The sequence below is a fragment of the Sphingomonadaceae bacterium OTU29LAMAA1 genome, assembly GCA_024072375.1.
In the GTDB taxonomy this organism is placed as follows: Bacteria; Pseudomonadota; Alphaproteobacteria; order Sphingomonadales; family Sphingomonadaceae; genus Sphingomonas.
Map to the genome: position 1 here is coordinate 3,927,866 of CP099617.1, position 112,127 is coordinate 4,039,992.

At 66.2% G+C, this 112,127-nt stretch carries 119 protein-coding genes and 3 tRNA genes (2 of these 122 running past the window's edge); 54 read left to right on the forward strand and 68 right to left on the reverse strand.

Going from position 1 to position 112,127, the window contains the following annotated elements; translation table 11 throughout:
* Positions 1-69, reverse strand: the beginning of a protein-coding gene (locus NF699_18920) for a YciI family protein (GenBank protein ID USU05073.1). It extends 252 nt beyond the left edge of the window; 69 of the gene's 321 nt are visible here — the first part of the coding sequence; its start codon is at positions 67-69; its stop codon lies off the left edge, out of view.
* A complete protein-coding gene (gene hisB / locus NF699_18925; protein USU05074.1) occupies positions 66-653 on the reverse strand; it encodes an imidazoleglycerol-phosphate dehydratase HisB in 588 nt (195 codons plus the stop codon). The genes NF699_18920 and hisB overlap by 4 nt, the downstream gene beginning before the upstream one ends.
* Before the next feature lie 75 nt (positions 654-728).
* Here hisB and NF699_18930 point away from each other — a divergent pair, with 75 nt between their 5' ends.
* The 5 genes from NF699_18930 (at position 729) to NF699_18950 (ending at position 3,534) form a co-directional block, all read left to right on the forward strand.
* Complete coding sequence (locus NF699_18930; protein ID USU05075.1) at positions 729-1,214, forward strand: ClpXP protease specificity-enhancing factor SspB; 486 nt, start codon at positions 729-731, stop codon at positions 1,212-1,214.
* On the forward strand, positions 1,211-1,639 hold the full coding sequence (locus NF699_18935) for a GNAT family N-acetyltransferase (protein USU05076.1): 429 nt from the start codon (positions 1,211-1,213) through the stop codon (positions 1,637-1,639). Before NF699_18930 ends, NF699_18935 begins: the two co-directional genes overlap by 4 nt.
* A gap of 23 nt (positions 1,640-1,662) precedes the next feature.
* A complete protein-coding gene (gene fumC, locus NF699_18940; GenBank protein ID USU05077.1) occupies positions 1,663-3,051 on the forward strand; it encodes a class II fumarate hydratase in 1,389 nt (462 codons plus the stop codon).
* 76 nt (positions 3,052-3,127) lie between these two features.
* Positions 3,128-3,340: a hypothetical protein gene (locus tag NF699_18945; GenBank protein ID USU05078.1), complete on the forward strand. Its 213-nt coding sequence runs from the start codon at positions 3,128-3,130 to the stop codon at positions 3,338-3,340.
* On the forward strand, positions 3,337-3,534 hold the full coding sequence (locus NF699_18950) for a hypothetical protein (GenBank protein USU05079.1): 198 nt from the start codon (positions 3,337-3,339) through the stop codon (positions 3,532-3,534). Before NF699_18945 ends, NF699_18950 begins: the two co-directional genes overlap by 4 nt.
* Here the strand turns inward: NF699_18950 and NF699_18955 are convergent.
* The gene (locus tag NF699_18955; protein USU05080.1) at positions 3,531-4,133 is read right to left on the reverse strand and encodes a DUF2585 family protein; all 603 of its coding nucleotides are present in this window, start codon (positions 4,131-4,133) and stop codon (positions 3,531-3,533) included. The two genes, NF699_18950 and NF699_18955, sit on opposite strands and share 4 nt — an antisense overlap.
* Between NF699_18955 and gmk the strand changes: the two genes are divergently transcribed.
* Positions 4,132-4,797: a guanylate kinase gene (gmk, locus tag NF699_18960; protein USU05081.1), complete on the forward strand. Its 666-nt coding sequence runs from the start codon at positions 4,132-4,134 to the stop codon at positions 4,795-4,797. The two genes, NF699_18955 and gmk, sit on opposite strands and share 2 nt — an antisense overlap.
* On the opposite strand, the gene NF699_18965 is transcribed toward gmk, so the two are convergent.
* The 7 genes from NF699_18965 to NF699_18995 form a co-directional block, all read right to left on the reverse strand.
* Complete coding sequence (locus NF699_18965; GenBank protein USU05082.1) at positions 4,794-5,483, reverse strand: ATPase; 690 nt, start codon at positions 5,481-5,483, stop codon at positions 4,794-4,796. The two genes, gmk and NF699_18965, sit on opposite strands and share 4 nt — an antisense overlap.
* Complete coding sequence (locus tag NF699_18970; GenBank protein ID USU05083.1) at positions 5,480-5,701, reverse strand: hypothetical protein; 222 nt, start codon at positions 5,699-5,701, stop codon at positions 5,480-5,482. Before NF699_18970 ends, NF699_18965 begins: the two co-directional genes overlap by 4 nt.
* Complete coding sequence (locus tag NF699_18975) at positions 5,698-6,351, reverse strand: HAD-IA family hydrolase (protein ID USU05084.1); 654 nt, start codon at positions 6,349-6,351, stop codon at positions 5,698-5,700. Before NF699_18975 ends, NF699_18970 begins: the two co-directional genes overlap by 4 nt.
* Before the next feature lie 210 nt (positions 6,352-6,561).
* Entirely contained in the window at positions 6,562-7,686 is a 1,125-nt protein-coding gene (locus tag NF699_18980; GenBank protein USU05085.1) for an RluA family pseudouridine synthase, read from the reverse strand.
* Positions 7,683-8,066 (reverse strand): fluoride efflux transporter CrcB, encoded by a 384-nt coding sequence (crcB, locus tag NF699_18985; protein USU05086.1) that lies wholly within the window; start codon positions 8,064-8,066, stop codon positions 7,683-7,685. Before crcB ends, NF699_18980 begins: the two co-directional genes overlap by 4 nt.
* Positions 8,067-8,144: 78 nt before the next feature.
* Positions 8,145-9,254, reverse strand: coding sequence for a PHB depolymerase family esterase (locus NF699_18990; GenBank protein ID USU05087.1), 1,110 nt, complete (start codon positions 9,252-9,254; stop codon positions 8,145-8,147).
* A 153-nt stretch (positions 9,255-9,407) separates the two neighbouring features.
* Positions 9,408-10,127 carry a hypothetical protein gene (locus NF699_18995; GenBank protein USU05088.1) on the reverse strand — a complete coding sequence of 240 codons (720 nt, stop codon included), beginning with the start codon at positions 10,125-10,127 and terminating at the stop codon, positions 9,408-9,410.
* Between the two features lie 109 nt (positions 10,128-10,236).
* Here NF699_18995 and NF699_19000 point away from each other — a divergent pair, with 109 nt between their 5' ends.
* Positions 10,237-10,458, forward strand: coding sequence for a hypothetical protein (locus NF699_19000; GenBank protein USU05089.1), 222 nt, complete (start codon positions 10,237-10,239; stop codon positions 10,456-10,458).
* Positions 10,459-10,515: 57 nt separating this feature from the next.
* Here the strand turns inward: NF699_19000 and NF699_19005 are convergent, their stop codons facing one another.
* The 9 genes from NF699_19005 to NF699_19045 all read right to left on the reverse strand — a co-directional run bounded on the left by NF699_19005 (position 10,516) and on the right by NF699_19045 (position 15,934).
* The gene (locus NF699_19005; GenBank protein USU05090.1) at positions 10,516-11,118 is read right to left on the reverse strand and encodes a glycine zipper 2TM domain-containing protein; all 603 of its coding nucleotides are present in this window, start codon (positions 11,116-11,118) and stop codon (positions 10,516-10,518) included.
* Between the two features lie 98 nt (positions 11,119-11,216).
* Positions 11,217-11,642, reverse strand: coding sequence for an OsmC family protein (locus NF699_19010; GenBank protein USU05091.1), 426 nt, complete (start codon positions 11,640-11,642; stop codon positions 11,217-11,219).
* Positions 11,643-11,737: 95 nt separating this feature from the next.
* On the reverse strand, positions 11,738-12,043 hold the full coding sequence (locus NF699_19015; GenBank protein USU05092.1) for a glycine zipper 2TM domain-containing protein: 306 nt from the start codon (positions 12,041-12,043) through the stop codon (positions 11,738-11,740).
* A gap of 84 nt (positions 12,044-12,127) precedes the next feature.
* Complete coding sequence (locus NF699_19020; protein ID USU05093.1) at positions 12,128-12,292, reverse strand: hypothetical protein; 165 nt, start codon at positions 12,290-12,292, stop codon at positions 12,128-12,130.
* Positions 12,293-12,330: 38 nt separating this feature from the next.
* Positions 12,331-12,648, reverse strand: coding sequence for a 5'-nucleotidase (locus NF699_19025; GenBank protein ID USU05094.1), 318 nt, complete (start codon positions 12,646-12,648; stop codon positions 12,331-12,333).
* Between the two features lie 57 nt (positions 12,649-12,705).
* Positions 12,706-13,308, reverse strand: coding sequence for a TIGR02466 family protein (locus tag NF699_19030; protein ID USU05095.1), 603 nt, complete (start codon positions 13,306-13,308; stop codon positions 12,706-12,708).
* Entirely contained in the window at positions 13,305-13,874 is a 570-nt protein-coding gene (gene pth / locus NF699_19035; protein USU05096.1) for an aminoacyl-tRNA hydrolase, read from the reverse strand. The genes NF699_19030 and pth overlap by 4 nt, the downstream gene beginning before the upstream one ends.
* 231 nt (positions 13,875-14,105) lie before the next feature.
* Entirely contained in the window at positions 14,106-14,801 is a 696-nt protein-coding gene (locus tag NF699_19040; GenBank protein USU05097.1) for a 50S ribosomal protein L25/general stress protein Ctc, read from the reverse strand.
* Between the two features lie 224 nt (positions 14,802-15,025).
* A complete protein-coding gene (locus NF699_19045) occupies positions 15,026-15,934 on the reverse strand; it encodes a TraB/GumN family protein (protein USU05098.1) in 909 nt (302 codons plus the stop codon).
* Positions 15,935-16,028: 94 nt separating this feature from the next.
* Between NF699_19045 and NF699_19050 the strand changes: the two genes are divergently transcribed.
* The 10 genes from NF699_19050 (at position 16,029) to NF699_19095 (ending at position 28,533) form a co-directional block, all read left to right on the forward strand.
* Positions 16,029-16,898 carry a glycine--tRNA ligase subunit alpha gene (locus tag NF699_19050; GenBank protein ID USU05099.1) on the forward strand — a complete coding sequence of 290 codons (870 nt, stop codon included), beginning with the start codon at positions 16,029-16,031 and terminating at the stop codon, positions 16,896-16,898.
* A gap of 229 nt (positions 16,899-17,127) precedes the next feature.
* Positions 17,128-19,611: a glycine--tRNA ligase subunit beta gene (gene glyS, locus NF699_19055; protein USU05100.1), complete on the forward strand. Its 2,484-nt coding sequence runs from the start codon at positions 17,128-17,130 to the stop codon at positions 19,609-19,611.
* A 101-nt stretch (positions 19,612-19,712) separates the two neighbouring features.
* The gene (ppdK, locus tag NF699_19060; GenBank protein USU05101.1) at positions 19,713-22,370 is read left to right on the forward strand and encodes a pyruvate, phosphate dikinase; all 2,658 of its coding nucleotides are present in this window, start codon (positions 19,713-19,715) and stop codon (positions 22,368-22,370) included.
* Positions 22,371-22,574: 204 nt separating this feature from the next.
* Positions 22,575-23,282, forward strand: a complete 708-nt coding sequence (locus NF699_19065) for a CoA transferase subunit A (GenBank protein ID USU05102.1) — start codon at positions 22,575-22,577, stop codon at positions 23,280-23,282.
* Complete coding sequence (locus tag NF699_19070; protein USU05103.1) at positions 23,282-24,217, forward strand: acid phosphatase; 936 nt, start codon at positions 23,282-23,284, stop codon at positions 24,215-24,217. The genes NF699_19065 and NF699_19070 overlap by 1 nt, the downstream gene beginning before the upstream one ends.
* Entirely contained in the window at positions 24,214-24,537 is a 324-nt protein-coding gene (locus tag NF699_19075; protein ID USU05104.1) for a DUF5076 domain-containing protein, read from the forward strand. The genes NF699_19070 and NF699_19075 overlap by 4 nt, the downstream gene beginning before the upstream one ends.
* Positions 24,537-25,187, forward strand: coding sequence for a CoA transferase subunit B (locus tag NF699_19080; GenBank protein ID USU05105.1), 651 nt, complete (start codon positions 24,537-24,539; stop codon positions 25,185-25,187). Before NF699_19075 ends, NF699_19080 begins: the two co-directional genes overlap by 1 nt.
* A 212-nt stretch (positions 25,188-25,399) precedes the next feature.
* Positions 25,400-26,839 carry a 3-isopropylmalate dehydratase large subunit gene (leuC, locus tag NF699_19085; GenBank protein ID USU05106.1) on the forward strand — a complete coding sequence of 480 codons (1,440 nt, stop codon included), beginning with the start codon at positions 25,400-25,402 and terminating at the stop codon, positions 26,837-26,839.
* A 103-nt stretch (positions 26,840-26,942) separates the two neighbouring features.
* The gene (leuD, locus tag NF699_19090; protein ID USU05107.1) at positions 26,943-27,572 is read left to right on the forward strand and encodes a 3-isopropylmalate dehydratase small subunit; all 630 of its coding nucleotides are present in this window, start codon (positions 26,943-26,945) and stop codon (positions 27,570-27,572) included.
* Complete coding sequence (locus NF699_19095; GenBank protein ID USU05108.1) at positions 27,535-28,533, forward strand: NADPH:quinone oxidoreductase family protein; 999 nt, start codon at positions 27,535-27,537, stop codon at positions 28,531-28,533. Before leuD ends, NF699_19095 begins: the two co-directional genes overlap by 38 nt.
* Before the next feature lie 38 nt (positions 28,534-28,571).
* Here NF699_19095 and NF699_19100 read toward each other — a convergent pair whose 3' ends face one another.
* A complete protein-coding gene (locus tag NF699_19100) occupies positions 28,572-28,724 on the reverse strand; it encodes a hypothetical protein (GenBank protein USU05109.1) in 153 nt (50 codons plus the stop codon).
* A 185-nt stretch (positions 28,725-28,909) separates the two neighbouring features.
* Here NF699_19100 and NF699_19105 point away from each other — a divergent pair, with 185 nt between their 5' ends.
* From NF699_19105 to nadA, 9 genes are all read left to right on the forward strand, one after another.
* Positions 28,910-29,233, forward strand: a complete 324-nt coding sequence (locus NF699_19105; protein USU05110.1) for a DUF1476 domain-containing protein — start codon at positions 28,910-28,912, stop codon at positions 29,231-29,233.
* A gap of 4 nt (positions 29,234-29,237) precedes the next feature.
* Positions 29,238-29,468 carry a BolA/IbaG family iron-sulfur metabolism protein gene (locus NF699_19110; GenBank protein ID USU05111.1) on the forward strand — a complete coding sequence of 77 codons (231 nt, stop codon included), beginning with the start codon at positions 29,238-29,240 and terminating at the stop codon, positions 29,466-29,468.
* 11 nt (positions 29,469-29,479) lie between these two features.
* The gene (gene grxD, locus NF699_19115) at positions 29,480-29,806 is read left to right on the forward strand and encodes a Grx4 family monothiol glutaredoxin (protein ID USU05112.1); all 327 of its coding nucleotides are present in this window, start codon (positions 29,480-29,482) and stop codon (positions 29,804-29,806) included.
* A 13-nt stretch (positions 29,807-29,819) separates the two neighbouring features.
* Positions 29,820-31,070, forward strand: a complete 1,251-nt coding sequence (locus NF699_19120; protein ID USU05113.1) for a glycosyltransferase — start codon at positions 29,820-29,822, stop codon at positions 31,068-31,070.
* Positions 31,071-31,361: 291 nt separating this feature from the next.
* The gene (locus tag NF699_19125; GenBank protein ID USU05114.1) at positions 31,362-31,730 is read left to right on the forward strand and encodes a BlaI/MecI/CopY family transcriptional regulator; all 369 of its coding nucleotides are present in this window, start codon (positions 31,362-31,364) and stop codon (positions 31,728-31,730) included.
* On the forward strand, positions 31,727-33,262 hold the full coding sequence (locus tag NF699_19130) for a M56 family metallopeptidase (protein USU05115.1): 1,536 nt from the start codon (positions 31,727-31,729) through the stop codon (positions 33,260-33,262). The genes NF699_19125 and NF699_19130 overlap by 4 nt, the downstream gene beginning before the upstream one ends.
* Positions 33,263-33,357: 95 nt before the next feature.
* On the forward strand, positions 33,358-34,215 hold the full coding sequence (locus tag NF699_19135) for an MBL fold metallo-hydrolase (protein ID USU05116.1): 858 nt from the start codon (positions 33,358-33,360) through the stop codon (positions 34,213-34,215).
* Complete coding sequence (locus tag NF699_19140; protein ID USU05117.1) at positions 34,197-34,940, forward strand: DUF4230 domain-containing protein; 744 nt, start codon at positions 34,197-34,199, stop codon at positions 34,938-34,940. Before NF699_19135 ends, NF699_19140 begins: the two co-directional genes overlap by 19 nt.
* 32 nt (positions 34,941-34,972) lie before the next feature.
* Positions 34,973-35,980 (forward strand): quinolinate synthase NadA, encoded by a 1,008-nt coding sequence (nadA, locus tag NF699_19145; GenBank protein ID USU05118.1) that lies wholly within the window; start codon positions 34,973-34,975, stop codon positions 35,978-35,980.
* A gap of 3 nt (positions 35,981-35,983) precedes the next feature.
* On the opposite strand, the gene NF699_19150 is transcribed toward nadA, so the two are convergent.
* A complete protein-coding gene (locus NF699_19150) occupies positions 35,984-36,133 on the reverse strand; it encodes a hypothetical protein (protein USU05119.1) in 150 nt (49 codons plus the stop codon).
* Positions 36,134-36,216: 83 nt separating this feature from the next.
* Between NF699_19150 and nadC the strand changes: the two genes are divergently transcribed.
* The 3 genes from nadC to NF699_19165 all read left to right on the forward strand — a co-directional run bounded on the left by nadC (position 36,217) and on the right by NF699_19165 (position 38,286).
* Entirely contained in the window at positions 36,217-37,062 is an 846-nt protein-coding gene (gene nadC / locus NF699_19155; protein ID USU05120.1) for a carboxylating nicotinate-nucleotide diphosphorylase, read from the forward strand.
* Between the two features lie 64 nt (positions 37,063-37,126).
* Entirely contained in the window at positions 37,127-37,576 is a 450-nt protein-coding gene (locus NF699_19160) for a hypothetical protein (protein ID USU05121.1), read from the forward strand.
* A complete protein-coding gene (locus tag NF699_19165; GenBank protein USU05122.1) occupies positions 37,573-38,286 on the forward strand; it encodes a ribonuclease T in 714 nt (237 codons plus the stop codon). Before NF699_19160 ends, NF699_19165 begins: the two co-directional genes overlap by 4 nt.
* Positions 38,287-38,309: 23 nt before the next feature.
* Here the strand turns inward: NF699_19165 and NF699_19170 are convergent, their stop codons facing one another.
* From NF699_19170 to aroA, 7 genes are all read right to left on the reverse strand, one after another.
* Positions 38,310-38,714: a DUF4112 domain-containing protein gene (locus tag NF699_19170; protein USU07154.1), complete on the reverse strand. Its 405-nt coding sequence runs from the start codon at positions 38,712-38,714 to the stop codon at positions 38,310-38,312.
* Positions 38,715-38,741: 27 nt separating this feature from the next.
* Positions 38,742-39,953 carry an ABC transporter substrate-binding protein gene (locus tag NF699_19175; protein USU05123.1) on the reverse strand — a complete coding sequence of 404 codons (1,212 nt, stop codon included), beginning with the start codon at positions 39,951-39,953 and terminating at the stop codon, positions 38,742-38,744.
* A gap of 227 nt (positions 39,954-40,180) precedes the next feature.
* Positions 40,181-40,264, reverse strand: a tRNA-Leu gene (locus tag NF699_19180).
* Between the two features lie 87 nt (positions 40,265-40,351).
* Positions 40,352-40,630, reverse strand: a complete 279-nt coding sequence (locus tag NF699_19185) for an integration host factor subunit beta (protein USU05124.1) — start codon at positions 40,628-40,630, stop codon at positions 40,352-40,354.
* Between the two features lie 128 nt (positions 40,631-40,758).
* Complete coding sequence (rpsA, locus tag NF699_19190) at positions 40,759-42,477, reverse strand: 30S ribosomal protein S1 (protein USU05125.1); 1,719 nt, start codon at positions 42,475-42,477, stop codon at positions 40,759-40,761.
* Positions 42,478-43,129: 652 nt separating this feature from the next.
* Complete coding sequence (cmk, locus tag NF699_19195; protein ID USU05126.1) at positions 43,130-43,777, reverse strand: (d)CMP kinase; 648 nt, start codon at positions 43,775-43,777, stop codon at positions 43,130-43,132.
* Positions 43,774-45,111, reverse strand: a complete 1,338-nt coding sequence (gene aroA, locus NF699_19200) for a 3-phosphoshikimate 1-carboxyvinyltransferase (protein USU05127.1) — start codon at positions 45,109-45,111, stop codon at positions 43,774-43,776. Before aroA ends, cmk begins: the two co-directional genes overlap by 4 nt.
* A gap of 109 nt (positions 45,112-45,220) precedes the next feature.
* On the opposite strand from aroA, the gene NF699_19205 reads away from it, so the two are divergent.
* From NF699_19205 to NF699_19215, 3 genes are all read left to right on the forward strand, one after another.
* Positions 45,221-45,541: a TIGR02300 family protein gene (locus tag NF699_19205; GenBank protein USU05128.1), complete on the forward strand. Its 321-nt coding sequence runs from the start codon at positions 45,221-45,223 to the stop codon at positions 45,539-45,541.
* A gap of 84 nt (positions 45,542-45,625) precedes the next feature.
* Positions 45,626-45,701: transfer RNA gene (locus NF699_19210), tRNA-Ala, on the forward strand.
* Positions 45,702-45,903: 202 nt separating this feature from the next.
* Positions 45,904-46,239 carry a heavy metal-binding domain-containing protein gene (locus NF699_19215; GenBank protein ID USU05129.1) on the forward strand — a complete coding sequence of 112 codons (336 nt, stop codon included), beginning with the start codon at positions 45,904-45,906 and terminating at the stop codon, positions 46,237-46,239.
* 41 nt (positions 46,240-46,280) lie between these two features.
* On the opposite strand, the gene NF699_19220 is transcribed toward NF699_19215, so the two are convergent.
* The gene (locus NF699_19220; protein ID USU05130.1) at positions 46,281-46,496 is read right to left on the reverse strand and encodes a cold shock domain-containing protein; all 216 of its coding nucleotides are present in this window, start codon (positions 46,494-46,496) and stop codon (positions 46,281-46,283) included.
* Between the two features lie 301 nt (positions 46,497-46,797).
* On the opposite strand from NF699_19220, the gene NF699_19225 reads away from it, so the two are divergent.
* The gene (locus tag NF699_19225; GenBank protein USU05131.1) at positions 46,798-47,016 is read left to right on the forward strand and encodes a hypothetical protein; all 219 of its coding nucleotides are present in this window, start codon (positions 46,798-46,800) and stop codon (positions 47,014-47,016) included.
* A 109-nt stretch (positions 47,017-47,125) separates the two neighbouring features.
* On the opposite strand, the gene NF699_19230 is transcribed toward NF699_19225, so the two are convergent.
* The 9 genes from NF699_19230 to miaB form a co-directional block, all read right to left on the reverse strand.
* On the reverse strand, positions 47,126-48,454 hold the full coding sequence (locus NF699_19230; protein ID USU05132.1) for a sorbosone dehydrogenase family protein: 1,329 nt from the start codon (positions 48,452-48,454) through the stop codon (positions 47,126-47,128).
* A gap of 446 nt (positions 48,455-48,900) precedes the next feature.
* Entirely contained in the window at positions 48,901-51,129 is a 2,229-nt protein-coding gene (gene katG / locus NF699_19235) for a catalase/peroxidase HPI (GenBank protein ID USU05133.1), read from the reverse strand.
* A 122-nt stretch (positions 51,130-51,251) separates the two neighbouring features.
* Positions 51,252-51,575, reverse strand: a complete 324-nt coding sequence (locus NF699_19240) for a hypothetical protein (GenBank protein ID USU05134.1) — start codon at positions 51,573-51,575, stop codon at positions 51,252-51,254.
* Between the two features lie 159 nt (positions 51,576-51,734).
* A complete protein-coding gene (locus tag NF699_19245; protein USU05135.1) occupies positions 51,735-52,643 on the reverse strand; it encodes a hemolysin family protein in 909 nt (302 codons plus the stop codon).
* A gap of 10 nt (positions 52,644-52,653) precedes the next feature.
* A complete protein-coding gene (gene ybeY / locus NF699_19250) occupies positions 52,654-53,166 on the reverse strand; it encodes an rRNA maturation RNase YbeY (GenBank protein USU05136.1) in 513 nt (170 codons plus the stop codon).
* Positions 53,163-53,558, reverse strand: a complete 396-nt coding sequence (locus tag NF699_19255; GenBank protein ID USU05137.1) for a type II toxin-antitoxin system VapC family toxin — start codon at positions 53,556-53,558, stop codon at positions 53,163-53,165. The genes ybeY and NF699_19255 overlap by 4 nt, the downstream gene beginning before the upstream one ends.
* Entirely contained in the window at positions 53,555-53,803 is a 249-nt protein-coding gene (locus tag NF699_19260; protein USU05138.1) for a type II toxin-antitoxin system VapB family antitoxin, read from the reverse strand. Before NF699_19260 ends, NF699_19255 begins: the two co-directional genes overlap by 4 nt.
* A 49-nt stretch (positions 53,804-53,852) precedes the next feature.
* Positions 53,853-54,851: a PhoH family protein gene (locus tag NF699_19265; protein USU05139.1), complete on the reverse strand. Its 999-nt coding sequence runs from the start codon at positions 54,849-54,851 to the stop codon at positions 53,853-53,855.
* Positions 54,852-54,934: 83 nt separating this feature from the next.
* A complete protein-coding gene (gene miaB / locus NF699_19270; protein ID USU05140.1) occupies positions 54,935-56,275 on the reverse strand; it encodes a tRNA (N6-isopentenyl adenosine(37)-C2)-methylthiotransferase MiaB in 1,341 nt (446 codons plus the stop codon).
* Between the two features lie 83 nt (positions 56,276-56,358).
* Between miaB and NF699_19275 the strand changes: the two genes are divergently transcribed.
* Together NF699_19275 and NF699_19280 are read left to right on the forward strand one after the other, a co-directional pair.
* Positions 56,359-57,348: a hypothetical protein gene (locus tag NF699_19275; GenBank protein USU05141.1), complete on the forward strand. Its 990-nt coding sequence runs from the start codon at positions 56,359-56,361 to the stop codon at positions 57,346-57,348.
* A 54-nt stretch (positions 57,349-57,402) separates the two neighbouring features.
* Positions 57,403-58,200, forward strand: coding sequence for a MipA/OmpV family protein (locus tag NF699_19280; GenBank protein USU05142.1), 798 nt, complete (start codon positions 57,403-57,405; stop codon positions 58,198-58,200).
* On the opposite strand, the gene NF699_19285 is transcribed toward NF699_19280, so the two are convergent.
* From NF699_19285 to NF699_19315, 7 genes are all read right to left on the reverse strand, one after another.
* Positions 58,173-58,910: a 1-acyl-sn-glycerol-3-phosphate acyltransferase gene (locus NF699_19285; GenBank protein USU05143.1), complete on the reverse strand. Its 738-nt coding sequence runs from the start codon at positions 58,908-58,910 to the stop codon at positions 58,173-58,175. The genes NF699_19280 and NF699_19285 overlap by 28 nt on opposite strands.
* Positions 58,911-58,935: 25 nt before the next feature.
* Positions 58,936-59,358, reverse strand: coding sequence for a transcriptional repressor (locus NF699_19290; GenBank protein ID USU05144.1), 423 nt, complete (start codon positions 59,356-59,358; stop codon positions 58,936-58,938).
* Between the two features lie 58 nt (positions 59,359-59,416).
* The gene (locus tag NF699_19295) at positions 59,417-59,884 is read right to left on the reverse strand and encodes a GNAT family N-acetyltransferase (GenBank protein USU05145.1); all 468 of its coding nucleotides are present in this window, start codon (positions 59,882-59,884) and stop codon (positions 59,417-59,419) included.
* Entirely contained in the window at positions 59,884-60,543 is a 660-nt protein-coding gene (gene tsaB, locus NF699_19300; GenBank protein ID USU05146.1) for a tRNA (adenosine(37)-N6)-threonylcarbamoyltransferase complex dimerization subunit type 1 TsaB, read from the reverse strand. The genes NF699_19295 and tsaB overlap by 1 nt, the downstream gene beginning before the upstream one ends.
* Before the next feature lie 120 nt (positions 60,544-60,663).
* Positions 60,664-61,257 (reverse strand): malonic semialdehyde reductase, encoded by a 594-nt coding sequence (locus NF699_19305; GenBank protein ID USU05147.1) that lies wholly within the window; start codon positions 61,255-61,257, stop codon positions 60,664-60,666.
* Positions 61,257-61,832, reverse strand: a complete 576-nt coding sequence (locus NF699_19310) for a NifU family protein (protein USU05148.1) — start codon at positions 61,830-61,832, stop codon at positions 61,257-61,259. Before NF699_19310 ends, NF699_19305 begins: the two co-directional genes overlap by 1 nt.
* 107 nt (positions 61,833-61,939) lie before the next feature.
* A complete protein-coding gene (locus NF699_19315; GenBank protein ID USU05149.1) occupies positions 61,940-62,791 on the reverse strand; it encodes an aspartyl/asparaginyl beta-hydroxylase domain-containing protein in 852 nt (283 codons plus the stop codon).
* A gap of 189 nt (positions 62,792-62,980) precedes the next feature.
* Between NF699_19315 and NF699_19320 the strand changes: the two genes are divergently transcribed.
* Positions 62,981-65,842, forward strand: coding sequence for an insulinase family protein (locus tag NF699_19320; GenBank protein USU05150.1), 2,862 nt, complete (start codon positions 62,981-62,983; stop codon positions 65,840-65,842).
* Positions 65,843-65,975: 133 nt separating this feature from the next.
* On the opposite strand, the gene NF699_19325 is transcribed toward NF699_19320, so the two are convergent.
* The 4 genes from NF699_19325 to NF699_19340 all read right to left on the reverse strand — a co-directional run bounded on the left by NF699_19325 (position 65,976) and on the right by NF699_19340 (position 71,199).
* Complete coding sequence (locus NF699_19325) at positions 65,976-66,350, reverse strand: DUF559 domain-containing protein (GenBank protein ID USU05151.1); 375 nt, start codon at positions 66,348-66,350, stop codon at positions 65,976-65,978.
* Positions 66,351-66,533: 183 nt separating this feature from the next.
* On the reverse strand, positions 66,534-68,336 hold the full coding sequence (locus NF699_19330; GenBank protein USU05152.1) for an AMP-dependent synthetase/ligase: 1,803 nt from the start codon (positions 68,334-68,336) through the stop codon (positions 66,534-66,536).
* 42 nt (positions 68,337-68,378) lie between these two features.
* Positions 68,379-70,031 carry a gamma-glutamyltransferase gene (gene ggt / locus NF699_19335; GenBank protein ID USU07155.1) on the reverse strand — a complete coding sequence of 551 codons (1,653 nt, stop codon included), beginning with the start codon at positions 70,029-70,031 and terminating at the stop codon, positions 68,379-68,381.
* A gap of 142 nt (positions 70,032-70,173) precedes the next feature.
* Positions 70,174-71,199, reverse strand: a complete 1,026-nt coding sequence (locus NF699_19340) for a quinone-dependent dihydroorotate dehydrogenase (GenBank protein USU05153.1) — start codon at positions 71,197-71,199, stop codon at positions 70,174-70,176.
* Positions 71,200-71,483: 284 nt separating this feature from the next.
* Here NF699_19340 and NF699_19345 point away from each other — a divergent pair, with 284 nt between their 5' ends.
* The 7 genes from NF699_19345 to NF699_19375 all read left to right on the forward strand — a co-directional run bounded on the left by NF699_19345 (position 71,484) and on the right by NF699_19375 (position 77,970).
* Positions 71,484-71,933, forward strand: a complete 450-nt coding sequence (locus NF699_19345; protein USU05154.1) for an SUF system Fe-S cluster assembly regulator — start codon at positions 71,484-71,486, stop codon at positions 71,931-71,933.
* A 2-nt stretch (positions 71,934-71,935) separates the two neighbouring features.
* Positions 71,936-73,420 (forward strand): Fe-S cluster assembly protein SufB, encoded by a 1,485-nt coding sequence (gene sufB, locus NF699_19350; protein USU05155.1) that lies wholly within the window; start codon positions 71,936-71,938, stop codon positions 73,418-73,420.
* Between the two features lie 131 nt (positions 73,421-73,551).
* The gene (gene sufC, locus NF699_19355; protein ID USU05156.1) at positions 73,552-74,295 is read left to right on the forward strand and encodes a Fe-S cluster assembly ATPase SufC; all 744 of its coding nucleotides are present in this window, start codon (positions 73,552-73,554) and stop codon (positions 74,293-74,295) included.
* Between the two features lie 277 nt (positions 74,296-74,572).
* Positions 74,573-75,631 carry a SufD family Fe-S cluster assembly protein gene (locus tag NF699_19360; protein USU05157.1) on the forward strand — a complete coding sequence of 353 codons (1,059 nt, stop codon included), beginning with the start codon at positions 74,573-74,575 and terminating at the stop codon, positions 75,629-75,631.
* A gap of 205 nt (positions 75,632-75,836) precedes the next feature.
* Positions 75,837-77,054, forward strand: a complete 1,218-nt coding sequence (locus NF699_19365) for a cysteine desulfurase (protein USU05158.1) — start codon at positions 75,837-75,839, stop codon at positions 77,052-77,054.
* Positions 77,051-77,506 carry an SUF system Fe-S cluster assembly protein gene (locus tag NF699_19370; protein USU05159.1) on the forward strand — a complete coding sequence of 152 codons (456 nt, stop codon included), beginning with the start codon at positions 77,051-77,053 and terminating at the stop codon, positions 77,504-77,506. The genes NF699_19365 and NF699_19370 overlap by 4 nt, the downstream gene beginning before the upstream one ends.
* 110 nt (positions 77,507-77,616) lie before the next feature.
* Complete coding sequence (locus NF699_19375; protein USU05160.1) at positions 77,617-77,970, forward strand: iron-sulfur cluster assembly accessory protein; 354 nt, start codon at positions 77,617-77,619, stop codon at positions 77,968-77,970.
* Between the two features lie 72 nt (positions 77,971-78,042).
* Here the strand turns inward: NF699_19375 and NF699_19380 are convergent, their stop codons facing one another.
* The gene (locus tag NF699_19380; protein USU05161.1) at positions 78,043-79,194 is read right to left on the reverse strand and encodes an N-acetyltransferase; all 1,152 of its coding nucleotides are present in this window, start codon (positions 79,192-79,194) and stop codon (positions 78,043-78,045) included.
* 143 nt (positions 79,195-79,337) lie between these two features.
* On the opposite strand from NF699_19380, the gene NF699_19385 reads away from it, so the two are divergent.
* A complete protein-coding gene (locus tag NF699_19385; GenBank protein ID USU05162.1) occupies positions 79,338-80,444 on the forward strand; it encodes a fatty acid desaturase in 1,107 nt (368 codons plus the stop codon).
* A gap of 139 nt (positions 80,445-80,583) precedes the next feature.
* Here the strand turns inward: NF699_19385 and lptG are convergent, their stop codons facing one another.
* The 9 genes from lptG to obgE form a co-directional block, all read right to left on the reverse strand.
* A complete protein-coding gene (lptG, locus tag NF699_19390; protein USU05163.1) occupies positions 80,584-81,675 on the reverse strand; it encodes an LPS export ABC transporter permease LptG in 1,092 nt (363 codons plus the stop codon).
* The gene (gene lptF / locus NF699_19395) at positions 81,672-82,868 is read right to left on the reverse strand and encodes an LPS export ABC transporter permease LptF (GenBank protein USU05164.1); all 1,197 of its coding nucleotides are present in this window, start codon (positions 82,866-82,868) and stop codon (positions 81,672-81,674) included. The genes lptG and lptF overlap by 4 nt, the downstream gene beginning before the upstream one ends.
* 91 nt (positions 82,869-82,959) lie before the next feature.
* Complete coding sequence (locus tag NF699_19400; protein ID USU05165.1) at positions 82,960-84,858, reverse strand: ATP-binding protein; 1,899 nt, start codon at positions 84,856-84,858, stop codon at positions 82,960-82,962.
* Between the two features lie 114 nt (positions 84,859-84,972).
* Positions 84,973-86,235, reverse strand: coding sequence for an aminotransferase class I/II-fold pyridoxal phosphate-dependent enzyme (locus NF699_19405; GenBank protein USU05166.1), 1,263 nt, complete (start codon positions 86,233-86,235; stop codon positions 84,973-84,975).
* Position 86,236: 1 nt separating this feature from the next.
* The gene (locus tag NF699_19410; protein ID USU05167.1) at positions 86,237-86,479 is read right to left on the reverse strand and encodes an acyl carrier protein; all 243 of its coding nucleotides are present in this window, start codon (positions 86,477-86,479) and stop codon (positions 86,237-86,239) included.
* 43 nt (positions 86,480-86,522) lie between these two features.
* Positions 86,523-87,425: an NAD(P)H-binding protein gene (locus NF699_19415; GenBank protein USU05168.1), complete on the reverse strand. Its 903-nt coding sequence runs from the start codon at positions 87,423-87,425 to the stop codon at positions 86,523-86,525.
* Positions 87,426-87,570: 145 nt separating this feature from the next.
* Positions 87,571-88,671, reverse strand: a complete 1,101-nt coding sequence (gene proB / locus NF699_19420; GenBank protein USU05169.1) for a glutamate 5-kinase — start codon at positions 88,669-88,671, stop codon at positions 87,571-87,573.
* 33 nt (positions 88,672-88,704) lie between these two features.
* Positions 88,705-89,262 (reverse strand): Uma2 family endonuclease, encoded by a 558-nt coding sequence (locus tag NF699_19425; protein ID USU05170.1) that lies wholly within the window; start codon positions 89,260-89,262, stop codon positions 88,705-88,707.
* A 30-nt stretch (positions 89,263-89,292) separates the two neighbouring features.
* Positions 89,293-90,339 carry a GTPase ObgE gene (obgE, locus tag NF699_19430; GenBank protein USU05171.1) on the reverse strand — a complete coding sequence of 349 codons (1,047 nt, stop codon included), beginning with the start codon at positions 90,337-90,339 and terminating at the stop codon, positions 89,293-89,295.
* A 129-nt stretch (positions 90,340-90,468) separates the two neighbouring features.
* Between obgE and NF699_19435 the strand changes: the two genes are divergently transcribed.
* Positions 90,469-91,506, forward strand: a complete 1,038-nt coding sequence (locus tag NF699_19435) for a helix-turn-helix domain-containing protein (protein ID USU05172.1) — start codon at positions 90,469-90,471, stop codon at positions 91,504-91,506.
* Between the two features lie 426 nt (positions 91,507-91,932).
* Here the strand turns inward: NF699_19435 and NF699_19440 are convergent, their stop codons facing one another.
* On the reverse strand, positions 91,933-92,526 hold the full coding sequence (locus NF699_19440) for a TetR/AcrR family transcriptional regulator (GenBank protein ID USU07156.1): 594 nt from the start codon (positions 92,524-92,526) through the stop codon (positions 91,933-91,935).
* A gap of 60 nt (positions 92,527-92,586) precedes the next feature.
* On the opposite strand from NF699_19440, the gene NF699_19445 reads away from it, so the two are divergent.
* Entirely contained in the window at positions 92,587-93,444 is an 858-nt protein-coding gene (locus NF699_19445) for a metal-dependent hydrolase (protein USU05173.1), read from the forward strand.
* A 204-nt stretch (positions 93,445-93,648) separates the two neighbouring features.
* On the opposite strand, the gene NF699_19450 is transcribed toward NF699_19445, so the two are convergent.
* The 3 genes from NF699_19450 to rplU all read right to left on the reverse strand — a co-directional run bounded on the left by NF699_19450 (position 93,649) and on the right by rplU (position 94,967).
* A complete protein-coding gene (locus tag NF699_19450; protein USU05174.1) occupies positions 93,649-94,197 on the reverse strand; it encodes a GNAT family N-acetyltransferase in 549 nt (182 codons plus the stop codon).
* Positions 94,198-94,370: 173 nt separating this feature from the next.
* Positions 94,371-94,640, reverse strand: coding sequence for a 50S ribosomal protein L27 (rpmA, locus tag NF699_19455; GenBank protein USU05175.1), 270 nt, complete (start codon positions 94,638-94,640; stop codon positions 94,371-94,373).
* Positions 94,641-94,670: 30 nt separating this feature from the next.
* Entirely contained in the window at positions 94,671-94,967 is a 297-nt protein-coding gene (gene rplU, locus NF699_19460; protein ID USU05176.1) for a 50S ribosomal protein L21, read from the reverse strand.
* A gap of 258 nt (positions 94,968-95,225) precedes the next feature.
* Here rplU and NF699_19465 point away from each other — a divergent pair, with 258 nt between their 5' ends.
* The gene (locus NF699_19465; protein USU05177.1) at positions 95,226-98,018 is read left to right on the forward strand and encodes a TonB-dependent receptor; all 2,793 of its coding nucleotides are present in this window, start codon (positions 95,226-95,228) and stop codon (positions 98,016-98,018) included.
* 95 nt (positions 98,019-98,113) lie between these two features.
* On the opposite strand, the gene hspQ is transcribed toward NF699_19465, so the two are convergent.
* Entirely contained in the window at positions 98,114-98,488 is a 375-nt protein-coding gene (gene hspQ / locus NF699_19470) for a heat shock protein HspQ (GenBank protein USU07157.1), read from the reverse strand.
* A gap of 152 nt (positions 98,489-98,640) precedes the next feature.
* Between hspQ and NF699_19475 the strand changes: the two genes are divergently transcribed.
* A tRNA-Ser gene (locus tag NF699_19475) sits at positions 98,641-98,730 on the forward strand.
* Between the two features lie 117 nt (positions 98,731-98,847).
* Here the strand turns inward: NF699_19475 and NF699_19480 are convergent.
* A complete protein-coding gene (locus tag NF699_19480; protein USU05178.1) occupies positions 98,848-101,652 on the reverse strand; it encodes a TonB-dependent receptor in 2,805 nt (934 codons plus the stop codon).
* 235 nt (positions 101,653-101,887) lie between these two features.
* On the opposite strand from NF699_19480, the gene NF699_19485 reads away from it, so the two are divergent.
* The 5 genes from NF699_19485 (at position 101,888) to NF699_19505 (ending at position 108,796) form a co-directional block, all read left to right on the forward strand.
* Positions 101,888-102,307, forward strand: coding sequence for a hypothetical protein (locus NF699_19485; GenBank protein USU05179.1), 420 nt, complete (start codon positions 101,888-101,890; stop codon positions 102,305-102,307).
* A 92-nt stretch (positions 102,308-102,399) separates the two neighbouring features.
* The gene (locus tag NF699_19490; GenBank protein ID USU05180.1) at positions 102,400-104,769 is read left to right on the forward strand and encodes a TonB-dependent receptor; all 2,370 of its coding nucleotides are present in this window, start codon (positions 102,400-102,402) and stop codon (positions 104,767-104,769) included.
* A gap of 3 nt (positions 104,770-104,772) precedes the next feature.
* A complete protein-coding gene (locus NF699_19495; protein ID USU05181.1) occupies positions 104,773-106,143 on the forward strand; it encodes a PepSY domain-containing protein in 1,371 nt (456 codons plus the stop codon).
* Between the two features lie 81 nt (positions 106,144-106,224).
* The gene (locus NF699_19500) at positions 106,225-107,301 is read left to right on the forward strand and encodes a LacI family DNA-binding transcriptional regulator (protein USU05182.1); all 1,077 of its coding nucleotides are present in this window, start codon (positions 106,225-106,227) and stop codon (positions 107,299-107,301) included.
* A 58-nt stretch (positions 107,302-107,359) separates the two neighbouring features.
* Positions 107,360-108,796: a sugar porter family MFS transporter gene (locus NF699_19505; GenBank protein USU05183.1), complete on the forward strand. Its 1,437-nt coding sequence runs from the start codon at positions 107,360-107,362 to the stop codon at positions 108,794-108,796.
* A 49-nt stretch (positions 108,797-108,845) separates the two neighbouring features.
* Here the strand turns inward: NF699_19505 and NF699_19510 are convergent, their stop codons facing one another.
* From NF699_19510 to NF699_19520, 3 genes are read right to left on the reverse strand one after another with little or no spacing between them, the layout of a single operon-like run.
* Complete coding sequence (locus NF699_19510; protein USU07158.1) at positions 108,846-109,643, reverse strand: SDR family oxidoreductase; 798 nt, start codon at positions 109,641-109,643, stop codon at positions 108,846-108,848.
* Positions 109,643-110,785 (reverse strand): fumarylacetoacetate hydrolase family protein, encoded by a 1,143-nt coding sequence (locus tag NF699_19515; protein USU05184.1) that lies wholly within the window; start codon positions 110,783-110,785, stop codon positions 109,643-109,645. Before NF699_19515 ends, NF699_19510 begins: the two co-directional genes overlap by 1 nt.
* A 16-nt stretch (positions 110,786-110,801) precedes the next feature.
* Positions 110,802-111,725 carry a polysaccharide deacetylase family protein gene (locus tag NF699_19520; protein USU05185.1) on the reverse strand — a complete coding sequence of 308 codons (924 nt, stop codon included), beginning with the start codon at positions 111,723-111,725 and terminating at the stop codon, positions 110,802-110,804.
* 225 nt (positions 111,726-111,950) lie between these two features.
* Between NF699_19520 and rpsU the strand changes: the two genes are divergently transcribed.
* Positions 111,951-112,127, forward strand: the 5' portion of a protein-coding gene (gene rpsU, locus NF699_19525) for a 30S ribosomal protein S21 (protein USU05186.1). It continues 30 nt past the right edge of the window; only the first 177 of its 207 coding nucleotides appear in the window; the start codon lies at positions 111,951-111,953; its stop codon lies off the right edge, out of view.

Sequence of the window (112,127 nt, forward strand, 5' to 3'; positions counted from 1 at the left end):
GAGATCAGCGCCATAGGTCAGCGACACGACGCACAGGCTGGTGCCGGGGCGGACGAACGGCTCGCTCACAGCACACCCTTGGTCGAGGGGATCGCGTCGGCCTTGCGCGGATCGATCTCGACCGCGGTGCGCAGCGCGCGGGCGAGGCCCTTGTACGCCGCCTCGACGATGTGGTGATTGTTGGTGCCGTACAACGTCTCGACGTGCAGCGTAATGCCGGCGGTCTGCGCGAAGCTGTGGAACCAGTGTTCGATCAGCTCGGTATCGAGTTCGCCCAATCGCGAGACGGTGAACGCGGTCTTCCACACCAGCCACGGCCGGCCCGAGATATCGAGCGCCACCCGGGTCAGCGTCTCGTCCATCGGGCTGAGCGCGTCGCCGTAACGGCGGATGCCACGCTTCGCGCCGAGCGCCTGCGCCACCGCCTGGCCGAGCGCCAGCGCCGAATCCTCGACAGTGTGATGCCCGTCGATGTGGAGGTCGCCGTCCACCTTAAGGTCGATGTCGATCAAGCCGTGGCGGCTGAGCTGTTCGACCATGTGATCGAGGAAGCCGATGCCGGTATTGATCGAATAGACGCCGGTGCCGTCGAGATTGACGGTGACGTCGATCCGCGTTTCGGCGGTTGAGCGGTTGATCGTGGCGATGCGCATGTCGACACGCCCCATACGTGGGTGTTCTGCCACACACAATCTTGACCGGTCCCGCCGATACGCTACCCAAGGGGGATGACCGACGGACTTCCCGATAGCCTGATCCCGTATGACGAGATCGTCCAGGAAGCGCTGCGCGCCGTTGTCGGCCGCGTGCTCGGTTCCGTCGCCGAATCGGGCGGGTTGCCGGGCGAGCATCATTTCTACATCACCTTCAAGACGCAGGCGCCGGGCGTCGACATTCCACAGCGGCTCATCGAGCGCTTCCCGGACGAAATGACGATCGTCATCCAGAATCGCTACTGGGATCTGCTGGTCGACGAGCGGAAGTTTTCGGTGGGGCTGAGCTTCAATCAGGTGCCATCGAAGCTCGTCATCCCCTATTCAGCGATCACCGGCTTCCACGATCCGGCGGTGAATTTCGAACTGCGTTTTCAGGCGACCGAGGACCCCAGCGACGGTCCAGAGCCGCATGACGAGGCTGAGAACGACGGCCCGGCCGTGACGCCGGCAGCGGACGGGTCGAACGTCGTCAGCGTGGACTTCAAACGCAAGAAATGAGTGCGCCCGGCGATCCTGAGGTGGTCGCCGCTCCCACCGAAGCGGATCGCGATGCCATCCTCGCGCCCTTGGTCGCTCACAATGAGACGATGGTCGGTCCTACCGAGCGCCATACCGTCGCCATCGTGTTGCGCGATACGGACGGGACGATCATCGGCGGGCTGTGGGGTACGACCGGGTTTCGCTGGCTTTTCGTCCAGTACCTTGCCGTACCGCCCGCGCTGAAGGGGCAGGGGCGGGGCCGCGCCTTGATGCTTGCGGCCGAAGAGCAGGCACGGCGCTTCGGGTGTATCGGTGTGTGGCTTGATACGTTCAGTTTCCAGGCACGGGGTTTTTACGAGAAGCTGGGCTATCATGTGGTCGGCCGCATCAATGATTTTCCGCCCGGTGAAACAAGGTTCTTCCTCAACAAGCGGATCGACTGACCGGGTTTCGGGTTGATCGCGTCATGACCACTCGCACCGAAACCGATTCGATCGGCCCGATCGAAGTTTCCGCCGACGCGTATTGGGGCGCGCAGACCGAGCGTAGCATCGAAAACTTCCCTTTCGGTCCACGCGAGCGAATGCCGATCGAGATCGTCCATGCACTCGCCATCGTGAAGCACGCGGCTGCGAGGGTGAACCGCCGTCACGGTCTTTCGTCCGAAAAGGCGGACGCGATCGAAGCCGCCGCCTCCGAGATTTCAGCCGGCAAGCTCGACGACCAGTTCCCGCTCGTCATCTGGCAGACCGGCAGCGGCACGCAGTCGAACATGAACGTCAACGAGGTGATCGCCGGCCGCGCCAACGAGATGCTGGGCGGCATCCGGGGCGGCAAGGTGCCGGTCCATCCTAACGACGACGTCAACCGCGGCCAGTCGTCGAACGACAGCTTCCCGAGCGCGCTCCATGTCGCGGCGGCGCTGGCAGTAACGCATCAGCTTTATCCGGCGCTCGATCGCCTGCACGACGCGCTCGCCGCAAAGGCAGAGGAGTGGGACGACCTGGTCAAGATCGGCCGCACACACTTGCAGGATGCGACGCCGCTGACGCTTGGCCAGGAATTCTCCGGGTATGTTCAGCAACTCGCCAATGCGCATGACCGCATAGAGGGTACGCTGACGCGCAACATCATGCCGCTCGCGCAGGGCGGGACTGCGGTCGGCACCGGCCTCAATGCGCCGGTGGGCTTCGCCGAAGAGGTAGCCGCAGAGATCACCACGTTGACAGGCCTGCCGTTCGTCACCGCACCGAACAAGTTCGAAGCGCTGGCGTCGAACGACGGCCTTGTCGACCTCCACGGCACGCTCAACGTACTGGCGGTCGCGCTGACCAAGATCGCCAACGATATTCGACTACTCGGTTCGGGGCCGCGCTCCGGCCTGGGTGAACTGGAGTTGCCCGCCAACGAACCGGGCAGTTCGATCATGCCAGGCAAGGTCAATCCAACGCAGGCGGAGATGCTGACGATGGTCGCCGCTCAGGTGATCGGCAACAACGTAGCGGTCACCGTTGGCGGCCTGCAGGGGCATATGGAACTGAACGTGTTCAAACCGTTGATCGGTGCGAACGTGCTCCGTTCGATCGCGCTGCTGTCCGTCGGCATGCAGAGCTTCGCCGAGCGCACCGTGGAGGGGCTGAAGGCAAACCGCGACCGGATCGGCGAACTGGTCGAGAAGTCGTTGATGCTTGTCACCGCGCTCGCGCCGGAGGTCGGCTATGACAATGCCGCGAAGATCGCAAAGCATGCACACCAACACGGCCAGACGCTCAAGCAGGCTGGGCTGGCACTGGGACTGATCGACGAGGCAACGTTCGATCGTCTTGTCCGACCGGAGACGATGATCGGGCGTTAAGCCCGAAACGGTCGCGTAACGAGGAACTTCCCTGCAGTTCGAGCGCTTCGATGGGCGAGACGGCAAGGGGCATGATGTGAGCACAACCGCTACTGGCGCGCTGATCGGCGCGGCGATCGACTCGATTTCCGGTGACGATGGAGTCGCGGATGGCGCGATCATCGGGGCAGTCACGGCCAATGTGCTCAAGATCGTGTTGCCGCTCGCGGTGACCTATGCGGTCGGCTGGGCCGTGCTGCGCGGGGCGACGGAACTCAAGAACCAGGTTTTCGGAAAGGTGGAAGCATGATCGGCAGGATTATCGGAGCGCTCGTCGGACGGGAAATCGATCGGCGCGATGGACGTGGGGGCCTCAAGGGTGCTGCCATCGGGGCACTGTCGATGGGCGCGATGCGGCGGATGGGTCCGCTCGGCATGCTGATCGGCGGCGGCTATGTCGCTAAAAAGGCTTATGATCGCCGAAAGCAATCGCGCGGACTCTAACCAGACTGCCACATTCTGATCGCGTCGACCGGTGCGACCAGCATGACGAGGTTGAGCGTCAGATTGTCGCGGATGACGGCGAGCGCGACGACCTCCAGAAGAACGACTAGCCCGGCGCTCGCCCACCACGGCAGGCGCCGGGCGATGGTGAAGCCCAGCATCATGCACGAAATGTCGCTCACCGAATTCAGCACGCTGTCGCCGCTATAGCCCCATGCCATCGTCACGCTGCGATAACGATCGATGATGAGGGGCGAATTTTCCAGTAATTCCCAAGCCGACTCGGTGGTGACCGCAACGACCACCCGGGCTGTCCATGGCCAGCGGCGCAGTGCCAGCCATGTCGCGCCATAGAACAACACGCCGTGGACTACGTGGCTCAGGCTGTACCAGTCGGCGATCTGCTGGCTATTCTGATCGGATTGCACCGAACCGTGCCACAGCGCGACATGACCGCACGGGCAGATCGCCGACCGGCCGGCAGCGATCAATATCAGGGTGGTCCCGAGCACGATCGCGGCCACCAGCCAGCCACTTTTCGCGCCGATCCATCCACCGATGCTTGACGCCCGCCCGTCCCGGACGCCACTAGCGCGCATGCCGTCTTCGCTCCCCACCGATCCGCATCACTTCAAACGCCGTGGCGCCCTGTTCGTGCTGTCGTCGCCTTCCGGGGCGGGAAAGTCCACCATCGCGCGCAAATTGCTCGCCGACGAACCGGAACTCGCGATGTCCGTGTCGGCGACGACGCGGCCGATGCGACCCGGCGAAGTCGACGGGAAGGACTATCATTTCGTCGATTTGGAGGAATTCCGCCGCATGGTGGCGAATGACGAATTCCTAGAATGGGCGCATGTCTTCAGTCATCGCTACGGCACGCCGCGCGCGCAGGTCGAATCGATGCTGGCGGCAGGCAAGGACGTGCTGTTCGATATCGACTGGCAGGGCGCGCAGCAGTTGTTCCAGATCGCCGGCGGCGACGTGGTGCGGGTGTTCATTTTCCCGCCGTCGATGGAGGAACTGCGGGCGCGGCTGACCAATCGCAATACCGATTCGGCGGAGGTGATCGAGGCGCGGATGGCGCGCGCAGCCAACGAAGTCAGCCACTGGGACGGTTATGACTATGTGCTGGTCAACGACGACGTCGAGCAATGCTTCCAGGGCGTCAAGACGATCCTGGCCGCCGAGCGGCTGAAGCGGTCGCGGCAGACCGGGCTGATCGGCTTCATCCGCCGGCTGACGCGCGTGGTCGAGGTCGCCTAACGCGGGTCGAGCGCCGTCAGGAACGTGACGGCTGCGTCAAATTCGCGACGCTTGTTCGCCAGCGCCTGTGCGGCGAGCATATCCTGACCCCAGAGCTCGGCCTGCCAATCCTCGTCGATGTTTGCGGCCGCCCATAATGTGTCGGGTTCGCCGGCACGCTCGACCAGCGCCAGCGCCAGCACCAGCGATCCGGTGATAGTCACCACCGGCGACAGGCCGGCGAGGCGGAAGGAATCGAACGCGCTCACCGCATCGGCCAGTCGCGCCAGCGTCGCCGCTGGCTGCATGCAGTGGATGATGCCGGCCGTCGTCTCGAAATGCACGTCGTAGCGGGTGCGTGCCCAGCCGAGCCATGGATCCCACGCTGCGATCTGACGATCGATCAGCGGTTTGGGCGATTCGGCGCGATAATAAAGCAGGTCGCTCTCGCCATAGGCCGACAGCCCCGCGGCGAAGGACGCCGGATCGAGCGCGATCCGGTCGATCGCGGCATTAGCCAGCCCGGTGAGCGGCATCGCGCGCGGATCGATCGTGTCCGGCACTGCCTCCCATTCTGCCGCGACCTTTGCCGCAAGCCCATCGGTGGGCAACGCCAGCGGCACACGGCCGGGCGTGCGCACGGGGCGGCCATCAAGCGTTACCACACGATCGGCGTCGACCGCGACATCTGTCCAGAAGCGCTTCATGGGCGTGGCGGTGTCCGCCAACGATGGGCAAGACTGGCCGGAACGATTGCGATCACCGCGAGCGCCGACAGCGCGATTGCAACGCCGAGAACCTTGACCGGCCAGTCGGGTGCGCGGACGGCCAGGACGAGGCCGAAGACCGCGCCCAGGCTGCCGGCGATGCGGCTGCCGACGATCGCCAGCCAGCGGCTGCGGGCCTTGTTGTCGGACGGCGTCATGCGAGCAGGCCCGGTAGTGCCGAGACACGCTCCGCGACTACGTCCGCGCCGGCATCGGCGAGGTCGCGAATGCCGTGATAGCCCCAGGCGACGCCGATCGCCCGTGCGCCCGCCGCCTTGCCCATCGCCATATCGAAACTGGTGTCACCGATCATTGCGGTATTCTGCGGCGTCGCGCCGGCTTCGTCCATCGCCGCGAGCAACATTGCGGGGTCGGGCTTGGACGGATGACGGTCCGCGGTCTGGAGCGTGACGAAATGATGGGCGAGGCCGTGATGGTCGAGGATGTGGGCGAGGCCACGGTCGGACTTGCCGGTGGCGACGCCCAGCCGCCAGCCGTCGTCGACGAGCGCTTGCAGGACACCGGCGATCCCGTCGAAGAGGGGTTCCTCCGCCAGTTCGCCGCTGGTGCGTAGACGGAAGAACGCATCCTTATAATCGGCGGCCATGCGACGGTGCTGCGCGTCGTCGGCATGTGGCAGCAGCGCGCGGATCGCCTCGACCAGACTGAGGCCTACGATACGCCGGATCGCGGCGCGGGGCGGCGCGGGAATATCGGCGAGCAGGAACGCATCCTCCATCGCCCGGCAGATATTGGCTTGACTGTCGACGAGCGTGCCGTCGCAGTCGAACACGGCGAGTTTGATCATGACGCCGCCGTAGCGGGGCGGAGCGGTTCGATCCAGTACGCGCCGGTCCGGGGAAGCGCTGCAGCATCACCGGTCACCACTGCCAGACGAGGTTCGTGGCGCTCGACCTCACCTCCCACGCTGCGATGCCCGTTGCTCCCCTCCCCGGGGCGCGGAGGGGGGCAGACGACGCGTTCGCCGCCGGGTGAGGATCAGTGCGGCTTGTTGACGCTATTCCTTGCTGCCGCGACGCCGACGTTCGCCGCGATGTTCCTTGCGCATCGACTTGGCGTGCGCCTTGGCGCGCTGTTTGAGAACGGCCTTCGGGGGTGGGCCCTTCTTCGCCTCCTCGAACGGCATCGCATCACCCTTCGCCTCGTCGAACCCCAGCGTGGCGAGACTCTCGGCGAAGTGCGTCGGCAGGCTGGCGGTTTCGTCGATGCTGCCGCCATCGGGGTGATCGACGCGCAGGCGGCGGCTGTGCAGGTGCATCTTGCGGCTGATCCCGCCGGTCAGGAACGCCGCCGCACCGCCGTACTTGCCGTCGCCGACGATCGGATGGCCGATCGCCGCCATGTGGACGCGCAACTGATGCGTGCGCCCGGTGAAGGGTTGCAGTTCGACCCACGCGCAGCGATTGCCGGCGCGTTCGATGACGCGATAGCGGGTACGCGCCGACTGGCCGTTCTCTTCGTCGACGTGCATCTTTTCGCCGCCGGTGCCAGGCTGTTTCGCGATCGGCAGGTCGATGACGCCGTCTTCGATCGAGGGGACATCGACGATCAGCGCCCAATAGACTTTCCGCGCGGTACGACCCGAAAACGCCTTGGCGAAGAACCCGGCGGCGCGCGACGTGCGGGCGACCAGCAGCGCGCCCGACGTATCTTTGTCGAGGCGGTGGACGAGCTTCGGCCGACCTTCGGCGTCATATTGCAGGCCGTCGAGCAGGCCATCGACATGCTCGGTAGTCTTGGTGCCGCCCTGCGTCGCCAGACCGGGCGGCTTGTTGATCACCAGTGCCTGGAGATCCTTGTGGATCACCATCTCGCGGACATAGGCGATCTGGTCTTCGCTCAGCGGCGTGCGTTCGCGTTTCGGACGCGCGACGACCTCGCCCGCCTCGTCCTTGATCTCGGGCTCCGGCGGGGGCACGCGGAGCGTCTGGCCGGCCTTGATCCGGTCGCCCGGGGTCGCACGCGATCCATCGACGCGCAACTGGCCGGTCCGCGCCCATTTCGCGACCGTCGTAAAGCTGGTGTCCGGCAGATGCCGCTTGAACCAGCGATCCAGCCGGATGCCGTCGTCGTCGTACCCGACGTTGAACTGCCGAATGCCCTGATCTTTCGGGTCGGTCATGCCAGCGTTCCTCCGCTGCGGGTCATCATCAGGCCGGCGAACAGCGCCAGTACCGAGCCGATCACCGACAGCAATATGTAGAATAATGCAGCGCCCGGCGCGCCGCGTTCGATCATCCCGACGACATCGAGGCTGAACGAGGAAAAGGTCGTGAAGCCGCCGAGTACGCCGACGCCGAGGAACAGCCGCCACGGTTCGCCGTCGCTGCCGTTGCGCGCCAGCACCCCCACGAGGACGCCCATGAACAGCCCGCCGATCACATTAATGGCGAGTGTGCCGACTGGGAAACCGGGGCCGAACAGGGCGAGCATGGCGCGGCCGGTCAGGTACCGGGCGCCGGCACCCAGTGCACCGCCGAACATGACGAAAACGAGAGGCATATGGCTCGCCCTAGAGGAAGATGGGGCGCAGGGGAATGCGGCGCTTGTTCCTGGGCCGCGTACACGATGCAAGCTCGACTATCGAAGCAGGCCCGCGGCACGCAGCGCGTCGTTGATGACGGTCGTGACGGCCGCAGTCGTGTTAGCGAGCGCTGAGCCGGCTGGCGCCGGGCCGGATGCGGCGTGGGTGCGGATCGGTTCGGCGTCGGTGCGGGCCTGTCGCTCGACGGCAGGCGCGATACCCCAGAAGGCGGCGATGCGGCGCGTCGAGGACAGGCCGACATCGAGCATGAACGGCCCCGGCGATCCACACGCCTCCGGTCCGGACGCGGCGATCGGCGTCCCGTGGCCCATGCCGGCGATCCGATAATCCTCGATCACCGCCCGGCCGGTGCCATCTCGCCACATCCGGTGCGTCACGCCGCCGGTACTGTCCCTGACGTCGGGATCGGGATCGACGCCGTGCAGCGCGCGCCATTGCGCCAGAATGGCGTCGGCGTTGTCGGAGTGGACGGTGGCATCCGTCGTGCCATGCCAGACCGACAGGCGCGGCACCGGCCCACGATCGGGCGAGGCGGCGCGGACCAGCGACGCGAGTGCGGCAGTGCCCGGCATGGCATGGCCGCGCATCCGGTCAAGCGCATCGACGACTCCGGTCGCGGTGCCATAGGGCAGGCCGCCGATGATAGCGCCGCCCGCGAAGACCTCGGGGTAGGTCGCCAGCATCACCGCTGTCATCGCACCCCCGGCCGAAAGACCGTTGACGAAGATCCGGGCGGGATCGACCTCATGGGCCGCCACCATGGCTGCGATCATCTCGCGGATCGAGGCCGCCTCGCCATGGTCGCGCCCGATGTCCTCGGGGGCGAACCAGTTGAAGCACAGATTCGAATTGTTCGCGCGCTGCTGCTCGGGGAACAGGAGGACGAAGCCGTGCTCGTCCGCGAGGCGCGACCAGCCGGAGCCCAGATCATAGCCCGCGGCGGTCTGGGTGCAGCCATGCAGCACGACAACGAGCGCAGGGTGTTCCGCCACGCTGGCCGGGACATAGGTGCGCGCTCGCAGGTTGCCCGGGTTGCGGCCGAAGCCGGTCAGGTCGTGGAGCTTGCCCGCATCCGGTTGTAAACCATCCGCGATCACCCCGCGTGCGGCGGCGATCCGGCCAATCGTGTCTGACAAACGTCGCATGTGCGTACTCCGATACGGCCGGACGATTGATATCCCGGCGACAGACGGTCGACCCATGCTGCGCTGCACAATATGGGGCGTACGCCAGAGGAGGCAAGTCGCGTCGGTGACGATCCGTGCACTCGTCGCTCGGGGAGACTGTGTCGATCGACGCTAGCGGACGAGCAGGTCCACCTCGCTGCCGCCTGCGGGGTTCGGCGTGACGTAGACGACATAAGCGTTACTGCGGCGAGTGCCGCCGAGGACATGCTGTGCGCCCGATGCCTGATGTTCCGCGGAATAGCCGGCGCGAGTGGCGCGGGCGTTGTACCAGTCGAGGATGCGGCCGACCGGAGCACCGCTGGCGAAGCTGACGACGCGCAGTCCGCAGGCGTCGTTGCCGGCGGCTTCCCGGACGCGAGCGTCTGGGTAGAGTGGCAGGTCGTCAGGCAGGCGGTTGGCCCAGCCGGCGGAATAGGAGACTCCGCGCGCGCAACCGGCGTCGTCTCCGCCCTGCCGCACGGCGAGTTCGCCGAGCGTCAGCGCGCCGGCTGCCTTGCGGCATTCCGGGCAGTCCGCCTTCGCTGCCGGGGCCGGTTTCAGGTCGGCGGCGGTGACGCCATCGGGCCGGGGCGTAGCATCGTCGACCGGAACAGAGAGAGGATCGGGCCGGCTCGGGGGACGGACGACATTGGTGTTGGCGGTCTGCGTCAGCGCCGGATCGACCATGATCTGGTCGCGCAGTGCTGCGCCCAACGCCGGATCGCGCTGCGCGACGGCGGCGTCGCCGGTCAACTCCTTGTCGAGGCTGTCGAGATCTTGCTGCGCCGCCGGCTGCTTGCTGCAGGCGGCGAGGAGGAGCAGCGAGGCGAGAAGGGGACGATTTGCGGACACGCGCCAGACATGGCGCAGGGCACGTTAAGGTGCCATCGGTGATCGTGGTTAACCGAACGTCACACACGCCGTTCTTGTCCCCCGGTGAGACAGGGGCCATGTTCTGGTCATGCTGAACATCTTCTCCATCGCGATCGGTCTCGTCACTCTGGTGATGGGCCTTGTCGCCTTCGTTCCGTTTCTCGGCTGGATGAACTGGCTGGTCATCCCGATCGGCATCGTCGGCGCCGCGGTCGGTGCGATGTCGTCATCCAATAGCGGTCGCAATCTCAATCTGGTGCTGATCGTGATCTTCGCGATCCGGCTCAGCTTGGGCGGTGGCATTATCTGATTGTGAAAAAAGGCCCGGCGGTGAGGCCGGGCCTTTTTCGTCATCGCCCTCGGTCGATCAGCGGCAGGTGACCTGACCACGATCGACTGAACGTCCCAGCAGCGCACCGCCGCCGGCGCCGATCAACGTGCCGAGCAGCTGCGACCCGCCGCCCGAGATGATGTTGCCCAGAGCACCTCCGGCAAGGCCGCCGACGATCAAGCCGGTCGTGCCGTCGTTGCGGCGGCAATAATAGCGACCGTTGTTCCCACGATAGATCCGGTCGTTACGGCCCAGGCGGCGCGTCTGGTAATAGCGGCCGTCGCGGTAGTAATTGTCCGCGAAATACGTGCGTTGGCCGCGGGGTAAGCGGTTGTAGTCATAGTTTCGGTACTGCCGCCAGTCATCACGCCGATCGGCACGACGATCCTGCCGGATATCACGAATGTCGCCGCGACGGTCCTGCCGCGCGTCGCGAACCTCATTGCGATATTCACGGCGTGCATCCCGCACGTCGCGGCGGGAATCGGCATTGCGCACGTCGCGACGATAGTCCTGACGGGCATCGCGGACTTCGTCGCGATATTCGCGGTTGGCCTCGCGACGCGTGTCCTGCGCGGCCGCGGGAACCGCCGCGAAAGTCGTTGCCGCCAACATGGCGGATAGGATGGCGATACGCATGATCTGCTCCTTGATCCAAGTGAAGACAGAACCAGCGGATCGGCCATAGGGTTGCGTGAACGACAAACTACCTGTCGTTCACGCAACCGACAGTCGGATCAGTCGAACGTCGTATCCAGCGTGATGTCGCAGGTAAGCACCTTCGACACTGGACAGCCTGCCTTCGCCTCGTTGGCGATGCGTTCGAATTCGGGGGCGTCGATCCCGTCGACATGGCCGGTCAGCGTCAGTGCCGATCGGGTGATCGTGAAGCCGTCGCCGTCCTTGTCGAGCGTTACCTTTGCACTGGTCTGTAGATTGCCTTGCTGATGGCCCGCTCCTGCAAGCGCGAAGCTGAGCGCCATCGTGAAGCAGCCTGCATGGGCTGCAGCGATCAGCTCCTCGGGATTGGTGCCGGGGCCATCCTCGAATCGCGTGCCGAATCCATAGTTGCTGCCGCTCAACACACCCGACTGGGTCGTGATCTTGCCCTTGCCGTCTTTACCTAGGCCGTCGTAGCTCGCCGAAGCGCTGCGGGTCACCATGTCTGTCGTCTCCGTGTAATGTTGATCATGCATACGCAGAAAGGGCGCCGCGAGTTGCCTCGCGACGCCCGTCCTGACGAAACTTGTACTTGCGATCAGCGGCAGCGGCGCTTGCCGCCCCGGTCGATCTCACGGCCGAGCAGGCCACCAGCAACGGCGCCGCCGAGGGTACCTAACGTACGGTCGCCCCGCGTGTCGACGGTACGGCCGAGTAGCGCGCCACCGACTGCGCCGACGACGGCACCGGTCGTGCCGTCAGGCTTGCGGCAGCGGACGCGGCCGCGATTGTCACGCCATTCGCGATACTTGTACTTCTGCGCGCCGGCCTGCGACACCGGAACGACCATCGTCGCCGGCAGGACCATCGCCGCGCAACCCATTGCGAGCATCAATTTACGCATCGTTTCACTCCCGTCTGGAAAATCTGTGCTGTGCTAACGTCGTTCAACATAGCGTGGTTGCATGAACGTCAAACAACGTTCCGTTCAGGAAACGATTTCGCTTGAAACGGCTGGTTCGGGCGGTGTTTCGGCAGCGGTGGTGCGACGTTTACGATAATGGTTGGCGACGAGTGTCGCGCCCAGGATGAACCCTCCGGGCGCGAGCAGGACGACGGCGGCGAGGCCGACCTGAGCTTTGGTGATACGCATGGTGACAGCTGTAGCGCGATCGGGTGAACGAAGGCTGTTCAGAACGGCAGTCTGAACTTGAGCATCGCGCGTGGGCTGCTTTGACCGTTCGGCAGTACGCCCTGTTCCGCTTCCACGCCTACGCCTATCTTGCCGATCGCCGTGCGTGCGCGGATCGGTCGCTGGGCATAGGACGCGTCATCGAGCGGGCGCAGGCGATCCGCCTCCTTGTCGCGGGCGCAGACGACGATGTCGCCGCTGTCGTCGGGAATGCCGCAGGGCGTCTCGACAATGGGCCTCGGCTTCACCGGGCGCAAATCGTTCGGAATCGGTGGGCCTGCCACCGCCTGCACCGCCATCATCATCGCCAGCCGCATACGCGTCCTCCGCTCCGTAGCGAAGGTGACGCGCGATTGCGGCGCGAACGCGGCGGGTCAGCGATAGTTGAAGCTGATGCTGATCCGTTCGCCCTTGGCGGCGTTGGGGACGACCTCGTGCCGCAGCCAGCTTTCCCACAGGAAGACGCTGCCGGGCTTCGGTTCTGCGTAGACGAAGGTCGCGTGGCTCTCGTCCGCATCCGCGCGGCGGGTGGGTGCGGCCATCATCATCGGCAGCCGCGGGTCCTCCAGCTTCAGCGCACCGGCACCGGGCGGGGTGGCGACGTAGATCGTGCCACTGACCGCGCTATGCGGATGGATGTGCCCCGAATGCGTGCCGCCGGGCTTGAGGACGTTGACCCACAGGCTGTCGAGCTTGAGCTTGCGGCCGTTCAGGTCGAACGCACACGCCTCGGCGAAGCGCGCGACATGCTTGTTGAGCAGCTTGACCAGGTCACCGAAGCGCGGGTCGCGCGACGGCAGGTCGTTGAGCGAGGCGTAGGACGTATAGCCGCGATAGCCATGCGCCTTCGACCATGCGACGCCGGCGCGATCCTGGCGCGCGAGGTCGAGGCAGGCGTCCTCCAGCTCTTCCAGCAGGGCGGCGTCGCCGAGGTCGTCCTCGTAGAAGCGGGTGGCGAACAGCGTGCGGATCGTCATGCGGCCAACCTCATAGCGACATCGTTCATGAATCGCACGTCGTCGCCCGCCGCAAGCCACGGCGCCTCCGCCCCGATCGCGCCGAGCATGTCGGCGAGCGGATCGAGTTCTGCCTTGGCGTAATTACCCAGCACGTAGCCGGTGACGCGGTCCTTGTGTCCGGGATGGCCGATGCCCAGTCGCACCCGGCGGAACTCCGGCCCCAGATGCTGGTCGGTCGAGCGCAGGCCATTGTGCCCAGCCGTCCCGCCGCCGCGTTTCACCTTCACCTTGAACGGCGCGAGATCGAGTTCGTCGTGGAACACCGTCAACGCGTCCGGCCCCAGCTTGTAAAAGCGCAGCGCCTCACCGATCGCGCGGCCGCTTTCGTTCATGAACGTCGCGGGCTTGAGCAGCAGCACCTTCTCGGTGCCGATCCGCCCCTCCTGCGTCCAGCCCTGGAACTGCTTCTTCACCGGACCGAAGCCGTGCATGTCGGCGATCAGGTCGATCGCCATGAACCCGACGTTATGCCGGTGCAGCGCATATTGCGCCCCCGGATTGCCGAGCCCGGCCCAGATCTGCATGGCGTTGGTCCTTCTACGGCGCGTAAGCCAACCATAACACACGTTTGTCATCCCCGCGGAGGCGGGGATCCATAGTCACTGCGACCGCTGAGTCTCATTAAGATCAGCCGGTATGGATCCCCGCCTGCGCGGGGATGACGAACCTTGGGGCACTCTGAAAACGAAAAAGGGCAGGAGAGCGTCGCCGCTGCCCTGCCCCCTTGTCCGACGCCGCCGTAGCGGCACCACCCATCAGTTCTTCTGGGTGGTGATCTTGTCGTCGTCGTTGTCGTCGTCGTTCGGCTCGACGACCGGCTCATCCTCGGCGGCGGCTTCAGCTGCCTGCGCCTCGGCGACTTCCGCCTCGAGAGCCTCGTCCTCGACGGTCGGGACGGTCGGCGGCACGATCGTGGCGATCGCGAAGTCGCGGTCGTCGATCGCGGGCTTCGCGCCCTTCGGCAGCTCGACGTCGCTGATGTGGATCGAGTCGCCGATTTCCTTGCCCTTCAGCGAGATCGTGATCTCGGAGGGGATGTCGGCGGCGTCGACGACCAGCTCGATCTCGTGGCGCGTGATGTTCAGCACGCCGTTGCCGCGCTTGATGCCGGGGGCGTCGTCTTCGTCGGTGAACACGACGGGGACGGCCACGGTCACTTCGGTGTGCTCACCGATGCGCAGGAAATCGACGTGGATCGGGCGATCGGTGACGGGGTGGAACGTCACGTCCTTCGGCAGCGTGCGCTGGCCGGAGACCATGATGACGGAATTCATGAAGTGACCGGTCATCAGCGCCTTCATCAGCGCCTTTTCCTCGAGATGGATCGAGGTCGGTTCCTTGTTCTGGCCGTAGATCACGGCGGGGACGCGGCCGTCACGACGCAGCGCCCGGGAGGCTCCCTTGCCAACCCGGTCGCGCGTCTCGGCTGCGAGCGTAATGGTGTCGCTCATGCAGATAACCTTCCGAAACGTGCTTGTATGTGCTTCCGCGCCACGCCTCCAGGGATGACCATGACCGGAAGCGGCGGCGCTTAGCGGAGGGGCGGGGAAAAAGCAACTCGCCGTCTCGCTCCGGCCCTCACCCCATCGGTGCTGCGCACCTCTCCCCTCTCCCGGCGGGAGAGGGGATAAGACGGCGAAGCCGTCGAAGGGTGAGGACAGGGGCGATTACAGCGTTAGTATTTCACCCGCTCCGCCTTCACCCCCAGCTTCGCCAGCTGTGCCTGCACCGAATCCGGCCCGGCCAGATGCCCCGCGCCCACCGCGATGAATACCGTCCCCGGCGTCGCCATCCGCCCCTTGATCCACGACGCCCAGCGCACGTTGCGGTCGGTCAGCAGCACCTTCGCCACCTCGGGCGAGCTCTTCAGCTCCTCGTTCATCTCACGCGCCAGCGCATCCGGATCGCCCCGCGCCCAATCGTCGACCATGCTCGCCATCGTGCTGTCGAGCTTCGGCAATTCCTCGACCGTGTTTTCCAGGAATTGCAACTGCGCCTGATCCGACAGGCTGCCGAAGAAGCCCAGTTGCTGCTCCGGCGTCTCCAGCCCGGTCACCGGCTTGCGCGCCTGCTTGGCGGCGGCGGCGATCACCTCTTCCGGCCCGTTGCTGTTCGAATAGCCGAGCTTCGACAAGGGCGCGACCGACAGCTGCGTCGCCGCCAGCCACGGCTTGTAGCGATCGAGCGCATCCGCCGGCAGGCCGAGGTCGGTCACCGCCTTGGTGAACGCCGCGCGCTTCGCTTCGGGCAGGCGCCGGGTCAGCGGCGGGGTGCCGGGCGCGGCGACGCCGGTCGCCTGCACCAGCCCCTGCATCGTCGCCTGATCGGGCATCACGATCTCCAGCTTGACCTCGTCCGACCGGTCGAACGCGGTCTTCACCGCCTCGTCGAACCAGGTCAGCCCGGGCTTCAGGACGTGGATCGTGCCGAACAGGTACACCGTTGTGTCCTTGTCCCTCACTACCCAAAGCGCCGGATCGGCATCGTTGGCCGCCGCGGCGGCCTTGGCAGGCTGCTTAGCGCAGGCGGGCAGGGCAAGGGTGAGCGCGATCGCCGACAATGCGGCGCCAAGGGTTCGGATCATGCGGGAACGTCGTCCTGAAGTGAAGCTGCGCCCAAGCTAATGCCGCGCCGCACCACTTGCTAGACGCCGCCTCATCCGCCAAAGCCACCGGGCCATGGCCGCAACACCGCTTTCCTTCCAGAAGATGATCCTGACGCTCCACGACTATTGGAGCGATCGGGGCTGCGTGATTCTCCAGCCGTACGACATGGAGATGGGGGCAGGGACCTTCCATCCCGCCACGACGCTGCGCGCGCTCGGCCCCGACACGTGGAACGCCGCCTTCGTCCAGCCCTGCCGCCGCCCGACCGACGGCCGCTACGGCGAGAACCCCAACCGGCTCCAGCATTATTACCAGTATCAGGTGATCCTGAAGCCTTCGCCGGCCGATTTGCAGGAGCTCTATCTGGGGTCGCTGGCGGCGATCGGTGTCGACATGACCCGCCACGATATCCGCTTCGTCGAGGACGATTGGGAATCGCCGACGCTGGGCGCCTGGGGCCTCGGCTGGGAGGTCTGGTGCGACGGCATGGAGGTGACGCAATTCACCTACTTCCAGCAGATGGGCGGTTTCGACATGAAGCCGGTCGCGGGCGAACTCACCTACGGGTTGGAGCGGCTGGCGATGTACATTCAGGACGTCGACAACGTCTACGATCTGGCCTTCAACGACAGCGGCGTCAGCTACGGCGACGTGTTCCTCGAGAACGAACGCCAGATGTCGAAGTGGAATTTCGAGGTCGCCGACACCGCAACGCTGTTCGACGCCTTCAAGAAGGCCGCGGCGGAATGCGAGAACAGCCTCGCCGCCGGCCTCCCGATCCCCGCCTACGAACAGGCGATCAAGGCCAGCCACACCTTCAACCTGCTGCAAGCCCGCGGCGTCATCTCCGTCGCCGAGCGGCAAGCCTACATCGGCCGCGTCCGCGATCTCGCCAAGGGTGCCTGCGGCGCGTGGATGGAGAAGAACGGGTGGACGGCGTGATGCTTCTGTGCCGGACGCAAGAAGGTGTTTTCACGCGGAGACGCGGAGACGCGGAGAAGAAGAGGGAGGTGGATCACCTGTATCCCATTCTTTCTTCCAATCGTCTGAAGCGCCTGCGGCGCAAAGCCTGTGGCCAGCCACACGCTCGCTCCAATATCTCTCCTCTTCTTCTCCGCGTCTCCGCGTCTCCGCGTGAACACAATTCTTCCTTCTTCGCCGGCGCAACACGATGACCGACTTCCTCCTCGAACTCCGCTCCGAAGAAATCCCCGCGCGCATGCAGGACAAGGCGCGTGACGATCTCGCCCGCCTGTTCGCCGCCGAGCTCGCCAAGGCCGGGCTGAAGGCCGCCGCACTCGTCACCTATGCCACCCCGCGCCGGCTGGTGCTGATCGCCCGCGAGCTGCCGGTCGAAACCCAGGCCGTGTCGGAAGAGACCAAAGGCCCCAAGGCCAGCGCTCCCCCGCAAGCGTTAGAAGGCTTCCTCCGCAAGACCGGCCTCACCCGCGAACAGCTGACCGAGCGCGACGGCGTCCTCTACGCGGTCACCGAAAAGCCTGGCCGCGCCACCACGCAGGTGCTGGCCGAGGCGATCCCGGCGATCATCCGCGCCTTTCCCTGGCCGAAATCGATGCGCTGGGGGGCGGCCTCCACCTCGACCGAAAGCCTGCGCTGGGTCCGCCCGCTGCACGGCATCGTCACGCTGTTCGGCGACGACCTCGTCGACATCGAGATCGCCGGCATCCGCTCCGGCGTCGCGACCTTCGGCCATCGCTTCCACCACCCCGGCCAGATCACGATCGGCTCGGCGGCGGATTACATCGAAAAGCTGCGCGCCTGTCACGTCATCGTCGACCAGGACGAACGCCGCACCCTGATCCGCGAGCGCGCCAGCGCGCTTGCCGCCGAAGCCGGTCTGGTGCTGGTCGAGGACGAGGGTCTCGTCGCCGAAAACGCCGGCCTGACCGAATGGCCGGTGCCGCTGCTCGGCGGCTTCGACGCGGAGTATCTCACCGTCCCGCCAGAGGTGATCCAGCTCACCGCCCGCGTGAACCAGAAGTATTTCGTCTGCCGCGATGCAAGTGGCGCGCTCGCCAACGCCTTCGTCTGCACCGCGAATGTCGAGGCGACCGACGGCGGCGCGAAGATCGTCGACGGCAACCGCAAGGTCCTCGCCGCGCGGTTGAGCGACGCCCGCTTCTTCTACGAAACCGACCTCAAGACCCGCCTCGAAGACCTGCGCCCCAAGCTGGAACAGATCGTCTTCCACGAGAAACTCGGCACCGTCGCCGACAAGGTCGACCGCGTCGCCAAACTCGCTCGCTGGCTGGTCGAAGAAGGCATCGTCGGGGCAAAGCCCCTCCCCTTCAGGGGAGGGGTCGGGGGTGGGGGACGTCTCACCGAGACCGACTTCCGCGTCCTCCACCCCAACCCCTCCTCTGAAGAGGAGGGGCTTGCCACGCTCGCCGACATGGCCGAACGCGCCGCGCGCCTCGCCAAGGCGGACCTCGTCACCGGCATGGTCGGCGAATTCCCCGAGCTACAGGGCCTGATGGGCGGCTATTACGCCGCCGCCCAGGGCGAGCCGCAAGAAGTCGCCGAAGCGATCCGCGACCACTACAAGCCGGTCGGGCAGGGCGACGAAGTCCCCACTGCGCCGGTGACGGTGGCGGTATCGCTGGCGGATAAGCTGGATACGATCTCTGCGTTTTTCAGCATCGGCGACCGACCAACCGGGTCTAAGGACCCGTTTGCGCTACGTCGTGCTGCGTTAGGTGTTATTCGGTTGGTTGTCGAAAATGAGCTGCGTGTGCCGATGATGCCGGTGGTCGAGCTTGCTGCGGCAACCGTATCATTCAGCCGCCAAGTCGCCCCGATCGTTCGGGTCTTGCCGGTACTTGATGCAATAGGCGCGTTGAAGACGGCACTGAAATGGAACGACGTTCTTGATCCGCTGGTCGCTGGAGCGACTAGGATCGCCAATGATGACGCCTCGCGGTTTATTTTAAAGGCGAAGCTAACAGCGACTGAGGTGCTCGACTTCTTCGCCGACCGCCTCAAGGTCCAGCAACGCGAAGCCGGCGTCCGTCACGACCTGATCGACGCGGTGTTCGCGATTGGCGGCGAGGACGATCTCGTCCGCCTGCTCGCCCGCGTCCGCGCGCTGCAAGCGTTCGTCACCACCGAAGACGGCACCAACCTCCTCGCCGGCTACAAGCGCGCCGCCAACATCCTGAAAAAGGAAGGCTATTCCACCCCTCTCCCATCGGGCGCATCGGGCCGGTCAGGCTCCCAGCCTGACCTAAACCGTCCGGGGGACGGTTTACCCGATGCGGGGCAAGGCGCGCCAGCGCCGCGGGGTGAGGGCAGGGGCGAGACGACCGACGAACCTCACCCTTCCGCGCCTACGGCGCTCCCTCCCTCTCCCGCCGGGAGAGGGAATTTGCTGTCCTACATGCCCGAAACCGCCGAAGCTGCGCTCATCGCCGCCCTCGATTCGGCCGAACCCGCCGCCGCATCCGCAGTGGCGCGGGAAGATTTCGAAGGCGCGATGGCGGCGCTCGCCTCGCTGCGCGCGCCGATCGATGCGTTCTTTGACAGCGTGACCGTCAACGATACCGACCCGGCGAAGCGTGCCGCGCGGCTGGCGCTGCTCGCCCGCGTCCGCACCGCGGTGCATGCCGTCGCCGACTTTTCGAAAATCGAGGGGTAGGTAACGAACCCCCACGTACCGTAAACTTCGGCAACTTCCGAACGTCGGGTTTGCTTCCTTCCTCCCCGGGACAGGCATCCAACGTAGCTCAAGGACCAGCGATGACCCAATACGTGTACCGTTTCGGTGGCGGCGTTTCGGACGGCGGGAAGGGCGACAAGAATCTGCTCGGCGGCAAGGGATCGAACCTTGCCGAAATGGCCTCGATCGGCCTGCCGGTCCCCCCCGGCTTCACGATCAGCACCGCGATGTGCACGCGCTATTACGAGGAAGGCGAGCAATTCCCGCAGTCGCTGCGTGACGAGGTGGCGGCGGGAATCGAGCATATCGAAGGGATTACGGGCAAAACCTTCGGCGATCCCGCAAACCCGTTGCTGGTGTCGGTCCGCTCCGGCGCGCGCGTGTCGATGCCCGGGATGATGGACACCGTCCTCAACCTCGGCCTCAACGACGCGACGGTCGAGGGACTGGCCACCAAGTCGGGCGACGAACGTTTCGCCTGGGACAGCTATCGCCGCTTCATCCAGATGTACGCCGACGTGGTGCTCGAACTCGACCACGGCGCGTTCGAGGAAGCGCTGGAGATCGCAAAGGAGGACAATGGCTTCACCCTCGACACCGAGCTGACCGCCAAGGATCTGAAGACCTTGGTCGCCGAATATAAGGGATTGGTCGAAGCGGAATGGGGCAAGCCCTTCCCGCAGGATGTCCACGATCAGCTCTGGGGTGCGGTCGGCGCAGTGTTCGGCTCGTGGCAGTCGGAGCGGGCCAAGGTCTATCGCCGCCTCAACGACATCCCCGCCGACTGGGGCACCGCGGTCAACGTCCAGGCGATGGTCTTCGGCAACATGGGCGAAACCTCGGCCACCGGCGTCGCCTTCACCCGCGACCCCGCCAAGGGCGACCGCGCCTATTACGGCGAATTCCTGATTAACGCACAGGGCGAAGACGTCGTCGCCGGTATCCGCACCCCGCAATATCTGACCAAGGTCGCCCGCGAGGAGGCCGGCGCCAAGCCCGCGTCGATGGAAGAGGCGATGCCGGAGGTCTACGCCGAGCTTGCCGCCGTCTTCGACCAGCTCGAAACGCATTACCGCGACATGCAGGACATCGAGTTCACGGTCGAACAGACCAAGCTCTGGATGCTCCAGACCCGCTCGGGCAAGCGCACCGCCAAGGCCGCGCTCAAGATCGCGGTCGACATGGCGAGCGAAGGCCTGATCACCCGCGAAGAGGCGATCCTGCGCGTCGACCCGATGGCCCTCGACCAACTGCTCCACCCGACGCTCGACCCCAACGCACCGCGCGACGTGATCGCTAAGGGCTTGCCAGCCTCGCCGGGTGCGGCATCCGGCACCGTCGTGTTTGACGCCGATACCGCAGAAAAGCGCAAGGCTGCGGGCGACAAGGTCATCCTCGTCCGCACCGAAACCTCGCCTGAGGACATCCACGGCATGCACGCGGCGCAGGGCATCCTGACCGCGCGCGGCGGCATGACCAGCCACGCCGCCGTCGTCGCGCGCGGCATGGGCCGCCCCTGCGTCTCGGGTGCCGGATCGCTGTCGATCTCCGCCAAGGACAAGGTGATGAAGGTCGGCGGACGTGAAATCCGCGAAGGCGACACGATCACCATCGACGGCGCGAGCGGCGAGGTGATGTTCGGCGAGGTCGCGACCGTCCAGCCCGAACTGGCGGGCGATTTCGGCACGCTGATGGAATGGGCCGATGGCGTCCGCCGCCTGAAGGTGCGCGCCAACGCCGAAACCCCGCTTGATTGCCAGACCGCGCGCGATTTCGGTGCGGAGGGCGTCGGCCTGTGCCGGACCGAGCATATGTTCTTCGACGCCGACCGCATCACCGCGGTCCGCCAGATGATCCTCGCCACCGACGAAGCCGGTCGCCGCACCGCGCTGGAACGGCTGCTGCCGGCGCAGCGCAGCGACTTCACCGCGATCTTCGAGGTGATGGCCGGCCTGCCGGTGACGGTGCGGCTGCTCGACCCGCCGCTGCATGAATTCCTGCCACACGAAGAGAATGAGTTCGCCGAAGTGGCTGCGGCGGCGGGGATCGACATCGACGTGCTCAAGCGCCGCGCCGCCGAACTGCACGAATTCAACCCCATGCTCGGCCACCGCGGTTGCCGCCTCGGCGTGACATATCCCGAAATCTACGAGACGCAGGCGCGTGCGATCTTCGAAGCGGCGATCGACGTGGCGGAGAAGTCCGGCGCTGCCCCGATTCCGGAGGTGATGATCCCGCTGGTCGCGACCAAGCGCGAGCTCGACCTGATGAAGGTCGTCGTCGACAAGGCGGCGCAGGCGGTGTTCGCGGAGCGTGGCAAGACGATCGAATATCTCGTTGGAACGATGATCGAATTGCCCCGCGCCGCGCTGAAGGCAGGCGAGATCGCGGAAACCGGCGAGTTCTTCTCGTTCGGCACCAACGACCTGACGCAGACGACGCTGGGCGTCAGCCGCGACGACGCTGCGCGCTTCCTGGGGGCCTATGTCGAACAGGGCATCTACGCCAAGGACCCGTTCGTCAGCCTGGATATCGAGGGCGTCGGCGAACTCGTGCAGATGGCCGCGGACCGCGGGCGCGCGACCCGGCCGGACATCAAGCTCGGCATCTGCGGCGAACACGGCGGCGATCCCGCCAGCATCGCCTTCTGCGAAAAGGTCGGCCTCGATTACGTCTCGGCTAGCCCCTACCGCGTACCGATCGCACGACTGGCGGCGGCACAGGCGGCGCTGAAGTAAGCGCGCTTCTCCCCTCCCCGCAGGGAGGGGCCGGGGGTGGGTAGAGGCCTGACGATACGGCCTCCGCGCGCCTCGTGGTGACCGTATTGCGAGCACGCCACCCACCCCCAACCCCTCCCTCGCAGGGAGGGGAGCAAGGGTGCGATTGACCACCCGCCGACAGCCCCGCTATCGCCACCCGCAACGACAGGAGAGTGATCGCCGATGAAGAAGCTCTACCCCGACGCAGCCGCCGCCCTCGACGGCCTGCTGCACGACGGCATGACGATCTGCGCCGGCGGGTTCGGCCTGTGCGGCATCCCCGAACGGCTGATCGACGCGATCCAGGCCTCTGGCGTCAAAGACCTGACCATCGCCAGCAACAATGCCGGCATCGACGGCGAGGGGCTCGGCAAGCTCCTGCGCACGCGGCAGGTCAGGAAGATGATCTCCAGCTACGTCGGCGAGAACAAGGAGTTCGAGCGCCAGTATCTGAGCGGCGAACTGGAAGTGGAGTTCTGCCCGCAAGGCACGCTTGCCGAACGCTGCCGCGCTGGCGGCGCAGGCATCCCCGGCTTCTACACCAAGACCGGCGTCGGCACTTTGGTGGCCGAGGGTAAGGAGGTGAAGACCTTCGATGGCGAGGACTATATCCTCGAACGCGGCATCCGCTCGGACATCAGCATCATCAAGGGGTGGAAGGCGGACGAGAGCGGCAACCTCATCTTCCGCAAGACCGCGCGCAACTTCAACCAGCCGATGGCGACCGCCGGCCGCATCTGCATCGCCGAGGTCGAAGAGGTCGTACCGGTCGGCAGCCTTGATCCCGACGCGATCCACCTGCCCGGCATCTATGTGAAGCGGATGATCGTCGGCGTGCCGTACGACAAGAAGATCGAGTTCCGCACCGTGCGGGAGCGGCAGGCGGCGTGATGCGGCGTGCGGTCCTGTTGCTGGCCGGCGTCGCGTTGCTCGCCGGCTGTGGCCCTAAGGCGCGCGACCGCGTCGCGACGCTGCCTGCGCCGGGGCAGACCTATACCGCCGACGGCAAGGTGGTGCGGATCACCGGATTGAAGGCACTGCCCGCACCGGGCGGCAGCGCGGCCGACGCAACGCCGGTGCCGCCGCAGTTCCAGTATCTCTATGGCTCGGCAGAGGCGGCTGCGCTCAGCCGGCAGGCGTTCCGCGCCTTGGTGAATTACGCCAGCTACCGCCGCGCGACCGGCGACAGCGTCGTCTTGAAGGCGGGCGCGACGCTCGCCGCCCCGCAATGGGAAGCGTGCGCCGGCAAGCCCCGCGCCGCCGTGTTCGACGCGGACGAGACGGTCGTGCTCAACCTCGGCGTCGAGGCGCTGGCAGCGCGCAGTCCGTCGGCCCCGTTCGACCCGGCGCAATGGGAACGCTGGGAGCGGACCGGGGCGAAGGCGGTCGCGCCGGTGCCGGGTGCGGTCGAGGCGTTCGGCGCATTGCGGGCGGCCGGCATCACGGTCATCGTCAACAGCAATCGCGCCAGCGCCACCGCCGCCGGTACGGTCGCCGGGTTGAAGGCGGCGGGGCTGGGCGATTTCACCCCCGGCACCGACCTGTTCCTGCGCGACGGGCCGAGCGGCAAGGACGCGCGCCGCACCACCATCGCCGCCCGATATTGCGTCGTCGCGATGGGCGGCGACCAGCTCGGCGACTTCAGCGACCTGTTCAACACGATCCCGTCCCCGGCCGAACGCCGCCGTGTCGCCGACAGCGGCACGGTCGCGGCGATGTGGGGTAACGGCTGGTTCGTGCTGCCGAACCCGGTCTACGGATCGGCGCTGAAGGGCAGCTTCGACGACGTCTTCCCCGTCGACAAACGCTGGAGCGACGCACGATGAAGCTCCCGAAGCTGCGTGCCATCCCGCTGTCAGCGATGCCCAACCTGACCGATCGGTCGGCGGAGGTCGCACGCATCTGGATCACCGATCGCGCCGGATCGACCGTCGTCATCGACGCCGGCGTGCTGTCCGATGCAGAGACCTTCGGCGTGCTGATGGCCGACGTCATCGGCCACGCCGCCAAGGCGCATGCACAACTGCTCGGCCTGTCGGAGTACGAGGCGGCGGCGCTGATCTGGCGCGGCCTCGACGGCGCGCGTCCCGAACTCGATCCCGACGCCGTGGCGCGGATCGCCAACCATCCCGGAGGATTGAACTGATGGCTACTCAGGCAAAGGGCTGGGATCGCAACCAGATGGCGGCGCGCGCCGCGCAGGAGTTGCGCGACGGTTATTACGTCAACCTTGGGATCGGCATCCCGACGCTGGTGGCGAACAACATCCCGGCGGGTATGACGGTGACGCTCCAGTCTGAAAACGGCATGCTCGGCATCGGCCCATTCCCGTATGAGGATGAGGTCGACCCCGACCTGATCAACGCTGGCAAGCAGACAATCAGCCAACTGCCGCAGAGCGCCTATTTCGGCAGTGAGCAGAGTTTCGCGATGATCCGCGGCGGCCACATCGATCTCACGGTGCTGGGCGCGATGGAGGTCAGCGAGGGCGGCGACATCGCGAACTGGATGATCCCCGGCAAGATGATCAAGGGCATGGGTGGCGCAATGGACCTCGTCGCCGGGGTCAAGCAGATCATCGTCGTCATGGATCACAATGCCAAGGACGGTAGCCCAAAGTTCATCCCGTCCTGCACCCTGCCGCTGACCGGCAAGAACGTCGTCGACATGATCGTCACCGATCTCGCGGTCTTCCGCCGGCCGGATCATGCCTCCGCGTTCAAGCTGGTCGAACTCGCCCCCGGCGTGACCGCGGACGAAGTCGCGGCGAAGACCACGGCGGCTTACGAGGTTTAGAACCAAGCTCCCGATACCCCTGCGTCACCCGGGACTTGTTCCGGGGTCCACCGGGCCGGAAACGAAAAGCTGGAGCCTCTAGCGCTACCTCCAGCCGCAAAGTGGACCCCGGAACAAGTCCGGGGTGACGCAGGGATGGTCGCATGCCCCCAAGCAATTATCCGCCACTCCGCCTCGACCTTCGCGCAGCTTTCGGTTAACGCGCCGCCATCATGGCTACCCGACCGCAAACGCTGTACGAAAAAATCTGGGCCGCACACGTCGTCGAACGGCGCGACGACGGCACCTGCCTCATCTACATCGATCGCCACCTCGTCCATGAGGTGACCAGTCCGCAGGCATTCGAAGGGCTCCGGGTCGCGGGCCGCCGCGTGCGCCGTCCCGAACTGACGCTCGCCGTGCCCGACCACAACCTGCCGACCACCCCGCGCGTCGACGCCGCGGGACGCCTGCTGCCGATCGCCGATCCGGAAAGCGCGCAGCAGCTCGACGCGCTCCGCCGCAACACCAGCGAATTCGGCATCGACTATATCGACGCGACGGCAGCCGAGCAGGGCATCGTCCACGTCGTCGGCCCGGAACTGGGCTTCACCCTGCCGGGCACGACATTGGTCTGCGGCGACAGCCACACCTCGACGCACGGCGCACTCGGCGCGCTGGCGTTCGGCATCGGCACCAGCGAGGTCGAGCACGTGCTCGCGACGCAGACGCTGTTGCTCAGCCAGTCGAAGACGATGGAGGTCCGCGTCGACGGAACTTTGGGCTTCGGCGTCAGCCCCAAGGACGTGATCCTCGCGATCATGGGCCGCATCGGCGCGGCGGGCGGCACCGGTCACGTCATCGAATATACCGGCGACGTGATCCGAAATATGTCGATCGAGGGACGGATGACCGTCGCCAACATGTCGATCGAGGGCGGCGCGCGGGCCGGTCTGGTCGCGCCCGACGACCTGACCTTCGCCTATCTCAAGGGGCGGCCGATGGTGCCGCAGGGCGAGGCGTGGGACAAGGCGGTGGCCTGGTGGCGCAGCCTCGCCACCGATCCGGCCGCGACCTACGACAAGGTCGTCCGCCTCGACGCCACCGATATCGCGCCGGCGCTGACCTGGGGCACCAGCCCTGAGGACGTGGTGCCGATCACCGGGTTCGTGCCGGAGCCGGACAGCTTCGCCGATCCGTCGAAGCGCGCGGCGGCACAGCGCAGCCTCGAATATATGGGCCTGACGCCCGGTACCGCGATGCAGGACGTCGCGGTGCAGCACGTCTTCATCGGCAGTTGCACCAACAGCCGGATCGAAGATCTGCGGGCCGCCGCTGCGGTCGCCGACGGTCGCCATGTCGCCGACGGCGTGCGCGCGATGGTGGTGCCGGGATCGGGGCTGGTCAAGCGGCAGGCGGAAGCGGAAGGGCTCGACCGTGTATTCCTGTCCGCCGGCTTCGAATGGCGCGAACCGGGCTGTTCGATGTGTCTGGCGATGAACCCCGACAAGGTGCCTGCGGGGGAACGGTGTGCCTCCACGTCGAACCGGAATTTCGTGGGTCGACAAGGGCCTGGCGCACGCACACACCTGTTGTCGCCGGCGATGGCGGCGGCTGCGGCGGTGACCGGGCGCCTCGCCGACGTTCGCGATCTGATGGGAGCAAAGCTGTGAAGAAGGTCCTTGTGCTGCTGGTCGCGGGTGCGATGATGAGCGGCGTCGCCGCATATGTCGCGGGCGCGCGGGCGCTCGCCCATCCGGCGAAGACGCAGCGCTGATGCAGCCGGTCACGACCGTCACGGGCACCGCCTACCCCTGGGGTGCCAAGAATATCGACACCGACATCATCATCCCGGCGCATTGGCTGAAGACGATCACGCGCACCGGCCTGTCCCGCGGCGCGTTCGAAACGGTGCGGGCGCAACCGGGTAACGTGTTCGACGATCCGCGCTATTCCGGCGCACCGATCCTGATCGCCGGCGACAACTTCGGCTGCGGGTCGAGCCGTGAGCATGCCGCATGGGCGCTTGCCGACATGGGCGTGCAGGCGGTGATCGCGCCGAGTTTTTCCGACATATTTTCGGGCAACGCCTTCAAGAACGGTATCGTGCCGGTGGTATTGCCGCAGGAGGCGGTCGATCGGCTGGTCGAGGTTGCGAAGGATCAGCCGATCACCGTCGATCTGGAAACGATGACGGTAACGACTCCATATCAGGATCGCTTCGTCTTCGAACTTGATGCTTTCCGCCGCCAATGCCTGATGCAGGGGCTGGACGAGATCGGCCTGACGATGGCAAAGGATACCGCGATTTCGAAATTCGAAGGCGCGGTGGATCAACACCGCCCCTGGGTCGCGAGCAGGAGCGGATATGCGGGCATTGCTGTCAACGGCATCGGGCGGACCTGAAACTCTACAGCTGACGGAACTGCCCGATCCGACCCCGGCTGCGGGTCAGGTCCTTGTCGCGGTAAAGGCATGCGCGATCAACTATCCCGATGTCCTGATCATCGAGGACAAATACCAGTTCAAGCCGCAGCGTCCTTTCGCGCCCGGCGGCGAGATCGCCGGCGTCATCGAAGCACTGGGCGAGGGTGTCACCAACTGGCAGGTCGGCGACCGCGTCATGGGCGTCATCGGCCATGGCGGTCTCGCCAGCAAGATCGTCGTCGACCCGCAGCGATTGTTTCATCTGCCCGATGAGCGCAGCTTTGCCGAGGGCGCTGCCTTGATTCTGACCTATGGCACGACCATTCACGCGTTGCTCGATCGCGGTCATCTGCAAACGGGACAGTCGTTGCTCGTGTTAGGCGCGGCAGGCGGAGTCGGGCTTGCTGCGATCGAACTTGGCAAAGCCTATGGCGCGCGTGTCGTCGCGGCGGTGTCTTCGGAGGAGAAGGCTGCAGCCGCGCGGGCGGCAGGAGCCGACGGGACGCTCATCTATGGGCGTGCCCCGTTCGACAAGGAGCAATCAAAGGCTCTGGCCGAGCAATTCAAGGCCCTGGGTGGGCGTGGCGGGTTCGACGTCATCTACGATCCGGTCGGGGGCGATTATGCGGAACCCGCACTGCGAGCGATCGGCTGGGAGGGACGTTATCTGGTCGTCGGCTTCCCCGCCGGCATCCCGAAGTTGCCGCTTAACCTGACGCTGCTGAAAAGCTGCGATGTGTGCGGGGTGTTCTGGGGAGCCTTTGCCGCCCGTGATCCGAATGCGAACACCGCTCACGTCGAGCAGCTGTTCCGTCTATGGCGCGAAGGCAAAATCGCCCCGCGGGTCACCGACACCTTTCCGTTCGAAAGGGGCGGGGATGCCATCGCCAAGATGGCGGCCCGGCAGGCGATAGGAAAGCTGGTGGTGTTCGTCGACTGACGTTCACCACCCCGTATCTCGGTACTCTTGCCCGTCCGTCAGCGGATCGCGAAGAATGTCCCCAATAGCAGCGCCCAGAGCATCAACGAGATGGCCAGTCCCAGGGCGACGCCGGTAAGCGGCGTCGCGCGCGACGGTCCGATATTCGATCCATTCGACCGGAGAGCAACGGTACCAGACGAGTTCGACATCATCCTACTCCTTCGGCGGTTCGTTCGTCATACCGACAATTCAATATCGCATCTATGCCTTAAAAGTTCCATAATGTCGGTATCGGACATGAATGGGTTGGGGAGTCCTTTTCCGACGCTCCGTTGCGTCCGTAGCGACCCGCACCTATGTGGTGGGCAACGCCAACCAAGGGGGTGAGCCGGTCATGACGGTGTTCGACGACCATAGACGCGCTGACGAAGCGCAGTTCGCCCGGGCGGAGGAAATGACGTTTCGCATCACCGCGCGGCGTAACCGTTTGTTGGGTCATTGGGCTGCCGAACAGATGGCACTGACGCCGGAAGAGGCTGATGCCTATGCCAAGGCGGTGGTCCAGGCGGACTTCGAAGAGGCCGGTGATGAGGATGTCGTGCGCAAGTTGCTCGGTGATTTGACCGCTGCAGGGGTTGATACCAACGATGTCACCGTGCGCCGTGCGCTGGCCGAACGGGCGATCGAAGCGCGTCGCCAACTAATGCAGGCGGAATAACGCGATGCCGATGGCTGCCGACGACATCGCTGCCCTGATCCGCGCTGCGATTCCCGATGCGGACGTGGAGATCACCGATCTCGCCGGCGACGGCGATCATTATGCGGCGCGCGTGGTGTCGCCGAGTTTCGCGGGGCTGCCGCTCCGCAAGCAACATCAGGCGGTCTATGCGGCGCTGGGGCATCGCATGGGCGGCGAACTGCACGCGCTGCAATTGAAAACCGCAGCGGCTTGAGGACCAGGACTATGACCGACGATACAAACGCCCGCATTGATGCAGTCGTGAAGAACAACGCCGTGGTGTTGTTCATGAAGGGCAGCCCCCTGTTTCCGCAATGCGGCTTCTCCAGCCGGGCGGTGGCGATCCTCGATCATCTGAACGTCGAATATGAAAGCGTTGACGTGTTGCAGGATCAAGGCATCCGTCAGGGCATCAAGGCCTATTCGGATTGGCCGACCATCCCGCAGTTGTATGCCAATGGCGAATTCGTCGGAGGCTCGGATATCATGATGGAGATGTACGAGAGCGGCGAACTGGCGACCGTCCTGAAGGGCGATGCCGCCGCGGCCTGATCGGTCGCCGATCATGCCGCCGGATCGTGGTGGCGGGCGTGACGATCGCCCGCTGCTTATCTGCGATCTGACGCAAAGCTACTCGCCGAGTGGCGGGGGCGGTATCAGCACCTATCTGCGCGAAAAGCGCGATTATGTGCTGGCGGAGACGCCGCATCACCTGTTGCAGATCGTGCCGGGGCCTGCCGATCGCGTCACCGTCGAAGGCCGCCACATCTTCGCCGAGGTCGCGGCCGATCCGGTGCGTGGCAGTCCGAACTACCGGTTCATCCTGCGCGTGCAGGCCGTCCGATCGCTGCTGGCTCGTTATCGTCCCGACCTGATCGAATCACTGTGCCCGTGGGTGCTGCCCTGGACAGCGATCCAGCATCGGCGTGCCTATCCCGGGACAGCGCTGATCGCGGGTTATAGAACCGACTTCCCCCATGCGCATGTCGCCCGCGTCGCGCAGTCGCTGTTCGGGCCGGCAGGCAAGTTCTTCTACTGGCTCAGCCTCGGCTATACCGAAATCACCTATCGTGAGTTCGACTACGTCTACACGCTGGGCGAGGATGCGCGCGATACGCTGCGCCGACGCAGGATCACGCGCACGGAGGTATTGTCGCTGGGCGTCGATACGGCGATGTTCCACCCGTCGCGGCGGGATGCGACCTATCGCGCGGAGCTTGGCCTGCCGGGCACGGGGCCGTTGCTGGCCTATGCCGGGCGCATCGACAACGAGAAGCGGGCGGACCGGCTGATCGCGATGATGCGCCTGCTGCCGCCCGCGTTCGGTGCTGCGCTGGTGATGATCGGCGACGGCAAGCTGCGAGGTCAACTGGAACGGGAGGCAGCGGATGTGCCGGTCGCCTTCGTCGGATTCGAAACCGATCGCGCGCGTCTGGCACGGGCGCTTGCGTCGTCGGATCTCTACGTATCGGCAATGGCGGACGAGACGTTCGGTGTTTCGATCATCGAAGCGCAGGCGGCGGGACTGCCGGTGGTCGGCGTCGCGAGCGGAGCGATGCCGGCGCGGATACCAGCAGGGTTGGGATTGCTCGGGCCAGTGGATGATATCGAGGCGATGGCCGCCAACGTAATACGTCTTTGGCAGGACGATCGCCGTGCGATGCGCGCGTCCGCACGGGCGCATGTCGAGGCGCACTTCAGTTGGTCGCGGACGTTCGCGCATCTGTTCGGCACGATCTATCCCAAAGCGCTAGAGCGTGCCCGCATGCGGGCCGGGTCGCAGCGTCCGATGCTATGGCCGGCGCGGACGGGCTGAAGCCGGGTGCGGGTGGATCCGCGCGAGATCGGGATAGCGACGGACCCACCCTGCTGAAGCGTCGAAGCGCTCGGCTACCCGAAGAGTTAGCAGGGAACGTGCCAAATCAATAACTTCGCGGAACGTCGAATTCTCGATGGTTAACGGCATCGGGTGTGAGCGTAGGAGTGTAAAGCTTCTCGACACTCGATCGGTATTGCGAGCACACCGCAACGGTTGTCGTTCCATCGTCCCTCTTGACTACGGCCGTAATCAATACGATTACAGCTGTAATTGACGAGGGAGCGACACGTGGCCGAACGAATCAGCGATGCCGAGCATGCGGTCATGGAGGTGCTCTGGGATGAGGCGCCGCTCACGGCGCAGGATGTCGCCGAGCGGGTTGATCCGGGCCGCGGGTGGAGCGCTAACACGGTCAAAACGTTGCTCGGCCGATTGCTCGCCAAATCGGCGATCGCGCATCAGGAGGATGGGCGCCGTTACCTCTACCGGCCACTCGTCGCCCGCGGCGATTACGTTTCGGGCGAATCGAAGCGCCTGATTGACCGGCTGTTCGGCGGCAAGCTGACCCCACTGGTCGCGCATCTGGCCGAACGCGACGAACTCACCGCGCAGGATATCGCCGAGATCGAGGCGCTGCTGAAGGATCTGAAACAATGAGCGGCTGGCTGGCCGGTACCAATGCGGCCGGGTGGCTGGTCGAGGCGCTGATCGCCTCGACCGTCCTGATGGTGCTGGTGATGCTGATGCGCGGTCCGGTACGCAACACTTTCGGCCCGCAGGTCGGTTATGCGCTTTGGGCGCTGCCGGTGCTGCGGCTGCTGCTGCCGCCCTTGCCCGATGCTTGGCGGCAAGCCGCCGTCACCCCGGTCTCGCAGGCGAGCGAGACACTGACGATCTTCGTCGTCGAGGGCAGCGCGACCGGGACGGCGACCGCTGCGTCCGGGCTGTCGATCGGCCTCATCGTCGGCGGATTATGGGCGCTGGGAGCGCTGGGCTTCCTACTCTGGCATCTCACCAGCCATACCCGTTTCTGCCGGCGCCTGCTCGGCTCCGCCGCGGCGGTCGAGGAAGTGCGGGGCGTGCACGTCATCGCCAGCGATGTCGCGACCGGGCCGCTCGCGTTCGGCGTGCTGCGCCGGTATGTCGCCTTTCCGCTCGATTTCGCCGATCGCTACGACGCCGATGAGCGTGAGCTGGCCCTGGAGCATGAGATCGGCCACCATCAGCGCGGCGACCTGATCGCGAACTGGGTCGCGCTCGCCGTGCTGGCGATCCATTGGTTCAATCCGATTGCCTGGCGCGCCTTCCGCGCTTTCCGTGCCGATCAGGAACTCGCCAATGACGCCCGTGTGCTGGCCGGCCGATCGACGATCGATCGTCACGCCTACGCCTGTGCAATCGTCAAGGCGGCGCACGGCGGCGCGGTGTCCGCGGCTTGCCACCTTCATACCATCGATGATCTGAAAGGGAGAATACGGATGCTATCCACCTCGCCACGCTCGCGTCGTCGCCTCGCCGCTGGAGGCGCGCTCGTCTCCGCTCTCGTCCTCGCCGGTCTTGGGCTGACTGCCTCCGGCACCAGCGCGGCCGCCGCGCTAGGCGGCCGGGTCGGTGAGACGCTGGGCGTAGACATGCAGGCCGTACCGCCCGCACCGCCGGCGCCGCCGCTGCCGAACGGCGTCGCCGCACCGCAACCGCTCGAAGCACCGCAGCCGCCCGTCGCCGCCAAATCGCCAAAGCGCATCGTCGTCAATCGCGTCGGCAAGGATGGCAAGGTCAACACCTATACATCCGCGCCCGACGGGACGTTCGACGACGAGGCAATCCAGCAAATGGTCGATCGCTCGCTGAAGATGGCGCCCGAAGTCACCGAACGCAGCTGCACCAACGGCAGAGATGGCGGCCCCAAGGAGATCGTTGTTCACGCGACAAAGGGCGAGAAGCGCACGATGGTGATCTGCACCAATCGGATCGAGAGTATGGTGTCCGCCGGGGGCGCCGCCGCGGTGAACGTCGAACAGATCCGACGCAATGCGATGGAGACCGCCCTCGCTAGCGTGCAGGCATCGCGTGCCAGCATTGCCGGCAACCGCGACATGAACGATGCGGACCGCAAGGAGGCACTCGCCGAGATGGACGCGGCCGTCGCCGAGCTGCGCACCGAAATGGCGTCGCCCGACAAGGATTGATCCCGATCCGTTCGGTCCCGCGCGCGACCTCTCCTGCCATGCGCGGGGGAGGTCGCCCCTTGCGTTGCAGCACGCATCGCGCCACATCGGTGACGATGGCTGAGCATCCGACCGGTATCCCGATCCAGCTCGAGCCGCTCGTCTCACGGGTGCTCGCGACCAATCCCTCGCCGTACACCAACGGTGGTACGCAGACCCACGTCGTCGGCACGTGCGATCTGGCCGTAATCGATCCCGGCCCCGCAGACGATGTACATATCGAGGCGCTGATGCGGGTCATCAACGGCCGCCCGGTACGCGCGATCGTGGTCACCCATCATCACCGCGATCACAGTCCCGGCAGCCGGTTGCTCGCCGCAGCCACCGGCGCGCCGATCGTCGGCGCCGCGCCCGGCCACATCGTCAGCGACAGCCCGCGTCTGGATGCGGCATTTGACATGGACTATACGCCCGACCGTATCCTGACGGAAGGCGACAGCGTCGCGGGTGACGGCTGGACGTTGGAAGCGGTCGCCACGCCCGGTCACACCTCCAATCATCTCGCCTTCGCGCTGCCGGAAACAAAGGCGCTGTTTTCGGGCGATCATGTGATGGGATGGGCGACGAGCGTGATCTCACCGCCTGACGGCGACATGGGGCAGTATATGGCGAGCCTCGACAAGCTATTGGGGCGCGATGACCGGATCTATTATCCCGGACACGGCGAGGCGGTGGAGAACCCGCAGCGACTGGTCCGCGGCATGCTCGGGCATCGCAGGCAGCGCGAGGGGCAGATCCTTCGCCTGCTGCGCCAGGCCCCGTTGCACCTCGGCCCGATTACTGCGCGCATGTACGTCGGGCTCGACCCGCGGTTGATCCCGGCGGCGGAGCGATCGGTACTGGCGCATCTGTACGACCTGCGCGGGCGCGGCATGGTCGATGAGGAGGACGACACATGGCGGACGGCGGCGTGAACGACCCTGCTCCCGCATCGGTCCCGTCTGCGCGCGGTGCGACCGGATCGTTTCTCGGCAAGGCGGTCGGCGTCATCATCCTGCTGGGCCTTGCGTTCCTGATCGGATTGTGGGGCGTGCAGCGGTATGTCGAGCGCCGCCTGTCGCCCGATCCGACCACCGTCGCCAGCGCGAGTCTTGAGGGACTGCGCGAACAGAACCGTCTTTCGGCTTTCGCCGCCCGTTTCGTGGCGGTGACGACATCGCGGCAGTCGCAACTCGGGCTGTCGACGGAAAAGACGCTGATCATGCCCGGTATGGTCCGCTACGAAGTCGATCTCGGCAAATTGACGCAACGCGACGTCGCGTGGAATGCCGAAACGCGGACACTGTCGGTCAGGCTGCCGCCGATCGAGCTGGACGGACCACAGGTCGATATGACGGCGATACGCGAATATGGCACCGGCGGCATCCTTTCGCGGCTGACCGATGCGGACAGCCGGCTTGATGCCGCCAACCGGCGCGCGGGGCAGGCGGAGCTGGTCCGTCAGGCCCGCGACGCGACGCCGATGAAGCTTGCCCGGGACGCGACGCGTCGTGCCGTGGAAAGCAGTTTCGCGATGCCCCTGCGCGCGGCCGGGATCGATGCGAACGTCAAGGTGAGCTTCGCCGGAGACCCGGTTTCATCGACCGAACGCTGGGACACCAGCCGCTCGCTGGAAGAGGTGCTCGGCAACACGCGTTGAGGGCGACGCGAAGTTCGCCTAACAGGGGTATCATGGAACTGACCAAAAGCTTCGCGGGGCTCGACCTTCGCGCCGAGATCGAGCGCCTTCGCAAGGATCGCAACGCCGTCATTCTTGCGCATTATTACCAGAAGCCGGAATTGCAGGACCTGGCGGACTATGTCGGCGACAGTCTCGACCTCAGCCGCAAGGCGCAGGCGACCGACGCGGACGTCATCGCATTTTGTGGTGTGCGCTTCATGGCGGAGACGGCGAAGATCCTCAGCCCTGACAAGATCGTCGTCCTGCCCGATATGGATGCCGGCTGTTCGCTGGAAGACAGTTGTCCGCCCGATCAGTTCGCCGCGTTCCGTGCCGCGCATCCTGACCATATCGCGCTGACGTACATCAACTGCTCGACCGAGGTGAAGGCGCTCAGCGACATCATCGTCACCTCGTCGTCGGCGGAGACGATCCTGGCGCAGTTGCCGCGCGATCAGAAGATCATCTTCGGGCCCGACCGCAACCTCGGGGGGTATCTTCAGCGCAAGACCGGGCGCGAGATGTTGCTCTGGCCGGGCGTGTGCATCGTGCACGAGGCGTTCAGCGAGACGGAGTTGCTGAAGCTGAAGGCGCAGCACCCGGGCGCGCCGGTCGCCGCGCATCCCGAATGTCCGGCGGTGATCCTCGATCACGCCGATTACGTCGGATCGACACGTGGTATCCTTGAATTCGCCAATGCCATGCCGGGCGATACCCTGATCGTCGCGACCGAACCGCACATCATCCACCAGATGGAAAAGGCGATGCCGACCAAGCGCTTCATCGGCGCTCCGGGAGCGGACGGCAATTGCAACTGCAACATCTGCCCATACATGGCGCTTAATACATTGGAAAAGCTGTATGTCGCGTTGCGGGATCTGCAGCCGCGGATCGAGATCGAGGAATCGTTGCGGCTGAAGGCAAAAACGAGCCTGGATGCGATGCTCGCCATGGCATCAACGACGGTAGGGCAGGGCGATCTCGGACCCCGGACCGCGGTGCCGGTTACCGGCGACTGATCGTCAATGCGCGGGCGTTATATCCGACGTGGCAAGCAGGTTGCGCGCTTCGTCGATATGGATCGCGACCATCGTCATGTCGAGGTCGTCCGCCAGCCGCAACGCAGTGGTCAACAGGCGATCCAGCTCCGTCATCGCCGCACGCTTATCCATATTCGTATGTCCCACCCCGATTTGGACGCCAAACCGATGATCACACCATTCGTTCCGTCGATTCGCGACATGGTATACGAATAATGACCTTTCGTCTGGATGGTTTCGACTGCGACGCGTTCGTCGCAGCTACGCTGGCCGAGGATTTGGGGGCGGGGGGCGACATAACCTCGGCCGCGGTAATCGATGCGGACGCGCGGTTCATCGGGGTGATGGGCACGCGTGAAACGATCGTCGCGGCCGGCCTTGGAATCGCCGAGGCGTTCTTCCGGGCGCTCGATCCGACGATCGTCATCGAAAGTCTGGTGATGGACGGTGATCGCGTTCCGGCGGGCACCGACCTGTTGCGGCTGTCGGGATCGGCGCGGGCGATGCTGACGGCGGAACGGTCCGCGCTCAACACCGTGCAGCATCTGTCCGGAATCGCCACGCTGACGCGCACCTATGTCGACGCGATCGCCGGCACGGGTGCGGTGCTGCTCGACACACGCAAGACCATTCCTGGCCTTCGTCGTCTGGAGAAATACGCCACCCGCACCGGCGGCGCCCGGAACCACCGCATGGGGCTATGGGATGCGGCGATGATCAAGGACAATCACGTGGCCGTCGCGGGCGGCGTCGATGTGGCGGTACGGCGCGCTGTCGCGGCGGGGATCGCCCGGATCATCGTGGAGGTCGACCGGATCGACCAGATTGCGCCCGCGCTCGCCGCCGGGGCAACGCATCTTCTGCTCGACAACATGGAACCGGCTACGCTGCGCGAGGCGGTCGGGATCGTTGCGGGGCGTGTCCCTACCGAGGCATCCGGGGGCGTCCAGCTCGATACGATCCGTGCCATCGCCGACACCGGCGTCACCTATGTCTCGGTCGGGCGTCTCACCCAGTCCGCGCCCGCAGCGGACATCGGCCTCGATTTCGTGCTGGCATGATCGATCGGCTTGCACGGTGTCGATCGTCGGCTAGGCTGCGACGTATCACATGCAGGGGAACGTCATGAGCAAGCCGCCGTCCATCGCACGTTTTGAGCAATTCTATTGGGCGTCGATCATCCTGGGGCTGATCAACACCGCGCTTAACTGGCAGACGTCACAGGCGGTGCTTGCTGCCAGTCCCATGCTGGCGAATGCGGGCTGGCTGCTGCCGACGATGCAGGTCATCGGTCTGGCGATCGGTATCCTGCTGTGGTTCTTCATCGTTCGCCGTCCCAGCGTCGTCGCAAAGTGGGTGCAGGTGGTGTTCGCGGCATTCGGGGTATTCGGTGTGCTGTCGGCGCTGTTCCTCGTCGGCACGGGACGCTCGCCTGCCAGCGTCCAGGTGATCCTCGGCCTGCTCGCGAACATCCTCTACATCGCTGCCGCGGTGATGCTGTTCAGGCCGGATGCCAAAGTCTGGCTGGGCGAAGGGCTGGACGACGATGACTATGTGGATGCACCGCGCGTATGATCGGCCGTACATTGGCGGCGTTGATCGCGTTAATGTCGCCTGTCGTCGCACACGGGCAGGCCTACCGCTGTGCCGCACCGGGAACGATCCCGCGGCCCCGTCCCGATCTCCCCGATAGCCGGCAGCCGGTCCGGCAGCGCCCGATCGGCAGCTATACGCTCGCGGTGACCTGGGCGCCGCAATATTGCAGAGACCACGCGCGCGACGCCTCCGCGCGGTTTCAGTGCGGCGCGGGTAATCGCTTCGGATTCACGCTGCACGGGCTGTGGCCGGACGGCATCGGCAAGGAATGGCCGCAATATTGTCGTACGACACCGGTCCTGTCGCGCAACGTGATCCGCGCCAACATCTGCACAACGCCGTCGGCGCAATTGCTCCAGCACGAATGGGCGAAGCACGGCACTTGTATGCCGGGATATCGTCCAGAGAGCTATTTTAAGCGCTCGACAGGGCTGTATGCCGCGTTGCGCTATCCCGATATGGACGCGCTGTCGCGGGCACCGCTAACGGCCGGACGACTGGCACGGGCGATCGCCGGCGCCAATCCCGGCCTGCGCGCCGATATGATGCGGATCACGGCGAACCGGCAGAACTGGCTGGATGAGGTCTGGATCTGCCTCGATACGGCATTCCGGTATCGGCGATGCCCGGCGCATCAGGGCGGCCTCAATCCGGGTGCCACCGTCAAGATCTGGCGCGGAGGGCGCTAGACCGCTCCCCGCGGCGGCAATCGTCAGTTGACGATCGTCGCGGTGGCGGGATGATGGCGATCCAGATGCCGGCGGATGATCTTCAGGTTGCGCGTGTTCGATCGAAAGAAGAAGTCGGGTACCGCGCCGATGAAGGGGATCGCACCCATTGCCCAGTCTAGGCCGACGTTGCCGAACATACGTGCCATCTGCACCTTCGACATGCCGAGGTTGCGCGCCTCCCACACCAGCCACGATCCGATCACCGCTGCGACCGTACTACCGGCCACCGGGATCAGACTGAGCAACGCGTCGAGGCCCAGCTTGCGATTGGTCCCCGGAAGCGTGAACAGCCCCTCCATGACCCGCTCCATGGCCTCGATGCGGATACGCACCGCAGCAGCGTCGCGACCGATCGGCAGGGTGTCTAGCATGGGGCGGACGTCCATCGGACGGGGGCGGGTGGTCATGCGCCTCTATCTGGTGTCGTCGCGAAGCCTGTTCAACGGGTGCCACGCGCGCGTGTTCGGCCGCCATTGTCTCAGTCGCATCGCGACAAGCGACCACCGCAGCGGGCGGGCGATCGGAATGAAGGCGGCATCGACTGCAAGTGCGGCGTCGGCGGCCGCGATCAGCCGCGACCGTTCGATCAATGAATTCGCATCGCGCGCCGCGATCAACGCGGTTCGCGCCTCATCCCCGCACACCGCACAGGCATTCGCAAGATACCAGCGTGCGCTATCGTACGGCGCGACCAGATCGACGAGGCGCAAATCGCTGTCGTCGGTCAGGCTCACGCGAACCGGAATGATGCCGACGCCCAGCAGCGACGCGGCGATCTGCGCATACAATGTTGTCGCACCCGGTCCGGACGGCAGGGCAATCCGCAGTCGCACCGGTCCCCCGGACCAGGCAGCAACCCGGGCGCGAGCCTGATCGCGTCGATCGGCCGGGGTCAACAGCGACCATCCCGGTAGCGCCGGCGGCAGCGCCGAGTCGAGCATGTCCGGCAGGATACGCTCGGCGGGTTCCCAGCCCTGCATGATCGCACCAGCCACCGCGACGCGATCGATCGCGCCACTGATTGCCGCGCGATGGGAAGGATCGGCGAGGAACCCGTCGCGGTTGACGATCGCGAGGCCGAACAGACCGGCGGCAGGATCGACCCGGATGTTGGCCGGGGCGACGCCGGAAAAAGCGATCAGCGGCCAGTCCACGAATGTGCCGCCGGCGACGTAATCCGAATCGCGGGCGGCGAAGCGGACGATCGCCCGCGCGGCCCGCTCGCCAATCAGTCTGACGTCCTGTTCCGGACGGGTCTGACGCTGATCTTCAGGATCGGCACGATTGGGGTCGAAGGCCGGACGCAGCAGCGGGCTGCGCATCGCCTGCACGACCCGCATCGGTCCCGCGCCGCCGCCCGTCCCGTTCTGCCACAACGCCAGTTCGGGCTGCGCGAACAGCTTCAACAGATCGGGGCGGGGGCGGCGCAGACGCACTTCGATGACCTGTGGCGTCATCGTTACGATCTCGTCGACCGCGGTGAGGAATGGCGTGAGCGGGTTGCGTGATCCAGGCCGGAGCTGACGGCGTAACCGATCGACGATCTGATCCGCAGTCACCGCGCTGCCATCGGGCCATCGCGCGTCTCGCAGCCGGAAGATGTAGCTCGTCCCCTGATCGATCACGATCCATCGTTCGGCGAGCCCCGGCTCGATCTGCCCAGCGGCATCGAAGCGGACCAGTCCCTCGGCGGTCGCATCCAGCAGCAGCCGCGATGGCGTGTCCAGCCGGCCGCGTGCCGGATCGACGAGGCGGGGCGGGGCGCCGATCGCGCTGACAACGACGGGCCCCGAATCGGGACGACGATCGCATCCGGCCAGCGAGATACTAGTCAGCCCGAGCAGGAGACCGATGGTGCGGACGACGGGACTCGAACCCGTACTCCAGAGGAAGCCGATTTTAAGTCGGAAGCGTCTACCGATTTCGCCACGTCCGCGCACCGGGTGACGACAAGCGCAGCCGGGCTGCGCCGTCAAGCCGATAAGATCCGTTAAGCGCCGGATCGATCGACGTGGCGGTCCGCTCACACGTTGAGGCGGGCGCGCATTTCCTTGCCGGGCTTGAAATAGGGCACCCGCTTTGCATCGACGTCCACGGTTTCGCCGGTGCGGGGATTGCGACCGATGCGAGCATCGCGGGAGCGCGTGGAGAAGGCGCCGAAACCGCGCAATTCAACGCGGCCATTCGCCGCGAGCCGACGTGATATCTCGTCGAAGAACGTCGCTACGATCGATTCGATATCCTGCCCTGACAGGCCCGGATTCTTTTCGCACAAAGTCTGGACCAATTCGGAACGTATCATCGCAAGACTCCCCCCGGTTCTATGCAGCCAAGGCTTGATAGAGATCAATGGGCGTCACGCATAGGGCCGATCCGTAACCGATGCGATAAAAAACAGGGCCGCCACCCAGAGGATGGCGGCCCCGCATCTTACTTCTTCTCGGCGTCCGAGCGGGCCTTGAGAGCCTCGCCCAGGATGTTGCCGAGGGTCGCGCCCGAGTCGGACGAACCGTACTGCGCAACCGCCTGCTTTTCCTCGGAGATCTGCATCGCCTTGATCGAGAAGGTCGGCTTCTTCGAACGATCGAAGCCGGTCACCATCGCATCGAACTTCTGCCCGACCTGGAAACGCTCCGGCCGCTGTTCGTCACGATCGCGTCCCAGATCGGTACGCTTGATGAAGCCGGTCGCGCCATCGTCGCCCTGCTGCACTTCGAGGCCCGCGTCGCGGACTTCGAGAACGGTCACGGTGACGATCGCGTTCTTGTTCAGCTTGTCGCCAGCCGCCGCGATGCCGCCGGCCGAAGGCCCGCCGCGCTCGAGCTGCTTCATGCCGAGGCTGATGCGCTCCTTCTCTGCATCGATGTCGAGCACGACGGCCTGAACCGTCTCGCCCTTGCGGTGCAGGTTGAGGGCATCCTCACCCGATACGCCCCAGGCGATGTCCGACATGTGGACCATGCCGTCGACGTCGTTGTCCAGACCGATGAACAGGCCGAACTCGGTCGCGTTCTTGACTTCGCCCTCGACGGTCGAACCGATCGGATGGGCAGACGCGAACGCCTCCCAAGGATTGTTCTGCGCCTGCTTGAGGCCGAGGCTGATGCGACGCTTGTCCTCGTCGACCTCGAGCACGACGACATCGACTTCCTGCGAAGTCGAGACGATCTTGCCCGGATGGACGTTCTTCTTGGTCCAGGACATTTCCGACACGTGGACGAGGCCCTCGATGCCCGCTTCCAGCTCGACGAACGCACCATATTCGGTGATGTTCGTGACGCGGCCCGACAGCTTGGCGCCGATCGGATACTTGGCCGACGCGCCATCCCACGGATCGGACTCGAGCTGCTTCATGCCGAGGCTGATGCGCTGCGTGTCCTTGTTGATGCGGATGATCTGCACCTTCACGGTGTCGCCGATCGCGATCATCTCCGAGGGATGATTGACGCGCTTGTACGACAGGTCGGTGACGTGCAGCAGGCCGTCGATGCCGCCCAGGTCGACGAACGCACCGTAATCGGTGATGTTCTTGACGACGCCGTCGATGATCTGACCCTCGGCCAGGCTCTGGATCAGGCCCGAACGCTGCTCGGCGCGGGTTTCTTCCAGCACTGCGCGACGCGACACGACGATGTTGCCGCGCTTGCGGTCCATCTTCAGGATCTGGAACGGCTGGGGGATGTCCATCAGCGGCGTGACGTCACGCACCGGACGGATATCGACCTGCGACCCTGGCAGGAACGCGACGGCGCCCGACAGGTCGACGGTGAAGCCGCCCTTGACGCGGCCGAAGATGACACCCTCGACACGGGCGGTCTTGCTGAATTCGAGTTCGAGCTTGTCCCATGCGGCTTCGCGACGGGCGCGGTCGCGGCTGAGCATCGCTTCGCCGTGCATGTTCTCGACGCGGTCGACGTACACTTCGACTTCGTCGCCGACATTCAGCTCGGCCTTCTGGCCCGGTGCGGCGAATTCGCGCAGCGGCACGCGGCCTTCGGACTTCAGACCGACGTCGATGACGGCCATGTCGTTTTCGATCGCGGTGACGGTGCCGTGCACCACGCGGCCCTCGAAGCTGTCGGCACCGCCGAACATGTCATCGAGCATCGCGGCGAAATCGTCGCGGGTAGGAGTGGGCTGGGTAGCCATAGGGTTAGAGTGTCCTCAGGTTTAACTGTTTCCGGCCAAGCGGTTGGTTCCGCTGGTCTTGGCTGAAAACGCCGCGGCGACCCCATGCCGGTCGCGGCATCCATCGGGCGGGTTCAGGCGGAGGATGAGCGATGCGCATCATGCGAAAAGGGCGCGAACGGTCGAGCCGATCACGCCTACCTCCGCGAGCACCTGCTCGCCGGACCCTGGCCGCTTAGGGGAAAACAGGCGTTTTGGCAAGGTTGCGGGGTGGGAACGATTCGGGTGCTGTGGCGCGCGGAAGTTGGCGAAGTTGACACTACGTCGCGGTCGGACACGCCCCCGCGCCTGTCCTCGGGATGAGAGGGCAGAGAGACGGGGATGGCACATGATGCGGGGATGGCAGATCGGGGACGTGTAGGACAGCGGGAGGATTGGCGGACCGCCGTTTCTACGCAATCGCGGATGCTAACCGATGCGCCGCGGGCTCTTGACGTGCACCGCTCAGCTAATACACCGTCGACGACGCTGGGAGGTGAATATGTCGATCCGGAAGGTTGCTATCGGTGGAGTCTTGGCGGCGATGGTATTATGGGGCGTCTTCGCCTGGGGCCTGACCGGTGCGTTCATAGCGCACGTATTCACGAACGGCTAAACGTCCGCATCCTACCGATTAATGCGGTTCGGTAGCACTCACGGCGCGCACCCGCCGTACCTCGACCAATGTGATCGCCTTCTGCACGCTGGCGTCGATCGACAGGAAGCTCGTGTCGAGCAGCGCCGCATCGCCCGCCATCATCAGCGGTGCGGTGGACCGGCCGGAGTCGCGGGCGTCGCGGCCGCGGATGTCGGTGAGGACTTTGTCGAAGCTGACCGTGGAGCCGTGGCCTTGCAGTTCCTTGTGACGGCGTTGGGCGCGGATCTGGGGGGTGGCCTTTACGAACAATTTGGCGTCGGCGTCGGGGGCGATCACCGTGCCGATGTCACGGCCGTCGAGTACGGCGCCGCCGGGCTGGCGGGCGAAGCGCTTCTGGCGGTGCAGCAGCGCGGCGCGGACGAGCGGGTGGGCGGAGACGATCGAAGCGAGCTGGCCGATCTCGTCCGTCCGTAGCGCCGGGTCGGCGAGCAGCGCGTCGTCGAAGTCGCAGGCGGCGACCGCGTCGGCCTCCTTCGCGGGGTCGAGCTCCATACGCTGTACGGTCAGCGCAACGGCGCGATACAGAAGCCCGGTATCGAGATGGGGCAGGCCGTAATGGCGGGCGAGCGCCTTTGCGATCGTGCCTTTGCCCGATGCGGCGGGGCCGTCCACGGCGATAATCATGCTTCCGCTCCCCCGGTAAGCGCATCAAGCGACTGATAGAACACGGGATAGCTGGTCGCCACCGGGCTCACGTCGTCGATCGTGATCCGCTTTGCGGCGTGAAGTCCAGCGACGGTCAGGCTCATTGCGATGCGATGATCGAGTTTCGAGGCGATGCGAGCGCCACCGGGAATGGCGTCGCCGCCGGTGCCGGTGATGGCGAGGCCGTCCTCGAATTCCTCGCAAGCGACGCCGCAGGCTTCGAGCGCGTCCTTCATCGCGGCGATGCGGTCCGATTCCTTGACGCGCAGTTCGTGCGCGCCGCGGGCGACGGTGCGGCCCTTCGCGAAGGCGGCGGCAACGAACAGGACGGGATATTCGTCGATCATGCTCGGCGCGAGGTCGGGGGGCACGTCGATCGCGGTGAGGGTGGCGTGACGGACGCGCAGGTCGGCGACGGGTTCGCCGCCGACTTCGCGCGCGTCGCATTCGGTGATGTCGGCGCCCATCAGGCGCAGCGCGGCGATCAGGCCGGTGCGGGTGACGTTGAGACCGACGTTGCCGACCAGAATGTCGGAGCCGGGAACAATCGAGGCGGCGACCAGCCAGAAGGCGGCGGACGAGGGGTCGCCGGGAACGGTGATCGTCTGCGGCTGCAGCTCGGCCTCTCCGGTGATCGCGATGATGCGGCCTTCGTCGCTTTCCTCGACGGTAATATCCGCGCCGAAGCCGCGCAGCATGCGCTCGCTATGGTCGCGGGTGGCGACGGGTTCATGCACGCGGGTGATGCCCGGCGTGTTGAGGCCGGCGAGCAGCACCGCGGACTTCACCTGCGCCGAGGCGACGGGGAGCGTGTAGGTGATCGGTACCGCGGGGCAGAGGCCGCGGACCATCAGCGGCAATGTGCCGCCGGGGCTGGCGGTGATGTCCGCGCCCATTTGGCTCAGCGGTTCTATGACGCGGCCCATCGGGCGGCCCGACAGCGAGGCGTCGCCGGTGAAGGTGGCGGTGATCGGGTGGCTGGCGACGACGCCCATCAGCAGGCGGGTCGAGGTGCCGCTGTTGCCCATCTCCAGCGCGGTCGCCGGCTGGAGCAGCCCGCCGACGCCGACGCCGTCGACCTGCCACGTCCCTTCGCCGGTGCGCTCGATCGTCGCGCCCATCGCGCGCAGGGCGGCGGCGGTGGCGAGCACGTCCTCGCCCTCCAGCAGGCCGGTGATGTGGCTGGTGCCGACCGCGAGCGCGGCGAACATCAGCGATCGGTGGCTGATCGACTTGTCGCCGGGGACGGTGATCGTGCCGGTCAGCGGGCCGCGCGGGCCTACGCTCAGTTCCTGGGGAAGGGGGTGCGCCATGGGCCGGGGGCTTTGACAGCCACCTTGCGCTATGGCAAGGCGCCGCCCACCTCTCGGGCTAAGGGCGACTTTAGCCTGCGACACCCAATTCCGAAAGGCACACCGCGGCATGATCAAGCCGGAATGGGGCACGAAGCGTACGTGCCCGAAATGCGCGACGCGCTTCTACGACCTCGAAAAGGACGATCCCGTCACCTGCATCAACTGCGGGTCGACATGGAATCCCGAACCCATCCTGAAGTCCAAGCAGCCGCTGCCGTTCGAGCAGGCCAAGCCGGACACGAAGGAAGCCGACCGCGACCTCGAGGGTGAGGACGAGGATCTGGAAGCGTTGGGCGAAGAGGAAGAGCCCTCGGCCGACGACGAGGTCGATCTGGGTGGCGACGACGATCTGGGCGTGGAAGCGCCCGCGAACGACGACGAACATTAATTCGTGAAAAAGGCATGGTGAGCGGAATTTCCCCGCTTGCCATGCCCCGGTGCCCCCGCTAGTGGGTCGCCTCCCGGAACGGATGGGGCCGTAGCTCAGCTGGGAGAGCGCTGCAATGGCATTGCAGAGGTCAGGGGTTCGATCCCCCTCGGCTCCACCATCCGGTTCCGACGCAGCTGTTATTGACGGTTGAGCCCCTCGCCGGGCGTGGCAAATTCCTCATCGGATTCATCGTCGTGAGACGCAATCCTTGACGTCGTTTCGACGCGAGGAGAGCATGCGTCCGGTGCATCGCATCACGCGATGCCGGGGGCGACATGGATATGCAAAGGATGTGGAGAGTTGCCGCTGCGGCGGCCTTGATGTTCGGCGTTGTCGGCGGAGCGACGGCAAAGGACAAGCCGGCCTATGTGCTGGTCAACGAGGCTGTCGGCGTGCCGGTGTTCGCCGGGGACATCGCCGATCGGCCGTACCGGATCATTGGTGAGGTGAGGGCGGGGGTGCGCAAGGCGACGGTCTTCAGCAAGGCGTCGTCGGAGGCCAAGGTGTTTCGGGAATTGTGGGAGCGGGCCGAGAAGATGGGCGCGGATGCGGTGATCAACGCGCGCTACGGCAATTCGCATGTGACGGCGGTCAGCTGGGGCAAGACCAACGCGACCGGTACCGCAATCAAGTTCGAGAGTTCGGCCGCACGATAGCCGAAGGTGCGGCGGGGGCGGTGTACGCCCCCGCCACGCGATCAGTCGACCGGCTGAAGGTTGACGGCCGAGGTCTTGCCCCGACGGTCCTGCTCCAGGTCGTAGCTGATACGCTGATTCTGGTTCAGCGTCGCCATGCCGGCGCGTTCCACCGCCGTGATGTGGACGAACGCATCGGCGCCGCCCGTGTCGGGTGCGACGAAGCCATAGCCCTTGTCGGCGTTGAAGAACTTTACAGTGCCGGTGATGCTGCTCATGGCAGTATCCTTTCTACTCATGCCGCGCGACGGTACGATTACCGATGCGCGAAATTGCGCGCGAAGCAGGGAAGGAAGGAAGAGGGAGCCGCAAAGCACCGTAGACCGTCGATGTGCGACTCTAGCCTGCCCCATATGGCGCATGATCGCGGATTCGGCAAGGGGCGGGGGGACCGTGCGCCAGCCCGGGGTTGCGCCATGTCCTTATAAGGGCCATTTGCGTCGCATCGGATTGCCCTTCTTCGAGCATGATCCGACTGAGAGATACTATGCGCTCCCGCTTTCCGATTGGGAGACCCGCATGTCGCGCGCCATCAACGTCAATGCCAGCAAATCCGATGTCGAGGCCCTGTGCCTGAAGCACAAGGCGCCGATCAGCGCGATCGAGACGCTGGCGTCGGGCGGCACGCGTGTGGTGTTCATGAACGGCGATGCGGCCGCAGCGATGTCTCGCGTGTTCGGCAAGAAGGTGCTGTCGGGCAACGTCGAGCGGACGCCGCTGCGCCTGCGGATGGTGTGACGACGCCGGCGGGGTGAAGCGGGGCAATAGGCACCGATTTACCTGAGATCTCGGAGGTTCGGTTACTCCTCCGCCCCAACCCCTCCTCTGAAGAGGAGGGGCTTTTTCGTTATTTCTTCGCCGCGACCCGCCAGATCGTGTTGCCGACATCGTCCGCCACGAGCAGTGCGCCGGTGCGGTCGGCGGTGACGCCGACGGGGCGGCCGTGTGCTTTGCCGTCCTTGTCGAGGAAGCCCGAGAGGACGTCGACCGGCCTGGCGCCCTCGACCGGGAAGCCGCGGGCGGCGAAGGGGACGAAGACCACCTTGTAGCCCGACACCGGCTTGCGATTCCATGAGCCGTGTTCGCCGATGAACGCACCCTGCGCAAAGCGGCCGCCGAGCTTGACGTCGCCGGCAAAGGTCAGTCCGAGCGCTGCGACATGCGGTCCGAGCGCGTAATCGGGGCGCTTCGAATATTGCTGCAATTCGGGCCGGGCGGGTTCGACGCGGGTGTCGGGGTAGCCGCCCCAATAGAACCACGGCCAGCCGAACTGGTCGCCCAGTTCGACCTGCGTCAAATAATCGGGTGCAAGATCCGAACCCAGCATGTCGCGTTCGTTGACGACGGTCCAGAGTTGCTGGTTGAACGGGCTGATCGCCATCCCCTGCGGATTGCGCAGGCCGGATGCGTAGACGCGGAACGTCTTTTGCTGCGGATAGACCTGCAGGATGTTGGCACGGAATTTCTCGGCATCGAGACCGTTTTCGGCGATGTTCGAGGCCGATCCGACGCCGACGAACAAGGTGCGGCCATCGGGGGCGGGAACGAGCGTGCGGGCCCAGTGATTGCCGCCCCCGTTCAGCTTGACCACCAGTTCCGGTCTGGCAGCGATGCGCGTCGCGCCCTCGGTATAGGGTACGCGAACGAGTGCATCGGTGTTGGCAACGTAAAGCTGGCCGTCGAGCAGCGCCATGCCGGTCGGCGAATTGAGCCCGGTCATGAACACATGACGCTGATCCGCGACGCCATCACCATCGCTGTCGCGGAGCAGGGTGATGCGGTTGGCGGAGGGAACGCCGGCACCGGCCTTGCTCATCAGCTTGCCCATCACCCAGCCCTGGATACCGCCACCCTCGCGCGGGGGCGAGTTGGTTTCGGCGACGAGCACATCGCCGTTGGGCAGCCGATAGAGCCAGCGGGGGTGGTCGAGGTTCTTCGCGAACGCCTTGACCGTCAGGCCGGCGGCAGGGACGGGGGTCTGGGTGCCCTGCCATCCGACGACATCGGCGACCTTCACCGTCGGCAACGTCTGGATCCGCGGTTGCGTGATCTGCGGGCGCTTGCCGGTGATCCGCTCGAACGGCACCTGCGCGGTGTCGGGCCACGCAAGATAGACCACCACGGCCACGGCGATAACGGCGAGGAGCGCGGCGAGGCGCAGGACGTGCTTCAGCATGGACGCACGATAGGGGCGGCCGGGGGGGAGTGGAAGGGGGTCTTCCTGCGGCGGATCGACATTCAGCGTTGCAGGCTGCCCGGCAGGATCGGGGCAGGATCGAGACACTTTCAAGGGCATCGTCACCCCGGACGTCTTCCGAAGTCCAGCGTGCGGCTACGGGAGAAGCTGGAGACCCCGGTCATTCCGTCACGGCACCGTCGACCCCGGAACACGTCCGGGGTGACGAGGTAGAACAGAACGTCCGGTCGATCCCGACTGTCGACGGCACGTCGGTTCGGAGGTGCTGGAGTGTGGTTCGTTTATCGGCGCCGGCATCCAGCGCCGCTTGTGCTCCCGCGAAGGTGCGGGCCCAGCACTGCGTCCCCGTTTTTGCGGGGATACATGGTCGCGGCGAGGAAGAGGAACCGGCATTCACCGGTTGCCCCTTCCTCGTCCGCCGCCGCCTACGCCGGGCTGCCGATCAGAAGGTCGTAGCGATCGGCGTTCATCACCTTCGTCCATGCCTTGACGAAGTGCTTGACGAACATCTCCTGTGCATCCGCGCACGCATACACTTCCGCGATCGCGCGCAATTGCGAGTTGGAGCCGAACACCAGATCGGTGCGCGACGCGGTCCAGCGCTGTTCGTGCGTGTGGCGATCGGTGCCGACGAATTCCTCGTCGCTGTCGTCACTGACCTGCTTCCATGCGGTACCCATATCGAGCAGGTTGACGAAGAAGTCGTTGGTCAGCTGGCCCGGACGGTCGGTGAAGACGCCGTGCTGCTTTGCCTTGGCATGGTTCGCGCCGAGGACGCGCAGGCCGCCGACTAGCACCGTCATGTCGGGTGCGGACAGGCCGAGCAGCTGGGCACGATCGACCAGCAGCTCCTCAGTCGGCACGTTGAACCGGACTTGCAGATAGTTGCGGAAACCGTCGGCCTTCGGTTCGAGTACGTCGAAGCTTTCGGTTTCGGTCTGCGCCTCGCTGGCGTCGGTGCGGCCGGGTTCGAACGGCACGTCGACCGTGTGACCCGCCGCCTTCGCCGCCGCCTCGATCCCGACCGAGCCGCCGAGCACGATCAGGTCGGCGATCGACACCTTCTTCGCACCCTGCCGGTCGAAGTTGGTCTTGATGCCCTCATAGACCGCCAGCACGCGGGCGAGCTGTTCGGGCTGGTTGACCTCCCAGTCCTTTTGCGGCGCGAAGCGGATGCGCGCGCCGTTGGCACCGCCGCGATGGTCCGACCCACGCCACGTCGAGGCGGATGCCCATGCGGTGGTGACCAGTTCCTCGACCGACAGTCCGGCGTTCGCGATGGCGGTCTTCAGGCCTGCGACGTCGCCGGCCTCGACCTGCGGATAGTCGGCGATCGGGATCGGATCCTGCCAGATCAGCTCTTCCTGCGGGACTTCCGGGCCGATCAGGCGGATCTTCGGACCCATGTCGCGGTGCGTCAGCTTGTACCACGCGCGCGCCCACGCATCGGCGAACGAGGCGGGATCGGCGCGGAATTTCTGGCAGATCGCATTGTAGGCAGGATCGACCTTCAGCGCCATGTCGGCGGTGGTCATCATCGTCGGCACGCGCTTGCCGGCCGTATGTGCGGCGGGTGCGAGCGTGTCGTCGGGATTGCCGACCGGCTGCCACTGGTGTGCGCCCGCCGGGCTCTTCACCAGCTCGTATTCGTGGTCGAACAGCATGTCGAAATAGGTCATGTCCCATGTCGTCGGCGTCGGCGTCCACGCGCCTTCGATGCCGGAGGTGATCGTGTGATCGCCCATCCCGCTTTCATGCGTCGAGGTCCAACCGAGGCCCTGCGACGCAATGTCCGAACCCTCCGGCTCCTTGCCGACCAGCGACGGATCGCCCGCGCCGTGCGCCTTGCCGAAGGTGTGGCCGCCGGCGGTGAGCGCGACGGTCTCCTCGTCGTTCATGCCCATGCGCGCGAAGGTTTCCTTCATGTCGCGCGCCGAGCCCTGCGGATGCGGACAGCCGCCCGGACCCTCCGGGTTCACGTAGATGAGGCCGTGCTGGATCGCGGCGAGCGGGCTTTCGAGCGCAAGGCCGGCCTCCTCATCGATACGGGTCTGGCCGAGCCATTCCTCCTCGGTGCCCCAGTACACGTCCTTCTCGGGTTCGAACACGTCCTCGCGCCCGCCGGAGAAGCCGAACGTCGGTCCACCCATCGATTCGATCGCGACATTGCCCGCGAGGATGAACAGGTCCGCCCAGCTGAGCTTGCGGCCGTATTTCTGCTTGATCGGCCACAGCAGGCGGCGCGCCTTGTCGAGATTGCCGTTGTCCGGCCAGCTATTGAGCGGGGCGAATCGCTGCTGGCCCGCCGACGAGCCGCCGCGGCCGTCGCCGGTGCGATAGGTGCCGGCCGAGTGCCACGCCATGCGGATGAAGAACGGGCCATAATGTCCGTAATCCGCCGGCCACCACGGCTGGCTGTCGGTCATCAGCGCGGTCAGGTCGGCCTTGAGCTGGTCGTAGTCGAGCGTCAGGAATTCGGAGCGATAATCGAAGTCGTCGCCCATCGGGTTGCCGCTGACGCCCTTCTGATGAAGGATTTCGATCGACAGCGATTCGGGCCACCAATCCTTGGCGGTGCGGCCGAGCAGACGGCGCATCGCGGCCGGCTGCTTGTTGGGATCGTTGATCGGGCTGCCTTGGGTAATCGCGTCCATGTCGCTCTCTCCTCGCGTTGCCGCAGCGGTCGGTCATGCCGACGCCGTGTTGCAGGAAAGCTACTCCAGCCGGACTGATCGAGGAAACGCGAAATGACGAACGTGGTGATCGGATGCGACGATCAGCGTTTGGTTTGCGACCGTTGGACGACGACCTGGCTGCGCAGCGCGGCGGCGTTGCTGTCGAGGAACGATCGTTCCGAATCGGTCAGGCCGTTCTGTGCGTACATGCCGGCGCGCAGGTCGATGTTCCCGTCGGTGCGGCGGAGATTTTTTGCCTCGCGTCTGGACAACTGACCAGCCTTGCGACCGTTGCGGATGTCCTGCCGTATTCGGTTGACCTGGCGTTCGATCGATGGGCCGGCGGGCGTGCTGGAGATGGTGCTCCATGCCTGTGCGGTCGCGGGTGTGGGGAGGGCGATCACCAACATAGCGATCGCACTCATCCAGCCCCTTTCGGCGCGATGCGCCGTTTTCCCTCTCCCGGTGGGAGAGGGAAAAGACGGCGAAGCCGGCGGCAGGGTGAGGTTGGGGCGAGGCATCGGCATCGGTCGTCTCCCGTTGTGACGATAGAATGCCCTACCCGGATGAACCCGCGATGGACGTCAGGCGTCCTCGACCTCGCGTGCTACCGGCGGGTGCAGGCGGAGGCGATGGATGCGGCGTTCGTCGGAATCGAGCACCTCCAGCTTCCAGCCGCTGGGGTGATCGACGCATTCGCCGCGCGCGGGAACATGGCCGGCCAGCACCGCGGCGAGGCCGCCTAGCGTGTCGACGTCGTGTTCGGTTTCGCCCAGCCGCGGGTCGATCAGCTTTGCGGCATCCTCGAGCTCCGCGCGGGCGTCGGCCTCCCATGCGCCGCCGTCGATCGGCACCAGCAACGCCTCGGGCGCCTCGTCATGCTCGTCCTCGATCTCGCCGACGATTTCCTCGATCAGGTCCTCGATCGTGACGAGGCCTTCGGTCCCGGAATATTCGTCGAGCACGACCGCCAGATGGACGTGGCTCGCGCGCATGTCGGCGAGCAGGTCGAGCGCGCCGCGTGACATCGGAACGTACAGCGGGTCGCGGATCAGGCCGGACAGATCCGCCGGATGCTCCGCTCCGGTCGCCAGAATGTTGAAGACATCCTTGATGTGGACCATGCCGATGATCGTATCCAGCGCGCCGCGATAGACGGGCAGGCGGCTGTGTCCGGCCTCGGCGAAGATCTGGACGAGGTGGGCGAAGGTGGTTCCTTCCTCCACCGCGATGATGTCCGCACGGGGTACGCCGACGTCGCCGGCGTCGCGTTCGCCGAAGTGCAGCAGGTTGCGCACCATCTGCCGTTCGAGCGGGGTCAGGTCGCCCTTGGCATCGGGCGCGGGATCGTCCTCGTGCCGGTCGATCGCGTCCTCCAGCTGGTCGCGGAGGGATTCTTCCTGCGCGCCGCCGAAGATCAGATGCTTCAGCCCGCGCCAGATGTTGGATTCGCTGGAGTCGCCGTTGCCGGCGCTACTTCGGTCGTCTGCCATGGCGGCCGTGTCAGTCCTCTCGTACAGAATAGGGGTCCGCGATGCCGAGGCTGGCGAGCGCCTGACGCTCGATCTCCTCCATGCTGTCGGCTTCCTCGTCCCCCATGTGGTCATAGCCTAGCAGATGCAGCGTGCCATGCACCAGCAGATGCGTGGCGTGTTCGGCGACGTCGACACCCTTTTCCATCGCCTCGCGCACGCAGACGCCATGGGCCAGGACGATGTCGCCGAGCAGCAGTTCGCCATCATCGCTGTTCTGGCTGACGGTGGCGAGCAGATCGGCCTGCACCATCGGGAAGGACAGGACGTTGGTGGGCTTGTCCTTCTGCCGGTATTGCGCGTTGAGCTGGTGGACCTCGTCGTCGGAGGTCAGGCGGATGCTGATCTCGACCGCAGCGGCGGTGGTGATGAGTTCGCCGTGCGGCGTCCGCTCGATCGCGGCGCGGGCGGCGCGGGCGGCGAGGGCGTCCCAGTCGGTGTCGGCCGGCCACGGGTCTTCGCGGGTGAGTTCGATGTGGATCATGCGAGGTCCGTCTGCGAGAAATCGTCGCCCTTGTAGAGCAGGTGAGCATCGCTGGCCTTGGCGCAGGCATAGGCGAAGCAATCGCCCATGTTGAGCCGGGCGGGGTGGACGCCCTTGCCGTAGCGGGCTGCCGCCATGATGGCCTCTTCGCTTTCAGGCGCACCGATGGCGGCCAGGCGAAGGCCCGCTTCCTGGACGAAATTCGTCACCGTTGCGTAAGCCTCCATCAGGCCGATCCCGCGTAGCTTGGCGATCGCGCGTGTCGCTTCCCACGCACCTATCGCGCAATAACACCGGTCGTTGTGCCGCTCGATCGCGTCGGCGAAAGCATCTGCTTCCGGTTCACCATAAACGATCGCAACGATCGCCGATGCATCGACGAAGATGGTCAATCGTCGTCTTCGTCGTTCAGCGAATCGTAGAACGCCTTGTCCGCCTTAAATCCTGTCGGTTCGCCCGGAAGATGCGCCTCGCGCCATGCCGCCATGCGTTCGCGCAATGGCACCGTTGCCTCCTGGCGCGCAAGTTCGCGCTCCAGCGCTCGCTTGACCGCCGCCGTTTTGGAGATGCCGAAACGACGAGCAAGCCGAGTGGCCAGCGCATTCGCTTCTTCGTCCTTTACGTACAACGATGCCATGATCCGCCTCGCCAATATCCCTGAAACGTATTTGGGATATACCTGATCGTCAAGCGTTCAGCCCCTCATACGCCTCGACGATACGACCGACGATCGGATGACGCACCACGTCGGCGGTGGTGAAGCGGGTCATCGAAATGCCCTCCACGCCTTCCAGCCGCACGGTCGCGTCGGCGAGGCCAGATGCGCCGACGCCGCCGGGCAGATCGGTCTGGTTCGGATCGCCGCAGATCACCATCCGGCTGTTCTGACCGAAGCGGGTGAGGAACATCTTCATCTGCGCCGGGGTGGTGTTCTGCGCCTCGTCGAGGATCACAAACGCGTCCGCCAGCGTCCGGCCGCGCATGAAGGCGATGGGTGCGATCTCGATCTCGCCGCTGGCGATGCGGCGTTCGACCTGTTCGGCGGGCAGACAGTCGTGGAGCGCGTCGTACAGCGGCCGCAGGTACGGATCGACCTTGTCCTTCATATCGCCGGGCAGGAAGCCCAGCTTCTCGCCGGCCTCCACCGCCGGGCGGGACAGGATCAGCCGCTGGACACTGCCGGTGATCAGCTGCGACACCGCCTGCGCGACGGCGATATAGGTCTTGCCCGTACCTGCCGGCCCGAGCGCGAAGATCATGTCGTTGGTGGCGAGTTCGCGCATGTAATGCGCCTGCGCCGGGGTGCGCGGCACGATCGTCTTCTTGCGCGTGCGGATCATGACCGAGGGCATGCCGCCGTGTTCGGTGCTGACGATCCCGGCGAGCGTCGGTTCGGACGCCATGGCGATCGATGCATCGACGAGGCCGGTGTCGATGTCCTCACCGCGCTGCATGCGGTGGTAGAGGTCCTGCAACACGTCGCGGGCGAGCGCGACGTTCTCGGCGGTGCCTTCCAGTCCGACGCGATTGCCGCGTGCGGTGATGTAGACGCCCAGCCGGTTTTCGAGCGCTACCAGATTCTGGTCGTATTGCCCGAACAATGTGGCGAGCAACTGGGGTTTGTCGAACAACACCTCTGCCCGGCTGCGTTCACCGGAGCGGGCGGGGACGGGCTTGCGACTCATGCGGTCCTTTCATGCCGTGATGGCATGACAGGAATGTGGGATGCGTACCCTCGAAAGGAAAGCCGCAAAACGACTGCGGTCGATCAGGCCGCGGCGCGCATGCGTTCCGCGCCCGCCATCGATACCGGACCTGCCGACAGCAGTTCCACCGTGACCAGATCGCCGATCACCGCATCGGTCATCAGGTGGACCGATTGCAGCCAGGGCGACTTGCCGAGCATCTGGCCGGGCAGCTTGCCGCGGCGTTCGATCAGCACGTCGCAGGTGCGGCCGACGCTTGCCTGATTGAATGCCTGCTGGTCGCGACCCAGCGCCGCCTGCAACCGCTGGAGCCGCTCGTCCATCACCTCCGCCGGCACCGCGCCGGCCATGTCGGCGGCGGGCGTGCCGGGGCGGGGGCTGTATTTGAACGAATAGGCCTGGGCATAGCCGACCGCATCGACCAGCGCGATTGTCTCGGCGAACTCCGCCTCGGTTTCGCCGGGGAAGCCGACGATGAAGTCGCCCGACAGCGCGATGTCCGGCCGCACCGCGCGCACGCGGTCGAGGAGGCGGAGGTAGCTCGCGGTGTCGTGGTTGCGGTTCATCGCCTTCAGGACGCGGTCGCTGCCCGCCTGAACCGGCAGATGGAGGAACGGCATCAGGCTCTCGACTTCACCGTGCGCCTCGATCAGTCCTTGCGCCATGTCGTTGGGATGGCTGGTGGTGTAGCGGATGCGGACGAGGCCGGGAATGCGATCGAGCACCCGGATCAGGTCGTGCAGCCCGCGACCGTCATCGGACCATGCATTGACGTTCTGGCCCAGCAGCGTGATCTCGCGCGCGCCGGCATCGACCAGCGCCTTCGCCTCGTCGACGATCGCCGCGAACGGACGACTGACCTCCGCACCGCGGGTGTAGGGGACGACGCAATAGGTGCAGAATTTGTCGCACCCTTCCTGCACCGTCAGAAACGCGGACGGCCCGACCTTGCGGCGGGCCGGCAGGCTACCGAACTTCGACAGCAGCGGCATGTCGGTATCGAGGCTGGGGGTGCCGGACGCGGCCTGCGCGACCAGGTGCGGCAGGTTGTGATAGGCCTGCGGACCGACGACGACGTCGACCCTGGCGCGGCGGACGATCTCGTCGCCCTCCGCCTGCGCGACGCAACCGGCGACTGCGATCATCGGGGCGGCGCGATCGGCGCGCCGCGCGTCCTTTCGCAACCGGCCGATATCCGAATAGACTTTTTCTGTCGCGCGTTCGCGGATGTGGCAGGTGTTGAGCACGACGAGGTCGGCGGCGCCCGCATCATCCGTTGCGGTCATGCCATCCGCCGCCATCAATTCGGCCATGCGCTCGCCGTCGTAGACGTTCATCTGGCAGCCGAACGATTTGACGTGAAAGGTTTTCGGGCCGGTCCTGGGGGTGTCCGCAACAGTCATGCGCGGGCGCATACAGGATGCGGCGGCCGGGGACCAGCGTTCTGCCAGGACCCGGCCTCATGCTTCGATCGGCCACGAAACGCATGGCCTGCCGCATCGAATCGTGGAACGATACCGCGTCGACGCAGGAGGAGCCGATGAACAGCCGGATGGTACATGGCGTGGTCCTGACGATCGCGATCGGCCTTTCCGCCGGCCTGTGGGCGCAACGCGCCCCGAAGGTGCCGACGCCTTCGGGACCCGACATCATCGTCAATGGCGGAACACCGCGCATGATCGCAGGATTGTGGACGTTCCAGTCGGGAATGCGCGTCACCGAAGCGCAGCCCGGACAGCGGATGGCGTCGCCGCCGCGGCTCGGCACCACCTGGACTCGCTGTATCGGCGATGGCGACACGGCTGCGATCGTCGATCAATTGATTGGCGCGGAGGCGATGTTCGATGGCGCGCAGAGCTGTTCGCGCTTCGGCCTGTCGATCACCAGCAATCGGGTCAGCGGCAGCCGCCATTGCAGCCACATGGGCACATGGGGACTCATTTCGGACGACACGCGCCTGAATGCCCGGATCGCCGAGACGACGCTGGCGGCGCGATATCGCCAGAAGGCGAGTTTTCAGGGCGAAACCCTGTCGAGCGCGCGCTGGGCGGTAGAGGGCAGGCGGGTCGGCGATTGTCCGGGTGCCACTTTGGCCGCGCCGGCATCCCAGCAGGACGGCATTCCGACCGGCCCGCTGCCGAGCGAACCCGATCACCAGCCCGCGGCCGAATTCTCCACGATTGAGCCCGCAAAGGCACCGCCACCGGCGCCTTCCGTCGCGGCCGAACAGGCAGACGACATCGTCGTGATCGCCCGCAAACTGCGCAAATTGCGGCTACACTACGCGAGCACCGGACGGGCTTTGCGGTGGTGTCACACCGATATTTCCAGCGGCGATCCGCGGCTCGACCGGATCGGCTGCGCGATGGTGCGGGCATGCGTCCACGATGGTCATGACGAACCCACGGCGGCGCTGGCCTGCGTCAATCGCCGCGTCGATCTGCTCGTTCCGGTTGCGGCCCATGGCACCGAGTGACACGACCCGCGCTTCCCGCTCGCCAAGCCGGCGAAATCCTGTACCGTCATCGGCATGACGACATATCGCCCGATCGCTTTTGCCCTGCTGGCCGCTGCCGGTTGCGGTATCCTGCCCGCCGCCGCGCAGGACGCGCCGCGCGAACCGCGCCGCACGCGCGTCACGCTGGGGCCGCAACTGGTCCCGAGGTATCCCGGATCCGATTCGCTCGGCCTGCGTCCGTTTGTCGACGTATCGCGGACCAGCGGCGACACGCCTTTCGCGTTCGAGGCGCCCGATGAAAGCGCCGGCTTCCCGGTGATCCGCGATGGCCGCTTCCAGTTCGGTCCCGCGATCGGTTTCGAAGGGAAGCGACGCAGCCGCGACGTGGGCGGTGCGCTGCCCAAGGTCGGCTTTACTGTCGAACTGGGCGGCTTCGCGCAATATGCGGTGACCGACGCCGTCCGTCTGCGGGCGGAAGTGCGTCATGGGATCGGTGGCCACAAGGGTCTGATCGGTGTGGTCGGCGGCGACTATATCGCGCGCGATGGCGACCGTTGGCTGTTCTCGATCGGGCCGCGGGTCACCGTGTCGAACGGCCGCTACAATCGCGCCTATTTCGGCATCGCGCCCGTCGACGCGGTGCGTTCCGGCCTGCCGGCGTTCCGCGCGGGCAGCGGTATACAGGCGGTCGGGGCGACGGCCGGGCTGCTGCGCCAGCTCACGCCGCGCTGGGGCGCATATGGCTATGCCAAATACGACCGGCTGGTGGACGACGCTGGTCGATCGCCGGTGGTGCGTGCGTTCGGATCGCGCAACCAGCTGTCGGGCGGCGTGGCGCTGACCTATACTTTCGGTGCCGGGGTCGACTGAGCGTTCTCGATCGCGGCGCGTGCTTGTGAGGCGATCGCCTTGCGATTGCCGGCTTCGGCCGGATCGAACGGGGCGAGCGCGTGCAGCGTCACCGCGAACGTTCCGCGCCGCCGCAGTACCCGCAGTGCATGCGACTGCCCCGGCTCGTCGCCCACCCAGGCGAGATCGTCCGTCGCCGTACCATAATCGACGCGCATCGGCTGCACCCGCACGCCCGCCGGCGGCGGATCGAGCGCGGCCAATAGCGCCGCCTTGAACGGCAGCAGGGTGACGCCGTCGCCGGTGGTGCCTTCGGGAAAGATGGTCACTGCCCGGCTTGCGCCCAACGCCTCGCGCAGGCGGGCGATCTGCGCGGATACCTGCAACCGGTCGTCCCGACTGACGAAGATCGTACGGTTCAGCGTGCACAGCCAGCCGACCAGCGGCACATGCCGCAATTCGCCCTTGGCGACGAAGCTACTGCCGGTCGCCCCCGCAATCGCCAGGATGTCGATCCAGCTCAGGTGATTGGCGAGGAATACGACATCGCGGCGCAACGGCACGCCGATCACCCGCACCCGCGCGCCGGCGATCCGCGCGACCAGCCCGAGAAACAACCGCGGCCACGGCGATTGCAGGCGCAGCAGCCGCCACAGCCCATGCATGCAAAGCGCCCCGAGCAACGCCAGCACCAGCGCCAGCAGCCGGGCAGCAAGCCGCAGGTTCGCCATCAATCCGACGCCACCCGCGCGCGGATCACTGCTTGCGGTCGAGGCTGACGCCGTACAGCTCCATGCGGTGATCGACGAGGCGGAAGCCCAGCTTTTCCGCGATCGCTTTTTGCAGTTGCTCCAGTTCCGGATCGACGAACTCGATCACCTTGCCGGTCTCTACGTCGATCAGGTGATCGTGATGCGCCTCCGGAGAGGGTTCGTAGCGGGCGCGACCGTCGCCGAAATCGTGGCGGTCGAGGATTCCCGCCTCTTCGAACAGCCGCACCGTGCGATAGACGGTGGCGATCGAGATACCCGGATCGATCGCCGAGGCGCGCTCATAGACCTTCTCGACATCGGGATGGTCTTCGGCTTCGGACAGCACGCGTGCGATGACGCGACGCTGCTCGGTGATGCGCAGGCCCTTCTGGTTGCAGAGGGCTTCGAGATCGATCTTGCGGGGCATCCGCATGATGTAGTGCAGGAGGCTTGTTGCGAAAAGCGAAACCGACTCGCAACAAGCGCTAAACGGCGCGGCGATAGGTATGGGCGTCGAACACCTGTCCGGTCTTGCCGCGATAATAGCCCCGCCGCTCGCCCACCTTGGCGAAGCCCTGCGCGACGTACAGCTTCATCGCCTCGTTGCCCGCACGCACCTCAAGATGCAGATCGACGATGCCGCCCGCCTGCGCTTCGGCGATGACCGCGCGCAACAGCGCGGTGGCGATGCCGCGGCGACGGCATGCGGGATCGACCGCCAGCAACAACAGTTCCGCTTCGTCCGCGACGCTGCGTACCATCGCGAAGCCCGCGGCCCGGTCGTCGACGAACGCCAGCGTCAGGCGCACGCCGGGCATTGCGAGCACGCCCATGCACTGGTTGCGCGTCCACGCCTCGCCGTACCGCGGGTCGAACGCGGCGACCATCAGCGTATCGACGATGGCGGCGTCGCGCGCATCGCCGGTACGCAGCAGGACCTGACGCGTCGCCATCAGGCCACAACGCCGGCAGCGGGCGGCTTGCCGCCGGGCAGCTTCGCATCGGGTGCGCGACCATAGAGCGGACGGGGCGGCAGCGTGGCCAGCGCATCCGGTAGCAGCAAAGCGTCGGCAGCGTTCGGCAGGGCCGGCGTACCGGCAAGGTCGGGCGCGACCTGTTGCAGCCAGCGGACGCCGTTACCCACCGGATGACGCCCGGCGAGCGCTTCGATCGCGGCCTCCGGCTTGCGCGAGGCCAGCGTGTCGAGCGGGACGGCGCCGGGGGCGAAGGCTTGCATGAACACCTCGCCATGCCCGCCTTCCAGCATGACGGCGATATCACGGCCCTCTCCGGCGGCGAAGGCGGCGGCGGCGATCAGCGAGAGGCTGGAATAGCCATGCACGTCCGCGTCCCAGCCAAGGGCGAGGCCACGGGCAGCGGCGATACCGACGCGCAGGCCGGTGAAGCTGCCCGGGCCGACATCGACCAGAATATGCGCGGCGCGACCGCCATCGGGCAGATCCGCGATCATCGGCAGCAATTGTTCGGCATGACCCCGACCGACTTCGCGGTGCGCGGCGGCGATGACCACGCCCCCCTCGATCAGCGCGACCGAGCAAGCGGCGGTCGCGGTATCGATCACGAGCGTGCGGGGGGAAGGGTTGTCGGTCATAGACTTGGCTGGCACCCGCTTTGCGACAGGCGGCGAGGGGACACAAGCGGGTGATGTGCGATCGCGCAGCGGGCGACGCCGCGCGTCACCCCGGAACCCATCCGGAGTGACGGGGAACCGTCAGGCGATCGTATTGAACTTCGCGAACGACGGCCGGGGCAGGCGATCGTACACGCTCGCCGGGTCACCATAGCCCAGCGTCGAGATGAAGTTGGTCCGCACCCCCGGCCGGTCGGCAAGGAACGCCTTGTCGACGGCGCCCTGGTCGAAACCGGACATCGGGCCGGTATCCAGCCCGAGTGCGCGCGCGGCGATGATGAAATAGGCACCCTGCAGAGTCGAATTGCGGAATGCCGATGCTTCACGCAATTCGGTATTGCCGTCGAACCATGCCTTGGCATCGGTATGCGGAAACAGCTCTGGCAGATGCTCGTGAAACTCGACGTCCATCGCGATGATGACGCTGACCGGGGCCTTCAGGATCTTGGGCTGGTTCTGCGCCGACGTACAGGCGGCGAGCTTCGCCTTCGCCTCTTCGCTGACGCACCAGATCAGCCGTGCTGGCAGCTGGTTCGCCGATGTCGGCCCCCATTTCATCAGGTCCCAGATCGCGTGCAGCTGTTCCTCCGCCACCGGGCGGTCGGTATAGCCGTTATAGCTGCGCGCGGTGCGGAAGATGCGATCGAGCGCTTCGTCGTTCAACACATCCGGCATCAGACGGCCCTCACTTCGGTGACTTCGGGGACATAGTATTTCAGTAGCTGCTCGATGCCGCTCTTCAGCGTCGCGCTCGACGACGGGCAGCCGGCACACGCGCCCTGCATCCGCAGGAACACCTTGCCCTTGTCGAAGCCGCGATAGACGATATCGCCGCCGTCGTTCGCCACCGCCGGGCGCACGCGCGTGTCGATCAGTTCGCGGATCTGGGCGATGATCTCGGCGTCGGCGGGATCGTCGGTAGTGACCTCCTCTTCCGCACCCGGCACGCTGAAGCCGGCGCTACCCTGACGGAACAGCGGCATGTTCGCAGCGAAATGGTCGAGCAGGATGGCGAGCACGTCGGGCTTCAGGCTGTGCCATTCGACGCCCGGCGCGGCGGTGACCGACACGAAGTCCCGGCCGAAGAACACGCCGGTCACGTCGCCGAGCGCGAACAGCATCTCGGCGAGCGGACTCGCGTCTGCTTCCTCCGGCGTCGCGAAATCGCGCGTCCCGGCGTCCATGACGATCCGGCCCGGCAAGAACTTGAGGGTCGCCGGATTGGGGGTGGTTTCGGTCTCGATCAGCATGCCTGCCATGTGGACCGTGGCGACCGGTGGATCAAGCGCCGACCGGGAAAGGGATTGTTTCCGGGTGCAACCCATTCCTCCCTCCGGCGGGTGAGGAATGAAGGGGGTTAGGCCTCCAGCCCTTTCACCGCCGCATTCCAGCTGGCGATATTCTCGCGCGCTTCCTGTACGAACGCCGACCTCCGTACGAACCCCAGAAAGAAATCCGCAAACCATTTGCCCGGATTGCGCAACGGCCGCTCGAACTGCACCAGCAACACCACGCGCGTGCCTGCGGTGTCGTTCCAAACCTCGTGATCATAGGTGTCGTCGAAGACGAGCGTCTCGCCCTCCGCCCAGCGGACGACACGATCGGCTACCCGCATCCGGACGTCGCCGTCGCGCGGCACGATCAGGCCCAGGTGACAGGTGATGAGCCCCTTGGTCACGCCGCGGTGTGCCGGGATGTGCGTGCCGGGCGCGAGGATCGAGAAGAACGCGCTGTTAAGTCCCGGAATACGCTCGACCAGCGCCTGCGTCCGCGGGCAGCGGGCCAGGTTGTCGTCGATCGGATAGCCGTAGCCCCACAGGAAGAACGAGCGCCACTTGCCGACCTCGGCGATCGAGCGGTGGTCGGGCGAGATCGTGGCAAGGCTGGGCGCCGCCTCGCCACGGGTCACGGCGATCGCCTCGTCGCGGATGTCCTCCCACGATTCGCGGAGCAGCGCGGTCCAGGCGAAGTCGCGGACGTCGAGTACCGGATCGTTGGCAACCAGCGACGACGACGCGATCAGCCGGTCGAAAGCGCCGCGCAAATGCTTGCCGATCCGGATGATGAGTGGACGGCCACGCTCCGCCGCCATCGGCGCGGACGACGCGCCGGACACCACGGCGTGATCCGGCACCATGCGGGCGGGGCAGGGCGCCTCGCCCGATTGCCGCCACATTGCGGGCGCCGCTTGCTTCGTTCCGACCGTCATCACACGCACCATCACCGAGTCGAGCCGAAATCATGCGTCCGGCCATGTTCTGGATCGGTCAGCTAAGCGCCGGCTGGGGCAAAATGATGACCGAAACGGGGGGATTGGGGCGATCCGTTGCCGCGATCACGGGCATCGTGACAGGGATCGGGTGGCGGCGGCGGGCGGCAGGCGCTACATGCGGGGTCTATGGCGTTCTTCCCCCGCGCGTTCGCGCCCGTTCTCGTCGTGGCCATGTCCACGACGGTCCTTGCCCAGACCAGGGCTCCCGCACCGGTCCAGGCGTCCGCCGTCAAGGTCGATCCCACCGCATGGCTCTACAAGGGCAGCGACCTGCCGCACGATCCGGCGTGGGTGTTCGGCACGCTGCCGAACGGCCTGCGCTATGCCGTGCGCAAGAACGGTGTGCCGCCGGGGCAGGTGTCGATCCGCGTCCGCATCGACGCGGGCTCGCTCAACGAGAAGGACAGCGAGCGCGGCTTCGCGCATTTCATCGAGCATCTGTCGTTCCGCGGGTCGGAATATGTGCCCGATGGCGAGGCGAAGCGGGTGTGGCAGCGGTTCGGCGCGACCTTCGGGTCCGACAGCAACGCATCGACCACGCCGACGCAGACGCTGTACAAGCTCGATCTGCCGTCCGCGACGAACCAGACGGTCGACGAAAGCCTGAAGATCCTGTCCGGGATGATGGCCGCGCCGGTGCTGACCGATGCCGCCGTTTCCGCCGAACGCCCGATCGTGCTCGCCGAACGCCGCGAACAGCCGGGTCCGCAGGTCAAGTTGCAGGACGCGATGAACGGACTGTTCTTTGCCGGACAACCGCTCGCCACCCGCTCGCCGATCGGCACCGTGGAGACGCTGGAGGCGGCGAACGGCGCCAGCGTGAAGGCGTTCCACGATCGCTGGTATCGTCCGGAAAACGCGGTCGTCATCATCTCGGGCGACATGGATGCCGCCACGCTGGGACAGCTCGTCACCAAACATTTCGCCGACTGGAAGGGCAACGGCCAGACCAGCCCGGCGCCCGATTTCGGCAAGCCGTCGTCGCAACAGCCGACGTCCGCGACGCTGGTCGAACCCGGCCTGCCCCCGCTCGTCATGATGGGCGTGGTGCGACCGTGGCAGTACAATGACGACACCAGGCTATTCAACCAGAAGCGGATGGTCGACACGATCGCGGCGAAGGTGATCAGCCGCCGCCTCGAACGCCGCGCGCGCGCCGGTGCGAGCTTCGTGCAGGCGGGCGTCGACCTCGACGACCGGTCACGCTCGGCGAACATGACGACGGTCCTGATCCTGCCGGTGGGCGATCAGTGGGAACAGGCGCTGAAGGACGTGCGCGCGGTGATCGCCGATGCGCAGAACTCGCCGCCGACGCAGGCGGAGATCGACCGCGAATATGCCGATTACGAGGTTGCGATCCGCAACGGCGTCGAAACCGCGCGGGTCGAGGCGAGCGCCAAGCAGGCCGACGACATGGCCGGCGCGCTCGACATCCGCGAAACGGTGACCGCGCCGGAAAACTCCTACGCGATCCTGACCGAGGCCAAGCAGAAGGGGATGTTCAACCCCGACTCGGTCTTTGCCTCGTCGAAGAAACTGTTCGAGGGCACGGCGACCCGCGCCCTCGTCAATACGCGCACCGCGGAAAAGGGCACGGCGGAGAAACTCGCGGCCGCGCTGAAGGCCGACGTATCGACGCTGACGATCAAGCGCGCCAATCAGGCGGCGGTCGATTTCAGCAAGCTGCCGGCGCTCGGCACGCCCGGCACCGTGGTCACGCGCACCCCGATCGAGGGGTTGCCGGTCGAGAAGATCGTCTTCTCCAACGGCGTCCGCATGCTGCTTTTCCCCAATGCCGACGACACCGGTCGCGTCTTCGTGCGGGTACGGTTCGGCAACGGCTATAACGGCTTGCCCGCGAACAGGCCGAGCCCGGCATGGGCCGGCGATCTCGCGCTGATGGAAAGTGGGATCGGCAATCTGGGTCAGGACGACCTCGACCAGCTGACTGCCGGCCGTCAGCTCGGCCTCGATTTCGGTATCGACGAGGATACCTTCTCGGTCGCCGCGCTCAGCAGCCCCAAGGATTATGCCGACGAACTGACGCTGATCGCCGCCAAGCTTGCCCATCCGCGCTGGGACCCGGCACCGGTGGCCCGCGCGAAGTCGGCGGCGCTGACCGCGATCCCCGGCTATGATTCATCGGCGGACGGGGTGCTGTCGCGCGATCTGGAGGGCCTGCTGCACGCCGGCGATCCGCGCTGGGCGACGCCCGATGCCAAGGCGGTGAATGCCTTGACGCCGAAGAGCTTCCAGTCGTTCTGGTCGCCTCTGCTCGCCAGCGGCCCGATCGAGGTCGACGTGTTCGGCGACGTCAAGGCGGAAGAGGCGGTCGCGGCGGTGGCGAAGAGCCTCGGCGCGATCCCTGCACGCACCGCACCGGCGACCACGCCGCCGCCGGTGCGCTTCCCCGCGCACAATTCGACGCCGGTCCTGCGCTATCACAACGGCCCGGACAATCAGGCGAGCGCCGTGATCGCGTGGCCGACCGGCGCCGGTATGGCCGATATCGCCGAAGCGCGACGCCTCGACGTGCTGGCGCAGGTGTTCAGCGATCGCCTGTTCGAACGGATGCGGCAGGCCGCAGGCGCGAGCTACAGCCCCGGCGTCGCGAGCAGCTGGCCGAAGGGCTTGCCCGGCGGCGGCCGCCTGATGGCGGTCAGCCAGGTCGCACCCGCCAACGTCGATCTGTTCTTCCGCCTGTCGCGCGAGATCGCGGCGGACCTCGCCAAGAACCCGGTCAGCGACGACGAACTCGCCCGCGTGAAGGGTCCGCTGCAACAGGTCTACGCCCGCGCCGCGACCAGCAGCCTGTTCTGGCTGCGCGAGCTGTCCGGCGGCGCCTACGACGACCGGAAGCTGGACGCGACGCGCCGCATCGGCCGCGACTTCGGCGACGTGACGCCCGCAGTGCTGCAAGCGACCGCAGCGAAGTATCTGGTGCCGGAGAAGGACTGGACGCTGGCGGTGCTGCCGAAGAAGAAGTGAGGGGCGATGAGGGTGCGAGGTGCGCCGCTGACCTCCCCCTCCGTCACCGCTACGCGGTGCCACCTCCCCCTCGCGGGGGAGGAATGACCTCGAAGTCCTCCCTCGCTTTAGCGGGGGAGGGGGACCGCCGGCGCTAGCCGGTGGTGGAGGGGGCGCCTCCGCGGGCGCCGAGTTCCGTGACGATATGCTGCATCACGCCATCGAGATTGCGCAGGACATCCGTGGCGCTGATTCGCAACGTAAGAATGTCCTTCGCGGCCAGCCACGCATCCCGACGTGCATCGCGCGCGGGCCGATCGCCGCGACCATGTGCCTCGCCGTCCACTTCGATCACCAGCCGGGCTTTGGCGCAGTAGAAATCCAGCACGTACGGATCGGCAGGCACCTGCTTGCGAAAGCGGACGTCCAGCTTCCGTAACTCCCGCCACAGCACGATCTCCGGCAGCGTCAGTTCGCGCCTCAGACGTTTCGCTTGATCGAGGTTCCGCTTCGAGCCACCCAGCTCCAACCCTGCCTCCCCCTCCGTCACCGCTACGCGGCGCCACCTCCCCCTCGCGGGGGAGGAATTAAGATCAGTCCTCCCCCGCGAGGGGGAGGTGGCGCGCCGAAGGCGTGACGGAGGGGGAGGTAGGCGATGAGCTCTCAGCTCAATCCCTCAAGCCGATGAACCCTCGCCTCATCCCTTACCCGCTCACCCCTTGTACAAAGCGTCCAGCCGCTCGCCGTAAACCCCCCGGATCACATGTCGGCGTATCTTCAAACTCGGCGTCAGCTGCTCGTTCTCGATTCCGAACGGCGCGTCAGCCAGCACGAACCGCCGGATGCGCTCGGTGACCGACAGGTCCTTGTTCACCCGCTCGATCGCCTGGCCGATCGCGGTGCGGTAGGCGCTGTTCTCCGCCAGTCGCTCGAACTTGCACGACGTGCCGTTCGCCGCGCACCATTCCTGCGTCCAGTCGGGGTCGGGCACCACCAGCGCCACCATATACGGCCGACGATCGCCGGCGATCATCGCCTGCACGATCTCGGGTTGCAGCGTCAGCATCCCCTCGACCTTCTGCGGCGCGACATTGTCGCCCTTGTCGTTGATGATCAGGTCCTTCTTGCGGTCGGTAATCCTGATCCGACCGGCGCTGTCGATCTCGCCGATGTCGCCGGTGTGCAGCCAGCCGTCCTTCAGCACCCGCGCGGTTTCCGCCTCGTTGCGCCAATAGCCGTGCATCACCAGCTCGCCGCGCACCAGGATCTCGCCGTCGGGCGCGATCCTGACTTCGGTATCGATCAGCGCCGGCCCGACCGAATCCATCCGGATGCCCGCGCTGGGCCGGTTGCACGAGATCACCGGCGCCGCCTCGGTCTGGCCATAGCCTTGCAGGAAGGTGACGCCGAGCGACTGGAAGAACAGCCCGACCTCCGGCGTCAGCGGCGCGCCGCCCGACACCATCGCCTTCATCCGCCCGCCGAACTTCTTCGCGATCTTCGGCTTGAACAGCGTACGCACCAGCAATTGCGCGGGCCGGTCGATCAGCCGCACCCGCGCGTCATTCTCCTTCGCACCGACGTCGAGCGCCTTGGCCAGCAGATAGGACGACATGCCGCCCTGTTTCTCGATCGCCTTGCTGATCCGCGTGCGCAGCACTTCGAACAGGCGAGGCACGACGAACATGATCGTCGGCCGCACCTCCTCGATATTCGCCGCCAGCTTGTCGAGACCTTCGGCATAATAGATCTGCCCGCCCAACCCGATCGGGAAATGCTGCCCGCCGGTGTGCTCATAGGCGTGGGACAGGGGCAGGAACGACAGGAACACCTCGTCGTCCCAGCCGAAATCCTCGGAGATGACGGTCGCGCAGCCCTTGACGTTGTGCAGGATCGCGCCGTGATGCTGCATCACCCCGCGCGGCGCGCCGCCGGTGCCGCTGGTGTAGATGATGCAGGCAAGGTCGCCGCGCTGGAACGTCGCTGCCGCCTCGGCCTCCGCCGGGTCGGCCGGATGATCCGCGATCAGCGTCCGCCAGTCGTGGAAGTCGACCCCGCCCTGCGGCGCGCGCATCGCATCGATACCGATCACCGTCTGGCCGCGGTTCGATCGCAGCACCGCGGTCAGCAGCGTCTTGGCCAGCTTCTCGGTCGACACGATGATCGCGCACGCACCCGAATCGGCGATGATGTGGGTGTGATCGCGCTCGGTATTGGTGATGTAGGTCGGCACGGTGATCGCGCCCGCCGCCATGATGGCGAGGTCGCTTATGCACCATTCCGGCCGGTTCTCGCTCACCAGCATCACCCGGTCGCCCGGCTTGATGCCGATCGCCTTCAGCCCGGCGGCGAGGCTCGCGACCTGCCGCGCCGCCTCCGCCCAGCTCGTCGCCGTCCACGTGCCGCTGGTCTTGGTCCACAGGAACGGCGCGTCACCCTTCTCCCGCGCGCGCGTGAAGAACATCGTCACGAGGTTGGGGAAGTGTTCCAGGCTGCGTGCCGGGGTGCTGCTCATCGTGTCTCTCCTGTCGCGGCGATGCTCGTGGCCCGCCGTCATTCATTCCGAAGGGCGATTGGCGACCGGCGCCATCCGCGTCACGTCGCTGACGCTGCCGTCCTCGCCGATCGCCACGCCCTCGCTGCGCGGGTCGGCGGCACCGATCCAGCGGCCCTGACGCCATTCGATCGCATTCGCCTTAAGCCCCATCGGCGCGACCTGCACTTGCTCGCCGAGGGCGGTCAGCCCCGCCTGCAGGGCGACGGCGGACGATCCGGTCTCCAGCGTCGCCCCCGGACCCGGCGCATACACCAGCCCGAGCGCGATCGCGTCCTGCGCCGACAGATTCCAGTCGAGTACGCCGACCAGCGCCTTGGCGATCTGCGCTATGATCGTCGATCCGCCTGCCGCGCCCAAGGCCAGCCGGACGCTGCCGTCGGCATTGTAGACGATCGTCGGGGCCATGGACGACCGCGGCCGCTTGCCGCCTTCCACCCGGTTGGCGACCAGATAGCCGGCCCCGTTCCCCTCTTTGGCAAAGGGTACGATATCGAAATCGGTCAGCTCGTTGTTGAGGACGGTGCCGTCCATCACCAGCCCCGATCCGAACGGCCCCTCCACCGTCGTCGTCACCTCGACCACGTTGCCGTCGCGGTCGGCCACGGCGAGGTCGGTGGTGCCCGCGACCTCGCTGACCGGCGCAGACGTACGGGCCGGAGCGCCCGGCGGGGTGCCGGCGGTGACGCTCGCCAAAGTCGTGCTTTCCGAGATCAGCGCCGATCGCGACGCCAGATATGTCGGATCAAGCATGCCCTTGATCGGCACCGCCACGAAATCGGGATCGCCGACGTACATATTGCGATCGGCATAGGCGAGGCGCGAGGATTCGGCGAACAGGTGCCACGCGACCGGCGATGCCTTGCCCAGCTTTGCCATGTCGAACCGTTCGAGCTGCTTCAGGATCATCAGCACGGTCACCCCGCCCGACGACGGCGGTCCCATGCCGCAGATACGATAGCTGCGATACGGCTCGCAGATCACGTCACGCGGCTTGGCGTCATAGCTGGCGAGGTCGCCCGTAGTCATCTTCGACGGGTTGTGCGCCGCGCCGTTGACCGTCGCGACCAGCTTCTGCGCCTGCGGTCCGACGTAGAAGCTGTCCGGACCCTGACGGGCGATCCGCTCGAGCAGCGCGGCCTGCGCCGGATTGCGCATGATGCCGTCCGCGGGGATGGTGAACACCGTCCGCGCATCGGGCGTCAGATGCGTGCCATAGGCGGCGACGGAATTGCGAAAACGGGGCGTCGCCCGAAATCCGTCGCGCGCCAGCCGGATCGCGGGTTCGAACAACTTCGCCCATGGCAGCTTGCCGGCCTGTCGATGCGCCAGCGCCATGCCGCGCAGAGCGCCAGGCACGCCGACGCTGCGGCCACCGGGCACGGCATCCCGCCGGCTCATCGGGGTGCCATCGGCGGCATAGAACCAGCGGGCGTCGGCGGCGGCCGGCGCGGTTTCGCGTGCGTCGATCGTCGTGACCTTGCCGGTCTTCGCGGCATGGCGAACCCAGAAACTGCCGCCGCCTAGGCCCGAGCTTTGCGGTTCGACCACGTTCAACGCCAGCATCGTCGCGATCGCGGCATCGGTCGCGCTGCCGCCGGCCTTCAGGATCTCGACGCCCGCCGCCGACGCGCGCGGATCGGCGGCGCTGACCATGCCGGGGGCTCTGGTGGACACCGGCGTGGGATGTCTGGTTTGCGCCGCGCAGGCGGTGAGCGGCAGCGTCGCGGCGGCGAGGGCGATCGACAGGGTCTTCATCGCCGCAAAGCCTAACGGCTACCCGGCCGAGGGCAACCCGTTACGCCGCCACGGCCTGCGCGACATCCGTAAATCCGTCGCGCGCCAGCAGCCGGTCGAGGTCGTGCAGGATGCATCGCGCCAGTCCCGGCCCCTCGAACACCAACGCCGAATAGACTTGCACCAGACTCGCGCCCGCACGGATGCGGGCATAGGCTTCCGCACCGCTATCGATCCCGCCCGCCGCGATCAGCGCGATCGCGCCGCCGGATGCGCCGCGGACATCCGCCAGCCGCTGCCGTGCGAGCGCGGCGAGCGGTGCGCCCGACAGGCCCCCGGTCTCGCCAGCCTGCGCAGATCGCAACGCAGGTCGCGAGATCGTCGTATTACCCATGATGATCGCATCGATCCGGTTGCCGATCGCCGCCCGCACCACGCCGTCGATCGCCGTGGCGTCGAGATCGGGCGCCACCTTCAGGAACAGTGGCGTGTCGCCCCGCGCCCCGGTGCAGGCCGCCAGCAGTTCGTCGAGCGCCGGACCATGCTGCAGGTCGCGCAACCCCGGCGTGTTGGGCGAGGATATGTTGATCGTGACGTAGTCGGCGATCGGCGCGGCGGCGCTCACCCCCGCGACATAGTCGGCGACGCGGTCGGTGGCATCCTTGTTGGCGCCGACGTTGATCCCGAGCCGCCCCGTTCCCCGCGCCGCGATGCGCGCCCGCGCCAGCCCGGCCTCCAGACCGCCATTGTTGAATCCCATCCGGTTGATCACCGCGCGATCCGCCACCAGCCGGAACAGCCGCGGCTTGGCATTGCCGCTCTGGGGCAGGGGCGTCAGCGTCCCCATCTCCACCGCGCCGAAGCCCAGCCCGAACAACCCCTCGATCGCCACCCCATCCTTGTCGAGCCCCGCCGCCACGCCCAACGGATTGGCAAAGGAGAGGCTGCCGATGCGGGTGGCGAGCCGCGGGTTCAGCTTGGTCGCAGGGTAGGGGAGCTTCGCCCGCACGCCCAGCGCCTTCAGGGTAAGCGCATGCGCACGCTCCGCATCGAGGGCGAACAGCAGGGGGCGGAGGGGATAGGACATGTGGCTGCCCATCGCATCACGATGTGTGCAGGTCAAAGCTCGCCTGCTTTCCAAACCGTCATTCCGGCGAACGCCGGGACCCATGGACGCACTCGGCTGCTGATGGACGTACCGCCGGCCGATCGCATCCATGGGTCCCGGCGTGCGCCGGGATGACGGATGGTAAGGTAGATGCCCTCCCACCTTGACCGCAGCGCACAAAAGCCTATCTCGCAATCGGATCGAATTGATCCGATTTGCGACCCGTTCTCAACAAAGCGGCCGCAACAACCGACTCGGAGCCGATGCGTCTCAGCAGCCTAGCCGATTATGCGGTCGTGATGATGTCCGCCGCCGCCCGCCATTGCGGTGGCGTGGCGCGTCTCAATGCGACCCTGCTCGCCGAGGAGACGGGCGTGCCGCTGCCGACCGCGCAAAAGCTGGTCAGCCGCCTGTCCTCCGCCGGGCTGATCGAGAGCGCGCGCGGCACCGGCGGCGGCTTTCGCCTCGCGCGGCCCGCCGCGGCGATCAGCCTCGCCGACATCATCGAGGCGGTCGAAGGGCCAATCCAGATGACCTCCTGCGTCGAGGGCAGCCGCCACGATTGCGCGATCGAGGGCAATTGCCAGGTCCGCCCGCACTGGGGCGTCGTCAACGAAGCGGTCCGCGGCGCGCTCGCCGGCGTATCGCTCGCCCGCCTCTCCCGAGCGCCCATCCACGATCCCATCCCCGCCCTTATCGGCGAACAGGTGTAACCATGGCGACCAAGAACGCAGAGGCCTATGCGGCCGTCTCCAAGACCTACGAATGGGGCTTTTCGTCCGATATCGAACAGGACTTTGCCCCCAAGGGCCTGAACGAGGACACCGTGCGCTATATCAGCGCCAAGAAGAACGAGCCCGAATGGATGCTCGACTGGCGCATGAAGGCGTTCCGCCTGTGGCAGACGATGGAGGCACCGGACTGGGCCAAGCTCAACGTCCCCCCGATCGACTATCAGGACGCCTATTATTACGCCGAGCCCAAGGCGAAGCCCAAGCTCGGCTCGCTGGATGAGGTCGACCCCGAAATCCTGCGCGTCTACGAAAAGCTCGGCATCCCGATCGCCGAGCAGAAGATGCTCGCGGGCGTCGAGGAAACCAACGAAGACGGCACCCCAAAGCGCCGCGTCGCCGTCGACGCGGTGTTCGACAGCGTCTCGGTCGCCACCACCTTCCGCAAGGAACTGGAAGCGGCCGGCGTCATCTTCCGCTCGATCAGCGAAGCGATCCGCGAATATCCCGACCTGGTCCGCAAATGGCTTGGCAAGGTCGTGCCGCAGCGCGACAATTACTTCGCCACGCTCAACAGCGCGGTCTTCAGCGACGGCACCTTCGTCTACATCCCGGAGGGCGTCCGCTGCCCGATGGAGCTGTCGACCTATTTCCGCATCAACGCCGAAAACACCGGCCAGTTCGAACGCACGCTGATCGTTGCGGATAAAGGAAGCTACGTCAGCTATCTCGAAGGCTGCACCGCCCCGATGCGCGACGAGAACCAGCTTCACGCCGCGGTCGTCGAACTGGTCGCGATGGACGATGCCGAGATCAAGTACAGCACCGTCCAGAACTGGTATCCCGGCGACGAGAACGGCGTCGGCGGCATCTACAATTTCGTCACCAAGCGCGCGCTCTGTCAGGGCAAGAACAGCAAGGTGTCGTGGACGCAGGTCGAAACCGGCTCGGCGATCACCTGGAAATACCCGAGCTGCGTGTTGGCTGGCGAGAACAGCGTCGGCGAATTCTACTCGGTCGCGGTCACCAACAATCGTCAGCAGGCCGACACCGGCACCAAGATGATCCACCTCGGCAAGGGATCACGCTCGACGATCGTGTCGAAGGGGATTTCGGCGGGCCGCTCGGACAACACCTACCGCGGGTTGGTGCGCGTCGGCCCGATGGCGGAAAACGTCCGCAACTTCACCCAATGCGACTCGCTGCTGCTCGGCGACCAATGCGGCGCGCACACCGTCCCGTACATCGAGGTGAAGAACCCGAGCGCCCAGATCGAGCACGAAGCCACCACGTCGAAGATCAGCGAGGACCAGCTCTTCTACGCCATGTCCCGCGGTCTGGATCAGGAAGCGGCAGTCGCCCTGATCGTCAACGGCTTCGCCCGCGAGGTGTTGCAACAGTTGCCCATGGAATTCGCCGTCGAAGCGCAGAAACTGCTCGGCATCAGCCTCGAAGGCTCGGTGGGCTGACCAATCGAAAGCCCCTCCTCTTCAGGGGAGGGGTTGGGGTGGGGGACGCGGGCGACACTCTCGGTGAGACACGCCCCACCCCCAAACCCCTCCCCTGAAGGGGAGGGGCTTAAGGAAGAAGATCGACACAGATGCTTAAAATCGAAAACCTCCACGCCGAGATCGACGGCAAGGCCATCCTCAAGGGCCTGTCCCTCACCGTGAACGCGGGCGAGATCCACGCGATCATGGGCCCGAACGGCGCGGGCAAGTCGACGCTCGGCTACGTCCTCGGCGGTCGTCCCGGTTATGAGGTGACCGAGGGCAGCATCACCTTCGCCGGTCAGGACCTCCTCGAACTCGCGCCCAACGAGCGCGCTGCGGCGGGCGTGTTCCTAGGCTTCCAGTATCCGGTCGAGATCCCCGGCGTCAGCAACGTCCAGTTCCTGCGCGAGGCGCTCAACGCCCAGCGCGGCACCCGCGACGAAAAGCCGCTGTCCGGTGCCGAATTCCTCAAGCTCGCCCGCGAGGAAGCGCGCAAGCTCGACATGGATGCCGAGATGCTCAAGCGTCCGGTCAACGTCGGCTTCTCCGGCGGCGAGAAGAAGCGCAACGAGATGGTCCAGATGGGCGTCGTGAACCCCAAGTTCGCGATCCTCGACGAAACCGACTCCGGCCTCGACATCGACGCGCTCCGCATCGTCGGCGACGGCATCAACCGCATCATGCGCGCGCCCGACAAGGCGGTGCTGCTGATCACCCACTACCAGCGCCTGCTCGACTACGTGCAGCCCGACTTCGTCCATGTGCTGGCGGATGGCCGCATCGTCCGCTCGGGCGGCGCGGAGCTGGCGCACGAACTGGAGCGCGAGGGCTACGCGGGGGTGGCTGCGTGATGATCACGCGAAGCCGCGAAGACGCGAAGAGAGTGGTTCACGCGGAGACGCGGAGACGCGGAGGATGCGCAGCAAGTGGCGCGCTCTCGCGGATCATCGCCAACAGCAGCGAGACAGCCCTGACGGGCAAGATGAAGACCTGCGCCGAAGGCGCAATCATCCTCTCTTCTCCTGCTCCTCTTCTTCTCCGCGTCTCCGCGTCTCCGCGCGAAACACCTTCTTCTCGTAGCGTCTTCGCGCCTTCGCGTGATCATCTCTCTCCGACCAGAGCCGCAGCATGACCCTCGACCTCCCCACCACCCGCGAGGAAGCCTTCCGCTGGGCCGACATGCCCGCGCTGGAAGCCGCCCGCACCCTCCCGACCGCCGCAACCGAAACGCCCGACCCGATCCTCACCGAAGCCGCGCGCCTCGTGTTCGTCGGCGGCGCACTGGCCGAGCAGACTGGTGACCTGACGATCACTGAAGAAGCCGTGACCAGCGACCACGCACTCGCCCGCTTCGCCTCGGGCAATGGTCACCGCATCACCCTCGCTTCGAACAGCGTCACGACGATCGAGATCACCCGCGTCAACGCCGGCGAAGACAGCCAGTCCCCGCTCGTCATCACGCTGGGCGAAGACGCCGTCCTGACGTTGGTCGAAAGCTACACCGGCGCCGGCTGGACCAACACGCTCACCCGCTTCGACCTCGGCAAGGGCGCCCGCGTCATGCGCGCCGTCCGCATCGTCCAGTCCGCGGGCTTCGTCTCGACCCGCGACGAAGTGGCCATCGCCGAAGCCGCCAGCTTCGTCAGCGTCGCGCTGGGTGCCACCGCCGCCGGCACGCGTCTCGACGCCGCGCTGACGCTCAACGGCGACGGCGCCTATGCCGAGCTCGGCGGCGCATTGCTCACCCGCGATGACCAGCGCCAGGAATGCGCCGTCCGCGTCCGCCACGCGCATCCCAACGGCCAGTCGCACCAGCTCTGGCGCGCGGTCGCCGCCGATCGCTCGACGGTCAGCCTCGCCGCCGCGGTGGAGGTCGCCCGCGACGCGCAGAAGACCGACGGCGAACAGTCCCTGCGCGGCCTGCTGCTCCAGCGCACCGCGACGGTGAACCTCAAGCCCGAACTCGAAATCTTCGCCGACGACGTGAAATGCGCCCACGGCGCCACGATCGGCGAATTGGACAACCGCGCGCTCTTCTACATGCAGAGCCGCGGCATCCCCGAAGCCCGCGCGAAAGCACTCCTGACCCGCGCCTTCGTCGCCGATGCGCTCGACCGCATCGCCGACGAAACAGTCCGCGACGCCTTCGCCGCCGACGCGGATGCATGGCTGGAGCGCATTCTATGACTCCCTTCCATGCCAGGGAGGGGCTGGGGGTGGGTGGCGTGCTCGCGCTACGTTGCCTACATCGCAACGGTCCCCGTTCCGGAGTCATCCGCCGGATCGGCCTGAAGGCTCGCCCGTTCCAGCGGGCCATGGAGTGTTTCCGACGCGGACGTACCGTCAACTTCGGCAACTTCCGCGCGCGAATCACGCCATCGGGGAGCGTCGCATGACCGACACGATCGTCCGCGAAGCCCCACTCGACCGCGTCGCGGACTTCCCCGCCATCCCCGACGGCTGGGCGTATCTCGACACCGCCGCCACCGCGCAAAAGCCTAGGCAAGTCATAGACGCGATCACCCGCGGCTATGCCGAAACCTATGCCACCGTCCACCGCGGCGTGTACCAGCGCAGCGCCGACATGACGCTCGCCTACGAAGCCGCGCGTCAAAAGGTCGCCCGCTTCATCGGCGCGACCACGCCGGACGAGATCGTTTTCGTCCGCGGCGCGACCGAGGCGATCAACCTCGTCGCGCACAGCTGGGCCGCGACGCAGCTCAAGGCCGGCGACCGCATCATGCTGTCGATGCTGGAGCATCACAGCAACATCGTGCCGTGGCAGATGGCCGCCGAGCGCGTCGGCGCGGCGATCGACGTCATCCCGCTGACGCCCGACCACCGCATCGACCTCGACGCGATGGAAAGCATGCTGACCGAGCGCCACAAGCTCGTCGCGCTCGCTCACGTCTCCAACGTCCTCGGTTCGGTGCTCGACGCGACCCGCGCGACGCAACTGGCGCACAAGGTCGGTGCCAAGATCCTGCTCGACGGCTGCCAGGCGGTCCCCCGCATCGCCGTCGATGTCGCGAAGATCGGCTGCGATTTCTACGTCTTCTCCGGCCACAAGCTCTACGGCCCGACCGGGATCGGCGTGCTGTGGGGCAGGGGCGACCTGCTGAGCCAGATGCCTCCCTACCAGGGCGGCGGATCGATGATCGACCGCGTATCGTTCGCCAAGACGACCTACGCCCCCCCACCGGGCCGCTTCGAAGCCGGCACCCCGCACATCGTCGGCGGCCTCGGCCTCGCCGCCGCGATCGACTATGTCGAGGGCATCGGCATCGACCGCATCCACGCGCATGAAACCGCATTGGTCCGCGACGCCCGCAACGCGCTGTCGTCGCTCAACTCGGTCCGCCTGTTCGGCCCGGAAGACAGCGCCGGCATCGTCAGTTTCGCGGTCGAGGGGGTGCATCCGCACGACGTCGGCACCATCTTGGACGAAGGCCGGGTGGCGATCCGTGCCGGGCACCATTGCGCGCAGCCGTTGATGGAGGCGCTCGGCGTCGACGCCACCGCGCGGGCGAGCTTCGCGGTCTACAACGGCCCACAGGACATCGAGGCGCTGGTACGCGGCGTCGAACGGGTAACGAGGATTTTCGGATGAGCGATACCTTTCGTATCGAGGAAGTGGACGCGGTCACCCCGCCGCCGCGCGCCCGCGTCGAGGAAGCCGATCAGGCCCCCCGCGAACGTGACTATCTGTCGGGCTTCCTGCAGCAGAAGCCGCAGGGCGATGCCCCCGGCGAACCCGGCGGCGCGCTGTACGAGGCGTGCATCGACGCGCTGAAGGAAATCTACGACCCGGAAATCCCGGTCAACATCTACGATCTCGGCCTGATCTATGGCGTCGAGGTCACCGATGAAGGGCAGGCGGTCGTCACCATGACGCTCACCACGCCGCATTGCCCGGTCGCGGAATCGATGCCGGCCGAGGTCGAGATGCGCGTCGCCGCGGTGCCCGGCATCGCCTTCGCCGACGTCAACCTCGTCTGGGATCCGCCGTGGGACCCGCAAAAGATGTCCGACGATGCCAAGCTTGAACTGGGCATGCTGTAACAAAAAGCCCCTCCTCTTCAGAGGAGGGGTTGGGGTGGAGGAGTCGGACCGGCCTCGGTGAGACATCGCCCCAGCCCCTCCCCGAAGTGGAGGGGAGAAGGAGAAGAAGAATGGCCACGACCCTCCGCCAGCGCCCCGCGCCGCTGATCCTCACCGCAACCGCCGACGCGCGGATCGCCGACCTGATGTCGCGCGCGCCCGAAGGCGCGATCGGCGTCAAGCTGTCGACCCCGCGCCGCGGCTGCTCCGGCCTCGCCTATTCGGTCGATTACGTCACCGAAGCCAAGCCGTTCGACGAGCGGATCGAGACGCCCGGCGGCACGCTGTTCGTCGATGGCGGATCGATCCTGTATCTCGTCGGATCGACGATGGATTGGGTCGAGGACGATTTCACCGCCGGCTTCGTCTTCGCCAACCCCAATGCCAAGGGCGCCTGCGGTTGCGGCGAAAGCTTCACGGTCTAGGTACGTCGGCGCCCCGTCCTGAACGGACAGAGAGCAGACGTGCCGGACCCGCGCGACCGCAGGTCGATCAGGTCACAACGCCTTGCCGTAGATGTTGTAGACCTTGTTGACGGTCGTGTTCAGCGTATCGGCGATCGATCGCATGCCCTGATTGTCCTCCAGGATCCAGCCGATCTCGCCCCGGCTGGCGCCGTACCGCTGCACCGAAGCCCGGCGGATATATTCGATCATCATGAAGGCCAGCTGGCTCGCCATCCGCGACGACTGCAACTCCTTCAACACCCCCATCAGCGGCACCCGCATCGTCCGCACCTTCGGCCGGCGCAGCCATAGCAACAGCTTCGCCCAGCCGAACGGCAGCAGCGATCCGTTCAGCGGCGCGATCGCCTCGTTCAGGTCGGGCAGCGTGATCATGAACGCCACCGGCCTGCCGTCCAGCTCCGCGATGCGGATCAGGTCGTTGAACACGATCGGCTTCAGCTTGACGCCGACATCCTTGATCTCCGGCGGGGTGAGCGGCACGAATCCCCAATTGTCGCTCCACGCGTCGTTCAGGATGGCGAGGATGATCGCCGCCTCCTCCTCGAACCGGCTCTTGTCGACCTCGCGCACCACGATCCGGCTGTTCTTCTCGCCCGACTGGATGATCCGCTTTACGAGCGGCGGAAACTCCTGCGTGATATCCAGCTCATAGGTGAACAGCTGCTTCACCTGTTCATACCCGGCACGCTCGATCCAGCCCTGATATTCGGGCTTGGCATGACCCATCATGATCGTCGGAGCATGATCGAAGCCCTTGACGAGCAATCCCGGCTCCTCCCAGACCGACTGCGATATCGGGCCCAGCGCACGGGTCATCCCCTGTTCGCGCAGCCACGCCTCGGCCCTTGCGAGCAGTGCGACGAAGATGTCCTCGCGCTCCGCATCCATCAATCCCCATTGGCCGACGCCGGGGCCGAAACCCTGATCCGCGGGCATGGTCAGCGCCAGCGTGTCGATATGCGCCGATATGCGACCGACCACCCGGCCACCCTCACGTGCCAGGAAAAGCTGCACCTTCGCATGGCTGTACCAGCCGTTCTTCTCCGGCGTGATCAGCCCCAGCGCCTCGCCCTTCAGCGGCGGTATCCAGTGCGGATCGTCCTTGTAGAGGCGAAAGGGCAGGTCGACGAACGCCTTGCGTTCGCGCTTGGTGGTGACGGGCGTGATCGTCAGGTCGCTCAACTCGGGCCTCCCATTTGGCGGGCGATCTAGCACGGCGAACGGGCGATGCGAGTGACGATTCCGTCATCAGTGATCGAGATGTTGCAGCACCGGCGTCGGCGGCAAGCCTGTAAATGCCACGCTGTCGCCACTATCTGGGGGCAATGGAACACGCCATGGAAAGCTTGCTGACCCTATCGCGTGCGCCCGCCGCCGCGGACGCTCCGGCTCCTGCCGTTTGCCAGCGCATCGCCGACGACAAGGCGATGCTGCGTACGGCGGCGGAACTGACGCGCGACCTGATCGCCCCGCGTCCCGGCATCTACTGGGCGGACCTGATCGCTTCGGCGGCGATCGGCTATGGCGCGCTTGCCGTTGCGGTGACGGTCAGCGGCACCGGTTGGGTGGTGCTGGCGGCGCTCGTGTCGGCGTTGGCGCTCTACCGGGCACTCAGCTTCATCCATGAAGTCAGCCACATGAAGCACAGCGCGCTGCCGCGTTTCCGTGGCTTGTGGAACGTACTGATCGGGGTGCCGATGCTGGTGCCGAGCTTTATGTATGAAGGCGTGCACAACCTTCACCACGCCAAGACGCGCTACGGCACGTCCGAGGACCCGGAATATTTGCCGCTCGCGCTGATGAAGCCGTGGACGCTTCCCGCATTCGTCGTGATCTCCGCGCTCGCACCTATCGGCCTGCTGATCCGCTACGCAATCCTGTCGCCGGTGTCCTTGCTGTCGCCAAGGCTGCGCACGATGGTGATGGAACGCTATTCGGCGCTGGCGATCAACCCGTCCTTCCGCCGCCGTGCGCCCGAAGGGGACGCGCGGACGATGTGGAACCGCGTCGAGGCTGCGGCGAGCGTCTGGGCGATTGCCGTCGTCGCGCTGACCGCAACCGGAGTCTTCCCGTTGCGCAGCGTGCTCATCGCGCTGGCGATCGGATCGGGTGTGGCGGTGGTCAATCAGGTGCGGACGCTGGTGGCGCATCTGTGGGAGAATGACGGCGAACCGATGTCGGTCACCGCGCAATATCTCGACTCGGTCAACGTGCCGCCGCCATCGATGCTGCCGGCCCTCTGGGCGCCGGTCGGCTTGCGCTACCACGCGCTGCATCATCTGCTGCCGAGCCTGCCGTACCACGCTCTGGGTGAAGCGCATCGTCGCATCACCGGCGCGCTGGAGCAGGGATCGCCCTATCACAAGGCGAGCTACGCCGGTCTGCCCGGCCTGGTGAACAAGATCGTGCGGAGCACATTGGTCGCCCGCTGACCGACGTGGGCGGACCGTTATACCGGGCGGATGTCGGATGCGGAGATGGCATCGAGCCGTCGGCGACAGGTAAAGAGATCCCCGGGCCGTCACCCTTCTGCGCCGCGCCACAAACGTGGCGCGACGTAAACCCGGCCGGTTATTCCTCGGTCCGGATCAGTACTGCCTCACCGATCAGCAGGAACAGCAGGAACGGCGCCCATGCCGCCAGGAACGGCGGGTAAGCGCCCAGATTGCCCATCGCCAGCGCGAAATTGTCCGCGACGAAATACGCGAAGCCCAGCGCCATGCCGATCACGGCGCGCACGAACAGCTGCCCCGACCGCGCGATGCCGAATGCCGCGACCGCGCCCAGCAGCGGCATCAACACCGCCGACAACGGGCCGGAGAATTTGTGCCACAGCGTCCCTTCCAGCGACTTGGTCGGCCGCCCTGCATCGCGCAGGTCGCCGATCGCCGCGTAGAGCGCGGTGAAGTCCAGTCCGTCGGGATTGACCGTGCCGAGCGTGAACTGGTCCGGCCGCACCCCGGGTGCGACCCTGACCGTGCCGATCTCGCTCAACCGGCCGGTCGCGACGTCGAACCGGGTGGCGGGGGTGATGTCCCAGCCGTTGCCGGCATGGCGACCCTGTGGCGCCCGGATGATCGCGACCAGCTCGCCGCCGGTCCGATCGTAGACGGTGACCGTCCCGAGCCGGGTTTGTTCGCCACGCCCGCGTACCTGTTGCACGGCGATCAGATCGTCGCCGTCGCGCACCCAGACGTTGCTGCGCTCGCCGCGGTCGATCGGCAGCGCGCCGTAATCGACGTCCTTCCACTGATCCAGCGTCGCGGTCGCCCGTGTCACGATCCGCTCGTTGAATACGAAACTGACCGCGGCGACACCCAGGCTGGCGACCAGCAATGGCGCCAGCACCTGATGCGCCGACAGCCCGGCGGCCTTCAGCGCGATGACCTCGCTGTTCTGGTTCATCGTGATCAGCGTCAGGATGGTGCCCAGCAATACCGAGAACGGCAGCAGGAATGCGACGATCTGCGGTGCGCGCAGACCGACATATTCCCACACCTGCGACTGGGTGTTGCCGGGGTGGGCGAGGATGGCACCGGATTCGCTCAGCAGGTCCAGCGTCTGGAGGATCAGCAACAGCGCCGCCAACAGTCCGAACGTCCGCACCAGAAACAGCCGGCCCATATAGATTGCGACGGTACGCGACGGGAAGAAACTGGTCATGCCGCCGCTCCCTTCTTGCGACCACGGCCGGGCAGATAGCGGGTGAGCAGCTTGGCGACCTTGGAAAAGCCGCGCTCCAGCGCGCCGATCGGCTGCCCGCCCGGCACATAGGCGATCTGGTAGTACATCCACAGAATGATCCCGGCGAAGATGCAGAACGGCACCCACAGCGCGATCAGCGGATCGATGCGCCCGAGCTCGCCGATCGACGCCGCATATTCGTTCACCTTGTGATAGGCGACGATCATCACGATCGCGAGGAACACGCCGAAGCCCGAGTTCGATCGCTTCGGCGGCACACCGAGCGCGATCGCCAGCAGGGGCAGCAGGAACATCGTCGCCACCTCGACCAGCCGGAAATGGAATTCCGATCGGCTGCTGTCGCGTTGTTCCGCGCTTGGTGAGGCATGACCCAGCTTTGCGAGTTCGGGCAGCGTGAACTCCAGGTTGCGTCCGCCGCGGGAGCGAAAATTCTCGTAGCGCGGCAAGGGGATCGGCAGATCGTGCGAGGTGAAGCTCAACACGCGCGGCACCGTGAAATTCGGGGCTTTGTGCACCAGCAGGCCCTTGGTCAGGCGAAAGATGATCGTGTTGGGATCGTCCGTCGCCAGAAACTGGCCCGATCGTGCGGTCACCGAATAGCTCGTGCCCTTGTCGTTGTAATAGACGAATATCCCGTCGAGCTTGCGGCCCTTGTCGTGGCTCTGTTCGATGCGCAGCGTCATGCGGTCGCCGAAATGCGTGAATTCGCCGACCTTGATCGACGCACCCAGCGCGCCGGTGCGCAATTCGAAGCGCAGCTGCTCGTAATAGTAACGTGCCTTCGGCTGCACGAAGCCGACGATGGCGATGTTCAACGCCGCGAGGATCAGCGCGTACATGAACGGCACGCGCAGCATGCGCGTATAACTGACCCCTACCGCGCGTAGCACGTCGAGTTCCGAATTCGCCGCCAGTCGCCGGAACGCGAGCAGGATGCCGAGCAACAGGCCGATCGGAATGCCAAGCCCCAGATATTCGGGCAGCAGATTGGCGAGCATCCGCCACACCACACTGATCGGTCCGCCCTCGGTCGCGACGAAATCGAACAGGCGGCGGATGCGGTCGAGCACCAGCAGCATGGCGGCGATGATCAGCGTCGAAAATAGCGGCAGCGCGATCAGCCGGGCCATGTAGCGGTCGAGGGATGTCATGCGGGAAGGGGCTCGGGCCGGGGCTGGAAAGGCCCGGTATAGGCGTCGGTAGCGCAGGCGTCAGCTAGAAAAGCCGCTTACGGTCACGCCGTCACTCGGCCGCGATCTGCTCGGGTGGGGCAGGGCGATCGCCCGTCACCGCCCGGCCGATCGCCCGCTCCAGCCCGACGAGCGTGAACGGCTTGCGCAAGACCGGGTGCGATCCAAATTCGCTGGCGTTCGCCTCACCCGCGAAACCGGTGACGAACAACACCGGAATGTGCGGAAAGCGGGGTGCCAGCGCGGCGATCATCTCGGGTCCGGTCTGTCCCGGCATCAGCACGTCGGAAATGATGAGGTCGATGGCGTCATGCTCCGTCAGCAGGCCCGCCGCCTTGGCCGGCGCGTCGCAGGCGATGCCGTGGTGGCCGAGCTCCTCGAGCGCCCCCATCGTCGCGACGAGCACGCGCGGATCGTCTTCGACGACCAGCACCTGCAACCCTTCCACGACCATGTCGGACGGCAGGACATCGACCGGGGACACCACGCCGGGGCCGGCCGCCGCCATGTCGCGCGGCAGATAGAGCGTCACCGTCGTGCCACGGCCGACCGCCGTATCGATCGTGATAGCACCCGCCAATTGCCGCACCAGCGCGAAGATCTGGCTGAGGCCCAGACCGGTACCCTTGCCCGCTTCTTTGGTCGTGAAGAACGGCTCATACACCCGCTCGACCACGTCGGGGGTCATGCCGGTGCCATCGTCGGTCACCGCCAGCGTGACGTAATCGCCGGCGTCGCAGTGATCGACCTGATGATCCGACAGCGTCGCCGCGCCCGTCGCGATCACCAGCCGGCCGCGCCCGTTCATCGCGTCGCGCGCATTGACCGCCAGGTTCAGCACCGCGTTTTCCAGCTGGACGCGATCGGCCCGGACCAGCCAGCCACGCGCCTCGTCGCGGGTGACGACGGTGACCGCGTCGCCCAATGTCCGGTCGAGCAACTCCGACATGCCCGACACCAGCTGCGCCGCGACGATCGGTTCGGGCTTCAGCGATTCCTCGCGACTGAACGCCAGCAACCGCCGGGTCAGCGCCGCGGCACGATTTGCCCCATCGGCAGCATTGTCGAGGTGCCGGGCGACCGCCGCCGGATCGCTGGTCAACGCCCGCTTCGCCAGTTCCAGCCCGCCGAGAACCACTGCGAGCATGTTGTTGAAGTCATGGGCGATACCGCCGGTCAGCTGCCCCACCGCCTCCATTTTCTGACCTTGCCGAAGCTTGGCTTCCTGCACCCGCAACTCGTCGGTAGCCTGCGTCACCGCAGCGGACAGTTCCTCTGCGCGCTCCCGCTCCGCATCCGCCTCGGCCTGCGCCAGCGCGCGTTCGCCGACCGCCTGCAGCGTGAACCAGCCGAGCACCAGCGCGCCGAGCACGATCAGCACGCCGAAGATCGCGAGCACGCCTGCGATCCGGCTCGACCGGTCGACGGTGCGCATCGCATCGGTGGTCCGCGCATCGAGCAGCGCGCGCTCGCCCGCGATGATCTCGTCCAGCGTCCGGTCGATCGCCGTCAGCGTCGGCGACGATCGCGCCGCGTAATAGCGCGCCAGCGCCTGACTGTTCTTGCCATAGGTGGTGCTGAGCGCCGTCAGCGACAGCTCCTCGCCACGTTGCATGTACGCGGTCCGCAATTGCGCTACCCGCGCACTCTGTTCGCCGGTCGCCTGCGTCAGCCGCTCCAGCCGGCCGAGCTGCGTCCCCGCCAGCCGCCATTGATCGAAGTAGATCTGCCCCAATGCCTGCTGGCCGCGGCCGCTGATGACGTAGCGGCCCAGCGACGCTTCAGACCGCGCGATCGTTCCCGACAGCGTCCGGGCGAGGATCATCACGTCGTAACTGTGCGCCTGCGCCTGCAAGGCACGATCGCGCTGGCGGTTGGATTCGCCCAGCGTCACGATCAGCGCGACGAGCACCACCGCGCCCAGCAGACCCATCACGACCAGCGTGATCATCCGCCAGGCCGCGTCGCCTCCCGGGGTTCCCCCCGGAACCATCTCGGCGTCATCCCGCGTCACGGCAGCGATGCTAACCCGTTTCGCCCCGCCTGCAAAGCACCCGCGGGGGCGTCAGCCGATCGCGCCCACGGCCTGTCCCGCGGCGCGGAATTTCGCGATGACCTCGTCGAGCTGCGCGGCGGTATGTTCGGCACACAGCGAACAGCGCAGCAGGAACGTACCCGCCGGAGTCGCCGGCGGGCGTGCCATGTTGACGTACACGCCCGCTTCCAGCAGCCCCTGCCACATCGCGACCGCCTGTTCCTGATCGTCGAGGATCACCGCGACGATGGCGCTGTCGGGCGCTTCGGTGCCGAGGCGGAAGCCCATCGCCTTCAGCCCGCCGTGCAGCTGGCGCGCGTTCGCCCACAATTGCTCGCGCTTGGCATGCGCGGTCTTCAGCTTGCGGATCGACGCCGCCGCGGTCGCGACCACCGACGGCGGCAGGCTGGCCGTGAAGATATAGGGACGACAGGCGAGGCGGATCGCCTCGAACTTCGGATGGTTCGACACGCAGAAGCCGCCGACCGTGCCGACCGACTTGGAGAAGGTGCCGACGACGAAATCGACCTCCGCCTCCAGCCCCTGCGCCTCGTACACGCCGCGACCGTTGGGGCCGTAGAATCCCATCGAATGCGCCTCGTCGGACAGCACCATCGCGCCGTGCTTCTTGGCGACGGCGACCATCTCCTTCAGCGGGGCGATGTCGCCCAACATCGAATAGACGCCCTCCAGCACCACCAGCTTGGCGGGCTCCTTCGGCAACCGACCGAGCCGCTTGTCGAGGTCCTCGACGCTGTTGTGGCGGAACCGTACGATCTCGGCATTGCCCTGCTGGCAGCCGTCGTAGATCGACGCATGGCTGTCGGCGTCGAGGATGACGTATTCGCCCTTGCCCGCCAGCGTCGAGATCATGCCGAGATTGGCCATATACCCGGTCGAAAAGACAATCGCGCCGGTCATGCCATAGAATTCGCGCAACGCGGCCTCTGCGTCCATATGGTCGCGGAAGGTGCCGTTGAGCATGCGGCTGCCGTTGGTGCCCGACCCGAACTGGTCGAGCGCGGCGTGGCCGGCGGCAATGACGTCGGGGTCGAACGTCATGCCCATGTAATTGTAGGTGCCGAGCAGGATCGTGTCGCGACCGGCGATTACCGCCTCGGTCGGCGACTTCACCTGATCCATCACGATCGCGAATGGATCGGTGACGCCGGTGTCGATCAGCGCCTTGCGTTCGGCGATCAGATTGTCGAACTTCGACATCAGGTCGCGCTCGGGGGCGATCACGGGGGGATCGAGGTCCAGCGCCTCGGCCTGCAATCCGGTCTCGGTCATGTCAGCCCTTCAACTTCTCGACGGCATCGGCGAGCTGGCCGATATTCTCGATCTCGGCCTGCATGTTCATCGTGATGATGATCTCGAATTCGTCCTCGATCGCGGCGACGAAATCCATCACGGTCAGGCTGTCCCATTCCAGATCGCCCTGGAACGTGGTGGTTTCGGTCAGGTCGACGCCCTTCTTGTTGAAGGGGGCGATCTGTGCCTTGATGATGTCGAGGATCTGGGTGCGGTCGGTCATGATGCTCATCCGTCTGGCGGCCAAATACGGCAGGGTTGCGGCGCTATAGCAGTCCATGGGCGCGATACCATCGCGCGGTTGCGGCAAGCCCCTCCGCAAGGGGGGTGGCAGGCGTCCAGAGCGACGCTGGCGGACGGCGGGATGGCCGGGCGGTCCAGTCGTCGTGAGAGAGATAGCCGACGCGATCGGGCGTCAGTTTCGCCTGCGCTTTGCGGACCGTCCGGTCGAACCTCGCCCCCATCATCAGCATGGCTTTCGGCAAATGCAGGGCGAGCACGCGTCGCCGTCCGACCGCGTGGCCGATCGCCTGCGCGAGGGCGGCGTGGGTGAGGGCATGGCCATCGTCCACCTCGTACACCGCAGCCGGCCCGGGCCGCGTCGCAAGCGTCAGCAGCAGCCGTGCGAGGTCGTCCACCGCAACCAGCGATACCCGCCCGCGGGGTGGAAGCAGGGCGATGCCGAAGCGAGCCGCGCGGAACAGGTCGCGCATTTCCATGTCGCCGGGGCCGTAGACGCCGCTCGGGCGGACGATGGTCCAGTCGAGGTAGCTGCGCTCGACCAGCGTCTCCGCCGCCGCCTTCGACCAGCCGTAGTTCGAAAGCTGCGGTTCGCGTGCGGAAAGCGACGAAACGTGGACGAACCGGTGCACCCCAGCCTGCGCTGCGGCGGCGAGCATCGCGGCGGTGCCGTCGATGTTGCCGGCGACGAAGCTGGCGCGATCGGGGGCGTTCACCACGCCGGCGACATGGACGATGCAATCCGCACCGAAGGCGAGTTCGGCGAGGCTATTAGGGCGACCGAGCGCACCGGCGACCCACGTCACGCCGTCGCGTGCCGGCTGCGGGCGGCGGGTGAGGGCGCGAACGTGATGGCCGGCGGCCAGCGCCTGCGCGACGAGCGCCGACCCGACGAAGCCAGTGGCGCCGGTGATGGCAAGGATGGTCATGCGCGCCCCGCCGCCCTGATGGCGTCGCCATCGCCGCAAGGGCGGGTTTCCATAACCCCGGATGTCAGCGATCGTGTCGCGAGCCAAGCCGGGCTGAATCCCCGCCTGCGCGGGAATGACGGTCTATCGGCTGGCGGCGACGGCATCACACCAGCGCCAGATGGTTGCGATGGACCAGCGCCGCCCGCGGGGCGTAACCGAGGATCACCGCCTGCTCGTCCGAACGCGTGCCTACCAGCCGCACCGCCTCACCGGCGTCATATTCCGACAGGCCACGCGCCAGCACGCCGCCCGGTCCCTCGATCGTCACCAGATCGCCGCGCGCGAAGCCTCCCTCGATCCGTGTCACACCCGCCGCCAGCAAACTGCTGCCCGCCGCCAGCGCCTTTGCCGCGCCTGCATCGACATGGATCGCGCCTCTGGCCGTCAATCCACCCGCCAGCCACGCCTTGCGCGCGGTCGCGGACCGTTCTGCCACGAACCAGGTATGGCGTTGCTCGCCGGCGAGCGGATGGTCGAGCCGCCCGCTGGCGATCGCCAGATGCGCGCCCGCTGCGGTCGCGATCCGCGCCGCCGCGATCTTCGACACCATTCCGCCCGACCCCATGCCCGATGCCGAACCGGCGTCGGCCATCCCCGCCACCGCATCGATCCGCTCGACCGTCGCGATATGCCGCGCACCGGGATGCGTGTGCGGATTGGCGTCATACAGTCCATCCACGTCGGACAGCAGCACGACGCCCTGTGCGCCTGCCGCCTGCGCCACCCGCGCGGCGAGCCGGTCGTTGTCGCCGAACCGGATCTCCTCTGTCGCGACGCTGTCGTTTTCGTTGATGACCGGCACGACGCCGAGGCCGAGCAGCCGGTTCAGCGTCGCCGCGGCATTCAGGTAACGCCGGCGATCCTCCAGATCGTCGAGCGTCACCAGAATCTGCGCGGCGGTGATGTCATGCTGCCCCAGCAGCTCCGCCCAGGTCTGGCTCAGCACGATCTGTCCCGTGGCGGCCGCCGCCTGCGCATCCTCCAGGTTCGCGCGCCCGCCTTTGGTCAGGCCCAGCCGCCGCGCACCGAGCGCGATCGCGCCGGACGAGACGATCGCGACCTGCTGCCCCGCCGCGACACGGCCCGCGATGTCGGCCACCAGCGTCGCCAGCCACGCCCGGCGCACCGCGCCATCGGACGCGACGAGCAACGCCGACCCGACCTTGACGATCAGGCGCGGACAGGTGGCAGGAGGAAATATCATGGACGGGGCGTTAGCGCTTCGTCCCCGTCCGGATCAATCGCGCGAGAAGATTTCCTGATGCGGGATCACGACGTTCAGCGAGGGGAGGGGTACGTCCGCCGGCATGTCGAATGCCTGCTCGTTCCACCCGCCGGGGCCGGTGCGCTGGACGATGCGCACCCGCTCGGTCGCGATGTCGACGAAGACGATCGTATCGACGCTCGGCAACGCCTTATATTCGTACAGCTTCGTCGTCAGATCGGTACGCGCCGTTCCGGCAGAGAGCACTTCGACGACGATGCGGGGATCGTCGAACGCCTTGTTATCGTCATTGTCCGACCCGCCGCGACCGCAATACACCGTCACATCCGGGTAGCGGATGGAGCGATCGTGCGTTCGTGCCGCCATATCGGAATTGAAGGGACGACACTCGCTGTCTCTCGATCGGGAGGCCAAGGCGACGATCACGTTGGTTTGCACCTGTGCATGGCGCGCCGTGCCGCCCGCCATCATCCGAATGACGCCGTTGTCGAGCTCGGCCTTATTGTCGCCGAAGTCGATCTCCAGGAATTCCTCAGCCGTGAGCAGCGGATATTCGGGTCGAGACGCCATACCCCGTCCATAGCATAGCCGTCGCCGCGATCACACCGGCGACCAGGTGATCTCGTCCTCGCCCTCGTCGGTCGACGACACCGTTCCCGGGCCGGGGCCGATCGCCTCGAGCAATTGATCGAGCACCCAGTCCACACCGGTGCCCGCCGCGCCGGACAGCGGAATGACGTCGGTGCCGCTTGCCTCCGCCAGTTCGGTGGACAGCGCCTCGATCAGCTCCTCGTCGAGCATGTCGATCTTGTTGAGTGCGACGACGTGCGGCTTGTCGATCAGCCCGCCGCCGTAATTCGCCAGTTCCTCGCGCACGATACGATAGCTTTCGGCGACATCGTCGTCGTTGGCGTCGACCAGATGCAGCAGCACGCGGCATCGCTCGATATGGCCAAGGAAGCGGTCGCCGATCCCGGCACCCTCGGCCGCGCCCTCGATCAGTCCCGGAATATCGGCGACGACGAACTCGCGGCTCTTGTGCCGCACCACGCCCAGCTGCGGGCGGGTGGTCGTAAAGGCGTATGCGCCCACCTTCGCCTGCGCATTGGTGACCGCGTTGATGAAGGTCGACTTGCCGGCGTTCGGCAGTCCGACGAGGCCGGCATCGGCGAGCAGCTTCAGCCGCAGCCATACCCACGCCTCCTGATATGGCCAGCCGGTGCCATGCTGCCGCGGCGTGCGGTTGGTCGAGGTCTTGTAGCTGGCATTGCCGCGACCGCCATCGCCGCCGCGCAGGAACACCTCGCGCTGGCCGACCTCGGTGAAGTCGAGCAGCACCTCGTCCTTGTCCTCCGACAGGACCTGCGTGCCGACCGGCACCTTGATGAGCAGGTCGTCGCCGCCGCCACCTGTGCGATTGCTGCCCGATCCGCCATGGCCGCGCGGGGCACGGAAGTGCTGGGTATAGCGGAAATCGATCAGCGTGTTCAGTCCGGCGACCGCTTCGAAGATGATGTCGCCGCCCTTGCCCCCGTTGCCGCCGTCGGGGCCGCCGTACTCGATGAACTTTTCACGGCGGAAGCTGACGGCGCCGGGGCCGCCCGCGCCGGAGCGGACGAAGATCTTGGCCTGGTCGAGGAAATGCATTCCGCCTCTTTAGCGGGATGGGCGCGAACGGCCACCCCCGCGTTGATCCGGTTGATGGCAAGGCGAATTTGGACGTTTCATTCGGACGAAAACGCAAAAGATCGTTGAAGCGACATTTACGGTAACGCTATGAGCTTCCGCGTGAAGATCGCGCACGATTCCCGTTCAGCGGTCGCAACGGTTGAAAACCTGCATTGGCATCGCGCGTTCGCGACCGATGGGCTGGCGGCCGGCGATTGCTACGCGGCGTGGCGTGATGCCGATATCGCCGGCCTGTCGACGCGGTACGAAACGACGCCGCACGAGCCGTTTTCGGTGGCGATGGACTGGCTCGATCTCGGCACGCTGGGAATCGGCTCGGCGCGTATCACCGCGCAGGACTGGGATCGCAGCCGGTGTAAAGCGAATCACGACGACAATGACGATCTGGTCGTCAACGTCCGTCATGCCGGTGCCGCGTTCGTCGACGTAGACGGCCATCGAACCGTCGCGCCTGCGGGATCGATCGTGCTGGCCGACATGGCGGCGCCGATGAAGCACTTTTCCGAAGCTTCGCTCAGTACCGGCTTCGCCTTGCCCCGCGCTCTCGCGGAGCAGATGCTGCCGCAGGTCCGCAGCCTCCACGGATATGTCGTGGCGCCCGACCAGGCGGCGCTGCTGGTATCGCATCTCGCGACGATCCGCGCATCGGCCGGCCACCTGCCGGTCGGCAGCGGGCCGGTGATCGCCCAAACGATCCTCGACCTGTTCGCGATGACGGTCACGGCGAGTATGGGTGCCGTCCCGTCCGATCAGGGGCAGCACGAACGCGCCTTGCTGGTGCAATTGCGCGCAGCGATCGAGGATCAGCTGGGATCGCCCTCGCTCAACACCGCGCGGCTCAGCCGGATGCTCGGCGTGTCGCGATCGACGCTGTACCGGCTGTTGCAGGATCAGGGCGGGGTGCAGGCCTATATCCGGACCCGGCGGCTGGTGCGGGTAGCCGCCGCGCTGCGCGATCGTGGCAACCGGCAGACGGTCGCCAATCTCGCCGACGACTGGGGTTTCTGCGACGCGGCCTATCTGGGGCGCGCATTCCGGGAGATGTACGGGATCACGCCCGGCGATTATCGGGCACTGCACGGGATGACGCTCGTCGGCGGATCGTCGCTGCAAGCGCCACGATAGCCGCCGACCGGCGCCGCGACCCCCATCGCGGCACCCGTCGGCGGCACCATGCGACAGGCACCTGGAGCACCTGCCGGTTCCGAACATCCCCCCCCTTGCCGCGATCGCCCTGTGGACGATCGCGTTCGGATCGAGCGAGCACCTGCCATGTGCCGTCGGAATGCGGCCTGACCGGTCCGATGCCACGGCGATCACAGGCGCAACGCCATCGCGACCCGTCCGACCAGACGCTACGACGCTCGCGCTTGTGACCCGATATTCAAAACGCAACGTGTTGAATCCGCGGCAACACTGTTCCCCACTCGAGGGGGTGGCATAGCCCGGTACCGGACACGACGGCAGGGGGTGAACCATTGCCATCGTCTCAAATGACCATTGCGGACAGTTCAAACGGCGTCGGCAATCCGGTCGGATCGCCAACCCCGGTCAGCCACCGTCGTTGTTGGCGGACAGCATCGCGGCGGCCAGATCGCGCGCCTTGCCCCTCGGCAACCCCAGCGCCCGCGCCATCGGTGCTCCCAGCAAGGCATCGCCCAGCGCCAGCAGCACCAGATGCAGGGTCTCGTCTTGGATCGGGCGCTCGGCCGGCTGCACGCCATCCGCGAGTTCGTCGACCAGATCGTGCACCGCCGACAGGATCGGATCGAGCGCATCGTGATTGCCCGACAGGATCATCCAGCTCGCCAGCGCACCCGCGCCGCCGCGCCCGAAGGCATCGAACACCAGATCGACGATGCGCCGCGGATCCTGTTCGCCGGCCCTGGCCCGATCACCGAGCACGGCATCGCGGATCGTCGCGGTGATGTCGGTCGCCATGCGCGCGATCAACGCGGTGTGCAGCCCCTCCGCCGACCCGAAATGATGCAGCAGGTTGGCATGCGTCCGGCCGATCCGCGCTCCGACCGCCTTCAGCGTCACCGCTTGCGGACCGCTCTCGATCAGCAACTGCTGCGCCGCGATCACCGCGGCCTCGCGGCTCTCGGTCGGGGACAGGCGTCGGCGGAGGGTTGCGGCAGGCAGCGGATCAACCTATTTACAGGAATGTAAGTAGACGGGTGTCGTCCCTGTTTGGAGGAATCCATGACGAAAGCAACCACGCCGCACGATCTGGTGATCACGCCGCGCGACCGGCGCTTCGGCCGCGCCACGCGCATGGGCCGCTGGTGGCTGGCCGACGATCCGGTCGCGACCGCCTTCTACAATGCCCTGTCGGTGACCTTTCCCAAGGGGGAGGGCTATTTTGTCGACAGCGTCCGCAAGTTTCGCGACGGCACCCCGCCGAAGCTGACCGCCGAGATCAATGCCTTCATCAAGCAGGAGGTGATGCACACGCGCGAACACGTGGCGTTCAATCGCCACGTCGTCGATCAGGGCTACGACGTCACGCCGCTCGACCGCGACGTCGACGCCGCACTGGCGCTCACCAAAGGCCGCCCCCCGATCGCCAGCCTCGCCGCGACGACCGCGCTGGAGCATTTTACCGCGATGCTCGCGCACGAGCTGATCGCCGACCCGCGGCATCTTGCGGGCGGCGAGGAACAGGCCAGGGCCTTGTGGCTCTGGCATGCCGCGGAAGAGATCGAGCACAAGGGCGTCGCCTACGACACCTGGCTACATGCGACCCGTGACTGGTCGCGGTTGCGGCGCTGGCGGATCAAGTCGCTGGTAATGCTGATCACGACGTGGCGCTTCTTCACCGGGCGAACGCGCGGCATGCTGGAGTTGCTGCGGCAGGACGGGCTGACCGGACCGAGAATATGGATGCGGCTGTTCTGGTATGCGTTCGGCAATCCCGGCATGGCGCGAAAAGTTGCCGGGGTATGGGCCGCATATTTCCTGCCGGGCTTCCACCCGTGGAAACATGACGATCGTGCGCTGATCGGACTGGCGGAAAGCGACTATGAGGCCGCGGTGCTGCCGAAGGCCGCGGTGGCCTGAGGCGGGCGATGGCGGGTCGGTATCCGCTGCCCGCTATCGATCGGAGCCGTCGGGGCCGCGACCTCCATCGTCATCCCGACGAAAGTCGGGACCCAAGGATGCGCCAACGGTTGTAGATCGTACAACCGGGCGCCTGACACCATGGGTCCCGGCGTGCGCCGGGATGACGAACGAAGAGGGAATCCTACTTTAGCAGGACGTGATCTACGCCGCGCATCGCATCGGCTCTTGCTCCACCTCATCCAGATCGAGCGCATAGCCGATAGCCGCTGCCGGTTCGCGGCGGCCGGCGGAGGTCTTGACCAGTGCCTGCCCGGTGCAATGAAACCCGAGCTTGCGCAGGACCGCGCCCGAAGCGGGATTGTCGACGAAGTGCCATGCCGACAATCGCCGGACCGGCAGCGCGTGACGTGCCATGTCGACGACCGCGTGCCCCGCTTCCGTAGCATAGCCGCGACCCCAGGCCGATGGCGTCAGCCAATAGCCGAACAGCATGTCGCCGCCGCCCTGATCGTCGATCGCGATGCCCCCGATCAGCACCGGACTACCATTCTCATGCGTCTCGATCAGAAAGCGCGGCTCGTGAGGTCCGCGCGGCAGGCTGCAAAACGCTTCGGCATCGGACGGTTCGTACGGGAACGGCACGCGCATCAGCATGCGCGCGACCGCCTCATGGCCGATCGCTCGCGCCAATGCGGTCGCATCCTCCGGCCAGGCGGGCCGTAGCGTCAATCTCTTGGTTCTGGCGAACATTCTCGCTCTCCTTGGCCGCGCCCGTGCCACGCGTCTGTGACGCGGCAGGGACAGTGGGTGAGGGGAGCAAGAAAAAAGGGAGCCGGGGCGGACCCGTCTCCCTTGTCTGGCTGGTTCCTCGCTGCGGAGGAACCCGGGTCGCCCTGGTGGGCAACCCGTCTGGTTACCCGATGTTATTCGGCGGCTTCCGCCATAATCTGCACCGAGCAGAATTTACGGCCGAGTTTGCCCTCGTGGAACGCCACGCGACCATCGACGAGCGCGAACAGCGTGTGATCCTTGCCGATCCCCACGTTCGCACCCGGATAGAACTTCGTCCCGCGCTGACGCACGAGGATGTTGCCGGCGATCGCTTCCTGACCACCGAACTTCTTCACGCCGAGGCGACGACCGGCCGAATCGCGACCGTTGCGCGACGAACCGCCTGCTTTCTTATGTGCCATGCTGCTCTAACTCCTGTTCGCGCCTGAGGCTCAGCCGACCGAAACGATCTTGAGGATCGTGTGGTTCTGGCGATGACCGTTCTTGCGGCGATAATTGTGGCGGCGACGCTTCTTGAAGACGATGACCTTGTCGGCCTTCGCCTGGGCGACGATCTCTGCGGCGACGGTCAGGCCCTCGACGCTCTTCAGCTCCGAGCCTTCGCCCGCGAGCAGGACATCACCCAGCGTGATCGATGCGCCGGCTTCGCCGTCCAGCTTCTCGACGACGATTTTGTCTCCGGCGGCGACGCGATACTGCTTGCCGCCCGTGCGCACGACTGCGAACATGGCTCTAGTCACTTCCCAAAAAACTTGTACCCGCACAGGGCGACCCGGCGGGATGAGGGGCGGCAGCTAAGGAAAGCGGGACGCGATGTCAACTGCCGTTGCGCCATGCGGCGGCGGCAAATCGCTTGTTGCTGCGCTGCAACAGTAGGATGTCAAACGTGTGACAGCATGGCTCCACCAGCTTGCCGTGCGCTTTCAAGGACATAAAGTGTCGCCGTAACGGGGCGGCAGGGGAGCTGTCCTTCATCAGGGGGTTCTATGAAGCGTGTAAACTTGCTCGGTGGCGCGTCGGTGTCGATCTGGGCGATGATGGTTGCGGGCGCCGCCGCGGCGCAGACGGTGCAATCGTCGCCCAGCCAGGAAACGACTGCCGAAACGCAGGCCGCGCCGGAGGACGAGGCGGGCAACCAGATCGTCGTGATCGGCAGCCGCGTCGCCAATCGCACCGTGTCCGACAGCCCCGTTCCGATCGACGTCATCTCGTCGAGCGCGTTGCAGGCATCCGGCACGGGAGAGCTCAACAAGACGCTCAACCAGCTGGTGCCGTCGTTCAACTTCCCGCAGCCCTCGATCGCCGACGGCTCCGACGTCACCCGCCCCGCCACGCTGCGCGGTCTCAACCCCGATCAGACGCTGGTCCTGCTGAACGGCAAGCGCCGCCACGTCTCTGCCCTGCTCAACATCAATGGCACGGTGGGACGCGGCGCAGCTGCGGTCGACATGAACATGATCCCGGCGCTCGCGATCGAACGCATCGAAGTGCTGCGCGACGGTGCATCGTCGCAATATGGCTCCGACGCGATCGCCGGCGTCATCAACGTCCAGCTCAAGACCGCCGACTCGGGTGGCCGTGCGCAGGTCAGCTACGGCAAGTACGTGACGACGCTGGACGGCGTGTCGGACTTCGACGGCCTCGTCGGCGGTCAGCCGGCGCTCGACGCCACCGATTCGCGCTATCTGCAGGCGAACAGCTCGGGCGAGCGCAAGGCGCGCGACGGCGCCTACACCACGTTCGGCGTCAACGTCGGCCTGCCGATCGGCGATGGCGGCTTCTTCAACTTTACCGGCGAGTATCGCGACCGCAACTTCACCAACCGCCAGGGCTACGATCTGCGGCCGAATTACGTACGGCCGACCACCACGACGTTCGATCCGCGCGAAGCCACGTTCAACCGCCTCGACTTCCGCTACGGCGATGCCAAGACCGAGGATTTCAACTTCCTGATCAACACCGGCCTGCCGCTGGGCAGCGCCGAATTCTACGCCTTCGCCACCTACGGCCATCGCGACGGCCTGTCGGCGGCGAACTTCCGCCAGCAATCGGCGGCAACCAATCGCGACTTTTCCGTCCTCACGCCCGCCACGACGCCAACCAACGGCAATTTCGTCGGGCTGACGCCGGATGGCTATCTTCCCAAGATCCAGTCGAACATCGACGACATGTCGGCGACCAGCGGCATCCGCGCCGAGATCGCCGGGTTCAAGGGTGATTTCTCGCTGGGCTTCGGCCGCAACGAGCTGAACTACCGGACCGAGGACAGCGTCAACGTCTCGTTCGGCCCACAGAGCCAGCGTTCGTTCGATGCCGGCGGTCTCGCCTTCTCGCAGATCCTCGCCAATGCCGATCTGTCGCGGCAGTTCGATGCCGGCCTCGCCGGACCGCTGTCGTTCGCATTCGGCGGCGAATATCGTCACGAAATCTATCAGATTCGCCCCGGCGATCCGCAGTCGTACCAGACCGGTCCGCTGTTTCAGGCGGCGCGGACGACCACCGCCGGCAATTGTGCGGCGCTCGGCGGGTCCTTCCCCACGGGAGCCGGGGCGACCGGCCTCTGCACCTTCCCCGGACGCGCAGCGGCCGCCGGTGCGCAGGGCTTCGGCGGACTGCCCGCGTCGGCGCGCACCAACGTCGACCGCGACAGCTTCGCGGGTTACGTGGAATTCGACGCCGATCTGTTTACCGGCCTGACCGCCACCGCCGCCGGCCGCTACGAACATTACAGCGATTTCGGCGACACGGTGAACGGCAAGCTCGCCCTCCGTTACGAGTTCGTCGAGGGGTTCGCGATCCGCGGCTCGGTGTCGAACGGCTTCCGGGCGCCGTCGCTGCACCAGCAGTTCTTCACCACCACCTCGACCAACTTCCTCGCAGGGGTGCCGGTCGACGTCTCGACGGTGCCGGTCAGCAGCCCGGTCGCCCGCGCGCTCGGATCGCAGCCGCTCGATCCCGAAAAGTCGTTCAACCTGTCGGGTGGCGTGACGCTCAACCCGTTCCGCGGATTCAACGTCACGGTCGATTACTTCCGCATCAAGATCAAGGATCGCATCGTGCTGTCCGAGAACCTCGGTGCGGCCGGCGTCGGCACGGCGGCCCAGAACACCGCGGTGCAGGCTGTGCTCGCCGGCAACGGCTTCAGCAACGTCGGTGCGGCGCGCTTCTTCATCAACGGCCTCGACACCACCACGCAGGGCGTCGACGCCGTGGCGACCTATCGTGCCGACCTCGGCGGCCTCGGCGCATGGAATTTCTCCGCGGCCTATAACTACACGCAGAACAAAATCGACGAACGGCTGAACAACCTCGGCTCGCTGGCGCAGATTCCCGGCCTCGTCCTGTTCGGCCGGGTCGAGGGCATTCGCTTCGAACGCGGCCAGCCGCGGACGAAGGTGGTGCTGGCGACCGATACCAAGATCGCCGGTGTCGGCCTGTCGGCGCGCACGACCCGCTACGGCTCGGTGATCTCGCCGGAAACGACCGCGCCGCTGGGTGCGAACGCCGCCAGCCTGACCGCGCTCGGACCCGACGATCAGGTGCTGCGCCCGAAGTGGATCACCGACTTCTCGCTCAGCTACGAACTGCAGGGCGTGCAGCTGACACTGGGCGTCGACAATGCCTTCGACGTCTATCCCGATCGCCGGCCGTTCGGCCTGCGCCCGACGAGCGTCGGCGGCAGCTATCCGGCGACCTACCAGTTCCTGCCGTACAGCGGCTTCTCGCCGTTCGGCTTCAACGGCCGCTTCCTCTACGCCCGCGCCGCGATCAACTTCTGATCGGCGCATGAAAAAGGGGGCGTTGCGGTGTCTGCCGCGACGCCCCCTTTTCGAATCGGCCCTTTTCGTGTCGGGGCATCGCGATGGTTACGCGATCAGTGGCGGTGTTCGCGACGCAACGCATACCGGCCATCGACGAAATCGGTGAACAGGCCGGCGATCGCCGGATGGTCGATCGGCTCGTCGCTGTCGTCGACCACCAGATTTTGCTGGCTGACGTAGGCGACGTAGCTCGATTCCATATTCTCGGCGAGCAGGTGATAGAACGGCTGGTCCTTCTTCGGCCGTACCGCCTCCGGAATCGCCTCATACCATTCGTCGGTGTTGGCGAAGACGGGATCGACGTCGAAGATCACGCCGCGGAAATCGAACAGACGGTGGCGCACGACATCGCCGATCGAGAAGCGTGCATGGGCGATGGCGGGCGCATCGATCTCGACGATCGCGGAGGAGCCGGCGATGGCATGCATATCGATAGGGTCGTGACGGGGCATGACCTCAATTTAAGCCACTTTCTGCGCCGCACAAGCGCAACGGTGCTTGCCACCCGAAAACGAACCCGTTAGAGGCGCGCCCTCGACCGACCGATCGGGCCTTTACGAGGCCCCGAAACGTCTTCTGCGGAGAGGTGGCAGAGTGGTCGATTGTACCGCACTCGAAATGCGGCGTGCCTTTGCGGGCACCGAGGGTTCGAATCCCTCCCTCTCCGCCATTTTCCCCATCGTCTGATCTGACCCGTCCGGGGCCAGCCCTGTGGACACCCGCCACGCGAAAAGGCCGCCCTTTCCTGTCTGGAAAGAACGGCCCTTCGACGATCCCTCAGCGGTGATCAGAAGCGGAAGCGGACGCCTCCGTAGACGCGGCGGCCGTAGGTTTCGAGCAACGTCCGGCGATAGACGCTGTTCGCATTCTCCTTGCGGGTCGCGTCGGTCAGATTGACCCCCTCGAGGAACATCGACACCTTCTCGGTCAGGTTGATGCTCGCCGAGGCATCGAACTGGCCGAACGCCTCGCCGAACTCCGGATTGTTGCCGCGGCCGATCGCGGTGATCAGATAGTCCGATCGCCAATTGTACGATCCGCGCACGCTGAACAGCTTGTTCTCGTGATACAGAGACACGTTGTAGCTGTGCCGCGACAGGCCGGGGAAGGGCAGCGAACCGCCGGTGAAGAAGTCCCGCCCTTCGTAGCCGCTGTCCTTCGAATAGGTGTAGTTGGCGATCACGCCCATGTTGCGCAGCACCGGCGTCGACAGGAAGTCGAACGCCACCTGCGCGCCGACCTCCGCTCCGTTGATCGTCACCTTTTGCGTGCCGTTGACGGGCAGGGTGATGGCATAGGTGACGCCATCGACGACCTCGGACTGCGTCCGGTTCTCGATGAACGATCCGATCTCCTTGCGGAAATAGGTCGCCGACAGATAGCTGGTGCGGTTGATGTAATATTCGAACCCCGCATCGTATTGCCGCGCCCGGAACGGTTGCAGATCCGGATTGCCGCGCGACCCCGTCAGCCCGACCACGTCGATCGAGAAGCGCGGCGCCAGCTGCTGCGGCGTGGGACGCGCGATCACCTCGGTCGCGGATCCGCGGAACAGCAGCTTGTTGGGCACGATGTCGGCGCGGATGTTGAGCGAGGGCAGGAACTCCGTCTGGTCGCTCTCGAACTGCACCGGCAGGGTCGCACCCGTCTGGGTCCGGAAGCCGTTGGACACGGTCCGCGTGTTGACCACGCGGGCACCCACCGTCCCGCGGATCGGCACGCCCGGATCGAACTCGAACGATCCCTGCACATAGCCCGCGATATTGCGCTCGGCGACCTGCCAGGTGTTGAGCAGCGTCGGCGTACCGAACGGATCGGGCAGGCCGATCGTATCGACGAAGGCATAATTGGGCTGGCGCCAGCCGCTGATGCCGCCGCTATAGCCCAGGTCGCCGGTGTCGAAGAACGGCGTGCTGCCGATCGTCATCTGCGACGCCACCGACTGCACCTGCCCCAGCAAGGCCGGGTTGGTGAAGGCGTCGATCGTCGTCGTCGCATTGTATTCCGCGCTGTCGGCGGTCAGCTTGCGAACCTGCATGCCGGCCTTCAGCGACGACAGCCACGGTGCGGCGCGGGTATATTCCACGTCGACCTTGCTCGACCATTCGTCCTGCACGTTGATGACCGGACGATATTGCGCCGTGACGCTATTGATCCCCGCCGTGGTCGTGACGTCGATCGGCAGCGTGATCCGCGGCGCGTTCTGGTCGTTCGCATAGTCGACGACGACCCGCGACAGCCCGATCGCGTCGGCGGTCGCGTTGATGTAGTTGTTGTCGATCTTGGCGCGGGTGTACGACAGCAGCGAATTGATCTTCCAGCCGTCGCGGTCGTAATCGCCGCCGATCGCACCGTTCCACGTCGTTCGGGTGATATCGCCCAGGATGTTGCGATACGCCACCTGCAACCGGTTGGCGCGCGCCGCTGCCGGATTGTCGACGAATTCGACGTGGCTGACGGTATCGTCCTCGCCGATCGTCGTGTTGGCGCGATCCAGGATCGATCCGCTGGTCGTGACCTGCAGATATTGCGAGTTCACGTCCTGCTTACCGCGGGCGAAATTGCCCTGGACGTACGCGCGGATGCCGTCCTCGGGCCGCCATTCGGCGACGCCGTTGAGGGCGAAGCGCTTGGTATCGAGCCGGTTGATGACGTAGCGCGGGATGTCCGGGAAGAAATCGCCGTTACCGTTGCCATCCAGATCGAGCGGCTGGAGCCCCGCCAGCGCGGCATTGCCGTCGATCTGCCGCCAGCCGGTGGTGCGCGCCTCGTGGCTTTCGACGCGGCGGCGTTCGTAGGTGCCGGACAGCAGGATGCCGAACGTGTCGTCGGCGAACTTCTTGCTGCCGATCAGCGCCAGCTTGGGATCCACCTTGCCGGTCAGCTCGGTATAGATGCCCTGCACCGATCCGGCGAGGAAGCTGTTCTCTTTATTGTCGAACGGTCGGCGGGTGATGATGCGCACGGTGCCGCCGAGGCCGCCCTCGGTCATGTCCGGCGTGACGGACTTGACGACCTCCAGCCGGTTGACGAATTCGACCGGCAGGTCGCGGAAGTCGACGTCGCGCTGGCCCGCAGTGGTCGACAGCTGCGTGATGCCGTTCACCTCGACGCGGTTGAGGTTCGGATCGGCGCCGCGAATGGTGACTCCCGAACCTTCGCCGTTGGTGCGCGTCAGCTGGACGCCGGTGACGCGCTGCAATGCCTCACCGATGTTCTTGTCCGGGAACTGGCCGATATCCTCTGCCGAGATCGCGTCGAGCACCTGCGCGGCGTCGCGCTTGGCGCTCAGCGCACCTTGCAGCGAGTTGCGGATGCCGGTGACGACGATGTCGCCGCCCTCCTGCGGATCGGCAGGTGCGACGGCGCTCTGATCGGTGCGCGGCGCCTCGGCGGGGCTGGGATTGGTGACCGGCGCGGCGGCCGGCGGCAGCACCGGGGAGGGCGCGGCGGGCAACTGCCCGGGGGCCGGTTCGGTCTGCGTATTGGGCGTGCTCTGCGCCATCGCCGGCGTGGCGTTGATCGCCATCGCGAGCGCCAGAGCGGATGCGGTCGTTCGCGCCATCATGCGGGCGCCGTTGGTCGTCGTCATGATCTTCCTCTCCATAGAACGCACGCATCTGCATGAGCGCGAACGATATTTCGTCAGATCCCCTGTGCCGCCGCTTCTACATCAACGTTGCGGTCTGGCAAGAATAATCCCGCATACCGAATAATCGTCCCGATATTTGAATATCGATCATGCCACGGTGGGGCCCCATCGACTTATGGCGGTGCGACTTGATCCAGAGCGGTGACAGCGCACCGGGAGGGGGTTAGGACGCGGCGTGCAGTTCGCCCGTACCCTCATCGTGCGCCACGCCGGCCTGCTGATCGGCCTGTTGGCATGCACGCTGCTGCTCAAGATGGTGGTGCCGTTCGGCTATATGCCGGCGATGGTCGACGGGCGGATCGCGATCGTCGTCTGCCCAGGCGTCGCACCCGTCGCGGCGGCGGTGCCCGCGCATGACATGGCGATGCCCGGCATGCATCACGATCGTCCCGACGAACAGGGTCATGGCAAGCCGGAGATGCCGTGCGCCTTCGCCGGCCTGAATGCCGCGACGCTCGCACCGATCGACATCGGGCTGCTGGTGGCGGCGATCGCGTTCGTCTTCCTCCGGGCGATCCGCACACCGGCGATACCGGCGCGGGACAGTCGTTTGCGCCTGCGCCCGCCGTTACGCGCGCCGCCGATCCTGACCTGATCTCGACACCGCGCCGGCAACGTCCGGCATGATCGACCGCGTTTCGATGATGCGCGGCGCGCCCCTATCCACGGGCGAGACAGGGACCATCCATGCTCACATCGCTTCTCGTCACCGCATCCGCGGTGGCGCTCTCCTCCGCTGCCGTTCCACCGCAGCGTGCGGACACCGACGCCCGCCGCGCCGAACTGCTGCGCCAGCGCGCGGCGATCGACGCGCAACTTCAGGCGCTCGATGGCCCTCCGCCATCGTCATCCGAAGGACAGGCGGCGAAGCCCGCGCCCGTCGCGGGCGGCGGCGACATCGTCGTCACCGCACGGGCATTGTCGCTGACCACCGAAGTCGCCGGACAGACCGTGACGACGATCGACGATGCGGCGTTCCGCAACACGCCCGCGACCACGATCGCCGATATCGTCAAGCTGTCGCCCGGCGTCGCCGTCATCCAGGGCAACGGTCCGCGCGACGTCGGCGTCTCGATCCGCGGCTCGAACGCGCGCAACAGCTTCGGCGCGCGCAACATCCAGGTGTTCGAGGACGATTTTCCCGTCACCCAGCCCGATGGCCTTGCCCGCTTCGATCTGACCGATCCGCATGCGTACGGCGCCGTCGACGTCGTCCGCGGACCCTCCTCGGCGCGTTACGGCAATTACGCGCTGGGTGGTGCGATCAACTTCCGCACCCGCCGCGGCCGCGACATCGATGGGCTGGAGGTCGGCAGCGACTTCGGCGGCGACGGCTATGCGAATGTCTACGCGACGCTTGGCGACGCCGGGCCGCGGTACGAATACAGCCTGTTCGCCAGTCTCGCCGGCGCGGACGGGGCGACCGGGCACACCGGCTACCAGACCGGGACGATCAACGCCTTCGGCACCTTTTCGCTCGACGACGACGACCGCGTCGCGGTGAAGGTGATCTACAACGAAGGCGAATTCCGGCTGGCGACACGCCTGTCCTACGCACAGTATCTCGCCAATCCGTACCAGCAGCAATGCGATCGCGCCGCCGCCGCGGCGCCGGGCTGCGGCACGATCTCGGTCCTCGTCAACGGCGTCAACGGTGCGCGCGTCGCACAGACCGCGGCAGAGGGCGGGCTCGCGCGCAACGACCGCAGGACGATCGTCGGCACCCGCTACGAACACGATTTCGGTGCTGCGACGACATGGCGCACGCAGGCGACCTTCGACAGCCGCGTCGTCAACCAGCCGACCAGCGCGACGCCGTTCAAGGGGACGCTCGACAGCTACAACATGACGTCGGACCTGACGCATCGCGGACCGCTGCTGGGCATGGACGCGACCGGCTTCGTCCAGCTCTTCTACAACTATCTCGACAACCAGTCGTTCAGCTTCAACAAGACGCCGGCCGGTCGCAACGGCTTCGGTGCGCCGACGCAGACGGTGTTCGGCGACATCCGCAATATGGGCGTACGTGCACGCGAGGAGCTGCAACTGACGCGCGATGTCCGCTTCGTCGCGGGGATCGGCGCGGAACGATCGATCATCGACGTACGACAGACGGGGTACGCATATCCGATCGGCCTGACGCCGACGCTGACCGTCATCCCCGCGGAGCGCCGCTTCTGGAACGTCGCGCCGGAGGCCGCGCTGTTCTGGCAAGCCCTGCCGCAGGTCCGGCTGCACGCCCGCGTCGGCACCGGCTATGGCATCCCGCAGGCGGGGCAGTTGTTCGTCACCCCCGATGGCACGATCGGCAACAACGTCGCGCTGAAGGCGCAGCGCAATACCGGCATCGACATCGGTGCCACCCTGACGCTGGGCGACCATCTGACGGCGGAGGTCACGGGCTATCACGAATGGTTCCGCAACGAACTGGTCAGCCAGTCGGGCGGGGTCAACCTGCTGGCCTATACGTCGAACGTGCCACGGTCCGTGCATCGCGGCGTGGAGGTGGGGCTGGACTGGCGACCGCTGCGGCGCTGGTTGCCGGGTGCGAAGCTACAGGCGAGCTACAGCTACAACGACCATCACTACACCGATTTTCAGGAGCGGCTGACCGCGGGCAGCGTGTCGCGCCTGTTCGATCGCGACGGCAACGCCATCCCCGGCGTCATCCCGACCTTCGTCAACGGTCGCGTCGCCTATGATCAGCCGGACGGCCTGCTGCGCGGCCTCGGCGGCTTCGTCGAGGTGACGTATCGCGACGGCTATGCGCTGGACAATGCCAACCTGCTGTCGGTGCCTGCCTATACGCTGGCGAACCTGAACCTGCATTACGATCCGCCCCGGGACGGCGATGATCCCTGGTCGCGGATCAGCCTGTTCGCCTCCGTCCAGAACCTGTTTGACAGGACGTATGTCGGCTCCGCATCGATCGTCGCGAACAGCTTCGTCGCCGCGACCGGGATCCAGAATGGTGCGGCGGTGCTGCGCAACACGACCGGCACGATCTACGCGGGGCAGCCGCGGACGGTCTATGCCGGCATCAAGACGAGGTTCTGACCGATGGCGACGATTTCCCGCCGCTGGCCCGGCTATGGCACCGTCTGGCGGTGGCATTTCTATGCGGGTCTGTTCTGCATCCCGTTCGTCCTGTGGCTCGCGCTGACCGGCTCGATCTATCTGTTCCGGCCGCAGGTGGAGGCGCTGATCGATCGGCCTTACGCGCATGTCGCCGTCGCTGGTCCGCGTACCAGCGCGGCGGCACAGGTGGCCGCTGCCGTCCGCGCCGTGCCGGGGTCGGTGCTGCACCGCTATCAAGTGCCGGTCACGCAGGATCAGGCGGTGCAGGTGATCGTCGGCCGGGACAGGACCGAAACCCGCGTCTACGTCCACCCGCAGACGCTGGCGGTGCTGAAGACGGTCGACGAGGACAGTCGCCTGATGCGCGTTGTCTTCCGCCTGCACGGCGAGTTGCTCGCCGGTGATGCGGGATCGTACCTCGTCGAACTCGCCGCATCCTGGACGATCGTGATGCTGCTCACCGGACTGTTCCTGTGGTGGCCGCGCGCATCCGGGCTCGCCGGCGTCGTCTATCCCCGCCTCCGGGCGGGCGGTCGTCGGTTCTGGCGCGACCTGCACGGCGTCACCGGGTTCTGGGTATCGGCCATGGCGCTGTTCCTGCTCGTGTCCGGCCTGCCGTGGGCGAAGAGCTGGGGCGGATATCTGAAGACGATCCGCACCGCCGTCGAAGGTTCGCCGGTGAAGCAGGATTGGTCGACCGGGCATTCCGGCGAACTGCGCGCCCGCGCCGGTCGCGATGCGGGGACGCGCGCGATGATGGGGGATCATGCCGAACACGGCGGCATGACGATGCGGCATCCGGCAACGTCGTACGAGCCGATCGACCGGATCGCGGCGACGATCCGGCCGCTGTCGCTGGCGGGGCCCGTGCTGATCGCCCCGCCGGCCGGGATGGGGGCGCCGTGGACGGCGAAATCGGATGCGGCCGATCGTCCGCGCCGGACCGACCTGACGCTCGACGCAGGATCGGGCCGCATCCTGTCGCGCAAGGACTTCGCCCAGCGTCGCCTGATCGATCGTCTGGTCGGCTGGGGGGTGGCGATTCACGAGGGGCAGGCGTTCGGCTGGGCCAACCAGCTGCTCAACCTCGTCACGGCATCGGGATTGATGCTGCTCTGCATCAGCAGCGTGGTACTGTGGTGGCGGCGCAAGCCCGGCGGCGAACTGGGCGCGCCCGGCCCGGTGCGGGGGCGTGCACTGGCGTTCGGATTCATGCCGATCGTGATCGTCATGGCGGTGTTGCTGCCGTTGTTCGGGGCCAGCCTGCTCGTCGTGCTGATCGTCGAGTCGACCGTCCTGCGCCGCTTGCCGGGGGCGAGCCGTTGGCTGGGCCTGTCGCCACGAACCGCCTAGGCAAGGGCGGCACGGTCTTGCCCGCCGTGTCGCTTGCGTCCATGCCTGCGGCGTCTTCCTTCCGGATATGCCGCACCGCTTATGGACTCACCCGCCGCCGCACGCCGTCCGTCCCGTCGATCGGGATCGGCACCGACGATCAGCGACGTGGCACGGGCGGCGGGCGTCTCGCCGATGACCGTGTCGCGCGTCATCAACGGCGAAACCAATGTCCGTCCCGCGACGCGCGCGGCGGTCAACGCCGCCATATCGGCGCTGCACTACGCGCCCAATCCCGCCGCGCGCAGTCTCGCCGGTGCCGGCCCGGCGCGTATCGGCCTGCTCTACAGCAACCCCAGCGCAGGGTATCTCAGCGAGTTCCTCGTCGGCAGCCTCGATCAGGCGAGTCGCAGCGACGTGCAGATCGTCGTAGAGAAATGCGAACTGGGCGAACATGAGGTCGAGGTCGCCCGGCACCTGATCGATGGCGGCATCGACGGCATCATCCTGCCCCCGCCGCTGTGCGAGGCGCCCGCCGTGCTCGCGCTACTGGCCGACGCGGGCATTCCGACCGTGTCGGTCGCGACCAGCCTGCCGCGCGACGGCATGCTCGCGATCCGGATCGACGATGCACAGGCGGCCGCGACGATGACCCGCCACATCATGGATCTGGGCCATCGCCGCATCGGCTTCATCACCGGCAACCCCAACCTGTCCGCCAGCGGCCAGCGCCTGGAGGGGTATCGCGACGCCCTGACCTCCGCCGGCATCGATCCCGATCCCGCGCTGATCGCCGAAGGGCTGTTCACCTACCGATCGGGTCTCGATGCCGCCGAGCAATTGCTCGACCTGCCGATTCCCCCGACCGCGATCTTCGCCTCGAACGACGACATGGCGGCGGCGGCGGTCGCGGTGGCCCATCGCCGCGGGCTGGACGTGCCCGGCGACCTGACCGTCTGCGGCTTCGACGACACCACCCTGTCGACCGCGATCTGGCCCGAGCTGACCACGATCCACCAGCCGATCGCCGACATGGCGCGGGCCGCGGTGGAGTTGCTCGTCGGCACCATCCGCCGCCATAAGGGAGGCGAGGGGATCGAACCGCAGCCGGTGCTCGACTTCACCCTGATCCGCCGTCAGTCCGACGCGGCACCACGGCATCGTCCACGCGGAACTTGACGCCGCGCCCCCAGCCGGTAGCGTTACCATTCCGGCGCAGACCGGTTGAGGAGAGACGATGACCGACAGCATGCGCACGGCAAGACCGATCGGACCGGACAGCGCCACGAATCACGGCTTCATCGCCGCGATCGTCGCGGTGGCGACGATCGGCGGCTTCATGTTCGGCTATGATTCGGGCGTCATCAACGGCACGCAAAAGGGGCTGGAAGCGGCGTTCGACCTCGGTCGTCTCGGCATCGGCGTCAACGTCGGCGCGATCCTCGTCGGCTCCGCGATCGGCGCGTTCGGCGCGGGCCGGCTCGCCGATGCGATCGGACGGCGCAACGTGATGATGCTGGCCGCCCTCCTGTTCCTGGTCAGCGCCATCCTCGCGGGCGCCGCCAACGGCTCCGGGCTCTTCATCGTCGCGCGCATCATCGGCGGCTTCGGCGTCGGCGCGGCAAGCGTCATCTCGCCCGTCTACATTTCCGAAGTCACTCCCGCCTCGATCCGCGGCCGCCTGTCCAGCGTGCAGCAGGTGATGATCATCACCGGCCTGACGGGCGCATTCGTCGCCAATTTTGCGCTCGCCCGGTACGCAGGCGGCTCGACGGCGGCGTTCTGGCTCGGCTTCCCGGCGTGGCGCTGGATGTTCTGGCTGCAGGCGATCCCGGCCGCGATCTATCTCGTCGCCCTGCTCGTCATTCCGGAAAGCCCGCGGTATCTGATGGCGAAGGGGCGCGAGGCCGAGGCGCATGCCGTCCTCACCCGCTTGTTCGGCAGTGTCGAGGCGGATCGCAAGGTCGTCGAGATCCGCAACTCGCTCGCCGCGGACCATCACAAGCCGAAACTGTCCGATCTGGTCGACAAGACCACCGGCCGGATCCGGCCGATCCTGTGGGCCGGCATCGGGCTGGCGGTCTTCCAGCAACTCGTCGGCATCAACGTCGTCTTCTATTACGGCGCGGTGCTGTGGGAGGCGGTGGGCTTCACCGAAGACAACGCGCTGCAGATCAACATCCTCTCCGGCGTGCTGTCGATCGCGGCGTGCCTGTTCACGATCGGCACTGTCGACCGGATCGGGCGCAAACCGCTGTTGCTGGTCGGTTCCGCCGGCATGGCGGTGACGCTGGCGGTGGTCGCTTACGCCTTTTCCACCGCGGTCACCGATGCCGCGGGTGCGGTATCGCTGCCCGGCAACAACGGCATCGTCGCGCTGGTCGCGGCAAACCTGTACGTCATCTTCTTCAATCTCAGCTGGGGACCGGTGATGTGGGTCATGCTGGGCGAGATGTTCCCGAACCAGATCCGCGGCTCGGGGTTGGCGGTATCGGGGTTCGCGCAGTGGATCGCCAATGCCGCGATCTCGGTCAGCTTCCCGGCATTGGCCGTGTCGCCGGGCCTCGCCGTCACCTATTTCGGCTATGCCTTCTTCGCCGCCGTCTCGTTCTTCTTCGTGAAGGCGATGGTCAACGAAACGCGGGGCCGCGAACTGGAAGACATGGCGGGCTGATACGGACGAGGCACCGGCAGCGCAGCCGGTGCCTCGTCGCGATCGTGGATCAGCGCCAGCCCGCGTCCATCCAGTAATTGTGGCCGGTGCACATCCGCGCATCGTCTGCCGCAAGGAACAGTACCAGCGCAGCGACATCGGCGGGCATGATCCGCCCGTCGAGGCATTGCGCCGCGACGATCTCCGCCTCGCCCTCCGGAGTGTACCATTTCTCCTGCCGCGGCGTCTTGACGTTGCCGGGCACGACGGCGTTGACGCGGATGTTGTCGCGCCCCAGATCGCGCGCCAGACTGCGCGTCATACCCTCGATCGCCGCCTTCGCGGTCTGGTAGAGGATCAGATCCTCCAGCCCCAGATGCCAGCTGATCGACCCGAAATTGACGATCGATCCGCCGCCTGCCGCCTTCATGGCCGGGATCACGGCCTGCGCCGCGAAGAACTGATGGCGTAGGTTGACGTTCATCCGCTCGTCCCAATAGGCCGGCGTCACGTCGGCGATGGTATGACGATCGTCGTTGGCGGCGTTGTTGACCAGCACGTCGATCCCGCCAAGCGTCGCCTGCAACTCGGCGAACGCGGTTCGCAGCGCATCGATGTCGGTCAGGTCCAGCCGCCGGAACACCGGCACATGATCGGCATCGGACAGCCGCTCGACCAGCGCACGGCTGTCCGCCTCGGCCACGTCGACAAAGGCGACCCTGGCACCCTGCCGCGCGAAAGCCTCGACCAGCCCGGCGCCGATGCCGGAGCCACCGCCGGTCACGATCACACGCTTGCCGCGCAACGATGGAAATACCGCACGCCAGTCGGCGGTCGTATCGTTCACGTCAGTCTCCCTCTGGATCATCATGCCGACAGCAGCCCACGCCCGGCGAGATTGCGGATCAGGTCGGTGAGGCCGAATTGCCATGCCGGCGCCGCCTTCGACGTCACCACCGTATTGATCAGTCGCCCCAGCATCGGCGTGGCGATCGCAACCGTATCGCCGACCTTGTGCGTAAAGCCCTGGTCCGGCACGTCGCGGTCCTGCGTCGGCGCGAACAGCGTGCCGAGGAACAGCACGAACCCGTCCGGATATTGATGTTCGCTCATCGCCTGACGAACCAGTTCCTCGGGATCGCGGCTGATCTGGTCCATCGCGCTCGCGCCGTCGAGCGTATAGCCGTCCGTTCCCTCGATCCGCAGCGTGATCTCCGCCCGCCGGACATCGTCCATCGTGAATCGATCGTCGAACAGCCGGACGAAAGCGCCGAGCGAACAGGACGCATTATTGTCCTTGGCCTTGCCGAGCAGCAACGCCGAGCGTCCCTCGAAATCGCGTAGATTGACGTCGTTACCCAACGTCGCGCCGACTGCACGACCGTCAGGTCCCACCAGCAGCACGACTTCGGGTTCGGGGTTGTTCCAGGTCGAATCGGACCGGATGCCGACATCGGCACCCCAGCCCACCGTCGCCAGCACCGGCGCCTTGGTGAAGATTTCGGCATCCGGGCCGATCGCCACTTCGAGATATTGCGACCACAGCCCTTCGTCGATCAGCGCCTGCTTCAGCGCCGCCGCTTCGGGCGATCCCGGCACGACGGCGCGCATACTGCCGCCGATCCGCCCTTCCAGCCGCTCGCGAACCGCGGCCGCGGCACCGGCATCGCCGCGTGCACGTTCTTCGATGACGCGCTCCATCGCCGATACGGCAAAGGTCACGCCCGCCGCCTTGACGCATTGCAGGTCGATCGGGCTGAGCAGGCGGGGGTGGCCATCGACACCGAGCCCGATCGCGTCTAGCGGCCCGATCTCTTCGCCATTCGCCGGATCGAACGTGCCGAGCGTCACCAACTCCGCTACCGTCGGCGCGACGCGCGCCATGTCATGGGCGATGCCGTCCACCACCAGGACGGGGCAGGGGCCATCGCCGCGATCGATACGGCCGAGCCAGCGGCCCGTCTGCCAGTCGGGGCCAAGGGCGTCTGCCGGGTCGAATATCATCGGCATGAATAGGGTCTCCGCTTTATGAACAGGCTTTGGGATCGGGGCCGGCAAGAGCCGGCGTGGCGAGCGTCGGTGTCGGGCCGGGTTTCGTCAGGTCCATCGCCGCGGCATAGAAGGGATCGGACTGCGCCTGCGCCAGTGTGACGAAGCCGAATCCCATCGATCGGTACAATGCGATCAGTCTCGGCAGCATGCGCGCATCGAATGCACCGGCATGCATCAGCAGCACATAGGGTATGTCGCGCCCCGCCTGCGCCATGGCTCCGGCCCGCGACGCGATCGCCGCGCGGCGGGCGTCGGCAAGGAAACTGTCCTCCAGTCGGGCGATCGCGGCGGCATCGCCTTTGCCGGCGCACGCTGCATAGACCGGGTTCCACAGATAGTCGCCGAAAGCCATCGTCACCGCTGCGATCCTGTAACCGCGAGCGTGCAGCATCCCGCGGATCGTATCGCGCGACGCGGGGTCGCCGCCTTCCGCCAGGAACGGGTAACGAAACCAGTGATAGTCGCCTTTGGGACGGACGGCGATGAGCGACGTCTCGTTACGGATCACGTCCGCCGCGAAGGCGGTGGCGCCGGCCTCCTGCAGGCTGAGGTGCCTGAAGCCGTGATTGCCCAACGGCAGGCCGGCACGCGTCCAGACCATCGTCGTACCGGGCGAACCGGGATCGTCGGCGCCGATGCCACCGTTAAAAAATCCGGATGCCGGAACGCGTGCCGCAGCAAGCGTGTCGGTGATGCTGTGCATGACGTTCACGCGCGACACGCCCGGGGGAAGGGGGCCGTGCACGGGTATATCGTCGAACGTAAAGGCTATGACCGGTTTTTCCGTAGCGACGTTGCCGGTCGCGACTGCCCGCGGGCCGGCACATGCCGTCACGCCAAGGATCGCGGCTACGGCGGTCCCCGCATGGATCGCCATACTCCGCCGGCTGGCCGACATGCCCTTCCATCCTCCCGACATCATCTTGTTAGCGATACCATCGCCGAGGGGCCGGGATGTGTCAACGAGGGGCGCATGGGTCGGCATTATGCGGGTTGCCGATATCATCTATCGGGGGACCGCGTGGGTTGCCAAGGGCTGGCACCACTGCTAGGGGCACCGTTCACACGGCGCGGACCCCTTGTCTGCGGCCGCATTAGCTATTGACCGGAGTGATTGGGTTTTATGCAGATCGTCGTCCGCGACAACAATGTCGACCAGGCTCTTCGCGCGCTCAAGAAGAAGCTGCAGCGTGAGGGTGTGTATCGCGAGATGAAGCTGCGCCGTCACTACGAGAAGCCGTCGGAAAAGCGCGCTCGTGAGCGTGCCGCTGCGGTTCGTCGTGCCCGCAAGCTCGAGCGC

Bases quoted from the DNA above. Each gene is read 5' to 3' on its own strand.
- NF699_19510 (USU07158.1), bottom strand. From the start codon at position 109,643: ATGATCCAGAGGGAGACTGACGTGAACGATACGACCGCCGACTGGCGT.
- NF699_19520 (USU05185.1), bottom strand. From the start codon at position 111,725: ATGTCGGCCAGCCGGCGGAGTATGGCGATCCATGCGGGGACCGCCGTA.
- gmk (USU05081.1), top strand. From the start codon at position 4,132: ATGCCGTCTTCGCTCCCCACCGATCCGCATCACTTCAAACGCCGTGGC.
- NF699_19165 (USU05122.1), top strand. From the start codon at position 37,573: ATGATCGGCCGTACATTGGCGGCGTTGATCGCGTTAATGTCGCCTGTC.
- leuD (USU05107.1), top strand. From the start codon at position 26,943: ATGCAGCCGGTCACGACCGTCACGGGCACCGCCTACCCCTGGGGTGCC.
- lptF (USU05164.1), bottom strand. From the start codon at position 82,868: ATGACATCCCTCGACCGCTACATGGCCCGGCTGATCGCGCTGCCGCTA.
- NF699_19400 (USU05165.1), bottom strand. From the start codon at position 84,858: ATGATCACGCTGGTCGTGATGGGTCTGCTGGGCGCGGTGGTGCTCGTC.
- cmk (USU05126.1), bottom strand. From the start codon at position 43,777: ATGATTATCGCCGTGGACGGCCCCGCCGCATCGGGCAAAGGCACGATC.
- miaB (USU05140.1), bottom strand. From the start codon at position 56,275: ATGACTGTTGCGGACACCCCCAGGACCGGCCCGAAAACCTTTCACGTC.
- NF699_19230 (USU05132.1), bottom strand. From the start codon at position 48,454: ATGCTGAAGCACGTCCTGCGCCTCGCCGCGCTCCTCGCCGTTATCGCC.
- lptG (USU05163.1), bottom strand. From the start codon at position 81,675: ATGACCAGTTTCTTCCCGTCGCGTACCGTCGCAATCTATATGGGCCGG.
- NF699_19130 (USU05115.1), top strand. From the start codon at position 31,727: ATGAGCGGCTGGCTGGCCGGTACCAATGCGGCCGGGTGGCTGGTCGAG.
- NF699_19385 (USU05162.1), top strand. From the start codon at position 79,338: ATGGAACACGCCATGGAAAGCTTGCTGACCCTATCGCGTGCGCCCGCC.
- NF699_19240 (USU05134.1), bottom strand. From the start codon at position 51,575: ATGAGTGCGATCGCTATGTTGGTGATCGCCCTCCCCACACCCGCGACC.
- NF699_19040 (USU05097.1), bottom strand. From the start codon at position 14,801: ATGAGCGACACCATTACGCTCGCAGCCGAGACGCGCGACCGGGTTGGC.
- NF699_19320 (USU05150.1), top strand. From the start codon at position 62,981: ATGGCGTTCTTCCCCCGCGCGTTCGCGCCCGTTCTCGTCGTGGCCATG.
- grxD (USU05112.1), top strand. From the start codon at position 29,480: ATGACCGACGATACAAACGCCCGCATTGATGCAGTCGTGAAGAACAAC.
- NF699_18955 (USU05080.1), bottom strand. From the start codon at position 4,133: ATGCGCGCTAGTGGCGTCCGGGACGGGCGGGCGTCAAGCATCGGTGGA.
- obgE (USU05171.1), bottom strand. From the start codon at position 90,339: ATGCATTTCCTCGACCAGGCCAAGATCTTCGTCCGCTCCGGCGCGGGC.
- NF699_19220 (USU05130.1), bottom strand. From the start codon at position 46,496: ATGAGCAGCATCACCGGCACTGTAAAGTTCTTCAACGCCGACAAGGGC.
- hisB (USU05074.1), bottom strand. From the start codon at position 653: ATGCGCATCGCCACGATCAACCGCTCAACCGCCGAAACGCGGATCGAC.
- NF699_19295 (USU05145.1), bottom strand. From the start codon at position 59,884: ATGGCGACGCGTCAGGTCCTGCTGCGTACCGGCGATGCGCGCGACGCC.
- NF699_19105 (USU05110.1), top strand. From the start codon at position 28,910: ATGACGGTGTTCGACGACCATAGACGCGCTGACGAAGCGCAGTTCGCC.
- NF699_19185 (USU05124.1), bottom strand. From the start codon at position 40,630: ATGATACGTTCCGAATTGGTCCAGACTTTGTGCGAAAAGAATCCGGGC.
- hspQ (USU07157.1), bottom strand. From the start codon at position 98,488: ATGCATGCCATCGCCGGCTCCTCCGCGATCGTCGAGATCGATGCGCCC.
- NF699_19100 (USU05109.1), bottom strand. From the start codon at position 28,724: ATGTCGAACTCGTCTGGTACCGTTGCTCTCCGGTCGAATGGATCGAAT.
- NF699_19095 (USU05108.1), top strand. From the start codon at position 27,535: ATGCGGGCATTGCTGTCAACGGCATCGGGCGGACCTGAAACTCTACAG.
- ggt (USU07155.1), bottom strand. From the start codon at position 70,031: ATGGTCAGCGCCGCCGATCCGCGCGCGTCGGCGGCGGGCGTCGAGATC.
- NF699_19425 (USU05170.1), bottom strand. From the start codon at position 89,262: ATGGCGTCTCGACCCGAATATCCGCTGCTCACGGCTGAGGAATTCCTG.
- NF699_19315 (USU05149.1), bottom strand. From the start codon at position 62,791: ATGACGGTCGGAACGAAGCAAGCGGCGCCCGCAATGTGGCGGCAATCG.
- NF699_19345 (USU05154.1), top strand. From the start codon at position 71,484: ATGCGTCTCAGCAGCCTAGCCGATTATGCGGTCGTGATGATGTCCGCC.
- NF699_19265 (USU05139.1), bottom strand. From the start codon at position 54,851: ATGAGTCGCAAGCCCGTCCCCGCCCGCTCCGGTGAACGCAGCCGGGCA.
- NF699_19450 (USU05174.1), bottom strand. From the start codon at position 94,197: ATGTTCGCCAGAACCAAGAGATTGACGCTACGGCCCGCCTGGCCGGAG.
- NF699_19025 (USU05094.1), bottom strand. From the start codon at position 12,648: ATGCGGCTGGCGATGATGATGGCGGTGCAGGCGGTGGCAGGCCCACCG.
- tsaB (USU05146.1), bottom strand. From the start codon at position 60,543: ATGACCGACAACCCTTCCCCCCGCACGCTCGTGATCGATACCGCGACC.
- NF699_19075 (USU05104.1), top strand. From the start codon at position 24,214: ATGAAGCTCCCGAAGCTGCGTGCCATCCCGCTGTCAGCGATGCCCAAC.
- NF699_19465 (USU05177.1), top strand. From the start codon at position 95,226: ATGAAGCGTGTAAACTTGCTCGGTGGCGCGTCGGTGTCGATCTGGGCG.
- NF699_19260 (USU05138.1), bottom strand. From the start codon at position 53,803: ATGGCATCGTTGTACGTAAAGGACGAAGAAGCGAATGCGCTGGCCACT.
- NF699_19015 (USU05092.1), bottom strand. From the start codon at position 12,043: ATGCGTAAATTGATGCTCGCAATGGGTTGCGCGGCGATGGTCCTGCCG.
- NF699_19415 (USU05168.1), bottom strand. From the start codon at position 87,425: ATGACCATCCTTGCCATCACCGGCGCCACTGGCTTCGTCGGGTCGGCG.
- NF699_19365 (USU05158.1), top strand. From the start codon at position 75,837: ATGACCGACACGATCGTCCGCGAAGCCCCACTCGACCGCGTCGCGGAC.
- NF699_19170 (USU07154.1), bottom strand. From the start codon at position 38,714: ATGGACGTCCGCCCCATGCTAGACACCCTGCCGATCGGTCGCGACGCT.
- NF699_19275 (USU05141.1), top strand. From the start codon at position 56,359: ATGGCCTGCCGCATCGAATCGTGGAACGATACCGCGTCGACGCAGGAG.
- NF699_19070 (USU05103.1), top strand. From the start codon at position 23,282: ATGCGGCGTGCGGTCCTGTTGCTGGCCGGCGTCGCGTTGCTCGCCGGC.
- NF699_19225 (USU05131.1), top strand. From the start codon at position 46,798: ATGTCGCGCGCCATCAACGTCAATGCCAGCAAATCCGATGTCGAGGCC.
- crcB (USU05086.1), bottom strand. From the start codon at position 8,066: ATGCCTCTCGTTTTCGTCATGTTCGGCGGTGCACTGGGTGCCGGCGCC.
- NF699_19375 (USU05160.1), top strand. From the start codon at position 77,617: ATGGCCACGACCCTCCGCCAGCGCCCCGCGCCGCTGATCCTCACCGCA.
- ybeY (USU05136.1), bottom strand. From the start codon at position 53,166: ATGATCCACATCGAACTCACCCGCGAAGACCCGTGGCCGGCCGACACC.
- NF699_19000 (USU05089.1), top strand. From the start codon at position 10,237: ATGCTGAACATCTTCTCCATCGCGATCGGTCTCGTCACTCTGGTGATG.
- NF699_19305 (USU05147.1), bottom strand. From the start codon at position 61,257: ATGCCGGATGTGTTGAACGACGAAGCGCTCGATCGCATCTTCCGCACC.
- NF699_19410 (USU05167.1), bottom strand. From the start codon at position 86,479: ATGACCGACCGCACCCAGATCCTCGACATCATCAAGGCACAGATCGCC.
- NF699_19110 (USU05111.1), top strand. From the start codon at position 29,238: ATGCCGATGGCTGCCGACGACATCGCTGCCCTGATCCGCGCTGCGATT.
- NF699_19045 (USU05098.1), bottom strand. From the start codon at position 15,934: ATGATCCGAACCCTTGGCGCCGCATTGTCGGCGATCGCGCTCACCCTT.
- NF699_19435 (USU05172.1), top strand. From the start codon at position 90,469: ATGAGCTTCCGCGTGAAGATCGCGCACGATTCCCGTTCAGCGGTCGCA.
- NF699_19050 (USU05099.1), top strand. From the start codon at position 16,029: ATGGCCGCAACACCGCTTTCCTTCCAGAAGATGATCCTGACGCTCCAC.
- pth (USU05096.1), bottom strand. From the start codon at position 13,874: ATGCAGATCTGGGCCGGGCTCGGCAATCCGGGGGCGCAATATGCGCTG.
- proB (USU05169.1), bottom strand. From the start codon at position 88,671: ATGATATTTCCTCCTGCCACCTGTCCGCGCCTGATCGTCAAGGTCGGG.
- sufC (USU05156.1), top strand. From the start codon at position 73,552: ATGCTTAAAATCGAAAACCTCCACGCCGAGATCGACGGCAAGGCCATC.
- NF699_19020 (USU05093.1), bottom strand. From the start codon at position 12,292: ATGCGTATCACCAAAGCTCAGGTCGGCCTCGCCGCCGTCGTCCTGCTC.
- NF699_19080 (USU05105.1), top strand. From the start codon at position 24,537: ATGGCTACTCAGGCAAAGGGCTGGGATCGCAACCAGATGGCGGCGCGC.
- NF699_18965 (USU05082.1), bottom strand. From the start codon at position 5,483: ATGAAGCGCTTCTGGACAGATGTCGCGGTCGACGCCGATCGTGTGGTA.
- NF699_19370 (USU05159.1), top strand. From the start codon at position 77,051: ATGAGCGATACCTTTCGTATCGAGGAAGTGGACGCGGTCACCCCGCCG.
- NF699_18930 (USU05075.1), top strand. From the start codon at position 729: ATGACCGACGGACTTCCCGATAGCCTGATCCCGTATGACGAGATCGTC.
- NF699_19495 (USU05181.1), top strand. From the start codon at position 104,773: ATGGCGACGATTTCCCGCCGCTGGCCCGGCTATGGCACCGTCTGGCGG.
- NF699_19065 (USU05102.1), top strand. From the start codon at position 22,575: ATGAAGAAGCTCTACCCCGACGCAGCCGCCGCCCTCGACGGCCTGCTG.
- NF699_19245 (USU05135.1), bottom strand. From the start codon at position 52,643: ATGGCAGACGACCGAAGTAGCGCCGGCAACGGCGACTCCAGCGAATCC.
- ppdK (USU05101.1), top strand. From the start codon at position 19,713: ATGACCCAATACGTGTACCGTTTCGGTGGCGGCGTTTCGGACGGCGGG.
- NF699_19330 (USU05152.1), bottom strand. From the start codon at position 68,336: ATGAGCAGCACCCCGGCACGCAGCCTGGAACACTTCCCCAACCTCGTG.
- NF699_19160 (USU05121.1), top strand. From the start codon at position 37,127: ATGAGCAAGCCGCCGTCCATCGCACGTTTTGAGCAATTCTATTGGGCG.
- NF699_19280 (USU05142.1), top strand. From the start codon at position 57,403: ATGACGACATATCGCCCGATCGCTTTTGCCCTGCTGGCCGCTGCCGGT.
- NF699_18935 (USU05076.1), top strand. From the start codon at position 1,211: ATGAGTGCGCCCGGCGATCCTGAGGTGGTCGCCGCTCCCACCGAAGCG.
- NF699_18980 (USU05085.1), bottom strand. From the start codon at position 7,686: ATGACCGACCCGAAAGATCAGGGCATTCGGCAGTTCAACGTCGGGTAC.
- NF699_19290 (USU05144.1), bottom strand. From the start codon at position 59,358: ATGCCCCGCAAGATCGATCTCGAAGCCCTCTGCAACCAGAAGGGCCTG.
- NF699_19285 (USU05143.1), bottom strand. From the start codon at position 58,910: ATGGCGAACCTGCGGCTTGCTGCCCGGCTGCTGGCGCTGGTGCTGGCG.
- NF699_19010 (USU05091.1), bottom strand. From the start codon at position 11,642: ATGGTGACCCGCAGCGCTTCGGCGAGCTACGACGGCCTAGGTAAAGAC.
- NF699_18990 (USU05087.1), bottom strand. From the start codon at position 9,254: ATGCGACGTTTGTCAGACACGATTGGCCGGATCGCCGCCGCACGCGGG.
- aroA (USU05127.1), bottom strand. From the start codon at position 45,111: ATGGCGCACCCCCTTCCCCAGGAACTGAGCGTAGGCCCGCGCGGCCCG.
- NF699_19005 (USU05090.1), bottom strand. From the start codon at position 11,118: ATGCGTATCGCCATCCTATCCGCCATGTTGGCGGCAACGACTTTCGCG.
- NF699_18975 (USU05084.1), bottom strand. From the start codon at position 6,351: ATGATCAAACTCGCCGTGTTCGACTGCGACGGCACGCTCGTCGACAGT.
- sufB (USU05155.1), top strand. From the start codon at position 71,936: ATGGCGACCAAGAACGCAGAGGCCTATGCGGCCGTCTCCAAGACCTAC.
- NF699_19215 (USU05129.1), top strand. From the start codon at position 45,904: ATGTTCGGCGTTGTCGGCGGAGCGACGGCAAAGGACAAGCCGGCCTAT.
- NF699_19500 (USU05182.1), top strand. From the start codon at position 106,225: ATGGACTCACCCGCCGCCGCACGCCGTCCGTCCCGTCGATCGGGATCG.
- fumC (USU05077.1), top strand. From the start codon at position 1,663: ATGACCACTCGCACCGAAACCGATTCGATCGGCCCGATCGAAGTTTCC.
- NF699_19120 (USU05113.1), top strand. From the start codon at position 29,820: ATGCCGCCGGATCGTGGTGGCGGGCGTGACGATCGCCCGCTGCTTATC.
- leuC (USU05106.1), top strand. From the start codon at position 25,400: ATGGCTACCCGACCGCAAACGCTGTACGAAAAAATCTGGGCCGCACAC.
- nadA (USU05118.1), top strand. From the start codon at position 34,973: ATGGAACTGACCAAAAGCTTCGCGGGGCTCGACCTTCGCGCCGAGATC.
- NF699_19310 (USU05148.1), bottom strand. From the start codon at position 61,832: ATGCTGATCGAGACCGAAACCACCCCCAATCCGGCGACCCTCAAGTTC.
- NF699_19135 (USU05116.1), top strand. From the start codon at position 33,358: ATGGCTGAGCATCCGACCGGTATCCCGATCCAGCTCGAGCCGCTCGTC.
- NF699_18970 (USU05083.1), bottom strand. From the start codon at position 5,701: ATGACGCCGTCCGACAACAAGGCCCGCAGCCGCTGGCTGGCGATCGTC.
- nadC (USU05120.1), top strand. From the start codon at position 36,217: ATGACCTTTCGTCTGGATGGTTTCGACTGCGACGCGTTCGTCGCAGCT.
- NF699_18950 (USU05079.1), top strand. From the start codon at position 3,337: ATGATCGGCAGGATTATCGGAGCGCTCGTCGGACGGGAAATCGATCGG.
- rpmA (USU05175.1), bottom strand. From the start codon at position 94,640: ATGGCACATAAGAAAGCAGGCGGTTCGTCGCGCAACGGTCGCGATTCG.
- katG (USU05133.1), bottom strand. From the start codon at position 51,129: ATGGACGCGATTACCCAAGGCAGCCCGATCAACGATCCCAACAAGCAG.
- NF699_19490 (USU05180.1), top strand. From the start codon at position 102,400: ATGCTCACATCGCTTCTCGTCACCGCATCCGCGGTGGCGCTCTCCTCC.
- rplU (USU05176.1), bottom strand. From the start codon at position 94,967: ATGTTCGCAGTCGTGCGCACGGGCGGCAAGCAGTATCGCGTCGCCGCC.
- glyS (USU05100.1), top strand. From the start codon at position 17,128: ATGACCGACTTCCTCCTCGAACTCCGCTCCGAAGAAATCCCCGCGCGC.
- NF699_19340 (USU05153.1), bottom strand. From the start codon at position 71,199: ATGTCCTATCCCCTCCGCCCCCTGCTGTTCGCCCTCGATGCGGAGCGT.
- NF699_19030 (USU05095.1), bottom strand. From the start codon at position 13,308: ATGACGATCCGCACGCTGTTCGCCACCCGCTTCTACGAGGACGACCTC.
- NF699_19405 (USU05166.1), bottom strand. From the start codon at position 86,235: ATGACCGAGACCGGATTGCAGGCCGAGGCGCTGGACCTCGATCCCCCC.
- NF699_19445 (USU05173.1), top strand. From the start codon at position 92,587: ATGACGAAAGCAACCACGCCGCACGATCTGGTGATCACGCCGCGCGAC.
- NF699_19360 (USU05157.1), top strand. From the start codon at position 74,573: ATGACCCTCGACCTCCCCACCACCCGCGAGGAAGCCTTCCGCTGGGCC.
- NF699_19505 (USU05183.1), top strand. From the start codon at position 107,360: ATGACCGACAGCATGCGCACGGCAAGACCGATCGGACCGGACAGCGCC.
- NF699_19150 (USU05119.1), bottom strand. From the start codon at position 36,133: ATGGATAAGCGTGCGGCGATGACGGAGCTGGATCGCCTGTTGACCACT.
- NF699_19205 (USU05128.1), top strand. From the start codon at position 45,221: ATGATCAAGCCGGAATGGGGCACGAAGCGTACGTGCCCGAAATGCGCG.
- NF699_19480 (USU05178.1), bottom strand. From the start codon at position 101,652: ATGACGACGACCAACGGCGCCCGCATGATGGCGCGAACGACCGCATCC.
- rpsA (USU05125.1), bottom strand. From the start codon at position 42,477: ATGGCTACCCAGCCCACTCCTACCCGCGACGATTTCGCCGCGATGCTC.
- NF699_19140 (USU05117.1), top strand. From the start codon at position 34,197: ATGGCGGACGGCGGCGTGAACGACCCTGCTCCCGCATCGGTCCCGTCT.
- NF699_19515 (USU05184.1), bottom strand. From the start codon at position 110,785: ATGCCGATGATATTCGACCCGGCAGACGCCCTTGGCCCCGACTGGCAG.